The following is a 115,343-nucleotide window of genomic DNA, read 5'->3' on the forward strand; positions in this document are numbered from 1 at the left end:
AGCCACGTTGCACACACAACCCTGTAGCAGCGGCCGCAGGCCGCGTTCGGCTGCGAAGCAGTCGTAAAACCATGCCCTGCGGCGCATCAGGCTCACCGAGCCGTCCGCATGGCGAGCGCTTCGCACTCGAACGCCGGCTGCTACAAAAGCCACGTTGCACACACAACCCTGTAGCAGCGGCCGCAGGCCGCGTTCGGCTGCGAAGCAGTCGTAAAACCATGCCCCGCGGTGCATCAGGCTCACCAAGCTGTCCGCATTGGCGAGCGCTTCGCCCGAACGCGGACCGACTCGAACGCCGGCTTCGCCAGCTGCTACAAAAGCTGTGGTGTTCTTTAGAACTGCCAATTCAGGCTCAGGCCTACTCCGTGGCTGTTTTCGCCGCTGGCCAGACGGCCGTTGTAATCGAGGTTCAAACGGACGTCCTTGGCCAATGCCAGCCCTGCCTGAACCCCGATCAGCGCCGCGTTGCGCGCCAGTGGTGCGCTTTCGACGGCGAACGTCGGGCCGCCGCTGGCAAACGCCAGATGGTCTTCCGATCGGGTAGCGCTCAGGTTGTGCTGCCAGCCGAGGGTGCCGGCCAGGTCGAGCTGTTGCTGACTGGAAAGGTTGATGGTTTTCAGCGCTCGCACACCCAACGTGCCGAGCACCGCATCACGCGTGTCGCGACCACTTTTCAGCGCTGCGGCATCACCTTTTTCAGTGAAGCCGTCAGTGTCCAGGTGCACATAGGCGAGGTTGGCGAACGGCTCCAGCGCTACTGGCAACCGGTCCATCCGGTAGGCAGCTTCGGTGAACACTTGCGTGGTGTTGGCGTCGACCTTGGCTTTCTGCTTGGCGCTGACTTCGCCGTAGTGCAGGTCGCGCTTGATGTCTGCCCGGTGCCAGCTGTAAGACCCGCCAAGACTCAGGCGCAGTGCGCCCAGTTCGCGTCCGGCGTAAGCGCCCAGGTGGTAGCTGTCGACTTGTGCCCGCGAGTGGGTGCCGCTGTCCAGGTTCAGCGAGCTGTCGCTGTAACCCGTGACGAATCCCAGACGAGTGTCTTCGTCGAGCAAGCCGTCGACCCCAGCCAGCAAGCCGCCAATCGAGGTGGTCGAACCCGTTGTGTCATTGCGCGTATCGGTCTTGCCCCAGGCGCCCAACGCCTTGACCCAACCGCTACCGCCCGTTGCCGGATCGGCCTGCAAACGCTCGGTCACCGCATCACGCAGGTAACGGCTGTCGTTGATCAGCAAGGTGTCGAGCGCCGGATAGATTTCTCCGGACAACTGCTGGAACGCCTGTCGGGCAGACGCTGCCGATGGCGACAGCAAGAGGCTTTCGTAAACCGGATTGCCCGTGCCCAATTGCTCGACGGCAGCCGCCACGGAACGTTGGTTCGGGGTTTGCCCGACACTGGCGAACGAAGTGCCGTTGCGTTGAATCGCCAGCTGCACGCCCGTCGCCGAATAGTCGAGACTGCCGCCGATGAACAGATAGTTCGGCACCACCGCACCGAATTCCCCCTGAATACCGCCCGCCGCTTGCAGGATGTTGTACTGGTGACCCAGCAGGCTTTCGACCTGGCTGGCACTTAACAGTGTCGGGCTGTTTTCCAGCGCAAGGCTGACGGTGGCACCAGTAACGGTCGCCGTGCCGCTGGCGAGAATGCGGTCGCTGCGGGTCGGCGACAGCTCCACAGCATAGGTCGAACCGGGGGCCAGCGTCACATTACCGTTGACCTGCAAGGTGCCGATCGAATTACCCGGTGCGACGGTTGCGCCGCGGTTGGCGATCAAACCACCGACCCGCCCGGAACCGCCCAGGGTGCCGCTGTCATTGACCGTCACCGCCGAACTCAGCGACCCATTGACCGTCAACAGCCCGCCATCCACCGTGGTCGAACCGCGATAGCTGTTGTTCCCGGCCAGTATCAACTGACCCGCACCGGATTTGATCAGGCTGCCTTCATACAGTCGTGTCGCGGCAGCGGCATCGCGCGCCGTGCCCACCGCATAATCGGTCTGGTCCTGCTGACTGGCATTGGCCGCGACACCGTTTTCCCAGCCTTTGTCTTTCAAGGTCTGTTGCCAGGCGCTGTGTTCGGCGGCATCTTCGCTCTGACGCTGGATCAGCGCCTTGTCCGAGATGTCGTTGCTCCACACATCACGTTGACCGGCGGCAAGACTGGCGTCGAATGGACCGAGCAATTGCCCCGGCCCTCTCATCGCCCGCGCAAGGTCGGGCACGCCCCAACCGACCCGAGCGGTCGGCGCGTCGGTGATCGAACCGTCAAGCTGGGTCGCAGTGGTCAGCAACACCTGCAAGGCTTGCTGGTTGTTCATGTACGGATAGCGTTCCATCACTAGCGCCAAGGCCCCGGTTGCATGGGGTGCCGCCATCGACGTGCCGTTGTAACTGGCATAACCGCCACCGACGATGGTGCTGTAGATCTGCGCGCCCGGCGTGCTGATACACCAGTACTTGGCGATCCCGCACTGGTTGTATTTTTGCTGGTTGTTTTTATCCAGCCCCGAGACCGCCAGCCAGTGGCCTTCCAGGTCCGGCTCGAAATACGGCAGGCTCGCACGCACGCTGGCGTTGGCGTACCCGCTGTTGCCGGCGCTGAACACGTTGATCACGCCACGCCGCGAGACATCGGCGGCCGCATCGATCCAGGTGTTGCGGTTCCAGTGCTGGGCATAGGCGGCGTGCAGGCTGTCGATCGTCTTGTAGTCGACATCCTTGGGCTGGCTGCCCCAGCTGTTGTTGATTACCCGCACGCCAGCATCGGCCAAGGCGTCATAGGCCGCCTTGAAATACTTCGGATCGGGGCCGGGGCCAAACAGGAAGCTGTCGTTCTGATTGGTATTGGCGACGTACACATCCGCGTTGAACGCCACGCCGTGCATGCCGACACCGTCACGCGCAGCGCCCATGGTGCCGGTGACATGGGTGCCGTGGGAGTCGTTGTTGGCGTTGTGAATGCCGCTGACACTGAACGGTGTGCCGTTGAGGTCGTTGCCGGTGGCCGTGACCGCATGAAAGCGTGCGGCTTCGGGATGGTTCGGATCAAAACCCGAGTCCAGTGCGCCGATCTTCACCCCTTTGCCGGTGAATCCTGCGGCATAGGCTTCATTCGCCTTCAGGCGATCCAGGCCCCAGTCGCGCTGGTACTCAGCGGTGCGCCAACTGGCGGGATCCCCCACTTGCCCCGGATCGAGATAAGCCGCCTGAACTGCAGCAGGCAGCGCGGCGACGAGCAACAACAATGAGCCGGTGGTGATCGGCTGGGCACGATTACGACATACGTCCGTGTTCATAAATACTCGCTTTCCTGGCGTTATTAGACTTGTAGTCCCCTATCCCGGGGCGGTGCAGCGGTGTGGCGTTTATCGGGTCGTCTTACGCGGGCCGAAGGCTTCATCGACCTTGGCCAGGTCCTCTTCACGCAAGTTGCCGGCGTAGTAATGCAACTTGGTCCAGGCCATTAAATAGTCATAACGGGCCTGGGCCAGGTCACGGCGTGTGGTGTAGAGCTGCTGTTCGGCGTTCAGCGCATCAAGGTTGACTCGCTCTCCACCGAGGATGCTTTGCCTGGTCGAGACCACCAGCGCTTCGGCCGAGGTCAGGGCCTTTTGATAGGCGCGCAGCTTGCTGACCCCTGACAGGCAGGCGCTGAACTGGCGCCGCAGCTCGATCAGGGTTTCGCGGGTTTTCGAGTCCAGGTCGTATTCGGCCTGCTCCATCGAGCGACTGGCCTGACGCGTCGACGCCGACACCCCGCCGCCGGCATACAACGGCACGCTGATCTCGATACCGATGGTGTTGGTGTCGTAACGCTGGTTGTAGGTGTTGCCGCTTTCCGACTCGTTCTTGCGTGCCGTCGCATAGGCGCTGACCCTGGGCATGTGCCCGGCGCGATTGCGCTCCACTTCGAACCGCGCCACTTCCACCGCCTGACGCTGGGAAGCGAGGTTCGGGTTGTTGTTCAGTGCGAGCTCATGCCAGCTGTCGAAATTGGCCGGTTGCAAGGAGAACGACTCAAAGGACTCGCTCAACGGCTCGAGGTCCTTGATATCGATATCCCGCGTACCGATCAGCGCGCCCAGCTCACGCAAGGAAGCGTCTTGCTCGTCGCGGGCCTCGATTTCTTCGGCGGTCGCCAGTTCGTAACGCGATTCCGCTTCGAGAATATCGGTGCGGGTGCCCTCGCCCTGACGGAACATCTGTTCGTTCTGCTGGAACTGTTGCTCGAAGGCTTTTTTCTTCGCTTGCGCGATGTCGATCTGATCCTGGGCAAACAGCGCCTGGGTGTAATAGGTCAGCACCCGAACCAGCAGTTCCTGGCTCTTGCCGCGAAAGTTTTCATCGGCGAACAGCGATTGCGCCACGCCCTTGCGATACGCCGCGTACGCCTCGTAGTCGAACAGCGGCTGTTGCAGGGTGAAGGTCGAGCCGTAGCTGTTGTAGTTGCGGTCTTCGGTCTGGTTGCGACGGCGTTCGTCCAGGGAAGTGGCCTTGGAGTTGTTGCGGCCCTTGTTGTAGTTGTACGACAGTTTTGGCAGCAGGCCGGCGCGACCGATCGTGCGGTTTTCCAGGCCGGCGTCGCGTTCCTTGATCGCGCCGAGGAAGATCGGATCATTGCGCAGCGCCTGTTCGTACACCTCAAATGGCCCCATGGCGTAAACGTTGGTGCAGACCAGCAATGCGATAGCGGTCCCGAGAATGGAATGCTTGCTCATACGACGGAACATCCTTATTCCTCGGTCAATGCGGAGCCTGCCCGGTCGAGCAGAGGTTTGAACAGATAGTTGAGGAGTGAGCGTTCGCCGGTGCGCACGAACATCTCGGCTGGCATGCCCGGCTTGATCACCAGACCGTTGAGTTTCTCCATGGCGACATCGCTGACGCTGCTGCGCAGCACGTAGTACGGCACGCCGGTTTTCTCGTCGACCATCTGGTCGGCGGAAATCAGGCTGACTTCGCCCGGCACCCGCGGGGTCTTGCTCTGGTTGAAGGCGGTAAACAGGATGTCCACCGGCAAGTGGCTACCGACCTTGTCGATCAGGTTCACCGGCAAATGACCCTCGACCTCCAGACGCGTACCTTGAGGCACGATTTCCAGCAAGGTTTCGCCCGGACGAATCACCGCGCCTTCGGTGTGTACGCCGAGGTTGACGGCGATGCCGTCGGCCGGCGCGACGATTTCACTCTGTTGCAGATTAAAACCGGCCGAGGTCAGTTGCTGTTCGAGGGTCAGGCTCTTGAGCTGCGCGTCCGCCAACTGACTGCGTACCTCTTTCTGGTATTCCTCGCTGTGCTGTTGCAGCTTCAAGCGCGTTTCAAGAATGCCCTGCTCCACTCGCCCGCTTTCGCCGCTGTTCTGCGCCAGCTGCTGTTGCACCTGCGAGAGCTGACGCTGGAATTCCATCAGCCGGTTGCGCGGGATGTAACCGTTGTCCGCCAGGGGTTGCAGGTTGGTCAGTTGCTGGCGCAGGGATTCAGCCTGCGCGGTCAGGTCGGTGCGCGCCCGGCGCATCCCGGCCAATTGCGCTGTGGCGCCTTCGATGTTGGCGCGCAGCCCGGCCTGCTCACGATCAAACGCTTCGCGGCGGCTGCTGAACAGTTGTCGCTGACCTTCCAGCACCAACGCCAGACGCGGGTCGGGGTCGTTGCTAAGCTCGGCGGGGAAACTCACCTGCTTGAGGTTGTCACGCTCGCTTTGCCACCGGGCCAGGCTGGCCCAGGCCATGCGGTACTGGGCTTGCAGGGATTGCACATCGGCTTCGACCTGCGTCTGGTCGAGGCGAAACAACGGTTGCCCTTGCTTCACCGCCTCACCTTCACGCACCAGAATCCGGCTGAGCACCCCGCCACTCATCGATTGCACAGCCTTGCGCTTGCCGGACACCACCACCGTGCCCTGCACCGGAATGCCCTGGTCGAGGGGCGCCAGGCTGGCCCAGAGAAAAAAGCTGCCGGCGCCGACCACGGCGAGTATCCAGCCCAAGCGGGCAAAATAACCGGCGCCGCGTTCAGGGCGCTCCGGTGCGTAACCTTGTTCGATTGTCATGCCGCTGTCCTTGCTCATACACCGCTGCTCTTGGTCGAGGCCTGATACTGGCGGCTCATGCTGAGCCCGGCCGGTGCTGCGACGGTTTTTTCCCGTGGCTGTTCCTGTTGTGCGCCAGACAGCGCCTTGAGCACTTCCTGGCTCGGTCCGAAGGCTTGCAGGCGGCCTTCGTTGAGCACCAGCAACTTGTCGGCCTGGGCCAGCGCCGAGGAACGGTGGGTCACCAGAATCACGCTGGTGCCTTGGGCTTTCATCTGCGCGATGGCGCTGGCCAATGCAGCCTCGCCAACGGTGTCGAGGTTCGAATTCGGCTCATCGAGCACCACCAGGCTCGGCTTGCCATACAGCGCTCGGGCCAGGGCCACGCGCTGTTTCTGGCCGCCGGACAAACCGCTGCCATCCTCGCCCAGCACGGTGTCGTAACCCTGCGGCAGGCGCAGAATCATCTCGTGCACACCGGCCTGCTGCGCGGCCTCGACCACCTTCTGCGGGTCGGCTTCGCGAAAGCGCGCGATGTTTTCGGCGACGCTGCCACTGAACAGTTCGATGTCCTGTGGCAGATAGCCGATGTAGGGACCAAGGTCGTCGCGGTTCCAGCGATGGATGTCCGCACCGTCCAGCCGCACAGTGCCGGCCAGGGTTGGCCAGACGCCCACCAGCACTCGCGCCAGGGTCGACTTGCCGGAGCCGGACGCACCAAGCACACCCAGCACCTCGCCGGCCCCAAGGTTGAAATTCACCATGTGCAAGGTCGCCGCGCGCTTGCCCGGTGGGCCGGCGCTGACCTGTTCGAAGGTCACCTGGCCCTTGGGCGCGGGCAACTCCATGGCGTCTTCATTTGGAGGGAACTCTTGCAGCAAAGCGTCCAGCCGCCGGTAGGCCAGCTTCGCCCCGCTCCATTGCTTCCAGACAGCAATCAACTGATCGATCGGACTCAGCACCCGGCCCATCAGGATGGAACCGGCGATCATCATCCCGGCGGTCATGTCGCCCTTGATCACCAGCAAGGCGCCCAACCCCAGCACCAACGATTGCAGGCACAGACGCAGGGTCTTGCTCAAGGAACTGATGACCGCACCGGTATCGCTGGCCTGGTTCTGCAAGCCGAGAAAACGTGAATGCACCTGGAACCAGCGTTTGCGCAACGCCCCAAGCATGCCCATCGCCTGGATGGTCTCGGCGTTGTGCAAATGACTGGTGGCCAGTTGCGTGGACCGTTGCGAGTAACCGCCGGCTTCACCCAAGGGCTTTTTGGTGATCGCCTCATTGAGGAACGCCAGACCGATCAACAGCACCGCGCCGACGGTAGCGAACACCCCCAGCCAGACGTTGAACAGATAAATCACGAACAGGTAGACCGGAAACCACGGGGCATCGAAGAACGCAAACAGCGCAGGTCCCGTGACGAACTGGCGAATGTGGGTCAGATCGCCCAACGATTGGCCGGCGTTGCCCTCGCCCTTGAAAAGGTTGCGCTCGAATGCGGCCTGATAGACTCGCAGATTGAAACGTCGCTCCAGTTGGCTGCCGATGCGAATCACGATGAAGCTGCGCACGGTCTCCAGCAAACCGATAAACGCGAAAAAGCCCACCACCATCAGCGACAGCATGGCCAGGGTGGTTTCATTCTGCGAGGAGAGTACCCGGTCATAGACCTGGAGCATGTAAATCGACGGCACTAACATCAGTACGTTAATCAATGCGGTGAAACAACCGACGCTGATCAGAATACTTTTATAGTCGCCCAGCGCCTTCAATAGCGGTGCAGTGGGAGTGGTCTTCGCCATTCTCATTGATCTTCCCTGAGCTGATAGCCCGCGCGGTAGTTCGACACGGTTCCAATTAACTGCCCACCACTCTGGCGGGGGTATGCTTTTAATAATGCAACTGACAAGCGAACGAACTCTATGTCATGACGATATAGAGTTCAGGTTATTTACCGGTCAGCAAGAAACTGTGAGGGAGTCGTTATTTCCATGACTGGAAAAGACTCGACTTACCCTGGTGTTCTTAGTCTGGAGCGCGTTGCAGGACAATCTGCGGATCAGAGTGTTTGGTACTTTCGTAGCGCCCTTCCTGCTGTCGGCCAAGATGAATAATTCTTGAACCTTCTTTACCGGTCAGCGATATACCGTCGGGTTCCGGGAACCAACCGACGGGTGTTTCACTCAGCCAACCGGCGAGGCATTGAATATCGCCCGCCAATGTTTGATTTTGCACAAGTTCCAGTGAACAGGTGTTCTGCGGCTGTGCCGTCAGGTAAACCTGCCATTGCCCGGCCAGTTCTGACGGGTCCGCTAATCTCAGGCTGCTTGCCATGACTACATCTCCAGAAAACATCATCAGCGTGGCAATCAGCCACGCCATTGCCCTGTAGGTAAAGGCGTTATGGGTCATAAGGTGCTTCGTTCCAGGTTGTAGCCTATGCAGGCTCGCCTACCGCAGCGGCGCTGGCAAGGACAAAGGGCAGCGCAGATGCGCTGCCCCCATAGTCATCGACTCAGGCCACGATGTCCGTGGTAGCTGCCTGGCCAACGGTGGTGACCAGGAAGTCAGCCACGCCGTGCCCGGAGAAGTCGATGGCAAGGCTGCTGCCACCGGAGATCGAGCTCAATACCGCGTCGCCCGCTGCACCGGTGAACGAATTCACGAAGTGCAGGCCTGCGCCGTTGGTAATGGCACTCAGGTCGATTTTGTCCAGACCGCTGGTGAAATCCAGGATCTGATCGGCCGTACCCGGCTTGGAGTCGGAGCTTGCTGCAAACACGAAGGTGTCAGAACCGCTGCCACCCCAGAGTTTGTCCGCGCCACCCGCGCCGTAGATGATGTCGTTACCGGCACCGCCCTTGAGCTCGTTGGCCACGCTGTTACCGATCAGCAAATCGTTGCCCGAACCGCCGATGGCGTTCTCGATGGTCACACCCTTGGCAATGGAAACGTTACCTACCATGCCGCCAACGTCGGAGAACGAAGCCCCATTGAGGTTGATCTTCTGGTTTTGGGTGAAGCCGGAGAAGTCCAGGGTATCCTTGCCGCCCGCGTCCCACACCGAGAACACGACTTTGTCCGACGACGAGGTCGCGCTGTAGAAATCGCGGCCGGCGTTGGAGTTGAAGCCGTAGGTGGTGTCACCGGTACGGGTGCTCATGTTGGCGCCGTAGAGCTTCTGCACCGCAGCAATATCGTCCATCAACGGACCGGACGAATAAGCCTCGACACCGCCTTTGCTGAAGTTCTGGTTGGTGTTGCTTTCACTCCAGTAACTCATGAGGCTGTAGCCGCGCGTGTCCTGGCCATAGACGGCGTCGTTGTAAGACGGAGTGCCTTCGCCGGCGTTGTAGTCGCCTGGGTGGGACAGACCGAGGGTATGCCCGATTTCGTGAGTCAGGGTCTGGCGACCGTAATTGTTCACGCCCGGGGTTTTGTTGACGTTGTAGCCACTGCCGGTCAGGTACCACGACTGGCCGTCATAGCCAGGCTCGCTGCCAGGCAGGAAGGCAAACGCGGCTGCACCTTCCTGACCGCCACTGTAGTTGCCGAAAGTCATGTGACCGTCACCGCCCTTGGCGGCTTCAGTGAAGGTGACATTGGCAACGTCGCCCCAGGATTGCATGGCGAGCACGGCCTGAGATTTCTGCAAGGCACTGAACTGACTGAAACCAGTAACACCCAGGCCGCTGAAATTCGACGTCGGGGCCGTCAGAAACGTGTAGGTGAGTTCGATCTTGCCGCTGCCGTTGAGATCGTGCCAAGCATAGCCATCTCGCAACAGCTGAGTTGCGGCTTGATCTACCGAGTAGGAGGGTTTGCCATTGACCGTAAGATTGCCGCCACGGTCATACTGATGGCTGAAACTATCGATCTGCGACCAGGCGCTACTTGTGGCGGCCAGTGAGTCAATAGCGTTCACTTTTACTTTCGACATAAACACACTTCCTTGTTTAGCAATGGAACAGTTTTTGTCAGACAGCGACAATCTCTGGCGAGATCGTCCTATCACTCGCCCAATGAAGGCGTAAGAAAGCTGACACATTTCGAAATCAAACGTCTACTACTTTTTTGACGTCAAATTGAACTGCTCCACAAAACTCCCGAAAACAATGACCGGCGGGTCGGAATAATCTTTGTAGTTCAATCCCCTTGATGGATTGTCGGACAATGATCTATTTAAATATTAAATAACAGTACAGTTGTATTTGATTGCTACGTCGCAGTTTTATGTGCCTCTAGGTGCACGCAAAACATGCCGTAAATGCTCAAGTAAAAGTGCATCAACTGCGGGATTTACGAAACATTCGAAAACCATACTCTGCGGTGCGTCAGATTCATCGAGTCGTCCGTATTGGCGAGCGCTGCGCACTCGAACGCCGGCTGCGCCAGCTGCTACAAAAGCGGTGGTGTGCACACACCCTGTAGCAGCGGCCGCAGGCCGCATTCGGCTGCGCAGCAGTCGTAAAACCGGACGCTGCAGTGCGTCAGACTCACCGAGTCGCCCGCATTGGCGAGCGCTTCGCCCGAACGCGGACCGACTCGAACGCCGGCTGCGCCAGCTGCTACAAAAGCTGCGGTGTTCGCAACCCTGTAGCAGCGGCCGCAGGCCGCGTTCGGCTGCGCAGCAGTCGTAAACCAGGCGCCTCGGAATTAGAGCCAGCACGCATCCCATAACGGATAGTCATGAACCCGTTGAACCAACCCGGCACGAATCGGGTTTTGAATGACGTATCGTGCAAGGGTTTTCACGTCTTCATCCTTGCGAACAGCGCGATCGTGATACCCCTTCTGCCACAAACGCCCTTTACGCCCCAATGCCTGATTCACCGCCAAACTACTGCGCGACTTGATACGACACATCACTTGCGCCAACGTCTTTTCTCGCAGTTCAAGCACACAATGAAAATGATCTGGCATCACGACCCAGGTCAAGAAGTCTGCCCAGCCATCTTCCTGAACAAGCTTAAGTTGCTCCACGACCAACCGCCCCAAGCGCCAATCCGCAAAAACCGCACGGCGCTGATAGACGACTGTAGTCAGCAAATAAATCCGCCCAACCTCCGACACCCGCCCCTCGCGCAATCGCCCAGCCTTCGTTGAAACAGGCATTCCTTGCCCCTTCATCCATTCATAGGAGGCTCAGAACTTACAACGTTGACGACATTCAGGCTGGCGCAAAGCTCAACCAGATGTAACCCTCAACTCCCGGTCCGGACCTTGTTCCACAACCGTGTACGAACCCGGTCGATGTTCAGCGGCATGGCCTCACGGACAAACAGCTTGTCGATCATTTCCCGGCTCGGATACACCTTGGTGCCGTAGACGTCATAGCTGAAACCGATGCCGGTTGACGCAACGAGCATCAGCGGCGCTCCGCCCGATGCCCTACAAAACATGATCCAGATCAATGACAGCGCTTCAATCGCCAAACGGCCTTAAAGATTTCACGGTCCTTTCACCAACGAGTGCTATTTTTAAAATTCAAACGGTTGGGCCAATGAGGGCCCATCCCTCCTAAACACGGGCTAACGGACGCGCTCGATGAACAAGGTGGGCAGCACATGAATAGAGTGTCGTTGAGCAAGGTTACGTTTCCAAACGCCTGCCAGCTGATGCGCTGGTATTTTCATCCCATGGGATTCGAGGCGAGCATGGATGCCCCGGACAGCATGATTGCCCGGTTGTTTGATCGTGCCAGTGGCGAGACCATGATCGCCATTGCCGGAATTCCCTGCGCTACAGTGATGAACGCCGCCGATGTCGAGCGAATAATCGAAGCGGTGGAGGATGAGCTTGAAGCCTTTGCTCCTCCTGCCCTGAAAAGTGCTTCTTGAGCCGCACCCTTGAGATCAAAGCCCACGCAGCGTGGGCTTTTTTCGTTCGAAGGCATTCCTGATGCCTGCACCATCCTGTTCAGGCTGACTGCTTGGCAACGCGCTGATCGGCGAAGAAAGGCTTGCCCTGCGCGATCCTGTCGGATGCCTTGGGCATATTGACCGATTGATTGTCCTGGCCATCGACGTACCAATAGCAGTGCTTCACTGCCCGGGTGATGCCAACGTAAGCCAACCGCAGAATCTCGTCTTTCTGTGCACTGTCATAAGGCTCCGCGTCGCCGTCCTTGCCCAACCCAGCCATGCGATAAACCTGATTCTTGTACGGTGAACTGGTCAGGTGCTGGCAATCACCGAGCAGGAATACCGCATCGGCCTGAAGCCCCTTGGCACTGTGATAGGTCAACTGCTTAAGCCGTCGCGCCTCGAATGGCAAGCTAGAATCAGCATTAACTACAGGTGAAATATGCTCTTCAATCAATGACTTATCGCTACTTTTTCGATAAAGCATCAAGATTGAATCGCCGTTTCGATAGTGTTCCATCAGACGCTTGGCCATGGCCGAATCATCCCGATCATGGACGTTGACCGGCAGCAGTTCCCCCGGCTCGCCACTGGCCTTGGCTTTTTTGCCGGGAATCGCCGGTGCGGCGCGCACGATATGCTCGGCAGCGTCGATGATGTGCTGATGGCTGCGGTAGTTTTCGCTGAGCATTACCCGCGTGGTAGCGGGTGACGCAAACTCCTTGTTGAACTCCATGAAGTACTTCGGCGAACTGCCGCGCCAGCCATAGATCGACTGCCAGTCATCGCCGACACACAGCAGCGAGGAGCGTTGCGCCCCACGCCCGACGTGCATGGCCGGACCACGGCTGCGGATTTCCATCAGGGTTGCACGAATCCAGGAGACGATTTGCGGGGAAACGTCCTGAAATTCGTCGATCATCAAGTGCGACATCGGTCGCAGCAACTCATCGCTCAGCAGCTTGAGGTTTTCTGGCGAATGTTCACTGAACAAGGCGAACATCCGGTTGTAGGTCATCACCGGCGGCGACTGATCCAGCAGGTGATCCTCCAGGGCTCGCCAGTACAGGCTGAGCGCTTCAAAGAACAAACGGTCCGGATCGTCCTTGGCGAAACTCATCTGGCCCACGGCAGCCGGAACATCCAGCCCGAGGTTTTCGATAAAGCTGGCCGCCGCGACAAAACAGTCGAGCAGCGGCGCGGAACCCAGTTCGCCCTTGACCTTGTAATCGAACCCCGGTCCGGCACTGGCATCCCCTGCCAGTGTGGCTAATACGCGCTTTGAAGATTCGTAGCTATCTAACCAAATCAAAGGCTTACGACAGAAAGCTTGAAACAGGGTGCGTTTGACTGCCCATTCGGCGCGAACCGTCAGTTTGGCGTTGGGACGGCTGACTTGCGGGTTTTCACGAGGGTCGAAGCCCAGCACGACCCAAGCGTCAAGGGTTGGGATGTAACCGTGACAGTGGAAGGTCGAACCGTTGATCTCGAATGCGTGGCGGCTCGGCTCAATACCCTTGATCGGCCAGGCGCCTGCGCGGATCCACAGATCTTCGACGACATCGCAGAGTTCTTCATCGCGCTTGGCCGCCAGTTCGGTCACCGCCATACGCTTTTGCACATCCGGGTGATCGCGTTCCAGCTCCTTGAGCTGCAAGGCGTGACGGGACAGCGGCGTGATCAGTTCGCGAAAGCGCTCGCTTTGAGTAAACAGCCGGTGAAAACAGGCATTGAGCTGTTGGCGCTGGGTATCGTTGATCCGCAGATCGAACGGGTTGCTGTCGACCTCGGCGTCATCGAGCAGCGAACGGCCATTAAGGTTTTCGAAAGCCTGCAGCCGCTCGAATCCCGGCAGGCTACGGACCATCGGCAGAATGCGTGAGTGGAAGGTTCGCACCAGGTCGCGGGCGTCTTTCTGGGAGAGCGCTCGGCCCCACACGGCAAACAGCCCGATCAGCTTGTTGATGAAGTCCTTGCGCGATTCCCGGGTGAAGGTCACCACAGTCAACGAATCGAGTTCAAACCCCAGGTAATGGGTCAGCAGTAAAATGCGCAGCGCCAGGGTTGTCGACTTACCGGCACCCGCCCCGGCAATCACCGAGGTCGAGGGGGTGTCGCTGAAGATCATCTTCCACTGGGCGGCGCTCGGCTGCGCCGACTCCGGCAACAAGCGGGCGACATCGGCCTTCATGCGTTTCTTGATCTCGGCACTCAGGGGCAGCCGCCAGTCGTCGAACAGGTTTTCATCAATGCGCGGCGCCGGGTGCTCGGTGGATCGGCTGTCGCGAATCAGCAGCACCTGACGGCCTTCTTCTATTCCGTCCAGCTTGCCTTCCTTGTAGCCGTAGTCGACGCCCGCGCTATGACCGCTGCGAAAGCCGTCAGCCTGGCCATGCAGCCAGGACGCCCGGTGCTGCGCGCGCAGGCGATTGAGGCCGTGGCCAAAAAAACGCGCGGCCAGGCGTTTGAGCAACGGCATCTCGGCCAGGGGCAAAAGCTCGGAAGGAAGATCGGGATTGTGACGCGGCACGCTGACTCCAGGGTGTGAGGCTGTTGCAGGCTATGGTGTCTTCATTTGCCGGCGAGTTCTAGTCAAATGCTTATCCATCATTGGTTTAAGCGATGAAGTGAATGCTGGAACGTAGAATATAGCCCTTAAATAACATCTAATAAGCTGATTGGATTAAGGCATTTTTTACGCTTTTTATCGATTGTTAACTGATAGATGATGCTTGCCATCAACCACCGGTTCTCGTTTTGCGGCTCAAGCGTTCCGCCCCATGACGAACCTTTTCAGGAGACGATCATGCTTGAACTCAGACCCTTCAATTCCCTGGGCGGCGCCCACCATGGCTGGTTGGATGCCCATCATCACTTTTCGTTCGCCGAGTACCATGACCCCAAACGCATGAACTGGGGCAACCTGCGAGTATGGAACGACGATGTGATTGCGCCGGGCACCGGATTCCCGAAACACCCGCATCGGGACATGGAAATCATCACCTACGTTCGCGAAGGTGCGATCAGCCATGAAGACAACCTGGGTAACAAGGGTCGCACCGAGGCTGGTGATGTACAGGTCATGAGCGCCGGCACCGGGATTGCTCACAGCGAATACAACCTGGAATCGACGGCAACGAAGATTTTCCAGATCTGGATCATCCCGAATGAAACCGGACTGGCGCCGTCCTGGGGTGCCAAACCGTTTCCCCAAGGTCAACGCGAAGGTTTCGTGACCCTGGCCAGCGGCAAGGCCGGCGACGATCAAAGCCTGCGGATCCGTGCTGATGCACGGTTGGTGGCGGCAAACCTGAAGGCTGGCGAAACCGCCGAGTATCGACTGGACAACGGTCGCCGGGCGTACCTGGTGCCTGCCACTGGAGTCATTGAAGTCAATGGCTTGCGTGCACAAGCTCGAGACGGTGTAGCGGTTGCGCAGGAGCAGGTGCTGCGGGTGACCGCCATCGAGGACAGTGAAATCGTGTTGGTGGACCTGGCTTGATGCGCTGAAAGCCAGATGCAAAAAAGGGGTGACCGTTTTGGTCACCCCTTTTTTTCGGCTGTGTCTCCCGTCCTGAATAAGGTTTACACCTGTTTCAGGACTAGACACTGTAAATGTGGCGAGGGAGCTTGCTCCCGTTGGGTTGCGAAGCGACCCTAAAATTAGCCACCGCGAGTATTCAGATGGAATACGATTACCGTATTACGACCGCTTCGCGGCCGAGCGGGAGCAAGCTCCCTCGCCACAGGCTCTCTATTATTTCGTGCTGATTGCGCTGTCCACCAGTGTCTGGGCTTCGCTGACCAATTGCTTGAGGTGATCGTCGCCAATGAAGCTTTCGGCGTAGATCTTGTAGATGTCCTCGGTTCCCGAAGGACGGGCTGCGAACCAGCCATTTTCGGTCATGACTTTCAGGCCGCCGATCGCCTGATCGTTACCCGGCGCCTTACTGAGAATGCTCTGGATCGCTTCGCCAGCCAGTTGTGTCGACTTGACCTGATCCGGAGAGAGCTTGCCGAGCAAGGCTTTTTGCTCGGGGTTGGCCTTGGCATCGACACGTACCGAGAACGGCTCACCCAGTTCATCGGTCAGTGCACGATAAGCCTGGCTTGGATCACGCCCTGTGCGAGCGGTCATTTCAGCCGCCAGCAAGGCTGGAATCAGACCGTCCTTGTCGGTGCTCCAGACGCCGCCATCCTTACGCAGGAACGAGGCACCGGCACTTTCTTCGCCACCAAAACCCAGCGAGCCGTCGAACAGGCCATCGGCAAACCATTTGAAACCGACCGGCACTTCGTACAGGCGACGGTTCAGGCGCTTGGCAACGCGGTCGATCAAGCCACTGCTGACCACGGTTTTACCCACCGCCGCATCGGCGCGCCATTGCGGGCGGTTCTGGAACAGATAGTCGATGGACACGGCCAGGTAGTTGTTCGGCGCCAGCAAGCCGCCGGACGGGGTGACGATGCCATGACGGTCGTGGTCCGGGTCGCAGGCGAACGCCACGTCGAAACGCTCTTTCAGACCGATCAGGCCTTGCATGGCGTAGCTGGACGATGGGTCCATGCGAATCTGGCCATCCCAATCGACGGACATGAAACGGAACGTTGGGTCGACCTGGGTGTTCACCACCTCAAGGTTCAGGCGGTAATGCTCGGCAATCGCCGACCAGTAGCGCACCCCTGCTCCGCCCAGCGGATCCACGCCCAGGCGCAGGTTGGCGCCACGGATGGCGTCGAAGTCGATCACGTTGACCAGATCGGCGACGTAGGTATTGAGGTAGTCGTGACGATGGGTGGTGCTGGCCTTGAGTGCCTGCTCGTAGCTGATGCGTTTGACACCCGCAAGCTTGTTGGCCAGCAACTCGTTGGCCTTGGCCTCGATCCACTTGGTGATGTGGGTATCGGCCGGACCACCGTTGGTGGGGTTGTACTTGTAACCACCGCTTTGCGGTGGGTTGTGGGACGGCGTGATAACGATGCCGTCCGCCAGCCCCGACGTACGGCCGCGGTTGTAGCAAAGAATTGCGTGGGAAATAGCCGGCGTCGGCGTGTACTCGTCGCCTTCGGCAATCATCACGGTCACGCCATTGGCGGCGAGGACTTCCAGCGCACTGGCGCCGGCCGGCGTCGATAGCGCATGAGTGTCGATGCCGACAAACAGCGGGCCGTCGATGCCCTGCGCTTCGCGATACAGGCAGATGGCCTGGCTGATGGCCAGAACGTGCCATTCGTTGAAACTCAGCTCGAACGAGCTGCCACGATGGCCTGAAGTACCAAACGCAACGCGCTGGGTTGAAACAGAGGCATCGGGCTGGCCGGTGTAATAGGCCGTTACCAGTCGCGGGATGTCGACCAACAACTCTACGGGTGCCGGTTTGCCCGCAAAAGGACTGAGTGTCATGCAAAACCTCTGAAAAAGAGTGGTTCAGGAATGGGGACGCAGTTTACTGGCAGTTTGACCAGAGAGCGACGATATCTATCCAGACAAAATCTATCCAGACATCAGCTGGGTATATTGACGCCCGGTCAATCGATGAGTTCAAGCCTCAACGCATCTGCCAGCATCGTCAATGCAGCCTCCAGGTCATGCTGCCCGCTGAATGTGTGGCTGAGCCTGACGTTCTGCGAATACAACCCATGCAGGCTGAACAGTTCGCCGGGGGCAATCACCACCTGTTGCTTGAGCATGCGCTGGAAGACCCGCCGCACATCGACCGGCCGTAACGAACGCGCCCAGATGGTCGCCCCGCCCGCCGGCTCGACAAATTCCAGCGAGTCGCTCAAACGGTCCTGCAGCATTTGGATCATTCGGCTTTTACGCTCTTTCAACAGCCGGCGCAGTACCAGCAAATGCTGGTCGATACGGCCGCTGCTGTACAAGCGTGCGATGGCTTTCTGACGAATCGGCGACAGGCGAAACGCGCGCAGCAAAAAATGCCGCTGCAACTCCACGCTCAAATGCCGTGAAAGCAGATAACCGTAAGGCGCCTCAGGCCCCATGAGCTTTTCGAAGGTGGAAAACACGATCAGTCGATCAGGATCGAGCACATCGCGAAAACGACGTTCATGCGGCTCATGAGCGAGTTCGCCGTACACGTCGTTTTCCAGTACCCAACTGCCGTGTTGTTCCAACAGCTCGGCGGTGGATTGCCGGTTGTCCGACGGCATCAGGCTGCCGCGCGGCATGCTCACGCCCGACGACAGCACCACCAGGCGAACCGCCTCGGTCCGGAGCAAATGCTCGAGTAACTCAAGGTCAAGGCAGCCGTTGCTGTCTATCGGCAATTCGATTACCTGCACGCCAGCGGTCTGGAACAAGCGTAAAATGGCCCAGTCGCATGGCGACTCCACCAGCACGGTCGCATCCTTGAGTTCGAGCACTGCGATCAGTATTTCCAGCACACCCCGCCAGTCGGCACCAATGTAAACATCATCGGCGTGCCAGCAGCGTGCCGGTGAAGTGGTGTAGCGCGCCGCCAACGCGGTGCGTAACTCCAGCTCGCCACACGGCTGCGAGTGAAGCTGCGGTTGGCGCGGATACTGGCGCACCAATTCCCGCTCCAGCAGTAACAGCGGACTGTCCAGCGACTGCAGAAGCGCCGGCTCGTCGATACTCAGGACCAGCATCCCCGGACGCCTCGCGCTGACATAGACCGTTTCAAGCAGATCGTTGCCGCTGCTGAACGACATGTTCAAGGAAACCGGTAACGCGTAGTAACCGGACTTTGCTACCGAATACACCCGCCCTTCTTTCTCCAGCAGCGAATAGGCGTACTGAATAGTTGAAATCGACACGTTCAACCGGTCTGCCAACTGCCTTAACGAAGGCAGTTTGATCGGTGCTTCAGTCGCCATTTCATTGATCAGGCTGGTCAGGTATCGGTACACGGCCTGGTACGCAAAATCGGTTTCCCTTTGCCCCTTCATGAACGCTGGCCAATCGCTGTGCAGGTAGTGTTTGAATCGGTCAAACCAGACTCCTTCAACGTCTCGCTGACCGTTCACTCAGCGCATCATCCACCTGAAACTCTCCCGCGCCTTCGGCACTCAAGCCCGAATCACCCGCCTCAAGCCCGATCCCGGACCCCGAGCGCATGCCGTAGAGCTTGCAGATCAGGCTGACCGACAAACCGCTGACGTCGATCATCCATTGCATGACTTGCTCAGGAGCGGCATTGCCCTGCATCGCCTTGTGCAGTTCGGGCATCGCCACCAACATGCCGGGATGGCAGCGGCGCAAAAAGTGCTCAAGCCCGGCACCGGCATCGACGAAGGGGGCGAACAGCAGGCACAGCTGCTGTGTTTCATTGAGGCCCAGTGCTTGCTGAGCCTCGGCCGACGCCAGGGTCCGAAGCTCAGCCATCGCGCGTGGATTGCCGTAGACCTCCAGCACCTGCTCGCAAAGCCGCTCGGGCAGACGTCGTTTACGCATCTTCAACAACGCCCGTTGTATGTACTCGCTGAATCCGTTTTCGTAGGCCAGGCCGTTCACGAAGCAGGCCTGCAAGCCCCGCAAATGGGCCGAGAGCAAAGGACTGGCGAATTCGTTTTCGCGCAAGTGAACGTCAATTTCATCCGGTTGCAGCCCGAGAAAATCGGTCAGTAATGGCCAGCGCTCCTCCATGTTGCCGGTCACCAGGTCCTGGATATCGATGTAGTCTGCGCCGCGTCGCGTCTCAAAGCTCTCGCGTGGCCGCCACTCGACCGTTTCATGGCCCGCATAAAGCTCGCGATAACAGTCGCCGCCCAATTGATCGAGCGTTGAGAACAATCCTTCATAACTGAAGGCCGGATGTGTGATTGTCGGCAGGCCGGCCTTTTGTGCCTCGCGCATCAGGCCGGTCAAAAACCGCTTTTGCTGACGCACGGTTTCACCGCTGATCAGCGTATCGACACCGCCCTCCCATCGGGCCATCTGCAAGTAGAACTCGCCTGTCGCCAGATAGCCGTCGTCACACGCTTCAAACACCCCGTGAGCCCCTCGCAGATGGCCGAGCATCAGCATGTTGGTGCGATTCAAATCGCGACCTGCCTCAGACATCGGCGTCAGATGGCTGAAGGGCAACACCTCGCGGTTATCGACCATCACCACCTCGACCCGAGGATCGTCGTAGACAAACAGGGCACCGTAGCTGCTATGAATATTCTCCATGATCATCGGCGTCGTCCCGCCCAGCCGTAGCGTGGCGACACGCAACTGGAAGGTCGCTGGCGCTCTGCCCGCGATACTCAACTGCGCGGCACGCAGGAATGCCAATGTGTAGCAACTGTCGCGCGTTCCCGAGTGCATCATCAGCACCTTGTAAGTACCGATTCTGTCCATTCCCCCGGCAGCCACCACCAGACGCTGGATCAACAACTGCAATGCAGTACGTTCCGCGCGAGAAAAGAAACTCAGCAACCGCTGCAAAACTTGCTGATAGACATAGTTCATCGCTTGATCATGAGTTGCGCTCATTGTCATTTACCTGATATTCAAAAAGTCGGCATCGCACAAACAATCATTTGCTTGCACGATCTGCGATCGGTGATGGCTGATTACGGCTTATCGTGAGTATCTGCTTTCAAATGCTAACACTTTGGTTGTGGTAACTATTTGAAACGATTGTTATAGAAATAGCATTCACGACCGAGTCAATCGCCCACAACCCCCGAGGCCAAGCGCTCCGACGGGCCGGATGGGCGGCCTAGGATTTTTCCGACAACGTCCCACAGACAATGAGCACGAGAAATAAGGAAACCAGAGCAAGGCAATACTTCCATAACTAACAAGCGAACCGCTTACTTGCCGCGCTTCAACGCGAAGCGCAGGCGAGCAATGGTCCGAATACATAGCACCCAAAGCAGTACCCATTAAAAAAACATGCCCAGCCATGACTCATTCCTTGAGATGAAATTAATCATTCAATTATCAGGGCTTATATGATGATTAGAAGATACAGATCAGGAGCAAAAACCAGTTCAGTTGCTGAACCGGCAGATGACAAAGGGGGATGAGAGGTTTACCCGTACAACAAAAATGCAAGAGCCCGTCAACACGGACTCTTGCGCAAGCGTCATGCAGGTTCTACTTGAAGCGCCACTCGTTCGTGACACGGACACTCATCCATGTAACGGTGCGCCTGGACAAACTCGCTAAACGGGAAGACCCGGGTCTTGAGTGGCAGCAGTACACGGTCAGCCGTCAACTGGTTGATATCGCGCAAGGCCCGTTGCAGTGCAACCTGGTCCTGAATGATCCCGAGTTCCGGTTTGCCGGTGAAGTTACCGATGCAATGCACGAAGAACTGAATGTTTTTCTGGAACGCTGCACAGGCCGGGAACGGAGTCTGGTTGCCGCCTTGCAGGCCATACAGCACCAGGCTGCCACGAGGCGCCAGCACGTCACCGAGCATCGACATCTGCGGACCACCGAGGCCGTCGAATACCACGTCGACACCGCGGTTGTCGGTGAGCTTGTTGATCTGCATGAGCAGATCCTGCTCTTCAGTGACGATCACCTTCTCGGCACCCAGGGATAACAGGTACTCGCGTTCGCTGGCCGTTTTGGTCGCGGCAATGACCCGTACACCCAAGGCCTTGCCCAGTTGCACGAAGGACGGGCCGGCACAATGGCTCGCATCGGTGACCAGTGCAAACTGGCCAGGCTTGACCCGTGCCAGATCGGCGTAGGCAAAGTAGGCAACCAGCAGCGGCGTGTAGTGCACAGCGGCTTCGATCGGGCTGAGCACATCCGGATAGCGCGTCAGCGCCGAACGCGGCAGCACGATCTGCTCGCCGTAGACGGGATAGTCATTGGGACTTTCTGCCGGGAAGCTGGCGACCTTGTCACCCACGGCCAGATCATCGACACCTTCGCCGACGGCGGTGACCACGCCGGCCATTTCATGGCCAAGGCCCGATGGCAACCGGGCATGGGAAGACGCCAGGTTCTGGCGCCAGAGGATGTCATACCAACTGATGCCGATCGCTTCGACACGCACCTGCACTTCGCCCGGCGCTGGCAGAGCTGCCGCATGCTCTTCGCATTTGAGCACCTCGGCAGGACCAAACTTGTGAAAACGGATCGTGCGGGACATCGCAAACCTCGTCAAAGTAACCTCTAATGCCCTGAACTCTATCTGGGCTTTCTGACCAAGACCATCAGTGGCTATTAATAGTCGACATGCCTGTCATTGATTCCGCAGCCCCGGCAATACGTCAATCAACGTAGAAAACCGAACCAGCATTGTGGGAAAAATGAATTACTCGGTGCAGAGTAACAGCCTTTCCCCGTAAGATTCATGCCGGCCATTGTTCTCATATGGCCGCTCTCGTCAAGTTTGCTGACTCTGCCAGGACTCCAGATGAATCGTAATGACCTGCGTCGTGTCGACCTGAACCTGTTGATCGTGTTCGAAACCCTCATGCATGAACGCAGCGTGACCCGCGCGGCGGAAAAGCTGTTTCTCGGCCAGCCGGCCATCAGTGCGGCGTTATCGCGCCTGCGCAGTCTGTTCGACGACCCGCTGTTCGTGCGTACCGGTCGCAGCATGGAGCCTTCGGCCCGGGCGGTGGAAATCTTCGCCCTGCTCTCTCCGGCGCTGGATTCGATTTCGACCGCTGTCAGTCGCGCCGCTGAATTCGACCCGGCCACCAGCACCGCGGTGTTTCGCATCGGCCTCTCGGATGATGTCGAGTTCGCCCTGCTGCCGATGCTGTTGAAGCGCTTGCGCGCGGAGGCGCCCGGCATCGTGCTGGTGGTGCGACGCGTCAACTATCTATTGATGCCGAGCCTGTTGGCATCGGGCGAAATCTCGATTGGCGTCAGCTACACCACGGATTTGCCGGCCAACGCCAAGCGCAAAGTCCTGCGACGCAGCATGCCGAAACTGCTGCGCGCCGACTCGGTCCCCGGCGCCTTGAGCCTGGACGACTTCTGCGCTCGCCCCCATGCCCTGGTGTCCTTCGCCGGCGACCTCAGCGGTTTCATCGATGAAGAACTGGAGAAACTCGGGCGCAAGCGTCATGTGGTGCTCGCGGTTCCGCAGTTCAATGGATTGGGCACGCTGCTGGCCGGCACCGATATTCTCGCCACCGTGCCGGACTACACCGCCGATGCACTGACCGCCGCCGGTGGCGTACGCGCCGAAGACCCGCCGCTGCCGACGCGAACCTTCGAGTTGCACATGGCCTGGCGCGGCTCGCAGGACAACGATCCGGGTGAGCGCTGGCTAAGGTCGCGGATTCAGATGTTTTTTGGGGACCCTGAGAGTCTTTGAATCAAACCGGCGCAGCGCTTAATCGCTGGCGACCGGGCGTTCACAACGGCCCATAAAAGAGCCGCAGGCACTGCGGCTCGCTGCAGGCAGAGGTGATGTCATTAGGCTGCGACGTCGCCCAAGTGCCGACGCCACTTCCGGTGCCACCGCCGGGCAGATGGGCTCCGGCGAGGTGGGCGCGACCAGCACAGCCTGCACCGTCCGCCCACCTGCTAAGGCGAGGGCACGGGCGCCGGCTTTGATTGCCAGGTCGAGCATGCTCAATCCGTCACTGACCATTCGGCGTTCACGAATGCCGGTGCGCGACTCTACCCATTCGGGCGTGGTATCCAGCCCGCTGGAAATTTACTGATTGTCAATTATCTGAGGCGGGACGCGGCCCAGCGACCAACCGAAGTTCATGCCCGCAGCCGCCAGCAGGATGGCGCTCGCGCCAGTCACTTGCAGGACGCCGAGTGGGTGGGCGAAGGCAACCCAGTCGACCAGGATGGCGACGATCGGATAGATGAACGACAGTGCCCCGACCAGCGCCGTGGGGATTTTCTGGATGGCGCTGTACAGCAGGGTCGACATGAGCCCGGTATGGACCACGCCGATAATGATCAGGTAAGTCCAGGCGCTCTCGACCGTATCGACCCTGGTGAAGTCCACGAACGGTGCCAGGATCAGCACGCCTACCACCATCTGGATCAGCACGATCAGGTGCGCGGGTAAATCCTTGAGGCGCTTGGTGATCGCTGCCGCCACAGCGTAGAAGAAGGCTGAAGCCAGGGCCAGGCAGACGCCCAGCAGGTAGTCGGCGCCGATGGCCTGCCCACTGCCTTTGGCGGACACGATCAGCATCAGACCGGCGAAGGCCAACAGCAACCAGCCGACCTTGGCGGCGCTGAGGCGTTCGGCGAAGAACAGCACACCCAGACCGACCAGCATGAACGGCTGAACGTGGTAGACCACCGTCGCAATGGCGATAGAGGAATGTTTGTAGGCACTGAACAACAGCACCCAGTTGAGAATCAGCGCCACCCCGCCCAGGCACACCAGAATGAACTGCCGGGCGTTGATCCGGGAGCGGCTAAGCACCCCGGGCACCAGGCACGCAACCAGCATCGCCATGGCGCCGAACAAGCAACGCCAGAACACCACGGCCTCCGGGCTCTGCCCCGACATGATGACGAACCAGCCCACCGTGCCGGAGATCACCATGGCCGAAATCATTTCGAGCGTCCCACGGGTTTGCGACTTCATCACTCACTGCTTCCTTGCTACCGGCATTGCCGTAACCTAAGCCGCCATTCGTGGGGGTGGTTCGGCAAAACGAACTTTATAATGAACTAATGACCGCTATACTGAACAAGGCGCCTGGGAGCGTCAACCCATTTCAGGATGATTTACAAAACATATGACCGGTATAACGAACAGCCTACTGATAAATAACCCGAGCCGAATCGATCTGCTGGCCCTTTCAATCAAACGCGAGCGCCTGGCCGCCGGGCTTTCCTTGACCGAGCTGGCGAAGCGCGCCGGGGTGGCGAAGTCGACCTTGTCTCAATTGGAGTCGGGAATCGGTAACCCCAGCATCGAAACCTTGTGGTCGCTGGCGATGGCAATGGGCTTGCAAGTCACCCGATTCTTCGAGCAACCCCAGCAGACCCTGCGGGTGATTCGCGCCAACGAGGGCATGACGACCTATGCCGAGACTGCCAATTATGCAGCGACATTGCTTGCCGATTGCCCGGCGGGAGTACAACGCGATATCTACCGGCTCAAAGTGCAGCCCGGCGAAGTTCGGCTATCTCAGCCCCACCCACTGGGCACCGTAGAGCACGTGGTGCTGTGCAGTGGCAGTGCCCATATCGGCCCGGCGACTGGACCTGTATTGCTGAACGCTGGCGACTACATCAGCTACCTGGCTAATGTGCCTCACGTGTTCGAAGCACTCGAAGCGGACACCACTGCGGTGATGGTGATAGAGCATTCCTGAGGCAGGTGCCATCGACACGGCGGGTGCCCGCGTCTTGAATCGCCCTGAGTTTTCTAGGCGCCCTGACAGCTACGCACGACGCCTCTGGCTCCAATGTGGAGTTAACAGAAACCATTAGAACCCTAATGGAATTCTGGCGCCATAGCGCACGAGCCGCAGCAAAACATCCCAGGGTCACTCGGTCTATCGCTGCTTCGGTATCGCCGCATATGGCAATATCCGCCTCACCACTTCTGATGAGTCTGGCCGCATCGCCGATAGCCTGTACCCCTGCAGCACAGACCGTTACGGGCGCGCCGAGCGGCCCTTTGAAACCGTACCGGATGGAAACGTGCCCGGCCGCCATGTTGGCGAGGAAAGACGGTGCAGTGAACGGCGACAATCGGCGAGGACCACGCGCATCGGTGGTACGTACAGCGTCGGCAATCGCGCCAAAACCACCTACGCCCGATGCAATGATCGTGGCGGTACGCTCCTGGTCTGCGACATCAGTCGGATGCCAGCCTGCCTGCACCAGAGCTTCGTGCGCGGCCACAAGTGCAAACTCGATGAAGCGATCCATCTTTCTTGCGGTCCTTGGCCGAAATGATGCGCTCCGGGTCGTAACCCGCGATGGCATCACTCCTCCAGTGAGGGCACCTGACCGCCTACTGTAACGCCTGCCCCCCCCGGCTAAAGAACGGCGAGAGGACGGGTGGCGTCTTCTCCTCCAGGCTCGCGTGCTACGTCAGTTTCGCTGTTCAGTTGACCCTTATTGTCAGGACGGATCTTGAACCAGATGGAGTACATCGCTGGCAGGAACACCAGCGTCATGATGGTTCCGATGAACGTGCCTCCGATCAACGTGTAGGCCAGCGTCCCCCAGAAGACGGAGTGTGTCAGGGGAATGAACGCCAGGATTGCCGCCAGCGCTGTCAGCAGTACCGGGCGGGCACGTTGGACCGTAGCTTCGACCACCGCGTGAAACGGATCCAGCCCTTCTTGAGCGTTGTGATGGATTTGGCCAATCAGAATCAGCGTATTGCGCATCAAAATGCCCGAAAGGGCGATTAGACCTACCAGAGCGTTGATACCAAACGGCTGCTGGAAGATAAGCAGTGTCGGCACCACACCAATCAACCCCAGTGGCGAGGTGAGGAATACCATGATCATCGCCGAGATCGAACGTACCTGCAGAATAATGATCAGTAGCGTCATGGCAATCATGATCGGGAACAACGGCAACATCGCTTTACCGGCTTTGCCCGACTCCTCGATTGCACCCGCCTGCTCGATCCGGTACCCGTCAGGCAGCTTGTCGATGACCGGCTGCAGCTCTTTCATGATCACGCTCGAGACGTCCGGTGGCTGCAGGCCTTCGGCAATGTCACCGCGCACGGTAATGGTCGGCGTGCGATCACGACGTCGGAGGATCGGATCCTCCATACGAACATCGACCTCTCCCACCTGAGACAGAGGAATCCGCTGACCCGCCGTGCCCACCAGCGTAAAGCCTTCTATCCTGGCGGGATCGAGCCGGATATCACCCGCTGCGCGACCGACCACCTGCACCGAGCGAATGTCCTCACGAACTGCGGTGATCGGTACTCCGGTCAACAGGAACTGCAGTTGCTGCGCGACTGAGTTTGACGTCAACCCCACCGCCTCCAAGCGATCCTGATCCAGAGCCAAATGCAGCGTCGGCGTTAGTGGCCCCCAGTCAGTGTTGACGGTTCTCATCATCGAGCTCGATTGCATCACGTCCTGTACCTGGCCCGCGATCTCGCGCAATTTCGACGGATCAGACCCCATCACCCGATAGGCAACAGGGAACGGCGAATACGGACCAAACACAAGCTGAGTCACCCTGACACGCGCTTCTGGGGCAAGTCCCTCGGCAGCGGCCTCGCGGAGACGGAACTTGAGGGCCTCGCGCTCCTCCTGGCTGTCCGTCAGCACCACAATCTTCGCGAAAGACGGATCGGGGAGTTCCGGCGCCATCGCCAGATAGAAACGCGGCGCGCCTTGCCCGATATAAGCGGTGACGATTTTTGCCTCATCCTGCTTTTGCAGCCAGGCCTCTATCTTGGCGGTAGTGGCACTGGTCTGTTCAATGGAGGTTCCATAAGGCATTTGCACTTCAATCAATACCTCTGGACGGTCCGAGGTAGGGAAGAACTGTTTCTTGACCAGGCTCATGCCGAGAATCGCCACGCCAAACATTGCGATAACAGTACCGGCTACCAGCCATTTGCGAGCGATGACACGCGTCAACACCTGGCGGAAGTGGTTGTAATTTCGGGTGTTGTAGATGGCCGCATGACCACCCTCCACCTTCTTGATGTTCGGCAACATCTTCACACCCAGGTACGGGGTAAAGGCCACCGCAACCACCCAGGAGGCTATCAGGGCGATGCCCACGATCCAGAACATGTTGCTGGTGTACTCGCCGGCTGTCGACTGCGCGAAGCCGTTGGGCATAAAGCCGATAGCCGTCACCAGCGTACCGGAAAGCATCGGTGCGGCTGTATGACTCCAGGCATACGCGGAAGCTTTGATGCGGTCGTAGCCCTCCTCCATTTTCACCACCATCATTTCGATAGCAATGATGGCGTCGTCCACCAACAGTCCGAGCGCCAGAATCAACGAGCCAAGGGTGATACGGTCAAAGTTCTTTCCAGTGGCCGCCATCACCACAAACACCACCGCCAACGTCAACGGCACAGCCGCAGCGACCACAACGCCTACACGCCAGCCCATGCTGAGAAAGCAGACAAGCATCACCACAAGCAGCGCGACGAAAAATTTGACCATGAACTCGCCGACGGCAGAACTGATATTTACAGATTGATCGGTGACCTTGGAGAGCGTCATGCCCAACGGCATGCCTTCATTTATCTTGACCGTCTCCGCGTCCAACGCCTTGCCGAGGTCAAGACCGTTCCAGCCCTCACGCATCACGATCCCCAGCAACAAGGCCTCTTCACCGTTATTACGCACGAGAAAGGTTGCCGGATCTTCATAACCACGTTCGATCGTCGCCACGTCCGAGAGCTTCAGCGTCCGCCCCTGAACCGCAATGGGTGTGTCACGAATCTTCTGCACCTTATCGAAGGCGCCATCCAGCCGAAGAAAGACCTGCGGCCCGTCGCTTTCGATCGAACCGGCAGGCGTGAGCACGTTCTGATTATTCAGCGCGGCAAAGATGTCCTGAGGCGATACGCCCAAGGTGGCCAGCCGATCATGGGAAAAGGAAACAAAGATACGCTCGGGTTGCTCCCCAATGATGTTGACCTTCTTCACGCCCGGCACATGCAACAGTTGTTGGCGCAACGACTCTGCATCACGTACCAACAGTCGCTGCGGTTCGCCTTTGGCTTTCAGGGCGAACAGTGCAAATGTCACGTCCGAAAACTCGTCGTTGACCATTGGCCCAATGACACCCGCCGGCAGCTTCCTGGCCTCATCGTCGAGCTTTTTACGCGCCTGATAGAACTCCTCCTGCACTTGCGAGGGCGGCGTGCTATCGCGCAGTGACACCATCGTGAAAGCGAGGCCTGGACGGGTGTAAGTTTCCGTGCGGTCGTACCATTTCAGTTCTTGCAGGCGTTTTTCAAGTGGCTCTGCTACCTGATCCTGCATCTCCTGCGCCGTGGCGCCCGGCCACGCGGTAATGACCGTCAATTGCTTGACCGTAAACGGAGGATCTTCCGCACGCCCCAGTTGGAAGAACGACAGGATGCCCGCAACGGCGATCAGGAAGATCAGAAACACCGTGATGGAGCGCTCACGAACGGCGATCGCGGAAAGATTGAAGCGCCCCTCGCTCATGGATGACTCCCGGCAACCTTGACGTCACCCGGTTGAGCCAGTCTCACCTCCTCACCATCGCGCAGCAGATGCGCGCCTAACGCTACAATCTGCTCGCCGACCTTGAGATCGCCTGCGACTCGCGCTGCGTCGTCGCTCAAGCCCAGGACCTGAACAGATCGCCAAGTCACTTTCGCCGGTGTACCGGCGATGACCCACACGCCAGTGCCTTGGCCTGGGTCATAAACGGCAGCGATCGGTATTTGCAGCCCCTGCCCTTGCGTGGTGCTTTCAGCGATCCGAAGTGTGACGGTCGAACCTAGCGGTGCATTGGCCAGTGCGCCCTCAAGCACATACCGCGCCTCGAAGGTGCGCGTCATACGGTCGGCCGAGTCAGAAAGCAGCCTCAGCTTCGCTGTAACTGCACCCGTGGTATTGCCATAAAGCGTCGCCTGCGCAGTGGATCCTGCTGTGGGGCGTAGCGTCTCGGGCAGATGCACGATGGCTTCGCGTTGCCCTGCCCGCGCCAGTCGAACCACGGGCTGTCCCGGGCTGACAACTTGTCCGGGCTCGGCGAGCGTCTCCACCACTACGCCGTCGGAATCCGCAAACAGCACCGCATAACCAGAAGCATTGCGGGCAACGTCAGCCTGCGCTTCAGCAGCGCTGAGCTGCGCTTTTGCGGTATCCGCTGCGGCTTTGATCTGGTCATAGGCCGATGCAGAAACAGCACCTGCGGCGACCAGGTCGCGATATCGCGCCTCGTCATCTGCAGTCTGCTTGGCTCGGGCCCGAGCGGCTATGACTGACTCTTGCTGTGCTCGCGCCTGCAACCCCAGGTCGATTGGGTCAAGGCGCATGAGTGGCTGCCCACGTTTAACGGTCTGACCGGTGTCAACCAGACGCTCAAGCACCTTGCCTGATACCCGAAAACCCAGATCGCCCTGGACGCGGGCAGCCACGACACCCGTGAAAGAACGTGAGACATCGGACGAAGCCTGAACCGCAGAAGACCTCACCAAAGGGGCCTGCGTGCGTGGATCTTCAACGGTGGATGAGTCGCCACACGCCGTCAGGACGAGAGGCAACAAGCAAACGGCAATGGGGACAGGTCGAAGCCGGCGCATAGGTTCCCTTACTTAAAAAATAGGACAGGCGCTACATTCTCAGTCTGGTGACCATATCTGTCAATGGTCACTTATTATGAAATACCGAGCCCATTAACCTCAGCACTAGTATCGCCGCACGCTGATGACCAACCTTGAGCTTAGCCCAGAGAGTGTCGATTGACAGAAAGTGACCAAAACGTATTATAGTCACAAACATCCTCAATTGAAGGAACCTCAATGCCTACCCTCGGTCCCGTTGCTCTCTTGGTGAGTGCCAGCTTGATGACAGGTTGCGCGGTCGGTCCGGACTATCACCGTCCGGACGCCCCACTTTCGGACCATTACCTGGGGCAGTCTTCCGTCGAACAGAGGCCTGGGGCGACGCCGGCCGGTCTTGTCGCCTGGTGGGAAGGCTTTGGTGATCCACTGTTAGCCGACTTCGTCTCCAAGGCACTTGAGCAGAACCTGGATCTGGCGCAGGCGTCGGCGCGAGTCACGCAGGCACGGGCCGGACTGGGCGCCGCAAATGCCGCTTTACTGCCCTCGGGGAACATCAGCGGACAGGCCGCGCGCTCCTACCAGTCAATCGAGACTCCGCTCGGCCAGGTGTTGAACTCAACGCCTGGCTATGACCGGTACGGAAGTTCCTACGAGGCCAACCTCGATGCCAGCTGGGAGGTAGATGTCTTTGGCGGATTGCGCCGCGGACGCGAGGCTGCTCTGGCCGAGTACCAGGCTTCCCAGGCGGGCGTCGCTGCCACACGATTGGCCGTCGCTGCACAGACCGCCGATATCTACATCACTATCCGCGGACTGCAGACCCGGCTGGACATTGCGAACCGACAAGTCAAAACACAGCGAGAGCTACTAGAGAAAGTCCAATTGCTCTACAGCAAGGGGCTCGCCGCCAACTATCAGGTTCGCCAGGCCGAGGGGGCGCTATCGCAGGTCCAAGCGACAGTGCCGGTCCTGCAGACCGGTCTGGATGCTGCCATGAATGCGCTGGATGTCATGCTTGGCACGCCGCCAGGCACTCACCGCACACAACTGGCAAGTGCGGGGAGCATTCCTGTAGCGCCGCAGTTAAAGACGATGGGAACGCCGGCCGATTTGCTGCGCCGCAGGCCAGACCTCATTGTGGCTGAGCGCCGTCTGGCGGCTTCAAACGCACGCATCGGGGAGGCGATTGCTGAGTACTACCCGAAATTCTCCCTCAGCGCATTGCTGGGTAGTGCTACGGCTGTATCCGCAGGCAATCTTTTCTCCAGCGGTGCCAGCCAGTCGGCGGGCGTATTGGGACTGCGCTGGAGACTCTTCGACTTCGGTCGCATAAACGCCCAAATCGACCAAGCCAAGGGACAGGAAGCCGAAACCCTGGCGGCTTACCGTCAGTCCGTGCTGCGCGCCACCGAGGATGTCGAGAACGCGTTCTCCTCCCTGGTGAATCGGGAAGCTCAAGCAACCACCCTCACCGGGGGTGAGGCGTCTCTGACACAGGCTCGCCAATCGTCGTTCATTGCCTATGAGAAAGGCACGGCCAGCCTGATCGATGTCCTGCACGCCGACGAGACGATGCTGCAGGCTTCCGATGCTCGGGCACAAGCACGAACGGAATCGGCACGGGCGGCGGTCACGGCATTCAAGGCGCTCGGTGGTGGCTGGCAGCCTCCTGAAGCCCAGCCTGTTGCGACACGATGATTTAACCAGGTGACGTAGCACTTGATGCACGCACCTCCCCCTCCTCTTTCAGCTACTACCCAATCCGAGAGCGGGTTCGTTCACCGACTGACGCGGTCAGTAGCCAATTGCTCAATAGAAACCAACCGGAGTACAGCGAAATGAAGTCGAACGAGAATTCCTGGGTGCTCATCACCGGAGCATCAAGCGGATTTGGCGAGGAGTTTGCCCGGCAATATGCAGCACAGGGAAAATCGCTCGTTCTGGTAGCAAGAAGACTGAGTAAGCTCGAAGCACTATCGGCGCAGTTGCGCGAACGCTTCGGCGTTGATGTGATCGTCGAACAAGTAGACCTGTCCTCGATCCCGGCGATCATCGAACTGCATGAGCGACTCAGCGAACGCAATATAGTGATCGATGTGCTCATCAACAATGCGGGTCATGGATTGCAGGGGCCTTTCCTGGATCAACCTCTGGATGAGTCTCTGACCATGATTGATTTGGATATCGCCAGCCTGACAGGGCTGACACGCCTTTTCGCGGCCGACATGCGAGCCCGCAAACGTGGGCACATCCTGATGGTCGCCAGCTTGCTGTCCTTCCAGGGCGTGAAGAATTTCGCCGTTTACTCTGCCGCGAAAGCCTATGTTCTTCGCTTCTCTGATGCGCTTCATCGCGAACTGAAAAAAGACGGCGTCGTCGTTACCGCACTTTGCCCAGGAATGTCGGATACCGGATTTGCAGAAAGCGCCAAGCAACGGATCACACCGGCCTTAAAAATGGTGATGATGCAGCCTCAACCCGTCGTGCGTGCAGGAATCCGTGCACTGCAAGCCGGACGCATGAGTGTGGTGCCGGGTTTTGGCAACAAGGCCATTACTGTCTTGACTTGGGCCACGCCTCGTCGGCTTCATCAGAGCCTTATGGCGCAGGTGATGGGAGTCTGAGAGGGCGACAAAGAGGCCTTTTACCTCAGGGGAAAGGCCCGAGATATGTTCTTAAAGGTCGGGAGGCAACGCATGCTCCCGACAGGACATTTATCGTGTAACAGCACTTAATTAGAAGCGGTAACTAACGGACGTACCGAGCCCGCTCGCACTGTTCTTGAATTTGGCACTGTATGCACCTCTGTTCGCAGAGGTGTCGTTGATCTGCACGCTCTCCTCCCATAGGTAGGAATAAGCAACATCGATCGTGACATTGTCCGCCGGAGTCCAGCCAGCACCGAAGCTGATAACCTTCCGGTCGCCCGTGGGAATACGTGGTCCTCGGTTGGTGTTGTTGGTGGGCGACTGGTCGACCGAGAAGCCTGCGCGAAGTACCCATTGGCTGTTCAATTTGTACGCCGTGCCGATAGCGTGAGCCCACGTATCATGCCAGTTCTGTTCTTCGGTAATAGTGCCCAGCGAGCCGCTCAACAAAGGGGGTAAACCCGTGTTCTCGATGGTTAATTCTTTAAAGCGACTCCAGCGTGTCCAGGTACTCCCTAAATATAGAGTCCAGTCATTATTGAGCTGATGAGTCACCGAGAAGTCCACAGACTCTGGGGTATCCACATCCAGCGAAGCGTCATAACTCCGGCCGCTGACCCCCAACACGCTAAAGATGCCGTCAGAGACCTTGGTCTTGGCGTCCAAGTGGTAACTGACCTTGGAATGGTAAGTCATGCCCAAGCGAGTTTGGTCTGTAGCCTGCACCAGGATACCGGCGTTGAAACCGAGGGCCATGTCGTCGCCCGTGCTTTTGAGTTTTCCGTCATTGCGACCTGGGCTCAGTGGATTGGGCACCATTCCGGACAGCTCACCGGTGATGCGGTTGATAGTCGGACCGAACCCGATCGAAACTTTGTCGTTAAAGGCATAGCTGATGGTGGGCTGGAACGTAAGCGTCGTGACCTCACTTTTGTTGGCGTAGTAACGCCCGGCAAAATCGCTGCCGTAGTCAGTCATCAGACCGAAAGGTACATAAAAACCTACACCGAACGCCCAATGCTCATCGATGGGTTTGACGTAGTAACCCATAGGCACTGTGGTGGTTGGCACCATGTCGCCGTCTTCCTGGCCTCCGAATGTACTGCGGGTTTGGCTTATGTCGGTCTTCGCGAATAGAGTCGCCGCGCCCACGCTGACCTGCTCTCTTTTCAATCGAGACATGCCCGCCGGATTACCGAAGACCGTGCTCGCATCTTCAGCGGATGAGGAGCGCCCGGCAAACCCGGCCCCCATCCCGCTAACGCTTTGTTCATTGAGAGCGAAACCGCTTGCAAACACATTTGAAGATGCGAGCACGACAGCGAGGCCAAATGGGCTCTTGAGCACTATTTTTTTCATTGTTTGAACTCTATGGGGATCACTGAGATGAAGCAGTAGAAGCAATGGCTCACCATATTTATTCATGTGACCAATTCAGTCAATGGTCACAATGCGAATAAATGAAATGCCCTTCGACGACTGGAAGAAGGGCAAAGTGAAAAACCGTTTTGGTGATGTGTCGCTTACACAGGCATGACGTAAACCGTTAGCCGAAGGTCAAGGCATGAGGCTACGCAAAATGAGGTTGGAGGTGAGCGTGGGCGCCTCCTCGACATAATCGAGGTTGTACTGCAGGAGTAAAGGATTGACGAAAGGCCGCAAAGCCAGATGTATCGCTTCTACTGTTTCGTCCAGGGGAGTCTTGCGTTCAAATTCGCCGATCTCTCGCCCCTCCCGCACGATTTGCAACACGAAGCGTTTGATCTGTGCGTCATAAGCCTGCGTACTGGGCCAGCTTTCCGACGCCGCGAATGCTGCAATGTCATAGAGTTTTCGGTCGTTAAAGAACAGATTCACACCTGTGGCGATCACAGTTTTGACCAATCGTCGAAAGCGCTCCGTCGGCGACAGGTCTTCTATATTGATCGCCTGCTCCACAGCCGCGACGATTTCTGCCAGACAATTTGCGCAGATGGCTTCACCGATCGCCTGCTTGGAATCAAAAAATTTGTAGATGTAGGCCTTGGAAAACCCGATGGCCCTAGCCAGGTCGGAAACCGTGGTTTTGCCGTAGCCGTATTGACTGAAGTGTTCGTTGGCCGCCGCGACAATCTGGTCTCGAATGTCGTGATCGGCTGGGCCACGGGGGCTGGGCGAAGCTGAAGATATTGATGGCTGATTCATGGGAACAGCTTACTCATCCTATCGAGGACTGACAACTTGTGACCGACAAGATATATAGTCACAAATCGACCATGAAGAATCTAACGCGACATTACCTAGCGACACTGTGTAGCCTGCGTGTAAATGCCCGGGCCACACTGCAACGCAGTCCTGTTTGTGCGGATGTTGAGTGGCCTTGACATGTTCGCTCAATTGAAACAGTCATGGCGCACTCAACAGCAGATTACGATCTCCACCTCGCAGCATCCGAGGCTAGACCTCTGATTCCTTCAGACTAAAACCTTGTGGCATCACACTCTCCACTCCCCTATAAGGCTCAAACCAATTCGGCTAAAGATGCCGGGTTGAAGCCCTTCAGATCTGCGTAGTCGCCTTTTTCCACTTTGGCGGCCCAGCTTGCTCCCGCTGGACTGCGTAGCAGGCCCAATTCAGGGCCGCTTCGCGCCCCAGCGGGAGCAAGCTCCCTCGCCACAGATACTTCTCAGGCCTCGGCTGGCCTACTATCAGAAATCAACCGATGCTGAAAGCTGAAGGGTACGTGGAGCGCCCAGGCCGCCGGACAGGCCACTGCCGTCGCCGCCACTGTAGGAGCCGAGCCAGTAGGCCCGGTTGGCGAGGTTCTCTACGTTAGCCCGTAAGGTCACAGGTTTGGACATGACCTTGGTGGTGTACCGACCGCCCACATCGAAAACGGTGTAGGACGGCAACTCCATCCGATGGTCGTCCGTAACGTAGCGGCTGCCTACGTAGTTCGTGCCTGCGGTCAGGGTTAGCCCAGGAACCCTCTCCAGATCGTACTCGACCCCAAGTTTGCCGATGATTTTCGGAACACCGGTCACCTGATTGCCTTCGTTCGCCGCTACCTGCGCCTTCGTCAACACCGCCTGCGTGTAGGAGACACCGCCCATCAAACGCAGATCTGGTTGGGCCTCACCGAAGAAGCTCCATTCCACGCCGCGGTTACGCTGCTCACCATTGACGCCAAAAATACGGGTGACCGGGTCGGTAAAGGTGCTGGGTTTTTCGATCTGGAACACGGCCAACGTAGTGGCGAACGTACCCAGGTCAAGCTTGGCGCCCACTTCATACTGCTTGGTCTGAATCGGGCTCAGGATTTCACCCGGGTTGGCTGCCGTCGTCGGGGCCGTCCCCCCCTGAGACAGCCCTTCGATGTAGTTCGCGTAGACCGATACATCATCGGTGACCTTGACCAACAACGCGGTAGCCGGCGAAACGCGGCTCTCGTCGTAGTGAGAAGTCTTGACCCGCGCCGGGGTCAGGTTGGAGCTTTCCACCGACTGACGTCGTACGCCCAGCGTCCATTGGATACGATCATCAAGGAACGAAAGGGTATCGAGAAAAGCAACACTGCCCAGCTTGGCTTCGGTCCGAGAGGTGACCGCACCGAAATTGTCCAAGGGCGGTGTTTTGCCAAAGTCGAGGTTGTAGTAGTTGGTGGTCACGTAGTTGGCTATCTGTTTATCCTTGAAGCTCATCTCCGACTTGTACTGCGTAGCCGCCAGCGACCATTGGTGGCCTACGGGACCGGTGTCGAATCTGCCCTTCAGGCCAGCCTCGCCCGATTTCTGGATGCCCTGCCCATCCGAACGATAAGCCAGAACACTGATATCACCGGCGTTGTTGATCAGCGTGTCGCGGGTCATCAGGGAGTTGCGGCCACCCTCCCTCTGCCCATAGGCCGCAAAGGCGGTGAGCGAGTCATTCAAATCGACCTCGCCTCTGAGCAAGAAGGTTTCGGTGTCGTTGGTGGTGTATGCCCAGTCAGGTGCCAGCGCGTAATCACCCTTCTTCGCGCGGGGTACGTTGGTGACTGTGGGGTTGATCGAGGAAATACCGAAGTAGTTGGTGCCCTCCAGATGTTCACGGTGCTTGTAGGCGTCCAACGACAGGCGGATGCGTTCGGCGCGCCAGTCCAGGCCCAGCGCATTGAGTTGCATGTTTTGTTTCTGATCGTCCACGGCGGTGTCGCCGTCGCGGTACGCCCCGTTGTAGCGGATACCAAACTGATTCTGCTCGCCAAAGCGCCGACCCACATCGGCATGTGCACCGTATAAACCATTGGATTCAAAAGAGGTCGTCAGGCGCGTCAGCGGTTCGTCGCCGGCGCGCTTGGGCACCATATTGATGCTGCCTGCGACGCTGCCATCCGGCGGCATGCCGTTCAGCAGCGCGGACGGCCCCTTGAGTACTTCGATGCGCTCGGCCAGCTCGGTCGCGCCGCGCAGGTTCGGCGCCATGCCGATCAGGCCGTTGTAGGTGATGTCGTTGGCGCTGGTATTGAAACCACGAATGAAGAAGGTTTCGAGGATGGCCCGTTTGGAGGGGACGTTCACCGATGGATCGGTTGCGCCGATTACCGAACCGATGTCCTTCGCCTGGTGGTTGCGCACGAAGTCATCGGTGTAGCTGATGGCGCTGAACGGAGTCTCCATAAAGTCCTTGGTACCCAGCAGCCCGACTCGACTGCCAGTAGCAACCTGGCCTCCCGCATAGGCGGGAGGCAGGTCGGCGGACGCACCCATAGTGCCCTCCACCGTTGTTTCAGACAGGACGAGGCTACCTTCGCCAGTACCCGTCGGAGACTGCGGCTCAGAGGCAGGCGCAGCGGACACAGCCATCGCGCCCCCGGTCAGCCCAAGCAATAGCGCCATGTGTACGGCAGAGAAAGTGCGATTCAAGGTAAACGAAAAAGCGCGTTGCGTAGCCTGCGATGAGTCAGGATTGGCGCTGTGTGGGCGGCCGTGTTCCGACATGCTGGATTCCTTTCGATGCGAAGAATTGAAGTTCATTCATTAGGTTTCCGTACCAGAACGCCAATTCCTCAATCCAAATGATAATAATTTGCATATACCGCACCGAGAACACACCAAGGGGCTGGATCAGTGGTGATCTCCCAATGACCGAAGCAACATTCGAAAACCACAAAAAAGGGCCGGTGCCTGAAGAGGACCAGCCCTTTGTGCGCCAGATACGTCGTGAATCAGCCCTTGTAGCCCTGAACCACCTCGTCAGCCATTCGATTGAGACAGGTCACGCTAGCGGTACACAGATACCAGGTCTGAGCATCGACAAAGATGACACGGCCGTTGTTCCAGGCCTTGGTCTTGCGCAACAGCGGGTTATCCAGGCTCTTGATGTCCAGTGCCGGACGATGCTCCATCACCGCGGTTCGGTCGATTACATAGAGAATGTCGGGATCGGCCTGCTGGATAAACTCATTGGAAATCGGCTGTCCATGCAAACCGGCTTCGATGTCAGTGCTGGCCGGTTTCACGCCCAGGGTGTCGAAGACAAAGCCGTAGCGCGACTTCACGCCGTAGGAGGTGAAGGCGCCGTTGTTATGCAGCACGATCAAGGCTTTCTCTGGACGCCCTTCAGTGACACGGCGGGTCTGTTCCACCTTGGCTTCCATTTCCGCGACTTTCTGGCGGGCCAGTTCCTCTTTGCCGAGGATGCGTCCCAGGAGGGTCAAATGTTCCTTGGCTGTGCCGATGAGATTGCCTTGTTTGTTGGTCAGGTCCACGTCGTCATAGACGGTCGGGGCGATCTGGCTGAGTTCCTTATAGCTTTGTGCCTGGAGCGGAGAGATCAGAATCAGGTCGGGCTTGAGCGCATGCAACCGCTCAAGATTGGGCTGAATAGTCGCCCCTACATCCATGACATTCGAGTCGTCACGGTATTTGGCGAGAAAGCTGGTGACGTAGTCCTTGGCGATGCCCACTACCGGTGCCTTCAATTGATCGAGTGTATCGAGCTCGCTCATATCGAAGGCCACTACACGCTCGGGCAGTTTGGTCACCACGGTTGTGCCCAGAGGGTGCTCGATCTTGATCGGCTCGTAGTACGCCTGCGCACTCACTGGCGGCGCGGCCTCTGCTGCCGGCTTGTCACATCCCTGCAGCCCGGCCGCTACGGCCATTGCCAGTAGCACTCCACAAAATTTGTTCGCGTGATCCGTGCTCATATCAGTTCCCTTGAAGGTGATGGGTTGAAGTAGTTGCAGACAAACCCTTGTTCGCTCTGCAGGATTTCGAAATCCAGATCAAAAAGTTCCCGCAGGTGCGCCTCGGTCACCACCTCTGCGACCGGACCGTGGCAGTGAATTCCCCCGCCTTTCATGGCAACGATATGATCGGAATAGTTGGCCGCGAAGTTGATGTCATGGACCACCAGGATCACTGTGCGGCCTTGCTCATCACACAAACGACGCAGGGCACGCATGATCTGTACGCCATGCTTCATGTCGAGGTTGTTGAGCGGCTCGTCCAGCAACAGGTAATCCGTTTGCTGGGCAATGGTCATCGCCAGGAAGGCCATCTGCCGTTGTCCGCCGCTGAGCTCGTCAATGTAGGAGAGGCGCAGGGACTGCAAAGACAAGAACTCGATGGCTTCATCGATTGCCTCGCGATCCTGGGCGGTAAGCGCTCCACGGCTGTAGGGGAAGCGCCCGAAGGCGACCAGTTCCTCGACGGTCAGGCGCAGGTTGAAATCCGGGGACTGGCGCAAGGTGGCCACGCGCTTGGCATAGTCGCGAACGGGCACATCCAGAATGCTCCGCCCGCCAATCAGCACGTCGCCCCGGGTCGGCGCCAGCAGGCGAGCAATCAACATCAGCAGCGTGGTCTTGCCCGCGCCGTTTGGGCCGATCAGCGACGTGACCTGCCCCGGTGGAAACCGGACGCTGACGTCACTCAGGACGTGCCGGGTGCCATAGGCCTTGTAAACGTGATTGAGGGCGATCATGGGGTGCCTCGGGTTCGAATCATCAGCGCAAGGAAATACACACCACACACCAGGTTGATGAGAATGCTGACGGAGGTGTTGTAGTTGAATATCTGCTCGACCAGGTATTGGGCGACAATGAAAATGCCAATGGCGATGGCGCAACTCATGGGCAACGTGACCCGGTGCCGAGCGGTTCGGGCAAGCGCATAGGAGATGTTCGCAACGAACACGCCCATGAATGCCGTCGGCCCGACGAGGCTCGTCGAGATCGCCACCAAAATGGCGATAAGTGCCAGTTGAAGTCGCACGCTGCGCGGGTAATCGACCCCTAGGGAAATAGCCTGGTCACGTCCCAGGGAAAGCACATCGAGCACTGGCAGGGTTCGTTGGGCGATGCAGCACACCGCCGCGACCAGCACGCCCGAATAGATCACTTGCCCAGGTTGCGCCTTGTTGAAGGAGGCGTAGTTGAACCCTTGGAAAATCGAGAATTCTCCGGGGCTGATCTTCAGCTGGATGAATTGGGTAAACGTCCCCATCACCATGCTCAGTACCAGTCCCAACAGGAGCAGCAGGTACACGTTGTTGCTCCCGTCACGGAACAGCCACCGATGAATAAGCCATGAATAGCCGAGCATCAGCAGGACCGACAACAGGACGTTACCGTCACGCCCCAGCAACACCAGGCTCTGGGTGCCCAGCAGCAGGATCAGCAGTGCCTGGAACAGCAGGTAGATCGCCTCATACCCCATGATCGCCGGCGTCAGTATTCGGTTGCCGGCGATGGTCTGGAAGATCACCGACGAATAGGCAATGCACACCCCGGCAATGCACATCGCCGCCAAACGGGTCAGTCGCTTGGGAATGACGTAGTCGAAGTCCAGGCCGGCTCCCAACAACAGGAACGCGATCGCCAGCACCAGAACCAGCAGCCAGAGACCATAACGGGTAGCCACGCGCCTCATGTGTACTTCCTGATCAGCAGCACGAGAAATATCAGCCCGCCCACACTGCCGGCGGTGAGGCCTATGGGCACTTCGAAGGGGTAGATCAGCAGGCGGCCGAGGATGTCGCAGGCCAATAGCAACGACGCGCCGCACAAGGCGACGATGGGCAATGTCCGCTCCAGGTTTTCGCCGTAGTGCAGCGCCACCAGGTTGGGAATCACCAGTCCGACAAAGGGGATCGCCCCCACCGTGATGACCGTGGCGGAAACGGTGACCGCCACGAGCATCAGACCTAGCGCCGCATTGGCCGCGTAGTTCAACCCCAGACTGCTGGCCATGCCCTCACCCATCCCCAGGACGGTAAACCGGTGCGCATACAGGTAGGTGAGCACGACAATCGGCAGGATCAGATAGATGATCTCGTAATTGCCCTGCACGATTTTCGAGAAGTCACCGAGCATCCAGCCCTGCATGCTCTGCAAGATGTTGTGACGGTAGGCGTAGAACTCGGCGACGGCGCTCAACACGCTGCCATACATCAGCCCTATGACCGGAATCATCACCGTGTTCTTGAACTTGATACGGCGGATGATCGCGACATAAATCAGGCTCGCGGCAAAACAGAACACCAGGGCAAACAGCATCCTGCCGACAGTCCCCGCGGCGGGGGCTACCGTCAGTGAAATCAGAATGCCCAGCTTTGCCGCATCCAGCCCGCCGGACGTGGCGGGCTCGACGAACCGGTTACGCACAATCTGCTGCAGGATCACGCCGCAGACGGCCAGCCCTACCCCGGTGAGTATCAGGGCCGCGAGGCGCGGAAGGCGGCTGGCGGTCAGTGTCAGCCAGGCATCTTCGGAAAAGGTGAAAAGTTCCGTCCAGGAGACTTGCTTGACTCCCACCATCAGCGAAAGGCAACAGAGCACAACAAACAGGAGCAGTAAGGTTGCACGACTCAAGAATCGTCCTCACTGCCAAGCACCCCGGCAATGCGCCAGCCCTTTGCGGCCCGGCGCTGAGCGAGAAAGTGCGCGTAGAGCCCTGGCTTGGTACTCAATTGCGCGTGGGAACCTCGCTCGCTGATCTGGCCATTATCGAGCACCAGGATCTGGTCGGCCATGGCCACCGTCGAGAGCTGGTGCGCGATGACGATCAGCGTACGCGTACCACGCAAGCGTGCCAGTGCCTCGGCAATAGCGGCCTGGTTTTCGGCATCGAGCGCAGCAGTGGCCTCATCGACCAACAGAATCGGTGCATCCTTGATCAGCGCACGGGCGATGGAAATCCGCTGGCGTTCGCCGCCAGACAGTCGAGCGCCGCCCTCGCCCACCGGTGTATCCAGGCCTTGAGGCAGTCGTTCGATGATCTCCACGACACCGGCTTGTCGTGCCGCTTCCATCACCTGGGCATCACTGGCATCGGGTTTGCCAATGCGAATGTTGTCGGCGATGCTGCCCTGGAACAGGTAAGCATCCTGGAAGATCTGGCTGATCTGGCCGGCCAGTTGCTCGCCGGACATCTGGCGCACATCCACACCACCGACGATCACAGAGCCTTGAGTCACGTCGAAGAAACGCGCGATCAGCCTCACCAGCGTGGTCTTGCCCGAGCCGGAAGCGCCGACCAGAGCGGTCATGCTGCCCGGTTCGATACGCAGGCTGACCTCATGTAATACATCAGCCTGATCCTCGGCATAACGAAAGCTCACGTTGCGCAGTTCGACGGACCCATCGACGGGTGCTTGTGGCGTTTGCGGTTCAGGCAACGGCTTGACCGCAAAGATCTCACGCACGGCTCCCAACTGGCCACGCGCACCACGCAACACCTCGCTATAGCCGGCCACTTCCAGCAACGGATCGATAATGCGGCTAACCAGCAGCAGTGAAACAATGACCGCGATGACCGATCCCGCCTCCAGGCTTGCGCCCAACAGCTCACCCAGCCATAGCGTGGCGGCCACCAGCAAGGCGGCGAAGCTCGCCTGTACAGCCCACGCATTGAACACCACCGACATTGCCGAGACGTGAATCAACCGTCTCGCGGAGTCCTGCTGGCGCCCGATGGCCTGTTCTAGAAACTGAGTACCACCGTCCTCGCCATTGAACGCCCGCAGCACCGATTGCGCCTGGGCGAACTCGACCATGCGCTGGCTGGTGTGGGCAGCGTTGTACTGGAAGTCCTGGTCGGCACGCTGCCCCAAGCGAGCGGTCAATACAAAGACACCCAAGAGGATCGGCAGCGTCACCAGTGCGATCAGGCCCATCTGCCAGTGCAAGGCGAACAGTGCAATCAGGATCACTACCGGCGTGATCACGCCGGTAATCAGTGGCGTGAAAACGTGGGCGGGAAGCTGCGCCATTTCCATCATGCCCTGGGACGCGACATGGCTTAGCCGCGCGGTATTTTGCGCGGTGAACCAACCCACCGGCAAACGCGCCACGTGGTCACCGAGCCGATGGCGGCCCCGCTGGAGAACCGCGATGCCGACACGGATTCCGGCTTTCTCTACTGTGCGTCGTAGCGCCCAGCAAATCACCATGCCGATCACCAGCGCGATCAACCATTGGCCCGCTGCGCGCGTTTCACTGCCCAGCAGGCCGGTGAGTATCGGCACCAGGGTGACAATCGTCAGCCCGCAGAGCAGGCCGTAGACCAGCGTCATATAGAGATAGCGCCGCAGTACCGGGGCGTCTTCACCCAACAGTTGAATAAAGGTTTTCAGCATGACGGCACCGCCTGTTCCTTGGCCTGTTCGTAGCCGCCCAGTGCCCACAGTCGGGCGTAGCGGCCTTTGCGGGCGAGCAGTTCGTGGTGACGTCCCTGCTCACAAATCGTACCGTTGTCGATCAGAATGATCCGGTCGGCGTGCATCACCGTATCGAGCCGGTGAGCGATCACCATCAAGGTGCGGCCCCGGGCGAATCGCGATAGCGCTTGCTGGAGCTTCACCTCGTTCTCGGCATCGGCTGCCGCCGTGGCTTCATCAAGCACCAGCACCGGCGGGTCCAGCAACACGGCGCGGGCGATACTTACGCGCTGTAACTCGCCGCCGGAGAGCTGCACATCCTCTCCGATCACCGAGTCATAACCGCGCGGCAAGGCGAGGATGCGCTCGTGAATATTCGCGGTGCGTGCTGCGTCTTCGATTTCCTGCTGGCTGGCCGACGGCCTGCCCAAGGCAATGTTGTCGCGCAGGCTGGCATGGATAAGACGTACTTCCTGCAACACAAAACCGATGCGCCGGTACAACTGCGCGCTCTCGATCTGCCTGATGTCGACGCCGCCCAGCGTAATGCGCCCTTCAGTCGGATCGAAGAAGCGCAGCAGCAGGCGTGCCAATGTCGACTTGCCGGAGCCGGAAGCACCGACAATCGCGGTCACGGTGCCGGGCTTGAGGGTGAAGCCAATGTCCTTGAGCACCGGGCTCTGGCCGTCGTAGCTATAGCCGAGTTGCTCGACGCGAATTTCGGCATTTTCAGGCAACTGCTGGGATTCGCCCGCCTGGGTTTCCAGTACCGGCGTTTCCAGTAGCCCATGCACACGCTGGGCAGCGGCGGTAGCATTGTTCAGGTCGTGGGTGATGTAGCTCAACAGCAGCAGTGGCGCGCAGATGCCCGGCGCCACCAAGGCGAAGGGCAACACCTCGACCGGTGTGATCCAGCCTAGGCTCACCAACAAAGTGCCAAAGGCCAACACCACCCCGAGTACCGCAACCGGGGTGACCATTGCATGGGCGTTGGCCATCGCACTGACCAGCGGCCGGGTGAAGTCGGTGAACGCTTCAGCGAAGGCATCCACCGCCTCACGGTAACTGCCATGGGCCTTGCCCTCGACACCGAAGGCCTTGACCACGGGAATGCCGTTGACGAACTCGACTACAGCGTTGTTGATACGTGCCATACCGGCACCGAACGATTGCATGTTCGCCCCACTGGCCTTGGTTGCCCTGGAGAAAAACAGGAAAAACAGCGGGAATGGCAGCAGGGAGACAATCGCCATGCGCCAGTCCATGGCAAACAGGTACAGGATGGCGATGAGAATCGCACCAACGGTACGGCCCAGCGTGGTAAAGAAGTGCGCAGTCAGGCTGTGCAGCGTACCGATGTCATCCTGCATTGCCTGTTTGACTTCACCCGAAGCCCGACTGGTAAACCAACCCAGTGGCACCTTGGCCAGTCGACGAGTAATCGCCAGACGCAAATGGCCGGTGATGTGATTGTCGGCCAGGTGCGCAACCATCTCGCCCACCGAAATCAACGTCATGCCGAGGAACAGGCACGCCAGGCTGACGCTGACAACCTGCCAGACCTGACTCTGCATCTGGACCCAGCCGGTAGCGACCTCGGCCTGCCCCATCGAGAGCTGTGCGATATGGGCGATGCCGGCCAGTGGCACCATCGTCAGCATGGTCCCGATGGCGGCCAGTACCGCGGCGACAATCAGCCGGCCGCGTACGGGTTTCAGTATCCGGGATACCGAGCCGGCGGCGGGTTTGTCTGTATCACTCATGAGCTCTCCTGAATTACCACTGGTGACAGCCTGAAGGCATGCCTGACTTCCTTTGTGTTCGAGCGTTTTGCGCGTTGCGTACCTTTATTCCGAACGGCGACGCAAAATCCTCAATCGAAATGCGGATTAATCCGTTCGCCGTCGTGAACCGAACGACCGGTCACAGGCCCGCCCCCGATGCAAATGGGTGACAGGCCCGAAGGCCCGCAGCGATGTATTTCTCGACGGAGGACACCGACACCTTCAACTCGGCCGCGATATCCCGGTGGCCCATGCCATGCAACTTGCACATCAGCAACGCTTCGCGGGCCTTGAGTGGCTTGTTATGCAAGGCAACATCGATCTGTGACAGGGCCTCGGATGCCAGCGCACGAACCTCTTCTGATGGCACCTGAGGTTCGGCTTGCTGCATCAGTCCTTCCAGATGGCTGGCCTCAAGATGCCGGCGGCGATACAGATCTATCACCATGCCTTTGGCGATTTGAGTCAGATGACGGCGTGAGTTCTCGGTCGAGGGAACCCGGCCCTTCCTGATGAGATTGAGATAGACGTCATGGGCCAGATCCGCTGCATCCACCGAATTGCCCAGCTTGCGACGCAACAAATTGCACAACCAGCGGTAATGGTCGACATACAGCTTTTCAAATTGCTCCTGGGACGCGAACGCTCCGTTGTCCACAACACCTCTCCTGAGACGATGGTCTTCGCGATCAGATTTTGACTAATGCGAATAGGTATGATTATTATTTAACATCATACGGTGTTCATAGAGCCCCTGCAATGCGACCTCATTGCAACTCTTTTGACGCCCGGAGCCTGGGCGTTACACCAGACCGAGGATCGGTCTGTCGGCACTCGGTGCCACCTCTACTTCTTACTGTTCAGTTTGATAAGGCGGGAAATTTCCATGATGGAACTCAGTCCAGATTCGTTACCGAAGCTATCTGTCAACGGTCACGAGGAACATATCTGGCTCTTGCAGCAGCAATACCCCGAACGCATCCTCAAACACCTCTGCGCCTGGCGGCTCGACGCTGATGTCGATCTTTCAAGGCTTGAGTTGGCGATCAAGGCCGTCATCGAAGCACTGCCTGATTTGAATGCACGCTATCAATTCAACGACGACGGCGAAGTGGACAAGGTCCACGCCAGTGACTGGAAATCCTGTGTCGAACTCATTCGCTCACACTCCGACGCCGAAGCCACCGAGCAATTGCTCTCGCGGCAAGCGGCATCGTGGGATGCGCAAAGCCAGCCGCCATTCAAGGCGCTGATGATTCAAACCAGGCAGAACGTTATCCTGGCGTTCGTGATCCATCAGATCCTCGACCAGACCTGCCAGGAGATCGACCTGTATCGCGGGGTCCTGAACGCCTATGTCGGTCACTCGACCAGCGACACCCCGTGGTTACGCCGTCAGGCCGATGGCAAGGATGCAGCGCCAGCAGCCAGTACACCCAACGCCCGGCCAGTGACCAACAGCAGTGAAGTGGCGACGATTATCCTTGGCGAATTCCGTGGTGCCCTGGCTGAGCCCGACATGCAACTTACGGATGACTTCTTTGATTTCGGCGGCCACTCCCTGCTGGCCACCCGCATCATTGGCAAGCTATTGAGCAGCCACGGCATCGAAGTCCAGTTCAATGATTTTTTCAGCGCCCCTACCGCCGAGGCCCTGGCATCACGGGCCCACGTCATCGCGCATGACAACCCGGCAGCGTCTGCGCCTGGCCTGCCACAGGACGTGCAGCGCGCGCCTTTCGCGCTGGCCCAGGCCTCCCTCGGGCGGGCCTATGTCGCCTATGGGTTCGGGACGATTTTTAACCTGCCCTTTGCCTTGGATTTCCTCGACAACGTGGATGAAGCGCTGTTCGAGCAAGCCTTCCGCGACCTGCTCATCCGCCATGCCAGCCTGCGTACGACCTTCCACTTCCAGGACGCTGAGGCGTATCAGCAAATCGTGCCGGTCGCGCAACTGTCCCACTACAAATGGTTCTGGCCCAGCCATGAGAGCCGAGGGGCAACACTGGAAAGCGAAGCCGCTTATCAGTTCGACCTGGCCCGCGAACTGCCCCTCAGGGTTCGCTTCATTTACGACTCGCAGCGCAAGCGCCAAACCCTGTCTTTGCTGATCCATCACATGGCCATTGATGAATGGTCGCTCAACGTCATGATGGAAGAACTGGCCCAAGCCTACCTCGCCCGTGCCGCCGACAAAGCGCCGACCTGGGAAGCGCCTGCCCGCTCATTCCACGAGTTCGCCGTGCAAGAACAAAGTACCGGCGTCAATCAGCAGCATCTCGACTATTGGACGAGCCTGTTACGTGATGCAACCCGCGGTTTGACACTGCCCTCCCCTGATCATCAGGCGAGCGCGCCTGCCGAAGCCGCTTCGACGAAGGCTCAATGGTTCGAAATCAAACCCGACCAGGACCTCACCGATAACCTGTATGCCTTCGCCAGACAGAACAACTCGTCGCTGTTCGGCGTGGTCTATACGGCCATCGCGCTGTCCCTGCACAAACTCGGTGACTTGCAGGATCTGGTGATCGGCACATCGGCTTCCGGGCGCACCGACCCCGGGTTTTACGAAACGGTCGGTTACTTCACCACCATGGTCGCGCACCGGGTGCAGTTCGATCCTCAGCAGACAGTGGGCACTCTGATCGAAAACGTCACCCACCTGATCAATGACTCCATGGCTTATGCCGATGTGCCGATGGAGACGATTCAACAAGCCTTGGGCATGTCCGCTGCGGACGGCCTGCTGTTCGACGTCTATATCCAGATTCATGCCAACAACGCATTGAACGGCACCCTGAACACGCCAGACGCAGGAACGATCCGCTACCGACAGATTGACCCGGACAAGAACCAGTCGATGTTCGGTATTCAGTTCGAGATCCTGGAAAACCTGATCGACGGCAAACGCTCACTGCGCCTGGTGATCACCTACCGTTCGGAGCGTTACAGCGCCGAACAGATGGCACGCCTCAGCGCAATGATCGATCACGTGTTTGCACGCTTCACAACGCCAGATGCAGCCGGCATCGCCCTGAATCATATCCACGCATAACCCTCAATCAGGGTCTTGGTAACGCCAAAAGTGTTAACAAGACCCTGCACATCAAGCTCTACGCTTCATGCATCCCGTAGCGCTGGAACGATGAGCGCTTGGGCAAGCGGTAGTGCGCGCGACCGAGTAGCCGGTTGGCAATTGTCGCATTGCGAATGGCCGCTACCCCGAGATCCGGCGAACCCACACCGTGCTGGAAGATCTCCGCGTTCTGCACAAAAACACGGCCCGTGCCTTCGTCGCAGCGGCGCGCCGTAAAGTCTTCCTGGACGATACAGTCGCCGAATTCATCGGTTTCAAGCACAACGCCTTTGAGCCTTTCAAACCACTGCGGCCAGGCATGCCCGTATCCCGTCGCCGCAACAATGGCATCGGCCTCAAGGGTGCTGGTCTGGTCCAGTTCGCGGTGCCGGTAGGCAATTCGCAGCGTGCCGTCGACATCCTCCACAGTCTCGACCTCGCAGTTGGAAAGCAACGTCAGACCTGTATCAGCGCCGCCAATCGAGCGTTCGTAGATCAGGTCGTAGATCTGGGCAATGGTCGAAAAACTGATGCCCTTGTACAGCAACCCCTGCCCCGCAACGATATCTCGGCGACGTTCCCGTGGAATACTGTGGAAGTACTCCATGTAGGATGGGGTAAAGCACTCCTGCCCAAGTTTTGAATACTCCATGGGATGGAAGCCTGGCGAACGCGTGATCCAGCGAATCGAAGCTCCGGCCGCAATCCGTTCGGGGGTCAACTCGCTGAACAATGCCAGCACGCACTCCGCCGCACTCTGCCCGGAGCCAATCACCGTGACCCGCCGGCACTGCGCCAACTGCTCCTGTCTTTTGCCGAACTCCGCCGAATGCATGACCGGCGCCGTGCTCTTAAGCTGGGCCCATTTCGGCAACAGCGGCACGGTGCCGACGCCAATCGCCAGGTCCCGGCTGTAGTAACGGCGTTTGAAGCCGGACACGGACTGGCTCTCAATCAGGAATCGGTCAACGCTCGCGTCATAGCTCACATCACAGATGTCTTCGCCGAAGTGGCAAGCCGGCAACTGCTGCGACGCCCATCGGCAGTAATGGTCGTACTCGCGCCGCGGCACCTGAAAGTTCTCGTAGTAATAGAACTGATACAGGCGATCGTGCTGATGCAGGTAGTTCAGATAACTCAGTGGATGCGTGGGGTCAGCCATCGTCACCAGGTCCGCCAGGAAGGGAACCTGAAGCGTCGTGCCTGGCAAGAGAAGTCCTTCATGCCAGCGAAATTCCGCTTTGCGATCAAGGAAAATACCCGTCACGCCCGTGTGCCTGGACAGTAATGCAGCCAGCCCGAGATTAAAGGGCCCAATGCCAACACCGGCAATATCTACAGTGGGTATATCCGTCATCCGATCCATCTCCAAAGGGACTGCTTTTTGGATAGAAGGGAGCACGCTCTGTGGTGCCCCCCGCCATTCATTTCACTATTATTCAGAGGCGCTCACGAGCCTTCAGCCATGAGCAGCCGTTCGACGTCGTGTGCATTGCGGCAGCGCAGCAATTGCCCGGGTGAAAGCGCCACCGAAAAGTCTTCCTGGAACCGCGCCGAAACGGCCTTCAAATGCTGGGGACGCAACCCCAGACTGATGAAATCCACCGCGTCATCGACCCCGTCTTCCAACGGGCGGCCCAATACACTCAAGTAGAGGTCCAGCACCTTGTTTCTCTTGGTCGAGATGATTCTGGCGGCAGGCTCGGCCACTTCATTCGCCGGCGCAGTGAGCAGGCTGCGGGCACGCTGGCGATCAGGCTTGCCGTTTTGCGACAGCGGCAACTCATCCACGCTCAAGAACCGTGTGGGGACATGGGAGTGCGGCAGATGTTGGCGGGCATAGTTGCGCAACTCGGTTGCCGTCAGCTCCGCGGCACCCTGCTGGCCGACATACAGCGCACCGATGCAGACCTCACCTCGACGCTGCTCGCCATAATCCACGACCAGCACGTGCCTGACCGATGGGTGATTGATCAATTCGATCTCGATATCCGGGAGCGACACCCGTACACCGCGAACTTTCACATAGCCGTTGACCCGACTGTCGAAGATCAAGGTGCCATCGCGACGGTAGCGACCACAGTCACCGGTGCGGAACGCACGAACGGCCTGGCCATGTTCATCGTTGACGGTCACGAACTCACTCTGTGTCAGCTCGCCGTTTTCCAGGTAGCCCAATGCGAGATTGACACCAGCCGTGTGAATTCGGCCGACAACGCCCGCCGGGCAATGCTCACCCTGTGAATCAAGGGTGAAATAACGGTTACCGGGCAAGGGCCTGCCGTAAGGGATCAGCGCTTGGTCATCGGCAGTGATCTCGTGCCAGATACTCCAGATGGTTGTCTCCGTCGGCCCCCCAAGGGAGATCAACCGGGAGTCCGGCAGCAGCGCGCGCAGCTCGGCGATCACAGCGGGCTTGATGTAGTCACCACCCTGTGCAATCAGGCGCAGGCTCTTCAAGTCATGAGCGGCGCGGCAAGAAAGAAGCATCTCCAGGATGGCGGGCACCGAACACCACAACGTCACCTGATGCAGGGCAATCAACTGATTCCAGCGCACCGCATCCTTTTCCTCGCCATGGCCAGGCAGTACCAGCGTCGCCCCCGCTGTCAGGCAGCCCAACACGTCGAAAACCGACATATCATGGTGAAGCGGGGTTACGGACATGAACACATCGCGCTCGGTCACGGCCCAGCGCTCAAGGGTGCTGCCAATGACATTGGCGGTGGCTCGATTACTCAGCACCACGCATTTGGGCTTTCCGGTGGTGCCCGAGGTATAGAGGTAATAGGCCGGCGCTTCGCTTGACGACAGGTCCTCCATCATCGGTGGAACCTCGGCTTGCGCTGCCAGCAGCTCATCGGGTGTCGCGCAAGGACGCTCGACAGACTCGCCCTGGGTGATCACCACCAGATCAGGTCGACAGTTTTCCAGCAGGAAAAGCCGTCGCTCCTCAGGTGCCGAAGCATCGATGGGGACCCAGATCAAGCCCGTCAGAGCACAGGCCAACGTCACCATCGTGTGCTCCGGGCTGCGGGGCAGGCATATGGCAACCACATCGTGCCGAGAAAGTCCGCGCGCTTTCAATGCAGCGATCATCCGGCATACGCCGTCGCCAAGCTCGGCATAACTGATTTGCCGGTCGCCGCTGATGAGGGCGATTCTGGCGTTGCTACGATCAAAGATATTGCTCGCGATCTGCCCGAGAAAGGGTGCGTGGCACGCCTCAGTCACCGGGCTATTCAGCCGGTAGTGGCACCTGTCGATAATCGCCGGAGCATCAATGGCAAAAACACCGTTTGCCGTGATCTGACCGATCGCCCTTTCGAAGGCACTCAAGATATCGCTGACCACCGCCGGATCCAGCACTTCGCGCGCATAGTCGATGTCGAACACCAAGGCACCCTCAGCATTCGCCGAGAAGCGGATATCCATCCCCACTTGAGGTGTCTGGGTCAGTCCGCCACACAGGCTCATGGGACTGTCCGCCGGCGAGACCGGCCAGGAAAAACCGTTGGTGATCACCACGGGCAGGACGGGGCCTGGACCGTGGGATTCGAACAGCAACCGGGCAAGGTCAACCCCTGAAAAGGCCAGATGTTGCAAACCTTCCAGCACATCGACTTGCAGCTGGGTAGCCCGCTGCGCAAAACCGTCTGGATCGGTGCTCCAATTGACCGCGATAAAGCTTGAGCGATTGGCGAAGGCACCACTCGTTTGCGGAGCAACAGGCACCGCAACACACACGCCCCCCTCATCGACCCAGTGGGAAAGCACTTCCAGTACCAGCGCCATCAGGGCGGAGTTCTTGAACAGCCGTTGCCGCGCGCCCAGTTTGCAGAACGCGCTGAACGCCGCTTTGGGCACCAACAAGCTCTGTCGCTCATAGCGAGAAGCGCCCACCTGGTCCAGCGGGGTGAGCCACGGCAAACGTGGAGCACCGCTCACGCTGGCGAGTTTGGCTTTCCAATAAACGGCATCCGCCTTGCGTTGGCGGGCGAGGTCTTCTGGCTCGGGCATAACCTCGGTGAACGGTTCCTCGCCGACCACACCGTCGAACAGTTCAACCATGAGGGTTGCGATCGATCGCCCATCGAGAATCAATGCATCAAGGCGCACAAAAACCCTCAGATGACCTTCCGGGAGCAGGAAAACCGTAACATTCCAAGGCGAGCGATCCAGTTCGAACAGCGCATGTGCATAAGCCTCACGACGCTCCTCAACATAGCCAAGGGCATCGTCTGGCGACAGAGCCGTGAGGTCGATTTCCTGCAGGTTTATCTGCACCTCGTCACTGACAAACTGCACGAGTTTTTGCGCATCGATCCGTGTTCTCAGGCTTTCGTGGCGCCGGACCATCCCGGCCAAACGGCTTCGCAGCAGAGCAGGATCCAAAGAGCCGCGGTATTCGCGAAACTCCTGCATGGCCACGCCGCCCAGCGGCATCTGCGGGCTGCGCCCAAGTAGATAGGCCTGCTGAAGAGCGTTCAGCGGCAGCCCGCGCTGAGAGAACGGTAGATCCAGGACAGCGGAGCAGACTGACGCCTCACGCACGATCGCCACAAAGCGATCGAACAGATTCGACACCCAGGCTTCTGGCAGAGCATCAAGGCGAATGTCCCAATTGATCAATATGCCGCCGTTGGCGCATGCGATCTGCGCGTCGAGTGCAACCTGGGGCCCTTGGGAGATCACCCAGTTCATCGGCCCGAAGACCCGCCGGACGCGCTCCGAGAGAAGATCGCCGCCCGGCATGTCCAGCGCTGCGGTAAACACCACCGGCGCCAGTTGCGGCGAACCATGATGACGAGATAGATCGCGCATCAGATTCACCCCGGGATAGGCGCTATGTTCGAGCAAGTCGAGCATTCTTTTCGCCATCTGCGTGCAAAGGGCAGCGGGGCTGCGGGCCGACTCGATATCCACATCGAGAATCAGCACATTGGCAAAATCACCGACTACCCGCTCGACGTCATCCACCAGTGGCGGACGCCAGAACGAGGGCACGTTGAGGCGGAATTTCCGGTCCCCTGTCTGCGCCCCGAGTACCACCGCGAAAAGCCCCATCATCAAGGTCGACAGGGTCACTCTTCGCTCACGGGCCAGACGCTGCAGCGCCTGACGCTCATCGGGGCCAAGCCATGTGCTCAATCGATGGCTGCGGGCTTGATCAGGCTGAACCTCGAGAAACGGCAATGTGGGTGCAGGAGCGATTTCAGCCAGGCGCTCACGCCACCAGATGCGGTCTCGTTCCCGGGCGACTTTGAGCGAGGTATCGGTACGCGCCTTGTCGTACCAATCGAAGAAAGAAGGCGTGTGTGGAACCGGTCCGTCGGGGTCGTCATAAAACCGTGCGAGGTCTTCGATTAACGTACGAAAACTCGATGGGTCGATGGCGATCATGTCCGTATCGACGTGCAAGCGGAACTCATCGTCCGCCAGCAGGCTGACCGAGAAACGGACGCCCGGGCAATGACCAAGATCAAGCTGCTGATGAGTCCATTCCTCGCGCTTGCAGAGCAGATGCCGCGCTACTTCCGACTCGATCATCGAGCGTAGATCTTCGACTTCCAGCTGCGGTGACTGGTCCATCGAAGCAATGGATTGCAGGCCATCCGCATTCAGCCGGACCCGCAGCATGGGATGCAGCCGGCATACCCGTTCAAGCGCCGTGCGCAGCCGTTCCAGGTCAATGGAACGACCATCGAACTCGGCATAAAGATGAGCCGAAACTCTCCCTAAAGACGCATGAGCAGCGCGCCCGATCCAACAGGCGGCTTGCATTGAAGTTAACTCTCTCATGGCTCACTCATGTGATTGACAAATCTAAATGATTAGCGTCCCATAATAGAAACGATAATGATTATATTTCAAGACTTAATTTTTTACCCACAGGCCACGGAGGCTTTCCCCCAATGAGATCGGGCACCCTAAGAGCGAATGACACGGATGAGGTGCAAGCTATTGATGAAAAAGAGAGTTTTTCATTTACCTCCGGCGATCGAGAACTAACAGTCGCCGGGATGCTTCAGCGAATCGAAACACCTGCCATTGGCGGCGAAAACGCCAATAGCCTGTTCCAGAAAACCGTGCTGCAAGCCCTCGACCGGGCGCGCAAGGCCGGTCAGAGCAACCCGATAATCGTCGGTGCCATCCCCTTCGATCCTGCTGAAGCCTCTTGTCTCTACATTCCCGAACACGCCGAGTGGCGAACACGAAGCGCCACCGCACAGACAGGCGTCGCAGCACTGCCTGAACTGATCGAGCAAAAAAACATACCGGACGAGCAAGGTTTCAAACGTGCGGTAGAGCACGCGATCGTCAACTTCCGCCACAGTGACGTGCGCAAGGCCGTGCTCTCGGTGCAACGTGAGTTGGTGTTTGCGCAGGACGTGGATGTGGGTGCCATGCAGAATAATCTGCGGGCCCAGAATCAAAGCGGCTATCACTTCCGTGTACCTATGCCGGACGGCGCTACGCTGATCGGCGTCAGCCCCGAACTGCTCGTTCACAAGGACGGTCTGAACTTCGTCTCCAACCCGCTGGCTGGCTCGGCCAAACGCATGAGCGATCCACAAGCGGATCGGCGTAACGCAGATTGGCTGTCAGCCTCGGAAAAGGATCACTACGAGCACCGCCTCGTGACCGAGGACATCGCCACTCAACTGGGGGAGCTGTGCACCCAGCTGAATGTGCCCCAGCGCCCTTCCCTCATCAGCACCCCCGCACTCTGGCATCTCTCCACCCGTATCGAAGGCACCTTGGCGGATCCGACCGTCTCGGCCTTGCAGCTTGCCTGTCGCCTGCATCCAACTCCTGCCGTCTGTGGCTTCCCCACCGAGCGCGCCCGGCGCCTGATCCGCTTTGTCGAACCCTTCGAGCGTGGCCTGTTCACCGGCATGGTTGGCTGGTGCGACGCCCAAGGCAATGGCGAGTGGGTGGTGACCATTCGCTGCGGCACCGTCAAGCGCAACAGGGTTCGCCTGTTTGCTGGCGCCGGCATCGTCGAAGCCTCGAGCCCCGACTCCGAATGGACAGAAGTCCAGACCAAACTCGGCACCATGCTGCGCGCATGCGGTTTGGCCCACTAATACGAACTTTTTCAGTAGTGACAATCATGACTATAGAATTCAATCACTGGCCCCTCGACAGAGCACAGCGCTATCGGGAAAAAGGCTACTGGATCGACCAACCACTCACACACATTCTCCAGGCACGCAGCCAGTCGCAACCTCACGCATCGGCGATCATTTGCGGTGATCGTCGTTTCAGCTATGCCGAGCTGGAGCAGCTGTCGTCCAACCTGGCTTCGCGCCTGGCGGCCAGCGGACTTGGCAAAGGCGACACCGCCTTGGTGCAATTGCCCAATATTGCAGAGTTTTACATTGTCTTGTTCGCGCTGCTCAAGGCCGGGATTGCGCCCCTCAACGCGCTCTACAGCCATCGAAAACTCGAACTCAAAAGCTACGCCCAGCAAATCACGCCAAGGTTGCTGATCGCCTCTCGCGAGCATGAAGTCTTTCGCGACGACAGCTACATCACAGACCTCAAGGAAGTGGGTTCCAGCCCCGAAATCACCCTGCTGCTGGGCGACCCGCGTGACGAAAGCAACCTCGCCGCCTGGATCAAAACCCCAAGTGAGCACCCCGTGGACTTCTCCCCCAGCGAACCGGGCGAAGTGGCGCTATTCCAATTGTCGGGCGGCAGCACAGGCACCCCCAAACTCATCCCGCGCACCCATAACGACTATCACTACAACGCTCGGGCAAGTGCGCAAGTATGCGAGCTCACTGCACAAACGCGCTTTCTCTGCGCCCTGCCTGCGGCGCACAACTTCTTGCTCAGCTCGCCCGGCGCCTTGGGCGTCCTGTATGCCGGCGGCACTGTCGTCATGGCTCCGAGCCCGGAGCCGTCGACGTGCTTTTCGATCATTCAACGCCATGAAGTGAATACCGTGGCCCTGGTTCCAAGTGCAGTCGCCTTGTGGTTGCAGGCCGCGCCGGAGCACAAAGAGCAACTGCAATCGCTGGAATTCCTCCAGGTCGGCGGCGCCTGTTTCGCCGACTCGCTGGCACGCCAGGTTCCCGAAGTGCTCGGCTGCAAGTTGCAGCAGGTGTTCGGCATGGCCGAGGGCCTGATCAACTACACCCGCCTGGACGACTCTGACGAACAGATCTTCACCACTCAAGGCCGTCCGATCTGCCCGGATGACGAAATCAAAATCGTTGACGAACAAGGCATCCCCGTCCCGCACGGCGAGCCTGGCATGCTCGCCACTCGCGGTCCTTACACGTTCTGCGGCTATTACCGAAGCCCCGAGCAGAATGCCCAGGCGTTTGACCATGAGGGTTACTACTATTCCGGCGACCTCGTTGAGCTCACACCGACAGGTGATTTGCGGGTCGTCGGCAGGGTCAAGGATCAGATCAACCGCGGTGGCGAAAAAGTCGCCTCGGAGGAAATCGAAAACCTCATCGTCCTCCACCCGGACGTGACCCACGCCGGTCTGGTGGCCATGCCCGACGACCGACTGGGGGAAAAGAGCTGCGCCTTCGTCGTCACCCGTAACCCCCATCTTAAACCACCGGCCTTGAGACGCCACTTGATGGAACTCGGCATCGCCGAATACAAACTGCCCGATCGCATCCGGCTCATCGAGACCATGCCCCTGACGGCCGTCGGCAAGATCGACAAAAAACAACTGCGCCAACTCCTGGCGGCGGAAACCACCCGCGCCTGGCTACACACCCGCGTACTGCAACTTGTCGAGGACTGTGAAGACCTGGACCCGGAGGAAAACCTGATTTTCTACGGCCTCGATTCCTTGCGGGTGATGAAGCTCGCTGCGGAGCTCAAAGAGCGCGGCATCGCTGTGAGCTTCGAAGAGCTGGCGGCCTCGCCCACGCTCGCCAGTTGGTGGTCGCTGGTAGACACCAAGCAAAAAGCCGCCTGACCGGGCGGCCTCTAAAAGGAGTTAGGTATGACTTTATCCACCGCCGACCAAAGCAGGCTTGAGCGCTTCTGGCAGCACTGCGTAACGAATCAGTACTTCAATATCGGGTACCCCGAATCAGCGGACTTCGATTACTCCCAGCTGCATCGTTTCCTGCGCTTCTCGATCAACAACTGCGGGGATTGGAACGAATACAGCAACTACCTGTTGAACTCATTCGACTTTGAGAAGGACGTCATGACGTACTTCTCCGAGCTGTTCAACATCGCGCTCGAAGACAGCTGGGGCTACGTCACGAACGGGGGGACCGAAGGCAACATGTTTGGCTGCTACCTGGGTCGCGAACTGTTCCCGAATGGCACCCTGTACTACTCGAAAGACACCCATTACTCCGTTGCGAAGATCGTCAAGTTGCTACGGATCAAATGTCGTGCAGTCGAGTCATTGGCTAATGGCGAAATCGACTACGACGACCTGATGGCAAAAATAACCGCCGACCAGGAACGCCACCCCATCATCTTCGCCAACATCGGCACCACCCTGCGCGGAGCCGTCGACAATATCGCCACCATTCAACAGCGTCTGCAGCAGGCGGGCAGGGCCCGTCATGACTACTACCTGCACGCAGACGCAGCGCTGAGCGGGATGATCCTGCCTTTCGTCGATCACCCACAGCCCTTCTCGTTCGCCGATGGCATCGACTCGATCTGCGTCTCCGGCCACAAGATGATCGGTTCACCCATTCCTTGCGGAATCGTCGTGGCCAAACGCAAGGACGTTGCGCGCATCTCGGTGGAAGTGGACTACATCCTGGCCCATGACAAGACCATCAGCGGCTCGCGCAATGGCCATACACCCTTGATGATGTGGGCGGCGCTACGCAGCCACTCGTTCGCTGACTGGCGCCAGCGTGTCCACCACAGCCTGGAAAAAGCCCAGTATGCAGTGGATCGATTCCAGGCTGCGGGGATTGATGCCTGGCGCAACAAGAACTCCATCACCGTAGTGTTCCCTTGTCCGTCGCAGAGGATTGCGAAGAAATATTGCCTGGCGGTATCTGGCGATACAGCGCACTTGATAACGACACCCCATCATCATGACAACGTAATGATCGACGCATTGATCGATGAGGTCATTACCGAACTTGAGACGGATGCCTGGCAATTCGGGGGCGCACATGTCAAACAAGGAGGGAATGAGCGACGACCTTCAAACTCCGTCAGGGAAACGTGCCCCCGATTCGACGTCATCTGAAACTGGCTATTTTCAACACACCTTGAGACAAGCACCATGTCGCCACTTAAAACACCTGAAGCCTGCGAAAACCTCAATGATATTCGGGCAGGCATCGATTTTTATGATCGCCAGATCCTCGCGTCCTTGAAACTACGCCTGGGTTATGTAAAAGCCGCTGCGCAATTCAAAGCCAATGAGCGGGCTATCCCCGCTCCAGAGCGGGTCGCGGCGATGCTCGAAGACCGTCGCGAGTGGGCAGTCGCCGCCGGGTTCGAAGTGGCCTTCGTCGAGAAACTCTACAAGCACATTATTCATTGGAATATCCAACAGCAGATTCTGCACTGGCAAGAAACCTATTCCGACCGAAATACCGCATAAGCCCATAGATGAGCGTATGACCAGGTCTACTGTGTAGACGTTTCCGAGTTTATGGTTCTGAAAGGGCGCCAGAGAGAGGCGCCCTGCCCCTTTTCCTGAATGTTCAGGACTAAAGTTCACAGGCTTTACCCACAAAAGACCTGATGACAGCAGAACCGACTATCCTTGCGGATAGTGAACGCTGCACTCTCGGCAAAAAGGGACGCCATGCCAGACTATGATCGCGCCATCGGCTCCAGACCCGGCATCACATGCGGTGATCGAACCTGCCTGATCAGGCCTTGGTTACCCTGGATGACTTCAATTGCGGTTTTCTGTCTTTTCACGGCAACTCCCGGATACGGCCAGAACCTGCCAACTGCAGCGGGTGTCGAAAACGCCACGGTTACGGTGATTCAAGCGCAGGAAATCGTTTCCAGGGCCACCCTCGAAGCCGTTCGCTGGAGCGGCCCTGAATCCGGCCCGCAAGCCCTGCGGGGCAAGAGCATCGCCCTTGTCGCAGAAGATTTGCGTAACGGTGGAATTGTCGGTGTCGCACAGGGCGCTCGCGAGGCAGCCAAGGCGATGGGCTGGACGCTGAAAATATTCGATGGCGCTGGGTCATCGGTCGGGCGCGCAAAGGCCTTTTCCGATGCCCTGGCAGCGAAACCCGACGGCCTCATTCTGTGCGGTTCCGATGCCCTTGAGAACAATGCGGCGCTGATCCTCTTCGCCAACAGGGATGTGCCGGTGGTCGGCTGGCACGCAGGGGCACGCCCCGGGCCGATTGACGGCACGCCGGTGGCCATGAACGTCACGACCGATCCGCTCGAAGTGGCTCGCCTCACGGCCATGGCGGCAGTGGCACAGTCAAACGGACACGCCGGCGTGGTCATCCTGACCGACTCCAAATACAGCATCGCCATGGCGAAAGCCAACGCCATGGAAAACGTCATTCGGGCCTGCCGGGAATGTACATTGCTGGAAGTGCGCGATGTCGCGATCTCCGAAAGTGGCGAGAAGATGCCGGCGATCACCAACGAGCTGCTTCAGCGCTATGGCAAGCGCTGGACCCACACGCTGGCCATCAACGATATCTATTTCGACTACTCGATTGCCTCATTGACCAACGCTGCAATACCCAGTGACAGCATCAGTCTGTTGTCCGCCGGTGATGGCAGCGCTTCGGCTTTCTTGCGCATACAGGCAAAAACCTACCAGACCGTCACCGTGGCCGAGCCGCTCAACCTGCATGGCTGGCAAGTGATGGATGAGTTGAATCGGCTGTTTGCAGGTCAGCCGGTGAGCGGCTTCGTAGCACCAATTCACCTGGTCAATGCCGACAATATCGCCTTCGACGGCGGGAAGAAATTCCAGTACGACCCTGACAATGGTTATCGAGACATCTATCGCCACCAATGGAACCCCTGACATTGGACGTCATTTCCCGGCTCGGACGCCAGCTGTTGCCGCAATCGCTACGCGCACAGTTCACACTGGCGTTTCTGACACTGGCGCTGCTGATCCTGGCGGGTGGTGCAACTGCGGTCTACGCGTTGCGCACATCAAACAGCGCCACCCGCCAGCTGACGGATGAACGACTGGTCCGCATGCAAAATGGGCAAGACATGCTGCATCGTACCTTGCTGATCGAACGCCAGACCGATCAGCTTCTGACAACCCGCTCCCCCGACACCCTGCGTTCAAGCTATGCAGCGACCGTCGAACAGCTTGAAGCCCTTGATCAGCTGGTGCAGCAGCTGACTGCCGCGAACAGTGGCGTGGCGATACTCGACATGTATCAGTCGAGTCAGATGTTCCGCAATACCGCCAACATCGTTGCGCAATTGCGCGAAAGCCTGCTGCAAACCGAGGTCACCTTCGAGCAAACCCTGGAGGATCACACCGCCCGGTTAACCGCGGCCCAGACCCGGGCCAGCCTGGAGCTGGCGGTATTACTTTTCGATCTGCCGCAGGCTGTTGACAGTGATGCCGTGCAACGCCTGCAGATCCGGTATGAGCACCTGTCACGCACCACAGGCAAGTTACCCGACGCTGATGTCGAGATACCCAAGCTCTTCTCCCTACGCCTGAAGCTCATCAATCAGCACAACGTCATACAGCGGTTCAATGAGGAGCTGAAGAATGAGGCCGGGGTTCTGGTCGCGTTGGCCCGTGCGCAATCCAGTGCTTACACCGAAGACTATCGCGAAGCCGTACAGCGCCTGGTGGAGGCCTCAAACCGTAGCCAGCAATGGGTGTTGATCATGTTGGGCGCCAGCCTGGTGTTCGCCTGGTTTGTGACCCGGGTCTTCATGGGCCGTCATGTGCTCGTGCGCCTGAATGCAATAAGCCGGCAATTGCGTCAGGAACACACTGACAAAACGCATTTGATGATGGCGGAGCATGGGAAGGACGAGATCGCCAACATGGCTCGTGCGGTGAATCAATTCCTCAAAGACCGACTTCAGCTGGAAAAAAAATCGGTTCAATTGAGTATCGCCACAGAGCGGCTCGCCGTGCAAAACAGTCGATTGGAGCAAGAAGCCATCATCCGTACCGGACAAGGTCATGTCCTGGAGCTGATCGCCAGGAGTACCGAGCTTGCAGAAGTCCTCGACAGCCTGGCTCACCTGGTCGAGTCCCAACTGGAGGGGATGATGGTGTCCATCCTGGTGCTGGATGAGGATGGCAAGCACCTGCTGCACGGGGCTGCGCCCAGTTTGCCGAAAGCCTATAACCAGCTCATTGACGGGATTGCAATCGGTCCGAACGTCGGTTCATGCGGCACCGCTGTGTATCGACGAGAACCGGTCATCGTCACGAATATCGAGCTGGATCCGCTGTGGGAGGATTACCGTTCAATTGCTGCGCCCTATGGGTTTCGCGCCTGCTGGTCGACGCCGATCCTGTCCCATGAGCGAAAGGTATTGGGTACGTTTGCCTTGTATTCCAACACTGTACGCAGCCCTGGCTCGACCGAGACGCGACTGATCGACATGGCGACACCGCTTGCCGGCATTGCAATAGAACGCCAACTTACCGAGCAGCGCATTCGCTTTATGGGCGACCATGACGCACTGACCGGGCTGCCGAATCGCACACTGCTCGAAGACCGCCTCAAGCAGGCAATACTTTATGCTCAGCGCTACAACCGCCAGGTGACGGTGGCGTTTCTCGATCTGGACAAATTCAAACTGGTGAATGACAGCCTTGGGCACAGTGCTGGAGACGAACTGCTGAAAACCGTCGCCCAGCGCATGCTGGAATGTGTACGCCGTACCGACACCGTCGTGCGACTGGGTGGCGACGAGTTTGTGATCATCCTGTTCGACCAGCCCTCAGACCTCGACGGCGTTACCCCTGCCCTGCACAAAATCCAGGAAGCCATCCTGCGGCCGATTCAGCTAAGCGGACATACACTCCACGTCACCTGCAGCATGGGGTTGGCCACTTACCCTGCCGACGGCAGCGATACCGACACGTTGCTCAGCAACGCAGACGCCGCGATGTACCGGGCCAAGGAGCTGGGTCGCAACAGTTACCAGTTCTATACGAGCGAGATGAATAACAAGGTTCAGGGCAAGCTCGCCATGCAAGACGGGCTTCGAAATGCACTCAACCATGACGAGTTCCTGCTGCTGTACCAGCCACAGGTGGATTTGCAGTCAGGTCAGATTATCGGCGTAGAAGCACTGATCCGCTGGCAGCACCCCGAGCTCGGCATGGTGTCTCCAATCAAATTCATTCCGCAGGCCGAAGAAACCGGGTTGATCGTGCCCATCGGCGACTGGGTGATTCATACCGCGTGCAGACAGAACAAGGACTGGCAGGATGCGGGCTGGCCGCCGATCACCATGTCGGTGAATATTTCAGCACGCCAGTTCATCGAAAGGGACCTGATCGACCGAGTGAGGCATGCCTTGAAAGAAACCGGACTGGACCCGATGTACCTTGAGCTGGAGCTGACCGAAAGCCTGATCATGCAAGACCTTCAGCAAGCCATCAACAAAATGAAAGAACTGCAATCAATGGGGATCAGCCTCTCGATCGACGACTTCGGCACCGGCTACTCCAGCCTTGCAGCCTTGAAAAGCTTCCCGATTGCGAGACTCAAGATCGATCAGTCTTTCGTGCGCGATCTGCCCGACAACGAGAACGACAAAGCCATCGCCACTGCGGTGATTTCGTTGGGGCACACACTGAACCTCAGGGTCATTGCCGAAGGTGTCGAAACCCAGGAGCAGCAAACCTTCCTGCATGAAAACGGCTGCGATGAAATTCAGGGCCACTTTTTCAGCAGAGCGGTCAGTGCAGAGGAAATCAGCCTGTTACTGCGTACGCCCCGATTGCCTCAATCGAGCCGCATTGCGAGCCCTGACTCGGCAAGGCGAAAACGCGATGTAAAACGCCCAAGCAGCCCAATGCCCGGGCATTAATGACTCAGTGTGGCGTACGTTCGGCGTGGTCTTTCACATACTCATGAAAAGCGCTCATCGGGTGACCTCATTGCCATCCAACAGAGGCTCTTCCCCCGTGTTCGCGTAGACCGCTTCATTGTCCTTGGGGACGAGCAACACAATCGCACCGACGATGACTTCAAAAATCCCGCTGCCGACGATGACCATGCCGGTTTCGAACCGGGCATAAAATGCCGCACCGCAGGCCCCGGCGATGAGAATGGAGGCCCCCAGCGCGGCATAGCGTAACCTTGCCAGCCCGGCAATCTCGCTTTGCCTGAACGTGGTTTGAATCAGCAGAATGAACGAGATGTCGATCAGCGGCCCGCCGAGCGCGGCCAGGCCTGCGCCGAGCATCATCCCGACCAGGACGTACTCCGCTGGCAGGTACATCACCGCCGCACCGATGGTCGCAATGCCCAGGCCGTTGACCACCGAGCCGAAGGTAAAACCACCGTACAAGCGTCGGATATGCAGGTTGCCGACGACAAAAATAGAGATCAGGTTGCCGCAACCATAGGCGCCCATGATCAGGCCGTAGGCGGCAAAGCCCCGTACACCGAAACCCTGGATGTCGCACTTGACCACGGCCAGCGCCATGCCGATGGAAATGCCCAGGCTCCAGGCGACGTTGCCCAACCCCGCACACACATACACCACCTGCATCTGCCGACGACCGATCAGGCTGCGCCAACCGGCGGTGAAGGCGGCACGCCGGCTCGTCACCTTGACCGGTTGGCGAGGCAATGCCGTGCTCAGCTTCATCACCGCCCAGGCCGAGATCAGGAACGTCAGGCTATTGAGGGTAAACAGATGTTCAAGCGGAATCAGCAAGGTAATGGCCGCGGCCAGCATCGGCCCGATCACCCGGGCCACCCGGATAATTGCGTCGAACAGCGCGTTGACGGCCTGCAACTGGTCCGGCGCCGCGACAATACGTGGCAGGCTGGCGCGCAAGGCCGGTTCGAACAAAGAGTTGACGATCATCATGAGCATGACCGGCACCGCCAGCATCCACAGGCTCAGGATGCCCAACGCCCAAGCCAGCATCGGAATCAGCGCGAGCCCGGCCCGCGCAAGGTCAGCGCCGATCATCGTGCGTCGATGGTCCCAGCGCTCGGCCCAGATCCCTCCCAGCAACGCGCCCGCCAGCGCCGCCCCGCCGCGCAACGCACTAAGCCAACTCGCATCGGTGCCGGCGATCTGCACCGCCATCCAGGCGACAGCGATCGCGAACAATTCGTCGCCGATCGAGGATAGCGCCAGCCCTCCCCACAGCAACGCCACAGGCCGCTGAAGCAACGGTCTAAACAACTTCATATCATCAATTCCGCACATGAAGACCCGTCATACAACGGACCTGTAAGCCCACTATTGGCCAGATTGACCAAGCGCAAGGTCGATCACCGAAAAAGCCGAAAGCTGGTAACGGCCCAGGCAGTTCGGGCACAGCAAGAAGCGAGCTTGCTCACGATGACCGCGACTCGGTTTTCAACCTGACCTTTGCACTCCCCGCAACACTGAATTGTCATCAGGCACATTGATAGCCGCCTAACGAAAGCCCCATGCTAGGGGGCTAACTCGGCGCTTATATCATTCCGAATGATAGTTACCTTTGCCTCATTCGATTCGTTTGATACAGCCCCGCCGAGCATCATCCGCCCATCTCAATACAGTGGCGGATGCATCCATGGAACAGTCATTCAAACATTTGCGCTTCCCCTTGGCCGTTTTGGCCATGCTGGTGATGAGCGCCTGCGGCAAGACCCCGGGCACCGCTGCCGCCATGCCTGCGGCCAAAGTCAGCGTGGCCAAGGTGCTGGAACAACCGGTCAACGAGTGGGACGATTTCACCGGCCGCCTCGAGGCACCGGAAACCGTTGAGATTCGTCCTCGGGTGTCAGGCCAGATCGACGAAGTCGCATTCACCGAAGGCGCCCTTGTGAAAAAGGGCGATTTGCTGTTCCAGATCGACCCTCGCCCCTTCCAGGCTGAGGTCCGCCGTCTTGAAGCCCTGGTTGCCCAGGGCCGCGCCAATGCTACCCGCAGCGAAAACGAAGCCCAACGCGGTGAGCGCCTGCGCACCAGCAATGCGATTTCTGCCGAGCTGGCCGACTCGCGCAGCAGCGCCGCCCAAGAGGCCCGAGCCGCTGTCGGCGCCCTCCAGGCGCAACTGGACCTGGCCAAACTGAACCTCAGCTTTACCCGCGTCACCGCACCGATCAGTGGCCGCGTCAGCCGTGCGGAAATCACCGCCGGCAACCTGGTCACCGCCGATGTCACCGCGCTGACCAGCGTGGTCTCCACCGACAAGATTTACGCCTACTTCGACGCCGATGAGCGTGTGTACCTCAAGTACACCCAGCTCGCCCGCCAGGGCCAACGCGGTCAAACCACTCCGGTTTACCTTGGCCTGTCCAATGAAGAAGGCAACCCACACCTGGGCCAGATGAACTTCGTCGACAACCAGGTCAACCCGAAAACCGGCACCATCCGTGGTCGCGCCGTGTTTGACAACAGCAAGGGCGAATACACCCCCGGCCTCTACGCTCGCCTGAAACTGGTGGGCAGCGGGACCTATTCCGCTGTACTGATCAACGACGAAGCCGTCGGTACCGACCTGGGTAAAAAGTTTGTACTGGTGATGGACGCCGACAACAAGTCGGCTTATCGCGCCGTCGAACTGGGTCCGAAGATCGAAGGTTTGCGCATTGTGCGCAGCGGCCTGAACAAGGACGACACGATCATCGTCAAGGGTCTGCAACGGGTTCGTCCGGGTTCCCCGGTGACGCCTGAAGTGATCCCGATGGCCAGCCAGGAAACCCTCGCGGCCCTCGCTCAACAACGCCAAGCGCTTGAAGCCAGCAACCTGCCCCAAGTCGCACCTGCCAAGGTTGCGCCGGGTACGGCTGTGAAACTCGCCGCTGCGACTCCACGCGGTTAAGGGACGACAACTCCGATGAATTTTTCCCAATTCTTCATTTCACGGCCGATCTTCGCAGCGGTGCTCTCGCTGCTGATCCTGATCGCCGGCAGCATCTCGCTGTTCCAGCTACCGATCAGCGAATACCCGGAAGTCGTGCCACCGACCGTGGTGGTCCGCGCCAACTTCCCGGGTGCCAACCCTAAAGTCATCGGTGAAACCGTGGCCGCTCCGCTGGAGCAAGCCATCACCGGCGTCGAGAACATGCTGTACATGTCCTCGCAGTCCACCGCTGACGGCAAGATCACCCTGACCATCACCTTTGCGCTGGGCACCGACCTGGACAACGCACAGGTTCAGGTGCAGAACCGTGTCACCCGCTCCGAGCCCAAGCTGCCCGCCGAAGTGACCCGGATCGGTATCACGGTGGACAAGGCTTCGCCCGACCTGACCATGGTTGTGCACTTGACCTCGCCGGACAAGCGCTACGACATGCTCTACCTGTCCAACTACGCCTTGCTCAACATCAAGGATGAGCTGGCGCGGCTGGGCGGCGTCGGTGACGTGCAACTGTTCGGCATGGGCGACTATTCGCTGCGGGTCTGGCTCGATCCGAACAAGACCGCTTCGCGCAACCTGACCGCGACCGATGTGGTCAACGCGATTCGCGAACAGAACCGCCAGGTTGCCGCCGGTGCCCTGGGTGCGCCACCTGCACCGAACGCCACCGCGTTCCAGCTCTCGGTCAACACCCAAGGTCGCCTGGTCTCCGAGGAAGAGTTCGAGAACATCATTATTCGCTCTGGCGAAAATGGTGAAATCACTCGCCTCAAGGACATTGCTCGCGTCGAACTCGGCTCCAGCCAGTACGCCTTGCGTTCCTTGCTGAACAACCAACCGGCCGTGGCGATCCCGATCTTCCAGCGTCCAGGCTCCAACGCTATCGAGATCTCCAACGAAGTCCGCGCCAAAATGGCCGAGCTGAAGAAGAGCTTCCCCGAAGGCATGGACTTCAGCATCGTGTATGACCCGACGATTTTCGTTCGCGGTTCCATCGAAGCGGTGGTGCACACGCTGTTCGAAGCACTGATTCTGGTTGTGCTGGTGGTGATCCTGTTCCTGCAAACCTGGCGTGCCTCGATCATTCCGTTGGTGGCGGTACCGGTGTCGTTGATCGGTACGTTCGCCGTGATGCACCTGTTCGGCTTCTCGCTTAACGCGTTGTCATTGTTCGGATTGGTATTGGCCATCGGTATCGTGGTCGACGACGCCATCGTGGTGGTGGAAAACGTCGAACGGAATATCGGCCTCGGGCTGACACCGGTCGAAGCGACCAAGCGCGCCATGCGTGAAGTAACCGGACCGATCATCGCCACCGCGCTGGTGCTGTGTGCCGTGTTTATCCCGGCGGCCTTCATCTCCGGGTTGACCGGGCAGTTCTACAAGCAGTTCGCGTTGACCATTGCGATCTCCACGGTGATCTCGGCCTTCAACTCGCTGACCCTGTCGCCAGCGTTGGCTGCCGTGTTGCTCAAGAGCCATGACGCGCCGAAGGACCATTTCTCGAAGGTCCTCGACGGTATTTTCGGTGGCTGGCTGTTCCGTCCGTTCAACCGTTTCTTTGATCGTGCCAGCCATGGTTATGTCGGCACTGTGGCTCGTGTGATCCGCAGCAGCGGCATCGCCCTGCTGCTGTACGCCGGCCTGATGGCGCTGACGTTCCTCGGCTTCTCGAACACCCCGACCGGTTTCGTGCCCGGCCAGGACAAGCAATACTTGGTGGCCTTCGCCCAACTGCCGGACGCGGCGAGCCTGGACCGCACTGAAGATGTGATCAAGCGCATGTCCGACCTGGCCCTTAAACAGCCTGGCGTGGAAAGCGCAGTGGCCTTCCCTGGCCTGTCGATCAACGGCTTCACCAACAGCCCTAACGCCGGCATCGTGTTCGTCACCCTGAAACCGTTCGACCAGCGCAAGGACCCAAGCCAGTCGGCCGGTGCCATTGCCGGTGCCTTGAACGGCCAGTACGCCGGGATTCAGGAAGCCTACATGGCGATCTTCCCGCCGCCGCCGGTACAAGGCCTGGGCACCATCGGTGGTTTCCGCCTGCAGATCGAAGACCGGGGCAACCTGGGGTATGACGAGCTGTACAAAGAAACCATGAACATCATCACCAAGAGCCGCAGCGTGCCGGAACTGGCCGGGCTGTTCACCAGCTACACCGTGAACGTGCCACAGGTCGATGCTGCCATCGACCGCGAAAAAGCCAAGACCCACGGCGTGGCCGTCAGCGACATCTTCGACACCCTGCAGATCTACCTGGGTTCGTTGTATGCCAACGACTTCAACCGCTTCGGTCGCACTTATCAGGTCAACGTTCAGGCAGAGCAACAGTTCCGCCTCGAACCGGATCAGATCGGCCAGCTGAAAGTGCGCAACAACAAAGGCGAGATGATCCCGCTGGCGACCTTCATCAAGGTCAGCGACACCTCGGGCCCGGACCGCGTGATGCACTACAACGGCTTTATCACCGCTGAAATCAACGGCGCCGCAGCCCCTGGCTACAGCTCCGGCCAAGCGCAACAGGCCATCGAGAAACTGCTCAAGGACGAACTGCCTAACGGCATGACCTACGAGTGGACCGACCTGACCTACCAGCAAATTCTGTCCGGCAACACCGCGCTGTTCGTGTTCCCGCTCTGCGTACTGCTGGCGTTCCTGGTACTGGCCGCGCAATACGAGAGCTGGAGCCTGCCGCTGGCGGTGATCCTGATCGTCCCGATGACCCTGCTGTCGGCGATTACCGGGGTGATTCTCTCCGGTGGCGACAACAACATCTTCACCCAGATCGGCTTGATCGTTCTGGTGGGACTGGCCTGTAAGAACGCGATCCTGATCGTCGAGTTCGCCAAGGACAAGCAAGAGGAAGGCCTGGACCCGCTCAGCGCGGTACTGGAAGCCTGCCGTCTGCGTCTGCGGCCGATCCTGATGACCTCCTTCGCCTTCATCATGGGCGTGGTGCCTCTGGTGTTCTCCAGCGGTGCCGGTGCAGAAATGCGTCACGCCATGGGTGTGGCGGTGTTCTCCGGGATGCTCGGGGTGACCTTCTTCGGTCTGTTGCTGACGCCGGTGTTCTACGTATTGATCCGTCGTTTTGTGGAACGCAGCGATGCCCGCAAAGCGGCCAAGGCCCTGAAACTGGAGGCGCAACAATGAGTCTGAAAGTCTTCCTGCCGAGCTTGCTGGTACTGGCCCTGAGTGCCTGTGCCGTCGGCCCGGACTACAAGACCCCGGCAACGGAGGCGGCCAACATCACGGCCGCCACCGATGGCGCCAACGGTCAGAAGAACTTCGACCGCGCACGCTTCGAAGGTGTCTGGTGGCAGCAGTTCGATGACCCGATCCTCAATCAGTTGGTGACCCAGTCGTTGCAGGGCAACCGTGATCTGCGAGTGGCGTATGCGCGCTTGAAGGCATCTCGGGCGTTCCGTGATGACGCGGCCACCCAGACCACACCCAACGTCACCAGCCGCGCCAGCAGTGATTTGGCCAAAGGCCAGATTCCCGGCCAGACCACTCAGCGCGTCAACAGCGAACGCTATGACCTGGGCCTGGACATGGCCTGGGAAGTCGACTTGTTCGGCCGAATCCAGCGCAATCTGGAAGCCGCCGATGCCGATCAACAAGCAGCCGAAGCCGATCTGCATCAACTGCAAGTCAGCATGATTGCCGAACTGGTGGACGCTTACGGTCAACTGCGCGGTGCGCAACTGCGGGAAAAAATCGCGCTGGCCAACCTGCAGAACCAGCAAGAGTCGAGCAAAATCACCGTGAGCCTGCGTGATGCCGGCGTGGGCGATCAGCTCGATGTGGTTCGCGCCGATGCCCGCCTCGCCTCCGTCGAAGCCAGCGTGCCGCAACTGCAAGAAGTGCAGGTGCGTCAACGCAACCGCATCGCCACCCTGCTGGGTGAACGACCGGACAAACTGACCGTCGACCTCAGCCCGGCCAACTTGCCGGCGATTGCCAAGGCCTTGCCGATTGGTGATCCGGGTGAGCTGCTGCAACGCCGTCCGGATATCCGCAGTGCCGAACGCAAGCTGGCCGCCGCCACCGCGCGAATTGGTGTGGCTAAGGCCGATCTGTTCCCACGGGTCAGCCTCAGCGGTTTCCTCGGCTTCACCGCTGGGCGTGGATCGCAGATCGGCTCGTCGGCAGCCAGCGCCTGGGCGCTCAGCCCAAGCATTACCTGGGCCGCCTTCGACCTGGGCAGCGTGCGCGCTCGTTTGCGGGCAGCCGATGCTAACGCCGAAGGCGCCCTGGCGACCTACGAGCAGCAAGTGTTGTTAGCGCTGGAAGAATCGGAGAACGCTTTCTCCGATTACGGTAAACGTCAACAGCGCCTGATCTCGCTGATTCGTCAGAGTGAGTCAAGCCGTGCTGCGGCTGACCTGGCGCAAATTCGCTACCGCGAAGGCACCGTGGATTTCCTGGTGCTGCTCGATGCACAACGTGAGCGCTTGGCCGCCGAGGATTCCCAGGCCCAGGCCGAGGTTGATCTTTACCGTGGCATCGTCGCCATCTACAAGGCCCTCGGCGGTGGCTGGCAACCCGAGACGGTCGCCAGCAGGTAACCCCTTTTCAAGAGCTCCTTTGGTTGGCCGCAACCAACCAAATTTTTTGCCCCGCGTCTCATTCGGTCGCGGGGCTTTTTTTGCCTGCAAACAATGGTGATTCCCCACATTCCCCCGTGTTAGCGGTGATCGTCGGATTTGCGGGTTTCCTGGACAGTCACCGTAGCCGTGGTCCCGGCACGCAGCGTGTTTTTGCCGGCATAGTCGGCGTCGATCTGAATCCGTACCGGCACCCGTTGCGCCAGTTTGACCCAGGTGTAGCTTGGGTTGATGTTGGCCAGCAAACGCCCGCCGGGCAGGTTCTCCCGGTCGGCAATGGCGAAAGCGATGCTTTGCACGGTGCCGCCAAAACGTTCGCCACTCATCAATTCGATGTCGACCCGGTCACCCTCCGCGATTCGCGGCAGTTTGGTTTCTTCGAAGTAGCCGCTGATATAAAACGAGTCGCTGTCCACCAGCGCCACCAGCGGCCCGCCCGCGGTCGCGTAATCGCCCTGCCGCGTCAGCAGATTGGTGACGTAGCCACTGACCGGCGATTCGACCCGAGTGCGCTGCAGATCGTGTTCAGCCTCGGCCAATGCGGCGATGGCCAGTTGCACGTTGGCCTGGGCAAAACCCAGGTTGGCCTGGTTGCGCAGCAAATCGGCCTGGGCCACCGACACCTCGGTACTGGACTTTTCCCACTCTTCGCCAGAAACCGCCATGCGTTCCTTGAGGGTCCGTCGACGCAGCTCCTCGCTTTGACGCTGCTTGAGCAGCGCCTGGCTGGCAACGATGGTGGCTTGCGATTGCCCCAGCGAGGCCTTCGCCACTTCCACCGAACGCTTGGCGTGTTCCACTGCCAAGGCGTAACGCGAGGGATCGATTTCCAGCAGCAACTGCCCCTTCTCCACATGCTGGTTATCCTGCACACCCAGGCGGACGATGCGTCCCGCAACATCGGCGGACAAGGTCACCACATCGGCACGCACCCGTGCGTCCCGAGTCCAGGGTGCGCGGGTGTAATGCTCCCAGGCAAACCAGCCGAGCACAAAAGCCAGCACGACCACTGCCAGTGTCGAGAGTTGGGCAAGAATCTTCTTCAAGGCATCAGGCTCCCATCGCCAGAATCAACATCGCGCACACGCAGGCGTACAACGCGCCTTCGAACAAGGCTTCATGCCAGACGAACTGCAACACGCCGAGGCGCCGCAGGATCCAGTCCAGCACCAGGAAAATCGGCAAGCCCAGCAACAGCGCCTGGGCAATCGGCGGCAGATAGACACCGCCTATTTCCAGATCAATGGTCAAGCGCAGGTACTCCTTGCAAGGTGACAGGCTCAAAGTGGCCACGGTGGCGCTCCAGGAACGACACCACGATCAACAACGCCACACGCATGCGAAACACTGACCACAGGTGTTCATGGACGCTGCAGTGCAGCGCGTCCAGCTCATCGCCCAAGGCGTGCAGGCTGTCGATCACGCGATCCACTTCGATGTTCGGCCGACCGGCAACCAGCCGCCCGGCTTCCTGAACGGTGGCAAACAACCGGGTTTGCGTCTGCGGACTCAGTAGCAGGTTGTTCTGCCCCTGCTGCCTGAGCTGGTTCAAGGCAATGCCCAGGGCCAGACAGCCGAGGCTGACCTCGAACAGGTCACGCGCAGGCTTGTCCTGGATGGATGGCAACAGCCCCAGCATCGTGGTCAGACGGTCGACCAGACGACTCTCGAAGGCAAACTGGTTTTCATCCGTGGCCGGTTTTTTCAGCAAGGCATAGACCTGCTCGCAATTTTCCTGGTGCAGCCGGCGAATACGCAGAACGGGCCTGAAGGGGAAGATCAAGGCATAGACACTCAACGCCAGCACGGTGGCGCAAGTGTAAGCGCCAGCAAATTCAAACCACTGGATCGCGGTGTTCTGCCCTAATCCGGTGTTCTGCGGGCCCAATAACAGAAACGTCGACAATCCCAGCCCGATCCCCGTCCCCGTGGTTGGCGGGCTGGACAACCCCACCGCAACGGCATACAGCAATGGCGCCAGCAACAGGGCCAACAGCTCGAAGCTACTGATCATCGGCACCAGCGCAAATTCAAGCAGCGCCGACACCACCAGCGCCAGACCCAAGCCCCGGGCATAGCTCTGGGCAGCCAACAACGGGCGGGGAAACGTCGCCATCAACGAGCAGAGGATCCCCGCCACAATCATCCCGCCCCGGGCGCCGTCCCAACCGGTTTCGATCCATATCAGGCCAGCCACCATCAGTGCGCAGAACGCACGGATGGCGTTCATCGTCGCCAGGGTGAAATCCAGATGCAGTGGATTGGCCTGACCGCGAAACACGCTACTGGCCTTGCGTCCGCTCTGGATCGCATCGCTCAATTCCAGAATCGTTTCAAGCTGCTGGAGCATTCGCGCCTGTTCCCAACGCAGTGACCATGACAGCGAGCGCAAGGTGGCCTTCAAGGGCTCGGTCAGTTGCTCCGAACGGTAGGCCAGTGCATCGAAGCGCTGTTGCAATGCCGCAAACTGGTGCCGCTGCTCGCTGGACAGCGCGCGCCCCTGCCGGGCCAGTTCATCGAGAAAGGTCAGCTCTTCGTTCAGCAAATGCTGGATTTCGGCAGGGATCTCGCCTTCCCAGCGTTCGAGCAACAGCTCGCGCTGATGGCGCAATGCGGTGAGCCGCGCGGTCAGCAACAGCAGTTGATTGCCAAGCAATTGCACCAGGTCGTCGGCACTGCGCAAACGCGGCGCGTCGTAATACAAATGCCGGCGTACCCCCTCCAGCGCACTGATCTGCCCAAGTAGCTGCATTTGCCGACGGTGGAAGTCTTCCTCGCTTTCTTCGGTCCGAATGACCGCGCTGGCATGGGTTGCCAGCAGCTTGATCACCTGATCGATCCTGGCAAAGTAATCCTTGGCCACAGCCTCCGGACGCGCGGTCAGCAGGCTGACCACACAGACACAGGCAACCGCCAGCAACGTCTCGGTCACGCGGGTCACGGCCAACAGGAAGGTGCCCTCCAGATCAGGCACTGCCAGCAGCCCCACCACTACTGCCGTATAGCCGCTGAGCACAAATGCCTGGGAACTGGTGTAGCGCAACAAGGTGCCACCGGCGGTGCACAGCGCCAGCCACAGGGACAACGTCATCACGAAAGGCACCGGCGCCTGGGGGAAGATCGCCATGATCACCACGGCCACGGCCGCGCCCAGCGTGGTGCCGATGACCTGGCCAAAACTGCGGGCTAGCGCCATCCCGGCCAGCGGCTGGCTGACGATGACCACGGCCATGATCGACCATTTGGGCTGGTCGAGGTCAAACACAAAGGCCAGGTACAGTGTCAGCAGCCCGGCGGTGATCGTTCTCAAGGCAAACAGCAACACCCCGGGACCGGGGTGGAGGATCGCCTTGAAGTACTGCAGCAACGCTTGCATGGAAACACTTGTCGAGTCGTCTCCAGCAAGCGTAGTCACTGCGACGACACGTGAGAGGTTTCAGCTCGACATGTGCCCATCAAGTATGGTTTTAACCACGTCCCGGGTTTGACTCGCAGCGCCAGCTGACCGATGCTGGCAGCTTTGCAAACACTGTCAGATTCCGGATTCCTGCATGCCCATGCCTCGCCGCTACCTGTACATCAGCCTGCTTGTCCTGTTTGCCGTCGGCATTGCCTGGTTTTCTCTGCGCAGTACGACGCCAGAGGTGCCCCCTGCGATCAAGCAGGGCTATCACGACGCCATGGAAAAGGCCCGCAACGGCCAACCCGGTGCGGCGCGAGTGCTCTATCAGCAGTTGGCACGTCCGGACTTGTCGGACACGCGCCGTGTCCTGTTGCATGCCGAACTGGCGAATTATCCGAGCCCCCAGGCACTGAAACTGGCAGACGCCGACCTGCAAAGCCCTGTGGTCGAGGTTCGCCAGGCGGCGATCAAAAGCATCGTCGGGCTGGTGCCCAATGGTCAACGCAGCCTGTTGCTCGGGCCATTGCTCGACGATCACGAGCAAGTCGTGCGTTTTGCCACCGCGAACGCGTTGCTGGGGCTTTCGCCGGATGATCTGGGGTTGTACTTCGGCCCTTTGCAGCAGGTCATCGATGAATACGAGCACTCGCTGAATAGTCAGCCTGAAAGCGCCGAGACCCAATACCAACTGGCTCGCCTGCACCTGCACAACGCTGAAGTGAAAGCAGCACAGCAGGCGCTCGATCAGACCTTGCGCCTGGACCCGGGCAACTTGCCGGCGCTGGTGATGCAGATCGAGGTACTGGATAAACAGGGCCAGGCCGATGCTGCCCAACAAATGCTCGCCAGACAGTTGCAGGCCCAACCTGACTCCGCTTACCTGCAGCATGCTTTAGGGTTGTGGTTGCTGCATCACGGACAAAACGAGCTGGCCTTGCTCGGTCTTTCAAAAGCGGTAGAACTTGCGCCCGACAACAGGGAATACCGCTACGACCTGGCAACCACCTTGCACGGCCAGGAAGAACTCGAAGCCGCACAAAAGCAGCTTCAGGAAATCGTTCAGCGTCACCCGGCCGATCGCAAGGCGCGAGTCACGTTGATCAACTACTGGAAGGAAAGCGGCCAGCTGCAGAATGTTCAGGTGCTGCTGGCACAACTTGAGCAGATGAATCCGGATGACCCGGCGTTGCAGCAGGGACTCTAAAAGACCACAAGATTCGATAGATGCGCGTGGGAACGATCAACAGTGCCGCCCCCCGTAGCAGCTGCCGAGCCTGCGAGGCTGCGTTCGAGGACGTAGTCCTCGCCAATCCGGTGTACGCTGTTTTCCTGAACGAACGTTGTTGCCTGATTTTACGACCGCTTCGCGGCCGAACGCAGCCTCGCAGGCTCGGCAGCTGCTACGACGGGTGTTTAAGCTTGCCTACGCGGTGCATCGTGCACTGGATCACCTCGATACACCTGAACCAGCGTAGGAGCTGGCGCAGCCTGCGATCTTTGATCCCGGAAAGATCGTCCGAACGCGGCCCGAGCCTTCGGCTGCCCGAGGTACTGCCTGGGGCTTACGAAAGCATTTCGTGCATCAAGACCTGTAATTCGTCGAGATCGAACGGCTTGGCCAGGATCGGCGCCTTTTGCGCGATCGGGCTGCCGGACTCACGAATTTCCTGCGGGTAACCGCTGATGAAAATCACCTTGAGTTCAGGTCGCAGCTTCACCGCAGGTTCGGCAATCTGTACGCCGGAGATGCCACCCGGCAGACGGTAATCGGTGATCATCATATCCAGGTGCGGTTTGCTCGCGAGAATTTCGAAAGCCTGCTCGCCATCTACAGCCTGCAAAACCCGATAGCCCTCACCCGACAGATAGGCGACCAGTACCATCAGGATCGAGGGGTCATCTTCAACAATCAATACGACGTCTTGTGCATCTTCACTCATGGGAAGCCTTTGTTCGGTCAATAGCTGCTGATACGACCCTTCGGTCACGCAGAGGTTGCGTTGCTTTGTCTGTTTTCCTGCAGCGGTAGGCAAACACGAAATAACGAACCTTGATTAATCTTGCTCTCAACGGTGATGGATCCGCCATGGGCGGCGACGATTTGCTCGGAAATAAATAACCCTAAACCCAGTCCGGCTACCACGGTTTTCGCCGACACACGCTCGAACTGCTGAAAAATACGTTTCTGGTTTTCCTCACTGATGCCAATCCCCTGGTCCCTGATCTCCATCCGCGCTTCACCGTCCTGGCTGTACACGCGAACCTCGATCGGACGCTTGGCACCGTAACGCAGGGCGTTGGTCAGCAGGTTGGACACCACCTGCTCGATGCGAAACTCATCCCAATTGCCTTCCACCGGTAGCGGAGCGACAAACGTCACCGACGACTCGGCAGACTCCACCTGCGGTGCAAAACTCTGCAACAGGTTACCCGTCAACTGCGCCAGGTCAAAACGGCTGGGGCGAATGGACAACTTGCCGGTGCGAATCCGCGAAACATCGAGCATGTCCTCGATCAAGCGAATCAGGCTCTTGATCTGCCGCTCATCGCGATCGACCATCGCGTGCATCTTGTCCAGGGTAAACGCCGCAGCATTGTCCCGGGCCAGATGCATCTTGCGCAGTTGGGTTTCGAGGATCAGCCCGTTCAACGGTGTACGGACCTCGTGAGCGACGATCGACATGAAGTCATCGCGCATGCGCACGGCCTGCTCCAGTTCGCTCTGCGTGGCCTGCAATTGCTTGAGTAACGCCTCCTGCTCACGACGGCCTTGCTCCAGGGCTTCGACCTGCAGCTTCATCGCCTTGCGCTGCCGGTACAGGTCGACAAACACGTTGACCTTGCTTTTCACCGCGTGGATATCCAGCGGTTTATGCAAAAAGTCCACGGCGCCACTTTCGTAACCCTTGAACGCGTAATGACTCTCTCGCCCGGCCGCACTGACGAAAATAATCGGAATGCTCCGGGTTTTCTCGGTACCGCGCATCAGTTCGGCCAGTTCGAAGCCGTTCATGCCGGGCATCTGCACATCGAGGATGGCGATGGCGAACTCGTGTTGCAGCAGCAACGACAAGGCTTCATCCGCGGATAGCGCCTTGTACACCGTGCGATTTTCACGCGTGATCAACGCTTCGAGCGCCAGCAGGTTCTCTGGCAGATCGTCGACGATCAGCAATTTGGCCTGGATATTACTCAGCATGCTTGCGGTAGATCCGTTCTTGTTTGACCAAAGGTTCGAACTGCTTGCCATAGGTCGAGAAGTCCAGGGTCTCCTTACTGCCCAGCACCAGGAAACCACGATGACACAGCGACTCATGAAACAACCCGAAGGCACGATCCTGTAATTTTTTATTGAAATAAATCAATACATTACGACATGAAATTAATTGAGTTTCTGAAAAGACACTGTCAGTCGCCAGGCTGTGATCGGCGAAAGTCACGTTCTCACACAGGGTCTTGTCGAAAATCGCGTGGTCATACGCCGCCGTATAGTAGTTGGCGAACGAGCACTGACCACCGGCCTGCTGGTAGTTATGGGTGTAGGCGCGGATGTTCGCCAGCGAAAAGATCCCCTGTTTGGCCTTTTCCAGCGAGCGCGGGTTGATGTCAGTGGCGTAAATGATGGTGCGCTCCAGCAAGCCCTCTTCGCGCAGCAGAATGGCCATCGAATAGACCTCTTCGCCCGTGCTGCACCCGGCAATCCAGATCTTGATCGAAGGATAGGTCTTGAGCAGCGGCACCACTTCCTGACGAATGGCCTGGAAGTGCGCCGGGTCGCGAAACATCTCGCTGACCGGAATCGTCAGCAATTGCAGCAACTGCATGAACGCCGTCGGGTCGTGCAGCACCCGCTCCTGCAGCGCGGAAATGGTTTTGCATTCGAGTTGATGCAAGGCGTGATTGACCCGGCGCTTGATCGAAGCGCCGGAGTAATCACGAAAGTCGTAGCTGTATTTGAGGTAGATCGCTTCGACCAGCAACCGCAGCTCAATGTCGGTATTTCTCTCCACTTAGATACGTTCCATCTTCGGTAACCACACGCGAATCAGCGAGAACAGGCGGTCCAGGTCAATGGGCTTGGCCAGGTAATCGTTGGAACCGGCTTGCAGGCAGCGCTCCTGATCGTCCTTCATGGCCTTGGCCGTCACCGCAATGATCGGTAACTTGCGCCAGCGCGGGTCCTTGCGGATCTCGAGGGTGGCTTCAAAACCGTCCATCTCCGGCATCATCACGTCCATCAGCACCAGGTCGATGTCATCCACCTCATTGAGTTTCTCGATCGCTTCACGACCGTTACGGCCAATCACCACGATAGCGCCCTTGTGCTCCAGCGCGCTGGTGAGGGAAAAGATATTGCGCACATCATCATCCACCAACAGCACCTTGCGGCCTTCGAAGACCCTGTCGCGGCTGCGGGCAGTCTTGAGCATCGTTTGCCGCTCATGGGACAACCGCGATTCGACTTTGTGCAGGAACAGTGTCACCTCGTCGAGCAGGCGCTCTGGCGAGCGCGCGCCCTTGATGATGATCGAGCGTGAATACTTGCGCAGATCCGCCTCTTCATCACGGGTCAGGTTACGCCCGGTATAGACGATCACCGGCGGGAACGAGCAGATATCTTCGGTGGACATGCGCTTGAGCAAGTCATTGCCGAGCATGTCCGGCAGTTTCAGGTCGATGATCATGCAGTCATAGATCGTCTCGCGCAGCAGGTCCAGTGCTTCCTGGGCCAGTCCGACAGCGGTGATCTCGATGTCATCGTCACCGATCAGCCGGGCAATGCTGTCGCGTTGCAGGTCATCGTCTTCCACCAGCAGCACGCGCTTGACCTTTTGCGTCAATTTGGCTTCCAGTCGCGCGAATACGTCCTTGAGCTCTTCGCGGGTGGTCGGCTTGAGCGCATAACCGATGGCGCCCATGTGCATGGCGGCCTCGACACGGTCCTCGACGGAAATCACGTGAACCGGGATGTGGCGGGTTTCGGTATGTTCTTTCAGGCGCTGTAACACCGTCAGCCCGGAATGGTCCGGCAGGCGCATGTCCAGCAGAATCGCATCCGGCATGAAGCGTTTCGCCAGGTCGTACCCTTCATCGGCGCCGTGAGCCACCAGGCATTGATAGCCCAGCTCGTGAGCCAGGTCGAAGAGGATGTGTGCGAAGTTCACTTCATCTTCCACTACCAGCATGCAACGGCGAGTGAACGGCGCTTTGTCACGGTCATCCGCAAAGCGCGGAATCTTCGCTTCGACGATCAGCGGTGCAGGCGCGGCAGTCACCTTGGGAGCTGCGACGACCGGTACGATCTTCAGCAGCTCACGCGGCTCATCGCCGAGGTCGACATACTGCACAGGCAACACCAGCGTGAATGAGCTGCCCTGCCCCGGCTCGCTGATGACGCTGATCGAGCCGCCGAGCAACGCTGCCAGGTCACGGGAAATCGACAAGCCCAGCCCCGTGCCACCGTAACGACGGTTGGTACTGCCATCGGCCTGACGGAAGGCCTCGAAAATACTTTCCTGCTGATCGCTGGCAATACCGATGCCCGAGTCACGAACGATAAAAGCAATGCCCTCGCCCGCCTGCCTGGCCACCGTCAGGCTGACGCTACCCTTTTCGGTAAACTTGATAGCGTTCGACAACAGGTTCTTGAGCACCTGCTCCAGACGCTGACGATCGGTGAACACCGTCAACGGCGCATCCGCTTGCAGTTCGAGGTTGAACGCCAGATGTTTGTCCGCTGCCAACGGTTCAAACATGCCGCGCAAGCCATCGACCAGCCGCGCGACACTGGTGTTCTCCGGGCGTATTACAAGCTTGCCGGCCTCGACCTTGGAAATATCGAGAATGTCGTTGATCAGGTTGAGCAAATCGTTGCCAGCCGAATAAATCGACTCGGCAAATGTCACCTGTTCGGCGCTGAGGTTTTGTTGTGGGTTCTCTGCCAGCAACCTGGCGAGAATCAACGAACTGTTCAACGGCGTGCGCAGTTCATGGGACATATTGGCGAGGAATTCGGATTTGTACTGGCTGGAACGCTGCAACTCTTGCGCACGCTCCTCAAGTTGTACCTGGGCCTGATTCAACTCACCGTTCTTGCGATCCATCGCATCGCGCTGTTCGGCTAGCTGTTCGTTGGTCTGCTCAAGCTCGGCCTGCTGAGTCTCCAGGTGCCATTGCGACTCTTTGAGCACCCGCGACTGTTCTTCCAGCTCTTCGTTGGCAGTCTTCAGTTCTTCTTGCTGCACCTGTAACTCTTCATTGAGTTGCTGGGTCTGGGCGAGTACTTCCTGCAATCGTTGGCGATAACGCGCCGCTTCGATGGAGGTGCCGATATTCCCGGCTATCAGCTCCAGCAACTCGACATCGCGCTCGGTCAGGGCACGCAGAAACCCCAGTTCGATGACCCCGTTGACCCGATCGTCATCACGGGTCGGCACCACCAGCACACTGCACGGCACGCCCTCACCCAACCCCGAGCTGACTTTGAAATAACCGGCGGGTACTTCATCCAGACGAATCAGCCGACCTTGTTGTGCCACCTGGCCGGTAATGCCCTCGCCACTGTTGATCGCTTGCTCGCGCCCTTCCTGCTCGCGGGAGAAACCATAAGAGGCGATGCGCGTGAGGCCTCCGTGCTCTTCTTTGGCGTAAATCGCGCCGACGGCGCTGCCGAGGTATTGCGCGCAAAACTGCAGAATATTGCGTCCCAACCGATTTAACGTCAGTTGCCCAAGCACCTGTTCCGCCAATTCGGTCTGGCCATTGCGCAGCCAGGCTTGTTGTTCCAGACGTTGCGCGCTGCTCTGTTGCGCCGCGAGGTTGGCGCTGTACTTTTTCGACAGGCTGAGCAAATCGCGACGACCGACGTAGGCCAGCAAACCACTGATACCGGCAACCAACAGCAGATACAGGGAAATGCTCCAGATCGTCGTGCGTCGAACCCCTTCGTTGCGCGTGATACGCAACTGTTGCTCCATGTCGATGACATCTTCGTACTGCTTGCGGATTTCATCGGTCAGTCGCTTACCGCGGCCGGATTTCACGGCCGCCCGGTAATCACCACTGCGGTGCTGCAAGTCGATCATGGTCTGCGCGTAATCGTTCCACTCCACCTGCAACGCCTCGAGTCTGCGCAGGCGATCAACCTGCGGCGGGTTATCGGCCGTCAGTTCCTGCAAGGTCTTGAGCGCAGCGATGATTCTCGGTTTGGCTGTTTCGTAGGGATCGAGAAAATGCTCGTCACCGGACAACAGAAAACCACGCATCCCGGTTTCCAGGTCGACGGTCAGCGTTAACGCTTCGTTGGCGTTATTGATCACCCGGTCCGTGTGCTCGAGCCATTGGATCACCGACAACAGATAAGTGATCAAAGAGACAAAAAACACCGCGCTCAGCACGCCCATACCCAGCGGCAAGCTGACATTGCGGCTCAACAGTTTGCGAAAACCTTGCTCATCAACCGAAGACGAAGAAGTCATTGGATGGCCTTGGTGAACCGTCGTAAGTGAAGGAGTTTGCTCCATAAACGCCCCTTGGATCTTTTATTTGAATTTCCTGCATCGCTCAGCATGATTCAGAGAGAACGGTTACCCTGTCGACTCACGCCGGTAACTACAATCAACCTGTGACCGACCGTCTTCTTCCGAGAGCCACCACCATGTCCGCCACAGCGCCCACCATCCTTGTAGTCGAAGACGATAGCATTGTGCGCATGCTGATCGTCGACGTACTGGAAGAACTCAAGTTCAAGGTGCTGGAGGCCGACAGTGGCAAAGCAGCGCTTGCCCTGCTCAACGATAGCGCGCAAATCATCGATCTGCTGATGACCGATGTGGGATTGCCGGAGATGGATGGCCGGGAGCTGGCCGCTCAAGCGCGGGTACTGCACCCGGCGTTGCCGATACTGTTTGCCAGTGGCTATGCGGAAAGTATTGAAGTGCCGGAGGGCATGTCGGTGATTGGCAAGCCGTTCTCTATCGAGCAGTTGCGCGACAAGGTCCTGAGCATGCTTACGGCTTGATCTCAGCTTTTCTTGCGCACTTCATTCAAGGTACTGGCCACTTTCAAGTGCCGGTACAGCAAGGTCGACGCCCATTCCCGATCGCCCTGCTCCAGCGCATCGATAATTTCCAGGTGTTCACGGCAGGAGGTGCGAACTCGTTCCAGGTTCGACACGGTATGAAATTCGGTTAGCCGGCGCAGGCGGTTTTGCTGCTGCACGGTTTGCAGGATGAAGCTATTGCCGGACGCTGCAGCCAGTAACTCGTGAAATTCGGCGTTGGCTTCGAAAAAGCTCAGGCTGTCGGGAGTGCCTTCGAGCAGTGCCTGCTGCTTCTCACGGCAACGCTGCAAGCGTTCACGCGGTAGATTGAAGGTCGGTTCGAGCAAGCCCGCGGGTTCCAGGAGCATGCGGAAGCGATAGCTTTCGAAGCGCTTTTCGGCCGAGCCCAAGGTGGGCAAAAACATCCAGCCGTGCCCGTGTTTGCGCTGCATCACACCTTCGTCGGACAACCGCAGCAAGCAACGGCGCAATACCGCTTTGCTGGCACCGTAACGACGCAACAGATCGCTCTCCATCACCTGATCGGGAATCGCCTGAGCCAGTCGATCATCAATCAGCCGCTGATACAGCTCCTCATCCTCACCGATCGGCAGACTGACCTTGGCCAGCTCATCGCTGAGCGGTGTATCCAGCACGCAATAACCCTGATGGGGCAAGCGTCCGATCACCTGCTCTTGCGCCAGGTAGACCAGCGCCCCGCGAATCGGCGAGCGAGACACGCCGAAGCGCTCGGCCAGTTCGACCTCTTTGAGGTGACTGCCGGGGGTTAACTCACCAGACCGGATCGCCATGAGAATCTGCGAAGCGACTTTGGTCTGGAGTGCGGTGGGTTGGGTCATCGAAAAACGTCCATGAATCAGCTGTCAGACGCTAACTCATGAATCGGCAAACTTCCAGTCAATACAAGCGCATAAGGTACCGTTGGGCGATTGCCGGGCACAATAAACACCATCAGCTGTGGTTTAATTGCGCCCCGCGTTTCTCCCCAGTCTTCTGCCTGCATCAAGGAAATCCCGTTCATGAGTCAGCCCCGCGCAACCAAAGTCCTGGTCATTGGTTACGTCTGGCCCGAGCCGCGCTCGTCCGCAGCCAGCGGACACGTGATGCAAATCCTTGAAACGTTTTTACAGCAAGGCTGGGACATCACGTTCAGCAGCCCGGCCGGTGTCGGCGAACACAAGGCCGACCTAGCGGAATTGGGCATTCGTGAAGTCCCCATCGAGCTGAACAACAGCAGCTTTGATACATTCGTCAGCGATCTGGCTCCGGATATCGTTCTGTTCGATCAGTTCATAATGGAAGAACAGTTCGGCTGGCGTGTCGAGAAACATTGCCCTGACGCCTTGCGCGTACTTGAGACCTCTGATCTGCAGAGCTTGCGACATGCCCGTCACCAGCGGCTCAAGGACCGCCTGAAGGCCAGTGACGACGCCAATGACTTCAGCGAGTTGTTCGCCCCGGCATTGCGTGAAGAGTTCGAGCTCATGGCCGATACCGATCTGGCCAAGCGCGAAATAGCCGCGCTGTTGCGCTGTGACCTGAACCTGATGATCTCGCAAGTGGAAATCGAGCTGCTGGTCGAACAGTTCAAACTGCCGCGCCAGTTGCTGCACTGGTGCCCACTGATGATCGACCCGCTCACTCAGCCGTTCACACCCTTCGAGGACCGTGCGCACTTCCTGAGCATCGGCAATTTCCGTCACGCGCCGAACTGGGACGCCGTGCTCTGGATGAAAACCACCCTCTGGCCACTGATCCGGCAACAACTGCCCGGTGCGCAACTGCATATTTATGGCGCTTATACGCCGCCAAAGGCGACCGCGCTGCACAACCCGAGCCAGGGATTTCACGTGATGAACTGGGCCGAAGACGCCTTGCAGGTCATGTCCGCGGCACGCATCTGCCTGGCTCCGCTGCGCTTCGGCGCTGGCATCAAGGGCAAGATTGTCGACGCCATGCTGTGCGGCACACCGAATGTCACCACGCCGGTCGGTGCCGAAAGTATGTCCGGGGACATGCCTTGGCCGGGTGCGATCGCCGAAAGCGCCCAGAGCCTTGCCGATGCAGCTGTGCGCCTGTATCAAGACAAGACGCAGTGGACCCTTGCTCAAACCGCCGGCATCAAACTATTGGCCGATCGTTACCAGCAGCGCGTTCATGGCCCGGCATTGATTGATCGACTGATGGGTTGCCGCGAAAACCTGTTGAAACAGCGCAACGACAACTTTATCGGCAGCATGTTGCGGCACCATCAGCACAAGAGCACTCAATATATGTCGCAGTGGATTGAAGAAAAAAACCGCAACAACGGATAAGCATTCGCTAACCCGCGGGGCGTTCATGCTGACTTTTCAGTCGAGCCCGAAACAAAAGACCATCACTTTTGTTTCGCTTTCGCCTTCATAAGATTGGCTTTCATGCAATGAGCAACCAGCGCCGACTCTTCAAAAAAATCGACATTGATCATGCTGCAATTCAACACCCTCTCATTGCGAGCCGGGTCAAACCACTCGTTCAAATGAGTGATTATATTCACAGGCCCTTGTGCCAAACCGTAACTCGTGGCGGACAATGACCATGGCATCCCAACACCATTTGGATACGCTATGGTCTTGGTAATAAACACCTTCACATCAGCGACACTGGCGAAGTCTATCCCCGTCCATTCACCTCTGAGTCCCCAATTGAAGTAACTGCGATCAACGTCCCCATAAGACGCCAGCATGACACGTTGAAATGGACTGGTTCTTTTTAGTTCCCCCAACGTCAAATAACGATTTTCGGGGGGGATCACCCGCCCTCCCAAGTGTTGCGTCAGCAGTCGGGAAAATTCCTTTACGTCGAATGGACTGCTATCGGAGCTTAGTTGCTGGAAGTTCAAGACAATGAACTCAGCCGGATTTTGCTCAAGGAACCTGTCCACGGCCATGATCAGATCTTCCAGGGCCCGAGAAGATCGATATCCATTGTGCTGAAACCAGAAGCCGCCCTTGCCGTCATACTCAAGCCTGAGATCAAGTGCCCGAGCACCATTGACCAGTTGATAGTAAAAACTATTATTCTGGCAGGCTGCCCAGTGGCTGACGCCCGGAACGGCATAAGAAGCCTTTTTGTCGACGCCCGAATTGTGAGCGCCTGGCAATACCAACTCCCCCACTGTCAAGCCGTCGAGGGCGGGCATGCCGGTCATCCATTTATAAAATTCGCTAGCCATATTTCATCCATTACGTAGGTGTTTTTGCGCGCAGCATGACAATGTGCTCTTCGCAACTTTCGCTGTCTTTATATCCGCATACACGCCCGCTAACCACTCACCCAACAACATCAAGATTGACAATATATTACTGTGCCGCCAGCGTATTCCTACGTAACAAAAGGATCGTAGTAGCTGTCACCCGGCACACACTGCACTTATCTTGTTATGTACAGCCTGCGTCCGCAAAGGCTCAGCACTCAACACCCAAAATACATACCGCGCGTCTACGGATTGACACGTGTAACAAAAAGCAGGAGCACACATGCCACGAAACACTGCAGGACATTTAAACAAACAGACCTGGATGAACGAAGTCCTGGATATTGACACTCTGAAGTTAACCGACATTATCTGGCCAGGCGCCCACAATTGCGGCATGGATAAAAAGGCCCCTAACTACGACGTGGTTATCGGCCATTGGACAACCTGTCAAAACGATACATTTTCCTGGCAACTGGCCCAGGGCGTCAGAGCGTTCGATATACGCCTGGGGTATAAGCCGGGGCACGATCAGGATATCTTTTATTTTCACCACAATGGCCTGGAGTCTCATCGCGTCCTGGATGAACTTATCGACGCCGTTCTGGCGTTTCTTCAACGCAATCCCAACGAGTTCATCGTGCTTGATTTTCACCTTCTGGCGGGTGGCAAGCACGTCTTCGACTATAAAAAGTTCAACGCCTTGCTCTTGAGGCGGCTGGGACACACAACCATTCCATTTTCACAATCGCACCTCTCCATCGGGCAACTGAAGCGAGCCAGCCCTCATCGCAGGCTAGTGCTGGCCGCCCACGGGCCGGATGATCTTGATGAAACTACGTTCTGGCCAAGAGTTGTTCACAAGTGGAGCGACAAGGGATTCACTGATATCGACGATTTGCGCAGCCACATTGCCAACACATTGAATACTGAGCATTCCGGCGATTTTCTATGGTCCCTGTCAGCCACCAGTTATTCGTTTCTTGGAGGTCCCGTGGACATCAAGCACTCTATCAACGACTGGTTTCATCAATCACGGGACTGGGTGAGTCGCTGCTGCATCATCAACACCGACTTTGTCGAAGAGTCCGAAATTGTTCGTTATTGCTGGATAGCCAACAGTATGAAGGCCGTCAGCATGCGCTGATCGTGCTAGCGCCAGGCGCGTATCTCAAGACTGGTGTCCCTTTCTTGAAGAAGGCATTATCGGCTGCAGTTACTCACAAGCGTGCAGCCATGACCCGAGCGGCAAGAGTCACCGACCCCGCATACGAATTGATGGACGACCACAATGGGTTGTCCATCATTTATCGCCAGCACGGATTCCCCTGCCCGCTGGTGCGTTGGCATTTCCATAAGGAATACGAACTGCACCTGATTGTCGCAAGCTCAGGCAAGGTGTTCATCGGTGATTACATCGGCAATTTTTACCCCGAAACACTGTTTCTGACCGGCCCTAACCTGCCCCACAACTGGATCAGCCAGGTCGCCGAAGACGAAGTGGTGCCCAAGCGCGACATGCTGGTGAACTTCACCGATGAGCTGTTCGAAAGCGGCCATCAGGTGTTCACCGAGCTCAAGAGCCTGACGCCCCTGCTGGAGCGTGCGCAGTACGGCATCGAATTTCGCTGTAAACACACGATCCGCCAGGCCATGGACTTGATGCAGCGGATTGCCGACGCCAAAGGCGTTACCCGCCTCGGGTACTTTTTCATTCTGCTGGAGTTGCTGGCGGCCACCGACGATTACCAGTTGCTGTCCGGTGCCACCACGCCGCAATTGGCTGACGAACACAACATCGACCGTACCAACCGGGCAGTGGATTACATCTTTGCCCACTACGCTCGCGAACTGCCACTGGAAGAAGTCGCCGAACACCTGGGCATGAAACCGACCTACTTCTCGCGAGTCTTCAAGCAGGCGACCGGCCGCTGTTTCATCGAGTTCGTCAATCGCTTGCGCATCAGCAAATCCTGCGAGCTGCTGGCCGATGGCGATAAACCGGTGACCGAGGTGTGCTTTGAGTCGGGCTTCAACAATATTTCCAACTTCAACCGGCGCTTTCAGCAACTCAAAGGCATGACCCCTTCCCATTACCGTCGGCTGGCGGTGCAGCGTTTGACTGAACAAAATCTCGGTTAGCCTAATGGTTTCAGGCTTCGGCAAAGCGCCGTAATTGCATTTCCTTCAACCGGCTGTGGGTCCGGCGAAACGGGAACTCCAGGTAACCCTCGGTATACAGCTCATCCATCGGCACCTGCGCGTCGAGGTACAGCGGCACTTTGCGGTCGTAGCACTCGTCAACCAGCGCGATGAAGCGCCGCACGCTGTCGTCATGTACCGACAATTGCGGGAGTTCACGGTCGCCGGCCTCGACGCGCTCGGCGCCATCCTCAGTGCCACGGGCAATTCGACCGGGGCGCTGATGGGCGCTGAGATTGGGGACTTCGCTCAACAAAATAGCGCTGAAGCGATCACACAACGCCATGAAGTCCATCGCCGCAAATGGCTGCTCGCACAGGTCCGCGTAACGGCACCAGAGTACGGTTTCACTGGCCTTGACGACCGTCACCGAACGATAGCCGATGATCACCGGATCGCTGGATACCGCCTGTCCTTCAGTCAGTTGTTTGAACACCTCACTCATTGGATCGGGCTGACCGGGTGCGCTGACCCAATAACGCTGCAGCGCTGCGCCAGGATGCAATCGGTGATCTTCGCCACCGTCCACCGCCACCACATGCATGTGGCCTTTGATCGCGGCAATCCCCGGCAAAAACCGGTCACGGTTGAAACCGTCTGCGTAGAGCTGATCCGGTGGTTGGTTGGAGGTGCAGACCATCACCACGCCTTCGTCGAACATCACCTGAAACAATCGGCCGAGGATGATCGCGTCACCGATGTCATTGACAAACAATTCGTCGAAACACAGCACCCGCACATCCCGGGCCAACTCACGGGCCAGAGCCCGCAGCGGATCGGCGGTGCCGGTCAATTGAAACGAGCGCTGATGCACCCAGCCCATGAAATGGTGAAAGTGCTGACGCCGTGCCGGCACCCGCAGGCTTTGGTAAAACTGATCCATCAACCAGGTCTTGCCACGCCCGACCGGGCCCCAGAGGTAAACCCCGGTGACCGGTGTCCGGCCTTGATGCAAGGCCTCGTGACACTGCTGCAACGCCAGAACGGCATGCTCTTGCGCGGCATCGGGGACGAAGCCTTTTTGCTTGATTGCGTAGTGGTAAGCGCTGAGGGGCGAATCGAAAGTCATATCGGCCATGGGTCCGAACGCAAAAGTCCAGAGTATGCCACGCTCAGCGTAGGAGCACGGCTTGCCGGCGATGGCGATCTCACGGACGCCATCGCTGGCAAGCCAGGCTCCCACAGGGAATGCAGTTAGAGCGAGATGTCGAGTCGGGTGATTTTGCCTTGCTCGTTCAGACGGAACACATAGCGCAATTCGAGCGGGCTGCCGGGGAACGTGCCGGAAATCAGGTTACTGACCAATACTTTGCCGGTGCGTTGCTGCACGTCCAGCACCTCGACCCGAGGCTGGTAACGGCGTGCGGTGTCTTCCATCCATTGGGCGATGGCCTGGGTGCCGACCTGATGGGCGCCCTCATCGAAAACATTCGCATCCTCGGCGAAAAAACTGGCGACCGCCGAACTGTCACGGGCATTGGCGGCAGCGATATAAGCGGCAATGGCAGGTGCGAGTGAAACGGCTGGGTTCGACATGGTACGGCTCCTTGTTGATTGATTCTGGAGCCATGCTAAAACAACGCTGTGTCAATTCTTGTCAGGAGTGAAACGCCCCGCTTCATCCAGTTGCATTGCCTTGCGCCAGGCTCGCAACAGGTCACTGCGACGACCCGGATAGCGTTCACCCAGCTCTTGGGCGGCGGCAATCCGGTCGGTACGAAACGTTCGATAATCCCCGCGCAACTCGCACCAGGCAACGATCACCCGCGCCTCATTCAAAAAACCCAGCGCCAACGGCCAGATCAACCGCTGGCTGGGGGTTTTGTTCACGTCCGCGTAATCGATATGCAACTTGGCCTGCGCACGAATCGCCTGGCGAAATACGTTCAATTCCACAGCGTTTTGCGGATAACCGCAGCCCGGCGGCCCCGGCAAAACCGTCGGGTTGCGCAAGGCTTCCTGAGCGTCCGGCGCCAATACGGCGGCAATCTTCGCCAACGCATCGGCAGCGGCTTTGCTCAACACCTCATCACCACGCTGATCGACATAACGCAAACCCAGCACCACCGCTTCCGTCTCATCGGCATTGAGCATCAGCGGCGGCAGAAACAAACCGCTACGCAACACATAGCCGATACCCGCCTCGCCAAAGATCGGCGCGCCGAGGGCCGTCAGTTCGGCGATATCGCGGTACAGCGTGCGCTCCGAGATCTCCAGCTCACTGGCCAGTGTCGCCGCCGTCACCGGACGACTTTTACCGCGCAGCACTTGCAACAAGGTCAACAAACGACTGGTACGCGACACGATCCGCCTGCTCTGTGGAATGAAGGTCGGCGGAGCTTAGCAGAGGCCACTGTCAGAAACTGTCAGCAGCAAATACACCTTGTGAGCGCATGGGCACGATCAAAGTGTTTATTCGTATCGCGAAACTTCTGCTACAGGCTACAACGCCTTGCGTCACGGCCTACACCTGCGCCAGAATCCGCCGGCTTGTGCGCTTTGGTCCCCGCCTCTATCGTTTCCGCGTCGCTGATTATCAGCGATCGGGTTTGGTAGCCCGGGTAAGGCGCACAGCTCCGGCATTTCCATTCAGTGACGTTTTTTTGTCGTCTGCTGTTTGTTATGGCGGCTGTGCGCAGGGCGCCTTCGGGTGCGCCGGTTTCCTTACCCGGTCTACCAACCTGCGTTCAGTCGCCACCCTAATGTTTGGTAGCAATAGGTTGCGACTCCACTTTAAGTAAGGAGATTCGCCATGTTCAAAGCCACGCCAAATCCCCCCGAAACCGATCCGGTTTCCCCCTACGCCTCCCTCAACTCAAAAGAACTCCACGCCGCCGCGCACCGTGCGCTCGATCACTACCTGGTGCTGCCCGAAACCAAGACATTGCTAGCCGACCGCCGTCCCGGCTGCATTTTTGTCATCGCCCCGGATGTCGACAGCGAAACCCTGCTGGCCCACGCCTGCGAGACCCTCGCCTCGGCCAATGTCATGTCCAGCGATCTGGCGTTCGAACTCGAAGGCCCCAAGCGCAATACCGCGCTGGCGATTCAGCAGATGATTTCGCTGGCCGAACTCGCCGTGAATCGCGCACTCGATCACCTCGACCCACCTGATTCGCTGCAATAACAAGCAACACCGGGTGGGCCCCTTGTGGCGAGGGAGCTTGCTCCCGCTGGGTTGCGAAGCGACCCTAAAATCAGTCACCGCGAGTATCCAGAGGGATCGCGATTACCGGATTACGACCGCTTCGCGGCCGAGCGGGAGCAAGCTCCCTCGCCACAGGTTCTCGGGCTTGTCTGCGCACAACACAAAACCCGCCACCTTTTCACAAGGCTGGCGGGTTTGTCGTTCCCCAGCCCCGTCCGTTTTAAACAACCGCGCGTTGCCCTTGATGCCCGTCACTGGCATCCTGCGCCTCCCTTTTCTGACCTGGCCTTATTGGCACCCTCCCCGTGACCTCATCTGACCACTCGAAAACTGTGCTTCGTTCCGACCTGATCTACGGCCTCAACGACCGCCCGCATTTCACCGCGACCCTCTTCGCCGCCCTGCAACACGTACTGGCGAGCTTCGTCGGGATCATCACACCGACCCTGATCATGGGCAGCGCCCTGGGCCTGCAAAGCGAAATCCCCTACCTGATCAGCATGGCGCTGTTCGTCTCGGGCCTGGGCACTTTCGTTCAGGCGCGGCGCTTCGGGCCGATCGGTTCCGGCCTGCTGTGCCTGCAAGGCACCAGTTTCTCGTTCATCAGCGTGATTCTCAGCGCCGGCTTCATGGTCAAGGCGCGAGGTGGCGGCACCGATGAAATCCTCTCGACGATTTTCGGCGTGTGCTTCTTTGCCGCGTTCATTGAAGTGGTGCTGAGCCAGTTCATTGGCAAGTTGCGAATGCTGATCACCCCGGTAGTCACCGGCACCATCATCACCCTGATGGGCTTGTCGCTGGTCAAGGTCGCCATGACCGACATCGCCGGCGGCTTTGGCGCGACGGATCTGGGCGCCGCAAGCCACCTGGCGCTGGCCGCATTGGTGCTGGGCACCATCGTTGTGCTGAATCGGGTCGATGTACCGTTCTTGCGTTTGGGCGCCATTGTCATTGGCCTGACCCTCGGTTACGTCGTCGCGTGGCTGATGGGCGATGTCGATTTCACCAACATGACTGCTGTGCCGCTGATGAGCGTGCCGGTGCCGTTCAAGTACGGCTTCAACTTCGATTGGGTGGCGTTCGTTCCGGTGGCGGTGATTTTCCTGGTCTCGCCGCTGGAAGCAGCCGGCGACCTGACCGCCAACTCGATGATTTCCCAGCAACCGGTCAAAGGCCCGATCTACATTCGGCGGATCAAGTCCGGCTTGCTCGCCGACGGTCTCAACTCGGCAATGGCCGCAGTCTTCAACAGCATGCCGATGGTGACCTTCGCGCAGAACAACGGGGTGATCCAACTGACCGGCGTGGCCAGCCGTTACGTTGCGTTCTTTATTGCCGGACTGCTGGTGTTGCTCGGGCTGTTCCCGATGATTGGCGCCGTGCTGCAACTGATGCCCAAACCGGTGCTGGGCGGCGCTGAACTGGTGATGTTCGGCACCGTGGCGGTGGCCGGGATCAAGATCCTCGCCGAGGCCGGCCTGCATCGACGCAACATGCTGATCGTCGCCATTTCGCTGGGCATGGGGCTGGGTGTTGCGGCCGTACCGGAAGTGTTGCGCGAATTGCCCAAGGCGTTGCACAACATCTTCGAGTCGCCGATCACCGTCGGCGCATTGTGCGCTATCGTGCTGAATATCTTCCTGCCCGAAGAATTCATCGAGCTGGAAGAAGACGATTTTGATCCGGAAGCTTCGATCCTCACGGTCATGGAGAACCCGGATGTCACGCCCCACGGCGAACCACTCAAGCCTTCCGTGGTCGCACAGGTGAACCGCTAACGCCGCTCGAGGGTCGAGCCGCCAGCGGTTCGACCCTTATCTTTACGAGAGCTCGTTCATGCGCAGATTCCTCGCCTTAAGCCTTTCCCTGCTATTGCTCAGCCTGAGCGCCTGCGCGCTGTTCCCCAATCGTGATCCGCTGAACATCAACGTGGTCGGCATTGAACCGCTGCAAAACCAGGACCTGGAAGTGCGCTTTGCGGTGAAACTGCGCCTGCAAAATCCCAACGAAACGCCCATTTATTACAACGGCGTGGCCCTGAGCCTCGAGGTCAACGGCCAACCCCTGGCCACTGGCGTGAGCGATCAAACGGGATCGATCCCGCGTTACTCCGAAGCGATCATCAGCGTCCCCGTGAGTATTTCGGCGTTCTCCGTGCTGCGCCAGACCCTTGGCCTGAGCCAGACACAATCGCTCAACAACCTGCCTTATGTATTACGCGGCAAACTGTCTGGCGGCGTGTCAGGCACCGTCCGTTTTGTCGACAAAGGCACACTCAACCTACCGGGCTCGACAGCCGGCATCTGGTAAATCAACGGCAGAACACGGCGCTTGTTACTAACAAACAGGGAAGTGGATTCAACCATGGAAAGATCCCCCACGCTGTACACCGAACGCTTGATCCTGCGGCCACTGGAACTGGCCGATGCCGAAGCGATTCAACAGCACTTCCCGCACTGGGAAGTGGTGCGCTACCTGAATGCCCTGGTCCCGTGGCCCTATCCAGCGGATGGCGCGTTGGCTTACCTGCGCGACATCGCCCTGCCGGCGATCGCCCGTGGCGAAGAATGGCATTGGTCGATTCGCTTGAAATCAGCGCCCGAGCAGTTGATCGGCAACGTCAGCCTGATGAACGAGCCGGACAACAACCGTGGCTTCTGGCTCAGTCCGCAGTGGCAAGGCCAGGGGTTGATGGCCGAAGCCAGTGCTGCAGTCACTCAATACTGGTTCGAGACCCTCGACCGCTCGCTTTTGCGGGTGCCCAAGGCCGCGCCCAACCTGGCGTCGCGGCGGCTTTCGGAGCGCACCGGAATGCGCTTGATTCACTGCGATGAAGGCGATTTTGTCGGTGGGCGTTTTCCCAGGGAGCTCTGGGAAATCACCCGCGAAGAGTGGCGGCGTCTCAGATAAACCGCACACCGGGTTTGGCCCGTTCATCCACGGTCAGCTCGAACACGTCCGGGCGCGCATAGTGCCCGACCACGTCGTAGTCGTAGCGCGCACGCACCAGTTCATCGGTGTCGATCTCGGCCGTGAGCAGCCCCGCACCGCCCAACAACGGCCCCGCCAGCACGTCGCCCATCGGGCCGATAATCAGACTGCCGCCGGCAATCAACGGGCGCTCGGCCGGCCAGTTGGCAATTTCCAACCCCAAGGCTTGGGGCGATTGCTGGACCTGGCAGGCGCTGACCACGAAACAGCGGCCTTCATGAGCGATGTGGCGCATGCTGACTTGCCACATTTCGCGTTCGTCGACCGTTGGCGCGCACCAGACTTCCACACCTTTGGCGTACATCGCCGTGCGCAGCAGCGGCATCATGTTTTCCCAGCACACCGCGGCGCCAATGCGCCCGACCTGGCTGTCGATCACCGGCAGTGTCGAGCCGTCGCCCTTGCCCCAGATCAACCGCTCGGTGCCGGTGGGCATCAGTTTACGGTGCTTGGCGACCAACCCGGCTTGCGGTTCAAAGAACAACGCGGTGCAGTACAAGGTGCTGCCTGAACGCTCGATCACCCCCAACACCAGATTCGCACCGGTGCGCGCAGACAATCCCGCCAAGGCTTCGGTTTCAGCGCCCGGCACATCAATGGCATTGGCGAAATAGCGCGCAAACGCCTCACGACCTTCCGGCAGTCGGTAACCCAACTGCGTGCCGAAGCCTTCGCCTTTGGGGTAACCGCCGAGCAACGCCTCAGGCATGACCACCAGCCCGGCGCCGGACTCGATGATCGCCTGTTCATAAGAAAGTATCTGTTCCAGGGTCTCGCCCTTGCCACCTGGCAACGAACCGATTTGCAGTGCAGCAACAAAGGATTTTGGCATCGCGGTAACTCCTGAGCAGTGAGGTATTGCTCATTCTCCGGCCACCGCCGATCATGAATAAAGCCCCGTTCACTGCTGAAAGATATGAGCCAAATGAATATCGCCGACATCGACCTCAACTTGCTCAAAGTCTTCGAAGCGCTGCACGACGAGTCCAGCGCCAGCCGCGCCGCGTTACGCCTGGGCGTCACGCAATCCGCGGTCAGTGCAGCATTGCGTCGGCTGCGTGATGTATACGCCGATCAACTGTTCGTACGCACCGGTCGCGGCCTGGCACCGACATTGCGCGCCAATCAATTGAAACCGGTCATCAGCGATGCGCTGAACAAATGCCGACAAAGCCTGGCAATGGTCGATCCGGCCGCCAGCCAGTACGAAGGTCGTTCGGTGATTGTCGGTTTATCGGATGATTTCGAGATTGCCTACGGTCGGCGATTGATCGAGGAAATCGCCCAGCGCGCGCCAAAGCTGCGGCTGATCTTTCGCCAGACCCACAGCCAGATCGTGGCTCAGGCCTTGATGGAGCGTAGCGTTGACCTGGCGATCACCGCCGGCGGTTTTGCCGAGCGCTTGCTCAGCCGTCAGGTGCTGGGTGAAGGCGGCTATCAGTGCCTGGTCGACCCCGACAGCCTGATCGACGGGCAACAGGAAATCACACTCGACGAGTTTGTCGCTCGCGAGCACATTCTGGTGTCGTCTGGAGGGTTTATCGGCATTACCGATGAGGGGTTGGCGGGGCTGGGATTGAGTCGGAGGGTGTGCGCATCAACCACGCATTTTGCTGCATTGCCGTTCCTGCTCAAGGGTAGCCAGGCCGTGGCGACGATCCCCGCCCATGCGGCGCAGAGCATCGCCGCAGTCAGCGGGTTGACAGTGCTGCCCTGCCCGCTGGCACTGCCGCGCTATCCGATTGAACTGGGCTGGCGGACCAACAGCCAGCTGGATCCGCTGTTGCTGAAGGTCCGCGAAGCAATCGTCGCCAGCTTCCTACAAACACCGCCCGTGTAGGAGCTGTCGCAGGTTCCTACTTGGCAGCCATCAAGCGATTGACTTCGCTGCGGACCATGTTCGCGTATTCCGGCGGTGACATGGCGTCCAGTTCGGAGCGCACCCACTCGGCCCATTTGCCTTTACGCTTGGAGCGCTCGCCGAACAAGCGTGCCGCTTCGCCTTTGGATTTACCTAGGTTGCTCTGCCAGAGATCGAACAGACGGGACTTTTCATCTTCAAGCGCAGCGCGCTCGGCAAGGGGCTTGTCGGCCAGATTGAAGCTCATGGGAGTTACCTGCTGCATAAAATTGGCAACATCTTACACTGTAGGTGGAAATCTCCGGAGGCAGATTTTCCATTGGCGTTGAGTTTCAGGGCAAAAAGCCTGCAACTTTTCCGCCGCGCCTACACTCCATTGATCACTGTCCCAAAACCAGCAAGGAGTCACCTGATGGCCCGAAAAACCCCGGTGCAAGCAAACGATGAGCAAATCAAGGATCAGGTCTTCAGCGAGCTGCAAGCGTTGATCGAAGAATCGGAGAAGCTGCTCAAAAGCAGTGCCTCGCTGGTCGGTGAGGAAGCTGAAAACCTGCGCGAACAAGTCGCGCTGAAACTGCGCCAGGCACGCGATTCCGTCTCCAGCGTACGTGAGCGGACCCGCCCGGTGGTCGAGGCGACCGAAACCTACATCGGCGGTCACCCTTGGCAAACCGTCGCAATCTCGGCCGGGTTCGGTCTGGTGGTGGGATTGCTGCTGGGGCGGCGCTGAACAAACATGCTCTAAAAGATCACAGCCTACGGTGCACGCAGCCCCTGTAGGAACTGCCGCAGGCTGCGATCTTGGCGATCCCGCATGCGTCGATGGGCTCGCCTTTCTACATCAATTACCCGCCAGTTCGTGCAATTGCGCCAGGGTCTGCGCATCGAGCGCTATACCTTCGGTTTGTGACTTGGCCCGCTCGCGGTGACGGCGGTCACCCGGCAAACGCCGCAGCCCCACAGCATGCATCTGCCTGACCAGTTCTTCACTGCGTTCGGCGAAGTTCTGCCCGGCGGCTTTGCTCGGGTCGATCACAATCAGTAACTGGCCGGTCCACGGGGTTTTTGCCCCAGGATGATTCGACCAGTCGAACTCGAACGAGAAGTTGCCACCGGTCAACGCCGCCGCCAGCAGTTCGACCATCATCGACAACGCCGACCCCTTGTGCCCGCCAAACGGCAGCAATGCGCCGCCCTCCAGGATGGCTTTCGGGTCCTGCGTTGGCTGGCCCAGGCTGTCGACACCCATGCCGGGTGGCAGACGCTCGCCCTTGCGCGCAGCGATCTGCACGTCGCCATGGGCGATGGCGCTGGTGGCCAGGTCGAACACGATCGGGTCTGCACCCGCACGGGGTGCCGCGAACGCAATCGGGTTGGTGCCAAACAGCGGGCGATCAGCACCGTGCGGCACCACGCAGGTCATGCTGTTGACCACGCTCAGCGCCACCAGACCTTCATAGGCAAAGGGTTCGACGTCTGGCCAAAGTGCAGCGAAATGATGGGAATTGCGGATCGCCATGACCGCGATGCCGGCGCTGCGGGCTTTCGCCACCAACAGTTCGCGGCCTGCAGCCAACGCCGGTTGGGCGAAGCCGTTGCCGGCATCCACCCGGACAAAACCCGAGGCCACATCCTCGACCACTGGAACGGCCTTGCCATTGACCCAACCGCTGTTCAGCGTCGAGACATAGCCGGGCATCCGGAACACGCCATGGCTGTGGGCACCATCGCGTTCGGCGCCCGCACAGTTTTGCGCCAGCACCCGGGCAACCTCGGGGCTTGTGCCATGCCTTAGAAATATCGATTCCAGTAGGCCAACCAACTCTTCGTACGACAAGTGTTGCGAGACTGCATTGACGGCATGATCGTGTGGCACAGACATCTGAAGCTCCAGGTTTTTTATTGGAGGGGGCAACAGCGTACGGGGACCTTACAGGCTGATTAAACACCGTTTTGCGAGCCCTCTGTCAACCTTCGTCGTTCAACGACGCCGAGACCTGCAACGGGCCTGATCATCAACGACGCAGGCGCCGCGCATGCACTAACTATCTACCACCGTTTGACACTGCCACGACTCTAGCCTTGGGCTTTCTTCCTGCGACGTAGAACCGTCGCTTCAGCTGAGGCAAAAACAATGACTGACGATTCGTTACCGCTCTTTTTTCCTGAAGCATTACGCGACACCCGAATATTGAGCCCACGCATCAGGGCCATGGGTTTCACACTCGCGGACCTGTCCTGGCTGCGTACCGTTGAACTGGCGACCCACGCGCTTCGTTCGGCGCAAACATCGCCAATGACCGTCGAGAACATCATGCTGAAGGCCGCTGGGTCAGACGCCGAGCCCCTTGCGGGCAGCTTCGTGATGCATCCGGTGCCCAACGGCACACAGGCCATCCTCTACACACCCTATGGCGGGCTGCAAAAGTTCGATGACCGGCAAGCATTGTTGAAGGCGCTGGACGACAAACTGAAAAATGCTGCAGAGCGCAAGGACCTGTTGTGCTTTCTCCCCATCTCCCAACGCAATGCGCCAGGTACCAACGACGCACTCACATTGACAGGTCAAGTCATCGACGGTCTGGTATTCGAAGAACAAACCCGCATTCTGAAACAGAGCCATCGTAAAAATGTCGAGCTCATGCTCCAGGAGCTGAGCGCAATACCGACACTGACGGACATGCTCAATCAATTGCTCAACAACGCGCTGCGCAAGTCCTTTCCCAAGCTCGATCAAAGCGCCACCCATGTCAGCTTTTTCGTTGAAAGTCGGGCCGCTGGAGCGACGAACACTACCCTCGCTCGACACCAGGTGGACTCCATGCCCCTGAGTGATGCGCTACTGCGTTTTTACCTGCATCAGACATGGCCTTCGGGACAGGTTCGCGAGTTCACCAATCCTCTACAACCCTCTTCCCCCGTTAACCCGGTACATCAGTATCAGTGGGAGCAGGCCACAAAGGAGCTCGCAGCGAGTTTGATGCCCATGCTGGCAAGTCTGCTGCAGGTCTATTGGGCAACAGACGTGCATACAGGTGTTTCTCGCCGGGACTTCTTTGCTCAAGCCATGAGCGACAAAGCCCGAACGGATCTGTTGTTGAAGCGCCAGAGCGCAATCATCAGCCCTGAGCAAAGCCTGGCATTAACCGCACTCCTCGACCGCGAAAGCGCTATACGCAACAACGCTGCCAGCGACCTGAAACCGGAAAAAATCCGCATCTGGGAACACCGCGAGCATTTCGTCGAACTTGCTGGCGCCATGATGCTGAACAGCGACTCCACGGCTTATCTGTATACCCAGTCCAATGGCTTGCAGGTCCTGAAAGATTACGCAGACCTGAAAGCGATCATACAAACCATGGTCACGTCGGCCGGACACGACGACGAGCTATACAGCTTGCTGACTCGGCAACAGCGTGAAGTGTTTCTGGGCTTCGACAAGCCTGAGGTGTCGGGAGTACCGATGTTCGGTCCGGTCTTTCACGACATGCTCGACGACATCATCGCCAAGCAACAACACAGCATCACCGATGCACTGGACACCTGCCGACACAGTGATGGTGCCATCGATGTCCAGGCCTTGTTCGACCGTGCGCTGGATGTGCGTGGCATGCTCGACAATCAGCTGCTGGCAACAGCAATCACGGAGCGCTGGAGCACGCGCCCGCTGATTTCCGGCGACAATCGCCCTTCGGCCGTATTGGCTGACAAGGCCGCCCTGTCGCTAAAAACAATACACAGCGTTCAATCCTCCCTTGAGGTGAAAACAGCCGCTCAACCTTCGGGAAGTGTTGAACAACAAGGCACTTTTCTGGAGACCATCAAGACCGATCTCGCCCATGCAATGTCGGTGGGAATCCGCGGTGAAGCCGCACTTCGTGTGAGCACCAAGACGCTCCATGCGGACGAAAAGGCCATCATCGATACCGTGCTCAACCCCGACAAACCGACCCGAAAGCAAAGGCAAGCGCTGCACGGGTTTCGGCCAGATGCCTGGTCGTTGACGCTTGAGTGCTCGAACGAGCCGGATCTGCTGCCGCTGGCCAACTGCTTTTTGCTGACCGCGCGTGGCGGGCTTGACCCGTCACACTCCGGTCGGGCGATCCTGTGGACGCCCGGGCGCGGGCTCGAAACCTTCAGCTCCGTCACCAGTGTCAAGGTCGAGCTGGGCAGGCGCCTGCTGGATGACGAGCAACGAATGCTGCTCCTGGAAAATATCCCTCGCACGCAATATCGCCCACACCGAACCTACACGCTTGGGCCGTTTCGATTGATTGAAAGAAATATGCTTCAGGAGTGTCAACAGTCGGCCATCAAACAGTATCTGGACGCCCGAAGGCATACCCATTCACTTGAGTTGCCGAGTTCGGTGGTACGGGCTGATTTTGAGCAACACAAACAGACTCCTACCCCACTCAACCTTCAGCGCGCTATGCAGATTGCCGAGGGGATCGTTACGCAACAATCACTTCCCGTCTGGCTCGGGGCGGCGCCCGAGAGTGATGTGCTGCGACACGTGGAAATACTGGAGCAATTACGCCACAGCATAGAGAGCGGCAAAGACTACCTGCATGATGTCAAGCCGCTGACGGACTATGCCCGCGAACAACTGAAAGCGCTAATGACCAGGCAATTTCCGGGAGCCAGTCTCGATCCGGATCAACTGTGGGTGACGCCCAATCTGGCGCTGGCCGGTCCTGCGCGAACATTGACCGATTTTGCGCTGAGCCCTACCAATGCATTGCAAAACACCGGGTTCAGCATTGCCTCGAAAATCGCCCAGACGCTCCCGACGGCCCTTGATGCCAGCGCAGTCAAAAGGTTTTTGCTGCACAGCTGGACATCAAGGCGACCTATCGTCAATTTCTTTCGGAGACATTGGCGAGCGACGCGCCAGGTGTCGCGACCCGACTGCTTCGATTCATCAAGCAGCTGCCCTGGCAACTGCTGTTGCATGCCCACACGCTGAAGCTTCAGGGAAAACTTTCCGAACGCGGCTTCGGCTTGGTTCAGCAAGTTCTGGACATGCCGGATGCCCTGGCACGCGCAGCGGTAACGGGCGCCACCGCAATCGTGCGCCCCTTGGAGCTGATCGCGACCGAAGGCGCCGCGGCCGTCAAGACACTAGGGCTCTACCTGATAGGAGAGCCCGCTGCCGGACCACAAATTCTGTACGCGCCATACGACAAGCATCTGGGGATCACCGAGTATGAAAACGAAGCCAGCGTCCTGAGCGCAATCAACCTTCCGGGAGCTTTGCAGGATCTGTTGATCAGACGCCTGCCGGACCCGTATCAGGCGACCTACAAAAATTTGCTGGCCGGCAGCGGCACATCTGATATCCGACTCGCGTCCAGTCCTATCGAAGGAAATCTGTTGCATCAACTGTTTATCGATAACAAAACGCTGCTGTCACACATGCTCGACAGTCAATCGCAACCTGCCGGGCAGTCCGACTGGGAGGCGCTCAAGGCATTGTTTAGCAAAGGCCTCAGGTACGGCATAGAGTTTCTGCCAGGCAAACTGGCGCTCCCGCGCCTTCTATGGGAAAGCTATACGTCATTCAAACAGTCGGCCGAGGCCCTACAGGACCATCATTGGAGGACTGCGCTCAAGACCTTTATCAACGGGGTGTCACAAATGGCGACACTGGGCCAGTTGTTGCATCAACCTGGCGCTTCGACCGTTGAGCCGGTTGTGCACAACGGACCTGTCGTCGAAAAGCCTTTCGTTGCCACCGAGATTGCCAAGGTCGATCTCACCTCTCCTTCTCGCACTGTGCTGCAATCCTTTGAAGCCAGCGCCATCGAGTTGAAAAAAACGGGTACCAAGGCTGTCGACGGCACTTACCGTGACTCGACAACCAGACGCAAGTACGCCCCGGTCGACGGCAAGGTGTATCAAATCGAAAAGTTTGGTGTGGCGACTCGCATCGTCGATGATCAACGCCAGGGCCCGTATCTGCAGAACAGGGGAACGCAGTGGGTGCTGGATCCCGACCTGCATAGCGTTCATTTCGGTAAAGCCATGTCACGACTGCACAACAAGTACCAGTCTGACCTTGATGCGCGAAAGCAGATAAGCATTGAGGCCCAGGGCATGGAGGCCATCAGACAGCTCTACCCGGAAAGGGCCCGGATGATTGTCCAGTCGCTGGATCTGGCACGGTTCTACGCATTTAACAGCCTGCATAATCTGGCTCAATTGAAAGTGGCCACATCCGGAACACGACTGGATGGTTTTCTCAAAGCGTTCTTTGATGTGCCGACGATCGATAGAGCCATTCTGGATAAAATCAAGGCAACCATCGTTCCGCTGTGCAAAGCACTGGTAGATCCGACACTGGACAGGCTCGACAGCAAGCGTTTTGTCGTCGGTTCAAACCGTTATCCCGAAGACGGCTTGATTGCCTTCGTACTCGACGATGACCAGCAACAGAAAGTGCACTTTACAGAGAAGTTCTTCGATCAAAATCTACACCACTACAACCATGTGCTGACAGAGCCCTTTGATGTCGTTGCCCATGCGCAGGCGGCAACGCTTATCCATGAGTTCTCGCACCTGTTTTCAAGTACGCTGGATATCGCGTACCTGGAAGCGAGAAGACCCTTCAGCGACCTGATCTCGACGATCACCACTCAAGCCAGCCAGTTGAAACAGGATCAAGAGCAATTTCAGCGCGAGGCATTGTCGATGCACACCCCCGTCGATGAATTGTTCGCCTTCTGGAACAGCACGCAGAAAACCTGGCAGGACCTCGATGACATTCCTGCCGCCAAGCATCTGAGTGACCAGATCAAGACCATCACCGGCACCAGCAATCTGAGCGAAGCCCGCCGAGTGTTTCGCGACCGGGCTTCAGCGGATCGGCGGATCGACACCATCCTTCGCAATGCCGATTCTGTCGCACGTCTGGTCTGTGAAATGGGACGTCAACTCGACCCGGTACCTTTGGCCGAAAATTGATGCCCGTGAATCAAACGTGAAGGGTAATGCTCGCGGACACGGCCACCGGCACGCTTCGCGTTGGCGGCATTTACAACATCAGCGAGCTGAAAACACTGAAGGCCGCAACCCTGATGAGGGTCGCGGCCTTCATTTGGCCTGACTGCACGTGAATGTGCCTTGCCGAGTAACGAGTCAACATGAAAAAAGTTTAATGGTTCAGACCCCGACAAAACAGCACATCTCACCTTGCACTGACGTGGTTCCGACAAATTTTCTACATCCGAGCCCTCATGATTTGCGCAGCTCATTCGTCATTAATCAATGAGAGCACCCATCACTTTTTTACTGATCAAGCTCTGAAAAGGAGTTTTTGCATGTACAACTCGCAACTGCCAACGGATGGCACCCCTGCGGCAAACGGTTCGCTGAACCTGGACGCTCGCGCGCTCACCAAAAACGCTGAACGCCACAACAACGAGCGCATCAGGCAGCTGCTCAAAAGCTTTGGCCTGCGAACCAGCCTGATTCGCCTGAAAGTGATCGACGCGCTACTGACCGCCGCCGAAAACGATCGTCCGCAGGGAGTACGCGGGGTGCACAGCCACTTGCTGGACCTGGGTATTCCCCTGTCCTTTCTCAGCGTTCGCGAAGTGTTGAAGCGACTGTGCAGCGAAGGCCTGATTGTCTTGAACGAAGACAAGAGCTACAGCCTGCATCCGCAAGCCGCAGCCGTGCTCTACGGCAATCAATAACGCATTACCGCGTCGCTTAAGGTTTGACCTTGCGACGCATCACCCCATTGATCACCACGACGATCACCGCAACGCCAATAGCGATGTACTGGAACAGCTTCTCGCTGATCATTCCGGCGTTCTGCATGTACGACAGACCAAGCATGATCCCCAATACGACAAGGGAGATCAGAATCGAATATTTCAAACGTTGCGACTGGGTCATTGCGGGTTCCTGAACCTGAAGATATGTATCCGGTTTGTATCGTGATGCATGCCAAGCCCATACGCTTCTTCGGGGATGAGCAGCTGCAAGCGGGGTCTCATGTTACAGCCCATGAAGCATTTTGGCTGCATGCGGTTCAAACGATGAGGATTGAGAAATGTACCGTCGAATCACACTGCTGATTCCCCTGCTGATTATCCTGACCATGAGCGGTTGTGTATGTTTCCCATGCGGAGGTGGCTGGCATGGCGACCACCGCTATCACCATGATGGCTACTACCGTCGTTGACCTTTATTAAGCAGGGGCAACTTGCATCATTAAGTTCCCCCTGTTCTAAACAATTGACAGCGTTTGAGAACACCACGAAAAAAGCCCGCCTCCCCGCGGGCTTTTTCGTACAAGGGTATTACACTTTGGCCTGCAAGATAATACCTGATACATGCATCAGCACATTCACCTGACATTCCCGCCAGAAATAACGCGACAACTATTACTACCAGCAAAACAATAATTTGGCTTGGCTTATTACTATTCCAGACTACTCTCACCCCTATCGCGATACTTCTATATAAATAAGCACTACACCCTGGAATTTTATGCTCAAGCCCATTATAAAAATCGGATCCTTTCGAGCGCTAGGTTTTTGCCTGGCGATTACAGCTTTTGAGTTACTGACCTACTTGGCCAGCGACATGATAATGCCTGCCATGTTGACAGTAACCGATGACTTGAACGCCAGTACTCGGCATATTCCATCGGCCTTCAATCTCTACTTGCTGGGGGGTGTTCTTCTGCAATGGCTGATTGGCCCGCTCGCGGATTGTTTTGGACGCCGAAAAGTTCTCTTGGTCGGCTGTGCAGTCTTTGCCATGACCTGCGTCATGACCCTCTGGGTGCAGAGTATTTTTGCATTCAACCTGCTGCGCCTGCTTCAGGGCATGGGCTTGGGGTTTGTCATCGCCGTCAGTTACCCCGCGCTGCAGGAGGTGTTCTGTGAAACCGACGCAGTCCGAATCATGGCCTTGCTGGGTAATGTTGCCCTGCTCTCCCCGCTCCTTGGCCCCCTGCTCGGGAGCCTGATACTGAAATGGATTTCCTGGCGTGAGCTGTTTCTCATGTTCGGCGTCCTTGGCATCGTCGTGTGGTTGGCGCTCTATTGGGTGATGCCGGAAACCATAGGCGTACTACGTCACGACGGTAACCGGTTAAACCCCACGCCATTCAAGCTGCGTGCGATAGCTCATCGATATATCGCCCTTCTCGGGAACCTCAGATTTATTTGCGCCAGTACTGCGCTCGGGCTGATGAGTTTGCCGCTGATCGCCTGGATCGGCCTGTCCCCATTGCTGTTGATTCAGGGGCAAGGGTTATCGGTTCTTGAGTACGGCCTGTGGCAGATCCCGGTCTTCGCCGCCGTCATCATCGGCAATCTGATACTGAACCTGATTATTTCCAGGACTCGCCTTGAAGGCTTGATTCAATGGGCGCTCTGGCCATTCTGCGCGGGCCTTGTGGCGCTCATCATTGCCAGCCGGTTTGCCCCTTCGATCCCGGTTCTCGTCGGTGGCCTGATGCTTTACAGCATTGGTCTTGGGATGAGCAACGCCGCGCTGTACCGCGCGGCGCTGTTTACCAGTGACGACAGCAAAGGATTGGTCTCGGCCATGTTGGGGATGATCTCCATCGCACTCATGGCCGGCGCAGGCTCGCTGATCGCAACGCTGGGGGCTGGCGAAGATCCGCGTTACTTCGCCCTGACAGTCGGTATCGCCGGGCTTCTGGCACTGGTGCCATTGCGCTGGGTTCTGCTGCCGGCCGCACCGGTGCCGACGCACTCTCTATAACTCAATCAAAAAAGGATTTTTGATGATTCATCTACCCCACACCGATGCCTTATGTGCATTGCCACGGCCGTATTGTCTGGACGCTGTCCCGCCAGGCTTGTTCGACAACTCGATGCGTGAAACCAGTCTCTTTCACTGCCATCACACCCCCGGTTACGAGCATTGGCTGGAGGCCAACGGCCTGAGTGCCAGCGCTCTGGATAACCTGGACGACTGGTCGCGCCTCCCTCCCCTGTACGCCAACTACTTCAAGCAACGCCTGCTGCTGAGCCCCACCGGGCAGGATGCCCTGGAGCTGACATCCTCGGGCACCAGCGGCCAGAAAAGCCGCATGCGCTATGACGTGCGAAGCATCACCGCGGCGCAGAACATGGTGACTCGGATCTTCGAGCATTACGACTGGATCAGCCACACCCCGTGCAACTATCTGTTGCTGAGTTATGAGCCTGTAGGCGCCATCAGCCTGGGAACCTCCTATACCGACCAGTTCCTGTGCCAATACGCGCCGGTCAACCGGGTGGTCTATGCGCTACGGGCCACAGGCAGCGGCCACGAGTTCGATGTGTTCGGCGTGATCGAAGCCTTGCACCAGTTTGCAATTGAAGGTTTACCGGTGCGCATCTTTGGTTTTCCTGCGTTTCTTTGGCAGGTCTTGCAACGCATGCAAGACCTTGAAGCACCCGACCTTGAGCTGCATCCCGATTCGCTGGTATTCCTTGGCGGTGGCTGGAAAGCCCGGGCGAGCGAGGAAGTCCCCAGACAGCAACTTTATTCCCGGATTGCGCAGCAATTGAGGATAGATGCCAGTCGTTGTCGAGACGGCTACGGCGCTGTCGAGCATGCCGTGCCGTATATCGAATGCGCCAACCATCACTTTCATGCACCGGTTTACTCAAAGGTGTTTGTCCGTAACCCGAGCGACTTCGCCGTCCAGCCCTACGGCAAGCGGGGTCTGTTGCACTTCGTATCGCCTTATATTTCATCGAGCCCGGCACACGCCGTGGTCATGAGTGACCTGGCAACACTGTACCCCGCTGCCGCCTGTGGCTGTGGCCTGGCTACCGACTGGTTTGAGTTGCATGGCCGCGCCGGAACCAGCGCCAGTCGCAGTTGCGCGATGGCCGCAGCCGAACTGATCGGGGGAGCTTGATATGTACCTGATCAATGGCCAACTGCACGACTCACTCACACCTGAGGCGGCCCTCGACACGCTGCTGCCAGGATTGGCGCAACAACTGGGGCAACCACCGACCAGCGAAAGGGTTCTTCAATGCGCGGACCGTTTCACACAGAAACTGCAGGCCCATCAACCCCCCCTTGAACTCGATGAGGGGCAACGCCTGGAACTGATCGCGTTCTGCCAACGGAGCGCCTTGAGTGCAAAACTGGAACGTGAGTTGGGCGTGCAGCCGCGGTCACTACGGCGAATTGCCTACGATCAACCGCGGTTCGAAAACTGGTCCCCGTTAGGACTCGTGGTGCATATCACGCCGGCCAACGCGCCATTGCTGGGGTTCTGCGCAGTGCTGGAAAGCCTGCTGGTGGGCAACATCAACTGGCTGCGCCCAAGCTCCAGTGACAACAGCCTGAGTGCGCAATTACTGGCAGCGTTCCTCGAGTGCGACGCCAGCGGATTACTGACCAACTGCGTCGCTGTGTTGCCTGTCGATACCGATCGCCTTGATCTTCTATGCGCTCACGCCGATGGCGTCAGCGCATGGGGTGGCGACGCAGCGCTCAAGGCCATTCGCCGGCTGGTTCCCAGCGGGTGCCGCTGGATCGACTGGGGTCACAAGATCAGTTTTGCCTACCTGTCGCCAGAAGCCGTGTCCCCCGCAGCGCTGGATGCCCTGGTCGATGAAGTGTGTCGGCTCGACCAACAAGCGTGCTCCAGTCCGCAGTGGCTGCTGGTTGACAGTGATGACCCGCAAACCCTGCATGCTATCGGCGGACAACTCGCTGACGCGTTCGAACGCCGCGCCAGCCGCTGGCCAGCGTTGCTCCCCACAGCTCAGGAAGCCTGCGAGATCACCACCCGGATTGCCTTGGCGCGACTCGATCAAAGTTTTGCCGATGAGACAGGACGCGTCTGGTCCGGTGATGGATGGCGCATCATGTGGGAGCACCATCGCCGATTGGCACCTTCTCCGTTGTTTCGAACGCTGTTGTTACGGCCGATGCCAAACGCGTTGATTGCCGAGTCCCTGCTGCCGTGGCGCACGCATCTGCAAAGTTGTGCTCTGATCTGCACACCCCGGCAAACGCCAAGCCTGGTCAGGCAACTGCTGAGCGCGGGCGTCAATCGAATCGCCCCTCCCGAGCTGATTCATGACGGCTATGCAGGAGAACCCCATGACGGTGTTTTCGCCCTGTCACGCTTGACCCGCAGGACCTCGGTAACCTTGCCTCCGCAGTTATCGAGCAACCGCGCAACACTGGACCAGCCCCCTGGTGCCCCGGCGCAACTGAACGCGTACGCAGTGATGAACAAGACGGATTTCATCGCGCAATCCGGTTCGTCCGACGCTCAACTGTTTTTCCGCTCAGGTGGTACCAGCGGCACTCCCGCCTTGGCTGGCTACAGCTATCGAGACTTTAGCCGGCAGATGCGCGCGGCGGCTGACGGCATGTTCGCCATCGGACTGACGCCGGGGCAGGATCGAGTGATGAATCTGTTCTACGGTGGCAGCCTCTATGGCGGGCTGTTCAGTTTTTCCAGGATCCTTGAACAGATGGGAGTCACGCACTTCCCCATGGGCGGCCCCCACGACGACGACTTCAGTGAAATAGCCCAACTGATTGTGGACCAGCGCATCAACACGCTGATTGGCATGCCCAGCACGTTGCAGCGTCTGTTTTTCAGCGAGCAGGATCGCCTCAAGGCCTACGGCGGGGTCAATAAAGTCTTCATGGGCGGCGAACATTCTGGCAATGCCAGCCGACGGTTGATGGAGCGTTGTGGGGTCTCGACGATTCGTTCCGCCCTCTACGGTTCTGTCGACGCCGGCCCTCTCGGTCATGCGTGCCCGGCGAGCGCAGATGGCGTTTTTCACCTGATGAGCGACATCCAGTGGCTGGAAATCGTCAACCTTGAACACGACGCTGCTGTCGAACCCGGCGAAGTCGGTCGTTTGCTCTTTACCTCGCGGGCACGCGAAGGTCAGACGATCATCCGTTACGAGGTCGGGGACACTGGACGTTGGCTGCCAGCAACCTGCCCTTGTGGCCTGGACACGCCTCGATTTGAACTGCAAGGAAGACACGGTCGACTGCTGCGGATCGCTTCGGACTTTGTCTCGATCAGCGACCTGGAAGAAAAAGCCGCCACTCAACTGCAGCTCCTTCTTGATCACGACTCCAACGGAACCGAACGCTTGGTGGTGCGCGCAGAACATGATCCACAGACTCTACGTCAACGCCTGCTGGACATCCCAGTTATTTCAACAGCCGTGAATAACCGCCTGCTGGAACTTGATGTTCAAAGGTGTTCTCCCGACCGGTTCGAACGCAACAGGCACAGCGGCAAAGCCCCCCTGATGATTGACTTGAGAACTGACTTTTCAGCAAGCAAGCATCACAACTGAACGCCTATTTTAAAACTATCAAGAGCCTGAACTCATGAACACTAACTATTCATTCGAAGAGTTGCTGCTGCACTCACGAAAACATTCTCACTATTACAAAACACACTTCAATCAACTACCAGAACATCACTGTACTGTCGAAGATCTACCACTCACCGTCGCTTCAGACTATTGGAATGGCAGCCACAATTTAAACACCTGGCCGGTACTGACCGGTAAAACCGAAAACGCCCTGATTTACAAAACCGGTGGTTCAACCGGCCAGGAAAAACTGGTGGCGTACACCCGCGATGAATGGCAGAACATGGTGACGCACTTCGGGAACGCCCTCTCGGGACAACTGTGCGATGGCGACCGGGTTGCCAATCTGTTTTTTGCCGGCGACCTTTATGCCAGTTTTCTGTTTATCCATGAATCATTGGCCCATGTGTCGCCTTCCATCTGCGAGTTCCCGTTTGCCGGCGAAGTCGACTCCGCAACGCTTGCAGCGGCCATTGCCGAACACCAGATCAATGTCCTCGCTGGCGTACCCGCACAACTTCTGCAATTCGCCGCCAGCCTGGCCGAGCGACACGGCGTCCTGCCACAGATAACCACCGTGCTCTACGGTGGCGAAAGTCTGTTTGCCGCACAATTGCCGATGCTGGCTCAGGTCTTTCCCAATGCACGCGTCGCGTCCATTGGCTATGCCTGTGTCGACGCAGGACTCGTGGGCGCCAGCACCCGGGATTGTGAGGTGGGTGAACATCGGGTGTTTGATCAACAGACGGTGGTGGAAATTGTCGATGAACACACCCACGAGGTCATCGAGGAATGTCATCGCCCAGGCCAATTGATCATCACCAACCTGACCCGAAAGTTAATGCCACTGCTGCGTTATCCCGTCGGGGATCGCGCATGTTGGCGCGAGCCGAGCGGCACCCGGCAACGCAAATTCGCCTTGCTGGGACGGAGCGAACAGAGCATTCGTATTCGCATCGGTGTCATCTCGTTGTTCCAGGAGGAGATCGCCGAAATCCTTCAGCGCCTGGCCGATTGCTGGCAATGGCAGTTGGTGATCGAAAGTGTTGGGGTCAAGGATCGAATGACCCTGAGGTGGGTGCCCGCGCACGACTCGACGTCAATAAACGCTTCAATCCCGGCCATTCACGCAGCACTGCTGGGTCAGTACCCGGACATCAGCCAAATGATCGGCAGTGGTCAGCTTGAATGTGTCTTCAGCCCCTGCACGACCGGCGCATTACTGCTGCATCCACGCTCGGGAAAGCAGCGCCGGATCGTTGACCTGCGCGTGTATAGCGCCCCTCAGCGGGAGCCTGCTCCATGAGTACATTCCGGTTTCGACGTTTCAGGCAAGCGGACTCAGCCGCTGTCAGTGCGTTGTTTCGCCAGGTGTATGGGGAAAATTATGTACAGCCTGATGTCTATTTGCCGTCGATGATTGGCCAGCACAACGCCGACCACCGATGGCACTCAATGCTGGCGTTGATCGATGAATGCATCGTTGGCCACGCGGCATTGTGCAGGGATGCACATAGCCTGGATCACGCTGAATTCGCCTTGTGCCTCGTACACCCGCAAGCCCGGGGCAAAAACATCGCCACCCGGCTGGGTCGTGAACTGTTGCGGCGGGCGAGCCGACTCGGCCTCAAGAGCGTCTCGATCAAGCAGGTCACCCATCATCTCTACACTCAGCAAATGGCGCAAAAACTCGGTTTCAAAAACATCGGGCTGCTTCCCGACTATGTTCCCTCGCCCTTTGGTGAGTCCCATGAGGAAAGTGTTGTCATTGGCTATCAAATGGTTAAAGGGCATGCACGTCCGTTACCGCAACTGGAATGGCCGGCGGCCTGTGCAACCTTCATGAGGCAACTGTCTGCGTCATTCGGCACCCGAAACGACACGCCATCACAACACTCTTTGCCAATGCAGATCAGCCAGCACCATGAGCGAGTGGAAGTCGTGCTTTATCAGTTGGACAAGAGCGTGCAGTTGCAGCTCCAGCAGCTACCCGCGCACTGGATGATCTCGATCAAGCTTGATCTGTCGCAGCATTCTCCACAGAACATGCGTCGCCTCTGCGCCATCGATTTCGTATTTACCGGGTTGATGCCTGCGCCCGCGGCATCTGGCTGGTATGCATTGTTTCATCGTGGTGCAAAACTGCGGCCTGTGAATTTCTACTGTCCACACATGCAGCAATTGCACGACACCTTACTCCACCGGCAGCCAGAGTCGCCTCACCGTCAGTTACCTGAGTATCCGCGCAGCAGCCCGTTGCCCGGCTGAGCGCAAAGCTGCACCAGCCAGTCGACAAACACCCGCACCCGCAGAGACAACTGGCGGTGCGGAGGATAGAGCGCCGTCAGGGGTAACCCTGGCGGCGGCAGATGCTCTAACACCTCGCACAACGTTCCCTCGCGCAATTGCCGTGCAACGTGATAGTACGGCGTCTGGACCAGGCCATAACCCGCTTCACAAGAGGCCAGATAACCATCTGCGCTGTTGACCGCCACCTGTTTGGGCAGGTTCACCGGGTGCACGTGTCCGTCTATGTCAAATTCCAGGCCGAAACGCCTGCCGGTGGTGCTGGAGAAATACTCGACCATCTGGTGCCCCGCCAGATCTTCCAGGCAGTGCGGCGTACCCTGGCGTCGCAAGTAGTCGGGGCTGGCGCAGGTGACCTGATCGAGCATCGCCAGCGGTCGCGCTACCAGCGAATCATCCAGAGACGAGCCGCCGCGCAGCACACAATCGACGCCCTCGCGAATCAGGTCGACCGGGCGATCGTTCAAGCCGATTTCCAACTCGATCAGCGGGTAACGCCGGGTAAATTCCGGCAAGGCCGGGATCACCAGCAAACGCCCGATGCCGGCAGGCATGTCGATACGCAAAAGCCCGCGTGGATTTTGCCGAGAGCTGGAAAACGCTGCCTCTGTCTCGTCCAGATCAGCCAGCAATCGCACGCAGCGCTGATAATACGCCGCGCCATCGGCGGTTGGACTGACGTGCCGTGTGGTGCGCTGCAACAGTTGCACGCCCAAATGCGCCTCAAGCTGCTTGATCAGGATGGTTACCGAAGCCCTGGGCATTTGCAGGCTGTCCGCGGCCTTGGCAAATCCTTCCAGCTCGACAATGCGAGTGAATACTCGCATAGCATTAAAACGGTCCATTGCTCTTGGTTACCTGCGGATTATATAGAAATTACAAACAGTGATAGCGTTTTTAGCCGGTTTATCTTGTTTTTGTCGAGCGCAACAATGGGGCCACATCAAAAAGGAGCGACACCATGCACACTCGTCAATTGGGCAAAAACGGCCCTGAGGTTTCTGCGATCGGTCTGGGCTGCATGGGCATGACCGACTTCTACACCACGGGCGGCGATACGTCCGAGGCATTGGCAACATTGCATCGTGCCATGGAGTTGGGCGTCAACTTGCTCGACACCGCCGACATGTATGGCCCGCACACCAACGAAGCGCTGATTGGCAAAGCGATTGCAGGCAAGCGCGACCAGGTGTTCCTGGCCAGTAAATTCGGCATCGTGCGTGATCCGTCCAACCCCACTGCACGCGGAGTCGATGGCCGACCGGAGTACATCCGTGCTGCCATCGACGGCACGCTGAAACGTCTGGGCGTGGACACTCTGGATTTGTATTACCAGCATCGCGTCGATCCGGAGGTGGCCATCGAAGAGACCGTGGGCGCCATGGCCGAACTGGTCCAGGCCGGTAAAGTGCGCTACCTCGGCTTGAGCGAAGCCTCGGCGATAACCCTTGAACGAGCGCATAAGGTTCACCCGATCAGCGCGCTGCAAAGTGAATACTCGCTGTGGAGCCGCGATCAGGAGCACAACGATTGCCTGGCCACCTGTCAGCGCCTGGGGATTGCCTTTGTGCCGTACAGCCCGCTCGGCCGAGGCTTTCTGACCGGCGCCCTGAAAAGTCCCGACGATTTTGCAGCGGACGATTACCGGCGCTTCAGCCCGCGCTTTCAGGGCGAAAACTTCAACAGGAATTTGCAGTTGGTCCAACAGGTGCAAACGCTGGCAGCAGAAAAAGGTGTGACCGCAGGGCAACTGGCGTTGGCCTGGGTACTCGCGCAAGGCGATTACCTGATCCCCATTCCGGGTACCAAGCAACGCAAGTATCTGGAGGAGAATGTCGCCGCGCTGGACGTTGTATTAAGCCCGGAAGACTTGTCGGCGCTGGAGGCGATTTTTCCGGATGACGCGGTGCTCGGGGCGCGTTACCCGCAAGCCGTCATGCAGATGCTCGATCGATAACACTGAGCGTCGCAGGCCCGTTCATGCCGTGTATGACGGGCCTGTTGCACTTGAAGATCAGGCTTTGCCAGTGACCCCCTTGGTGTTCGGAACGGCGGGGCCATTACCCATGCCATACGTCTTCAGGTTCTGCAGTACGTAAATCGCCTTCTTGTACTCGGGAATCAGGTGGTTGGCGTACTTGTTGCCTTTGAGGTTGTTGCTCTGGATGTTATCCAGCTGCGTGGCGAAGTACTCCAGCGCATTGAATTTTTCATCCAGGTTTTTCGGCACCCCAAAGCGATCGAACTTGTCGCCGGCGTTGAGCAGCGTCAGGGCCGTCACATCGCTGATCAAACCGCGATCGCGCAAAAAGGCGCTGATGTTTCCGAGCTGTTTGACCGTGACGGTCTCGGGGTCGAATCCCTTGAAATTCTTGTAGAGCTTCTGCTCGTTCATTTTCGCGGTGTTCAGCGCCAATGGATCATTGCCCACCAGTGCGAGCATCTGCTTGACCTTGACGTTCTGCGGTACGGGTTTACTGCCACTCGTCCCGCCCTCGCGAATCAGTAATCCGGCCTTGCTGGTCCAGCCTCCGACATAACCGATGGTCATGAGAGTGCTCCTGTGCGCGGCGTGAGCCAGACCGGGAGCAGCCCCGAAGCGCGGAGACGTCCTTGTAAGGTGACCATAAAAAGTCCTTGTTCAACTGACGAATTGGTACGCGAGTATCAATTCGTCAGCGTCCCTTGGACTACAAATATTTCAGCTTTTTACAATTCTTGTACATTTCGGATACAAATCACCAAACCCTTGAATTCATTGACTTGAAACAATTGTTTAACAATCAGACCGTCAATGAATCAGGCTTGAAAACCACGAAAGAAACCAAGTCGCCAGCCCAAAATGAAACCGCACATGGCTCATGTCGATGACCAACCGGTCGTCCGTAAAAACCATTTTTTGGGACCATGGTACTAAAGTCTGCCTGCCGCGGGCCGATAGCTGCTAAACGCCGCAATAAATCAACAAGAGCGCTTAGCACAAGGACCGGTTCAATGCCCGCATTCCGTACCATTCAAGCCCGTTACACGCTGTTTCTGGTGCTGTTCATCCTGTTGTTGTTCGCCTTGACGGTGGCGGGCATCAGCCAGTTGGTCGCGCCGAAACTTCGGCACACGGAAGAACAGGTCGCACTGAACCGCATCGCCGAAGTGGCCGAACAGATCCAGGGCGAACTGAACAAGGTTCAAGCGCAACAACGCAGCATCACCCAAACCATTCCCCTGCTCGACAGCGCAACCATCGACACTGTATTGCCTGGCCTGGTGGACCAGTACGGTGAACTGAAAGTGTTTGGTGGCGGGATCTGGCCGTTGCCTGGCCAGCGCGAAGCCGGACGCAACAAATTCAGTACCTTCTGGCACCGGGATGCGTCGGGCAAACTGGCCGTCAACACCTTCTGGAACAGCGACGCGGCACCCAACTATTACGATCAGCCCTGGTACAAGGGCGGCATGCAGACACCTCGCGGTCAATGCGCCTGGGCCGCGGCCTATAAGGACGACGCCAGCGCCGAACCGCGCACCAACTGCGCCATGGCGATAGCGCGCAATAGCGTGCCGTACGGAGTCGCGACCATTGACGTCACTCTGGGCTTCTTCAATGACCTGGTCGCGCGCAAGGAAAAAGACTTGGGTGCCGAAATGTTGATCGTCGAGGCCGACGGCAAGATCATCAGCAACAGCTCGCGCATCAGTGCTCCGATTGTCCTGAAAAACATCAGTGAACTGGCAAGCAACTCGCCTTTTGCCGCGCAGATCAAAACCGCGCTTGAGCGCCGTGATGCTTCGCTGCAACGCGTCGAGTTCGACAATCAAGGCGTGGCGAACACTTTCTTCATGCGTCCGATCGAAGGCACACCGTGGTTCCTTGCCACCGCCCTGCCGACCCACCTGATCACCGCTCAACGCGACGATGTCTTGAGCACCTTGAGCCTGTTGCAGATCCCGATGGTTTTGCTGCTGGTGCTGCTGCAAATCTATGCAATCCGCCAACTGATCCAG

Annotated in this window: 86 protein-coding genes and 2 pseudogenes (1 of these 88 only partly in view); 38 read left to right on the forward strand and 50 right to left on the reverse strand. The window is 58.4% G+C overall.

Annotated elements, in window-relative coordinates; genetic code table 11:
* The 9 genes and pseudogenes from AC1RJ3_RS18640 to AC1RJ3_RS18680 all read right to left on the reverse strand — a co-directional run.
* Positions 1-345, reverse strand: a 345-nt coding sequence (locus tag AC1RJ3_RS18640) for a hypothetical protein (protein WP_493079799.1), incomplete at its 3' end; no start/stop codon positions are given.
* Complete coding sequence (gene eprS, locus AC1RJ3_RS18645) at positions 333-3,299, reverse strand: autotransporter serine peptidase EprS (protein ID WP_493079801.1); 2,967 nt, start codon at positions 3,297-3,299, stop codon at positions 333-335. The genes AC1RJ3_RS18640 and eprS, both read right to left, overlap by 13 nt.
* A 69-nt stretch (positions 3,300-3,368) precedes the next feature.
* On the reverse strand, positions 3,369-4,733 hold the full coding sequence (locus tag AC1RJ3_RS18650; RefSeq protein ID WP_493079803.1) for a TolC family outer membrane protein: 1,365 nt from the start codon (positions 4,731-4,733) through the stop codon (positions 3,369-3,371).
* A 2-nt stretch (positions 4,734-4,735) separates the two neighbouring features.
* A complete protein-coding gene (locus AC1RJ3_RS18655; RefSeq protein ID WP_493079805.1) occupies positions 4,736-6,070 on the reverse strand; it encodes an HlyD family type I secretion periplasmic adaptor subunit in 1,335 nt (444 codons plus the stop codon).
* Positions 6,067-7,845: a type I secretion system permease/ATPase gene (locus tag AC1RJ3_RS18660; protein ID WP_347929973.1), complete on the reverse strand. Its 1,779-nt coding sequence runs from the start codon at positions 7,843-7,845 to the stop codon at positions 6,067-6,069. Before AC1RJ3_RS18660 ends, AC1RJ3_RS18655 begins: the two co-directional genes overlap by 4 nt.
* A 217-nt stretch (positions 7,846-8,062) precedes the next feature.
* The gene (locus AC1RJ3_RS18665; RefSeq protein ID WP_103314561.1) at positions 8,063-8,449 is read right to left on the reverse strand and encodes an AprI/Inh family metalloprotease inhibitor; all 387 of its coding nucleotides are present in this window, start codon (positions 8,447-8,449) and stop codon (positions 8,063-8,065) included.
* A gap of 103 nt (positions 8,450-8,552) precedes the next feature.
* Positions 8,553-9,977 (reverse strand): serralysin family metalloprotease, encoded by a 1,425-nt coding sequence (locus AC1RJ3_RS18670; RefSeq protein WP_493079808.1) that lies wholly within the window; start codon positions 9,975-9,977, stop codon positions 8,553-8,555.
* A 716-nt stretch (positions 9,978-10,693) separates the two neighbouring features.
* On the reverse strand, positions 10,694-11,152 hold the full coding sequence (locus AC1RJ3_RS18675; protein WP_493079810.1) for an REP-associated tyrosine transposase: 459 nt from the start codon (positions 11,150-11,152) through the stop codon (positions 10,694-10,696).
* 89 nt (positions 11,153-11,241) lie between these two features.
* Positions 11,242-11,358, reverse strand: a pseudogene (locus tag AC1RJ3_RS18680) (spermidine/putrescine ABC transporter substrate-binding protein PotF); the annotation flags it as partial.
* 246 nt (positions 11,359-11,604) lie between these two features.
* Between AC1RJ3_RS18680 and AC1RJ3_RS18685 the strand changes: the two are divergent.
* Positions 11,605-11,877, forward strand: a complete 273-nt coding sequence (locus AC1RJ3_RS18685; protein WP_054597310.1) for a DUF1652 domain-containing protein — start codon at positions 11,605-11,607, stop codon at positions 11,875-11,877.
* 79 nt (positions 11,878-11,956) lie between these two features.
* On the opposite strand, the gene AC1RJ3_RS18690 is transcribed toward AC1RJ3_RS18685, so the two are convergent.
* A complete protein-coding gene (locus AC1RJ3_RS18690) occupies positions 11,957-14,431 on the reverse strand; it encodes a UvrD-helicase domain-containing protein (protein ID WP_493079812.1) in 2,475 nt (824 codons plus the stop codon).
* Between the two features lie 276 nt (positions 14,432-14,707).
* Between AC1RJ3_RS18690 and AC1RJ3_RS18695 the strand changes: the two genes are divergently transcribed.
* Complete coding sequence (locus tag AC1RJ3_RS18695; protein ID WP_054597308.1) at positions 14,708-15,403, forward strand: pirin family protein; 696 nt, start codon at positions 14,708-14,710, stop codon at positions 15,401-15,403.
* 255 nt (positions 15,404-15,658) lie between these two features.
* Here AC1RJ3_RS18695 and pgm read toward each other — a convergent pair whose 3' ends face one another.
* The 4 genes from pgm to AC1RJ3_RS18715 form a co-directional block, all read right to left on the reverse strand.
* Entirely contained in the window at positions 15,659-17,305 is a 1,647-nt protein-coding gene (gene pgm, locus AC1RJ3_RS18700) for a phosphoglucomutase (alpha-D-glucose-1,6-bisphosphate-dependent) (RefSeq protein WP_054597307.1), read from the reverse strand.
* 125 nt (positions 17,306-17,430) lie between these two features.
* Positions 17,431-18,831 (reverse strand): aminotransferase-like domain-containing protein, encoded by a 1,401-nt coding sequence (locus AC1RJ3_RS18705; protein ID WP_493079936.1) that lies wholly within the window; start codon positions 18,829-18,831, stop codon positions 17,431-17,433.
* Positions 18,832-18,886: 55 nt separating this feature from the next.
* Entirely contained in the window at positions 18,887-20,362 is a 1,476-nt protein-coding gene (locus AC1RJ3_RS18710) for a hypothetical protein (RefSeq protein WP_493079815.1), read from the reverse strand.
* 598 nt (positions 20,363-20,960) lie between these two features.
* On the reverse strand, positions 20,961-21,983 hold the full coding sequence (locus AC1RJ3_RS18715; protein WP_054597238.1) for a zinc-dependent alcohol dehydrogenase family protein: 1,023 nt from the start codon (positions 21,981-21,983) through the stop codon (positions 20,961-20,963).
* A 267-nt stretch (positions 21,984-22,250) separates the two neighbouring features.
* Between AC1RJ3_RS18715 and AC1RJ3_RS18720 the strand changes: the two genes are divergently transcribed.
* A complete protein-coding gene (locus AC1RJ3_RS18720) occupies positions 22,251-23,165 on the forward strand; it encodes a LysR family transcriptional regulator (RefSeq protein WP_054597237.1) in 915 nt (304 codons plus the stop codon).
* Positions 23,166-23,510: 345 nt separating this feature from the next.
* On the opposite strand, the gene AC1RJ3_RS18725 is transcribed toward AC1RJ3_RS18720, so the two are convergent.
* A complete protein-coding gene (locus AC1RJ3_RS18725) occupies positions 23,511-24,410 on the reverse strand; it encodes a DMT family transporter (RefSeq protein ID WP_493079938.1) in 900 nt (299 codons plus the stop codon).
* 154 nt (positions 24,411-24,564) lie between these two features.
* On the opposite strand from AC1RJ3_RS18725, the gene AC1RJ3_RS18730 reads away from it, so the two are divergent.
* A complete protein-coding gene (locus AC1RJ3_RS18730) occupies positions 24,565-25,146 on the forward strand; it encodes a helix-turn-helix domain-containing protein (RefSeq protein WP_493079818.1) in 582 nt (193 codons plus the stop codon).
* A 142-nt stretch (positions 25,147-25,288) separates the two neighbouring features.
* Here AC1RJ3_RS18730 and AC1RJ3_RS18735 read toward each other — a convergent pair.
* From AC1RJ3_RS18735 to AC1RJ3_RS18745, 3 genes and pseudogenes are all read right to left on the reverse strand, one after another.
* Positions 25,289-25,812 (reverse strand): annotated as a pseudogene (locus tag AC1RJ3_RS18735) (beta-ketoacyl synthase N-terminal-like domain-containing protein); the annotation flags it as partial.
* 6 nt (positions 25,813-25,818) lie between these two features.
* Entirely contained in the window at positions 25,819-28,956 is a 3,138-nt protein-coding gene (locus AC1RJ3_RS18740) for an efflux RND transporter permease subunit (protein ID WP_493079820.1), read from the reverse strand.
* A complete protein-coding gene (locus tag AC1RJ3_RS18745; protein ID WP_054597232.1) occupies positions 28,953-30,062 on the reverse strand; it encodes an efflux RND transporter periplasmic adaptor subunit in 1,110 nt (369 codons plus the stop codon). Before AC1RJ3_RS18745 ends, AC1RJ3_RS18740 begins: the two co-directional genes overlap by 4 nt.
* Before the next feature lie 219 nt (positions 30,063-30,281).
* Between AC1RJ3_RS18745 and AC1RJ3_RS18750 the strand changes: the two genes are divergently transcribed.
* Complete coding sequence (locus AC1RJ3_RS18750; RefSeq protein WP_493079823.1) at positions 30,282-31,742, forward strand: efflux transporter outer membrane subunit; 1,461 nt, start codon at positions 30,282-30,284, stop codon at positions 31,740-31,742.
* A 140-nt stretch (positions 31,743-31,882) separates the two neighbouring features.
* Positions 31,883-32,668 carry an SDR family NAD(P)-dependent oxidoreductase gene (locus AC1RJ3_RS18755; RefSeq protein WP_493079825.1) on the forward strand — a complete coding sequence of 262 codons (786 nt, stop codon included), beginning with the start codon at positions 31,883-31,885 and terminating at the stop codon, positions 32,666-32,668.
* 111 nt (positions 32,669-32,779) lie between these two features.
* Here the strand turns inward: AC1RJ3_RS18755 and AC1RJ3_RS18760 are convergent, their stop codons facing one another.
* The 10 genes from AC1RJ3_RS18760 to AC1RJ3_RS18805 form a co-directional block, all read right to left on the reverse strand.
* Entirely contained in the window at positions 32,780-34,051 is a 1,272-nt protein-coding gene (locus AC1RJ3_RS18760; protein WP_493079827.1) for an OmpP1/FadL family transporter, read from the reverse strand.
* 198 nt (positions 34,052-34,249) lie between these two features.
* Complete coding sequence (locus AC1RJ3_RS18765; protein ID WP_054597228.1) at positions 34,250-34,876, reverse strand: TetR/AcrR family transcriptional regulator; 627 nt, start codon at positions 34,874-34,876, stop codon at positions 34,250-34,252.
* A gap of 503 nt (positions 34,877-35,379) precedes the next feature.
* Positions 35,380-37,686: a TonB-dependent receptor gene (locus AC1RJ3_RS18770; RefSeq protein ID WP_237142922.1), complete on the reverse strand. Its 2,307-nt coding sequence runs from the start codon at positions 37,684-37,686 to the stop codon at positions 35,380-35,382.
* 191 nt (positions 37,687-37,877) lie between these two features.
* The gene (locus AC1RJ3_RS18775; RefSeq protein ID WP_493079830.1) at positions 37,878-38,861 is read right to left on the reverse strand and encodes a siderophore ABC transporter substrate-binding protein; all 984 of its coding nucleotides are present in this window, start codon (positions 38,859-38,861) and stop codon (positions 37,878-37,880) included.
* The gene (locus tag AC1RJ3_RS18780) at positions 38,858-39,640 is read right to left on the reverse strand and encodes an iron ABC transporter ATP-binding protein (protein WP_347929961.1); all 783 of its coding nucleotides are present in this window, start codon (positions 39,638-39,640) and stop codon (positions 38,858-38,860) included. The genes AC1RJ3_RS18775 and AC1RJ3_RS18780 overlap by 4 nt, the downstream gene beginning before the upstream one ends.
* On the reverse strand, positions 39,637-40,587 hold the full coding sequence (locus AC1RJ3_RS18785) for an iron chelate uptake ABC transporter family permease subunit (RefSeq protein ID WP_493079832.1): 951 nt from the start codon (positions 40,585-40,587) through the stop codon (positions 39,637-39,639). The genes AC1RJ3_RS18780 and AC1RJ3_RS18785 overlap by 4 nt, the downstream gene beginning before the upstream one ends.
* Positions 40,584-41,528, reverse strand: coding sequence for an ABC transporter permease (locus tag AC1RJ3_RS18790; RefSeq protein ID WP_493079834.1), 945 nt, complete (start codon positions 41,526-41,528; stop codon positions 40,584-40,586). The genes AC1RJ3_RS18785 and AC1RJ3_RS18790 overlap by 4 nt, the downstream gene beginning before the upstream one ends.
* Complete coding sequence (locus tag AC1RJ3_RS18795; RefSeq protein ID WP_493079836.1) at positions 41,525-43,294, reverse strand: ABC transporter ATP-binding protein; 1,770 nt, start codon at positions 43,292-43,294, stop codon at positions 41,525-41,527. Before AC1RJ3_RS18795 ends, AC1RJ3_RS18790 begins: the two co-directional genes overlap by 4 nt.
* Positions 43,288-45,078, reverse strand: a complete 1,791-nt coding sequence (locus AC1RJ3_RS18800; protein WP_493079838.1) for an ABC transporter ATP-binding protein — start codon at positions 45,076-45,078, stop codon at positions 43,288-43,290. Before AC1RJ3_RS18800 ends, AC1RJ3_RS18795 begins: the two co-directional genes overlap by 7 nt.
* A gap of 160 nt (positions 45,079-45,238) precedes the next feature.
* The gene (locus AC1RJ3_RS18805) at positions 45,239-45,757 is read right to left on the reverse strand and encodes a sigma-70 family RNA polymerase sigma factor (protein ID WP_054597220.1); all 519 of its coding nucleotides are present in this window, start codon (positions 45,755-45,757) and stop codon (positions 45,239-45,241) included.
* Between the two features lie 228 nt (positions 45,758-45,985).
* On the opposite strand from AC1RJ3_RS18805, the gene AC1RJ3_RS18810 reads away from it, so the two are divergent.
* Complete coding sequence (locus AC1RJ3_RS18810) at positions 45,986-48,154, forward strand: condensation domain-containing protein (RefSeq protein WP_493079840.1); 2,169 nt, start codon at positions 45,986-45,988, stop codon at positions 48,152-48,154.
* 58 nt (positions 48,155-48,212) lie between these two features.
* Here the strand turns inward: AC1RJ3_RS18810 and basC are convergent, their stop codons facing one another.
* Together basC and AC1RJ3_RS18820 are read right to left on the reverse strand one after the other, a co-directional pair.
* Positions 48,213-49,541, reverse strand: a complete 1,329-nt coding sequence (basC, locus tag AC1RJ3_RS18815; RefSeq protein WP_493079843.1) for a putative histamine N-monooxygenase — start codon at positions 49,539-49,541, stop codon at positions 48,213-48,215.
* 83 nt (positions 49,542-49,624) lie between these two features.
* Complete coding sequence (locus AC1RJ3_RS18820) at positions 49,625-53,959, reverse strand: amino acid adenylation domain-containing protein (protein WP_493079845.1); 4,335 nt, start codon at positions 53,957-53,959, stop codon at positions 49,625-49,627.
* A 131-nt stretch (positions 53,960-54,090) separates the two neighbouring features.
* Between AC1RJ3_RS18820 and AC1RJ3_RS18825 the strand changes: the two genes are divergently transcribed.
* The 6 genes from AC1RJ3_RS18825 to AC1RJ3_RS18850 all read left to right on the forward strand — a co-directional run bounded on the left by AC1RJ3_RS18825 (position 54,091) and on the right by AC1RJ3_RS18850 (position 63,160).
* A complete protein-coding gene (locus AC1RJ3_RS18825) occupies positions 54,091-55,266 on the forward strand; it encodes an isochorismate synthase (protein ID WP_493079847.1) in 1,176 nt (391 codons plus the stop codon).
* Positions 55,267-55,292: 26 nt separating this feature from the next.
* Positions 55,293-57,128, forward strand: a complete 1,836-nt coding sequence (locus AC1RJ3_RS18830) for a (2,3-dihydroxybenzoyl)adenylate synthase (RefSeq protein ID WP_493079849.1) — start codon at positions 55,293-55,295, stop codon at positions 57,126-57,128.
* Between the two features lie 27 nt (positions 57,129-57,155).
* Positions 57,156-58,382, forward strand: coding sequence for a histidine decarboxylase (locus AC1RJ3_RS18835; RefSeq protein WP_493079851.1), 1,227 nt, complete (start codon positions 57,156-57,158; stop codon positions 58,380-58,382).
* 36 nt (positions 58,383-58,418) lie between these two features.
* The gene (locus AC1RJ3_RS18840) at positions 58,419-58,742 is read left to right on the forward strand and encodes an isochorismate lyase (RefSeq protein WP_493079853.1); all 324 of its coding nucleotides are present in this window, start codon (positions 58,419-58,421) and stop codon (positions 58,740-58,742) included.
* 390 nt (positions 58,743-59,132) lie between these two features.
* Positions 59,133-60,152 (forward strand): substrate-binding domain-containing protein, encoded by a 1,020-nt coding sequence (locus AC1RJ3_RS18845; protein ID WP_493079940.1) that lies wholly within the window; start codon positions 59,133-59,135, stop codon positions 60,150-60,152.
* Complete coding sequence (locus AC1RJ3_RS18850; RefSeq protein ID WP_054597212.1) at positions 60,140-63,160, forward strand: EAL domain-containing protein; 3,021 nt, start codon at positions 60,140-60,142, stop codon at positions 63,158-63,160. The genes AC1RJ3_RS18845 and AC1RJ3_RS18850 overlap by 13 nt, the downstream gene beginning before the upstream one ends.
* A 54-nt stretch (positions 63,161-63,214) precedes the next feature.
* Here the strand turns inward: AC1RJ3_RS18850 and AC1RJ3_RS18855 are convergent, their stop codons facing one another.
* Positions 63,215-64,501, reverse strand: coding sequence for an MFS transporter (locus AC1RJ3_RS18855; RefSeq protein ID WP_493079855.1), 1,287 nt, complete (start codon positions 64,499-64,501; stop codon positions 63,215-63,217).
* 370 nt (positions 64,502-64,871) lie between these two features.
* Here AC1RJ3_RS18855 and mexE point away from each other — a divergent pair, with 370 nt between their 5' ends.
* From mexE to AC1RJ3_RS18870, 3 genes are read left to right on the forward strand one after another with little or no spacing between them, the layout of a single operon-like run.
* Positions 64,872-66,125, forward strand: a complete 1,254-nt coding sequence (gene mexE / locus AC1RJ3_RS18860; protein WP_054597210.1) for a multidrug efflux RND transporter periplasmic adaptor subunit MexE — start codon at positions 64,872-64,874, stop codon at positions 66,123-66,125.
* A 15-nt stretch (positions 66,126-66,140) separates the two neighbouring features.
* Positions 66,141-69,320, forward strand: coding sequence for an efflux RND transporter permease subunit (locus tag AC1RJ3_RS18865; protein ID WP_493079858.1), 3,180 nt, complete (start codon positions 66,141-66,143; stop codon positions 69,318-69,320).
* On the forward strand, positions 69,317-70,738 hold the full coding sequence (locus AC1RJ3_RS18870; protein ID WP_347929951.1) for an efflux transporter outer membrane subunit: 1,422 nt from the start codon (positions 69,317-69,319) through the stop codon (positions 70,736-70,738). The genes AC1RJ3_RS18865 and AC1RJ3_RS18870 overlap by 4 nt, the downstream gene beginning before the upstream one ends.
* 119 nt (positions 70,739-70,857) lie before the next feature.
* On the opposite strand, the gene AC1RJ3_RS18875 is transcribed toward AC1RJ3_RS18870, so the two are convergent.
* The 3 genes from AC1RJ3_RS18875 to AC1RJ3_RS18885 are packed head-to-tail and all read right to left on the reverse strand — an operon-like array spanning position 70,858 to position 74,153.
* The gene (locus AC1RJ3_RS18875; RefSeq protein ID WP_493079860.1) at positions 70,858-71,823 is read right to left on the reverse strand and encodes an HlyD family secretion protein; all 966 of its coding nucleotides are present in this window, start codon (positions 71,821-71,823) and stop codon (positions 70,858-70,860) included.
* Between the two features lie 4 nt (positions 71,824-71,827).
* The gene (locus tag AC1RJ3_RS18880; protein WP_103314531.1) at positions 71,828-72,028 is read right to left on the reverse strand and encodes a DUF1656 domain-containing protein; all 201 of its coding nucleotides are present in this window, start codon (positions 72,026-72,028) and stop codon (positions 71,828-71,830) included.
* Positions 72,018-74,153, reverse strand: coding sequence for an FUSC family protein (locus tag AC1RJ3_RS18885; RefSeq protein ID WP_493079862.1), 2,136 nt, complete (start codon positions 74,151-74,153; stop codon positions 72,018-72,020). The genes AC1RJ3_RS18880 and AC1RJ3_RS18885 overlap by 11 nt, the downstream gene beginning before the upstream one ends.
* Before the next feature lie 175 nt (positions 74,154-74,328).
* Here AC1RJ3_RS18885 and AC1RJ3_RS18890 point away from each other — a divergent pair, with 175 nt between their 5' ends.
* Positions 74,329-75,384 (forward strand): HEAT repeat domain-containing protein, encoded by a 1,056-nt coding sequence (locus AC1RJ3_RS18890; RefSeq protein ID WP_054597204.1) that lies wholly within the window; start codon positions 74,329-74,331, stop codon positions 75,382-75,384.
* Positions 75,385-75,742: 358 nt separating this feature from the next.
* On the opposite strand, the gene AC1RJ3_RS18895 is transcribed toward AC1RJ3_RS18890, so the two are convergent.
* From AC1RJ3_RS18895 to AC1RJ3_RS18910, 4 genes are read right to left on the reverse strand one after another with little or no spacing between them, the layout of a single operon-like run.
* Positions 75,743-76,120: a response regulator gene (locus AC1RJ3_RS18895; protein WP_054597203.1), complete on the reverse strand. Its 378-nt coding sequence runs from the start codon at positions 76,118-76,120 to the stop codon at positions 75,743-75,745.
* A gap of 44 nt (positions 76,121-76,164) precedes the next feature.
* Positions 76,165-77,379 carry a hybrid sensor histidine kinase/response regulator gene (locus tag AC1RJ3_RS18900; RefSeq protein WP_493079865.1) on the reverse strand — a complete coding sequence of 405 codons (1,215 nt, stop codon included), beginning with the start codon at positions 77,377-77,379 and terminating at the stop codon, positions 76,165-76,167.
* Complete coding sequence (locus AC1RJ3_RS18905) at positions 77,369-78,190, reverse strand: CheR family methyltransferase (protein ID WP_054597201.1); 822 nt, start codon at positions 78,188-78,190, stop codon at positions 77,369-77,371. The genes AC1RJ3_RS18900 and AC1RJ3_RS18905 overlap by 11 nt, the downstream gene beginning before the upstream one ends.
* The gene (locus AC1RJ3_RS18910) at positions 78,191-81,658 is read right to left on the reverse strand and encodes a response regulator (protein WP_493079867.1); all 3,468 of its coding nucleotides are present in this window, start codon (positions 81,656-81,658) and stop codon (positions 78,191-78,193) included.
* A gap of 179 nt (positions 81,659-81,837) precedes the next feature.
* Here AC1RJ3_RS18910 and AC1RJ3_RS18915 point away from each other — a divergent pair, with 179 nt between their 5' ends.
* On the forward strand, positions 81,838-82,200 hold the full coding sequence (locus AC1RJ3_RS18915) for a response regulator (RefSeq protein ID WP_347929948.1): 363 nt from the start codon (positions 81,838-81,840) through the stop codon (positions 82,198-82,200).
* A 2-nt stretch (positions 82,201-82,202) separates the two neighbouring features.
* Here AC1RJ3_RS18915 and AC1RJ3_RS18920 read toward each other — a convergent pair whose 3' ends face one another.
* Both AC1RJ3_RS18920 and AC1RJ3_RS18925 read right to left on the reverse strand, forming a co-directional pair.
* Positions 82,203-83,081, reverse strand: coding sequence for a GntR family transcriptional regulator (locus AC1RJ3_RS18920; RefSeq protein ID WP_054597198.1), 879 nt, complete (start codon positions 83,079-83,081; stop codon positions 82,203-82,205).
* A gap of 17 nt (positions 83,082-83,098) precedes the next feature.
* Positions 83,099-83,263: a hypothetical protein gene (locus AC1RJ3_RS18925; protein WP_347929947.1), complete on the reverse strand. Its 165-nt coding sequence runs from the start codon at positions 83,261-83,263 to the stop codon at positions 83,099-83,101.
* Between AC1RJ3_RS18925 and AC1RJ3_RS18930 the strand changes: the two genes are divergently transcribed.
* Complete coding sequence (locus AC1RJ3_RS18930; protein ID WP_493079870.1) at positions 83,262-84,557, forward strand: glycosyltransferase; 1,296 nt, start codon at positions 83,262-83,264, stop codon at positions 84,555-84,557. The two genes, AC1RJ3_RS18925 and AC1RJ3_RS18930, sit on opposite strands and share 2 nt — an antisense overlap.
* A 62-nt stretch (positions 84,558-84,619) precedes the next feature.
* Here AC1RJ3_RS18930 and AC1RJ3_RS18935 read toward each other — a convergent pair whose 3' ends face one another.
* Entirely contained in the window at positions 84,620-85,456 is an 837-nt protein-coding gene (locus AC1RJ3_RS18935) for a phosphatidylinositol-specific phospholipase C domain-containing protein (protein ID WP_493079872.1), read from the reverse strand.
* Positions 85,457-85,760: 304 nt separating this feature from the next.
* On the opposite strand from AC1RJ3_RS18935, the gene AC1RJ3_RS18940 reads away from it, so the two are divergent.
* Together AC1RJ3_RS18940 and AC1RJ3_RS18945 are read left to right on the forward strand one after the other, a co-directional pair.
* Positions 85,761-86,624, forward strand: coding sequence for a phosphatidylinositol-specific phospholipase C domain-containing protein (locus tag AC1RJ3_RS18940; protein WP_493079874.1), 864 nt, complete (start codon positions 85,761-85,763; stop codon positions 86,622-86,624).
* Positions 86,625-86,713: 89 nt separating this feature from the next.
* On the forward strand, positions 86,714-87,619 hold the full coding sequence (locus tag AC1RJ3_RS18945) for an AraC family transcriptional regulator (RefSeq protein ID WP_054597194.1): 906 nt from the start codon (positions 86,714-86,716) through the stop codon (positions 87,617-87,619).
* A 10-nt stretch (positions 87,620-87,629) separates the two neighbouring features.
* Here AC1RJ3_RS18945 and zapE read toward each other — a convergent pair whose 3' ends face one another.
* The 3 genes from zapE to AC1RJ3_RS18960 all read right to left on the reverse strand — a co-directional run bounded on the left by zapE (position 87,630) and on the right by AC1RJ3_RS18960 (position 89,983).
* Positions 87,630-88,748: a cell division protein ZapE gene (gene zapE / locus AC1RJ3_RS18950; protein ID WP_347930031.1), complete on the reverse strand. Its 1,119-nt coding sequence runs from the start codon at positions 88,746-88,748 to the stop codon at positions 87,630-87,632.
* A gap of 125 nt (positions 88,749-88,873) precedes the next feature.
* Positions 88,874-89,215, reverse strand: a complete 342-nt coding sequence (locus tag AC1RJ3_RS18955) for a nuclear transport factor 2 family protein (protein ID WP_054597193.1) — start codon at positions 89,213-89,215, stop codon at positions 88,874-88,876.
* A gap of 51 nt (positions 89,216-89,266) precedes the next feature.
* Complete coding sequence (locus AC1RJ3_RS18960; RefSeq protein ID WP_347929943.1) at positions 89,267-89,983, reverse strand: helix-turn-helix transcriptional regulator; 717 nt, start codon at positions 89,981-89,983, stop codon at positions 89,267-89,269.
* A gap of 448 nt (positions 89,984-90,431) precedes the next feature.
* Here AC1RJ3_RS18960 and AC1RJ3_RS18965 point away from each other — a divergent pair, with 448 nt between their 5' ends.
* The 4 genes from AC1RJ3_RS18965 to AC1RJ3_RS18980 all read left to right on the forward strand — a co-directional run bounded on the left by AC1RJ3_RS18965 (position 90,432) and on the right by AC1RJ3_RS18980 (position 93,737).
* Entirely contained in the window at positions 90,432-90,806 is a 375-nt protein-coding gene (locus AC1RJ3_RS18965) for a DUF6124 family protein (RefSeq protein WP_493079877.1), read from the forward strand.
* Positions 90,807-91,132: 326 nt separating this feature from the next.
* Positions 91,133-92,605 carry a nucleobase:cation symporter-2 family protein gene (locus tag AC1RJ3_RS18970; RefSeq protein ID WP_493079879.1) on the forward strand — a complete coding sequence of 491 codons (1,473 nt, stop codon included), beginning with the start codon at positions 91,133-91,135 and terminating at the stop codon, positions 92,603-92,605.
* A gap of 58 nt (positions 92,606-92,663) precedes the next feature.
* On the forward strand, positions 92,664-93,137 hold the full coding sequence (locus AC1RJ3_RS18975) for an LEA/WHy family protein (RefSeq protein WP_103314515.1): 474 nt from the start codon (positions 92,664-92,666) through the stop codon (positions 93,135-93,137).
* Positions 93,138-93,191: 54 nt separating this feature from the next.
* Positions 93,192-93,737 (forward strand): GNAT family N-acetyltransferase, encoded by a 546-nt coding sequence (locus AC1RJ3_RS18980; RefSeq protein WP_493079882.1) that lies wholly within the window; start codon positions 93,192-93,194, stop codon positions 93,735-93,737.
* Here the strand turns inward: AC1RJ3_RS18980 and AC1RJ3_RS18985 are convergent.
* Positions 93,730-94,650: a carbon-nitrogen hydrolase family protein gene (locus AC1RJ3_RS18985; protein ID WP_493079884.1), complete on the reverse strand. Its 921-nt coding sequence runs from the start codon at positions 94,648-94,650 to the stop codon at positions 93,730-93,732. The two genes, AC1RJ3_RS18980 and AC1RJ3_RS18985, sit on opposite strands and share 8 nt — an antisense overlap.
* 84 nt (positions 94,651-94,734) lie before the next feature.
* On the opposite strand from AC1RJ3_RS18985, the gene AC1RJ3_RS18990 reads away from it, so the two are divergent.
* Positions 94,735-95,658 (forward strand): LysR family transcriptional regulator, encoded by a 924-nt coding sequence (locus tag AC1RJ3_RS18990; RefSeq protein WP_493079886.1) that lies wholly within the window; start codon positions 94,735-94,737, stop codon positions 95,656-95,658.
* 16 nt (positions 95,659-95,674) lie between these two features.
* Here the strand turns inward: AC1RJ3_RS18990 and AC1RJ3_RS18995 are convergent, their stop codons facing one another.
* A complete protein-coding gene (locus AC1RJ3_RS18995; protein ID WP_019690567.1) occupies positions 95,675-95,926 on the reverse strand; it encodes a hypothetical protein in 252 nt (83 codons plus the stop codon).
* 165 nt (positions 95,927-96,091) lie between these two features.
* Here AC1RJ3_RS18995 and AC1RJ3_RS19000 point away from each other — a divergent pair, with 165 nt between their 5' ends.
* The gene (locus AC1RJ3_RS19000) at positions 96,092-96,409 is read left to right on the forward strand and encodes an ElaB/YgaM/YqjD family protein (RefSeq protein ID WP_347929938.1); all 318 of its coding nucleotides are present in this window, start codon (positions 96,092-96,094) and stop codon (positions 96,407-96,409) included.
* Positions 96,410-96,520: 111 nt separating this feature from the next.
* On the opposite strand, the gene AC1RJ3_RS19005 is transcribed toward AC1RJ3_RS19000, so the two are convergent.
* The gene (locus AC1RJ3_RS19005; RefSeq protein ID WP_054597185.1) at positions 96,521-97,561 is read right to left on the reverse strand and encodes an Ldh family oxidoreductase; all 1,041 of its coding nucleotides are present in this window, start codon (positions 97,559-97,561) and stop codon (positions 96,521-96,523) included.
* 252 nt (positions 97,562-97,813) lie between these two features.
* Between AC1RJ3_RS19005 and AC1RJ3_RS19010 the strand changes: the two genes are divergently transcribed.
* The 3 genes from AC1RJ3_RS19010 (at position 97,814) to AC1RJ3_RS19020 (ending at position 103,379) form a co-directional block, all read left to right on the forward strand.
* Complete coding sequence (locus AC1RJ3_RS19010) at positions 97,814-100,648, forward strand: hypothetical protein (RefSeq protein WP_493079889.1); 2,835 nt, start codon at positions 97,814-97,816, stop codon at positions 100,646-100,648.
* A complete protein-coding gene (locus tag AC1RJ3_RS19015) occupies positions 100,558-102,645 on the forward strand; it encodes a dermonecrotic toxin domain-containing protein (protein ID WP_493079891.1) in 2,088 nt (695 codons plus the stop codon). Before AC1RJ3_RS19010 ends, AC1RJ3_RS19015 begins: the two co-directional genes overlap by 91 nt.
* 356 nt (positions 102,646-103,001) lie before the next feature.
* Positions 103,002-103,379, forward strand: coding sequence for a fe2+ zn2+ uptake regulation protein (locus AC1RJ3_RS19020; RefSeq protein ID WP_103314509.1), 378 nt, complete (start codon positions 103,002-103,004; stop codon positions 103,377-103,379).
* Positions 103,380-103,395: 16 nt separating this feature from the next.
* On the opposite strand, the gene AC1RJ3_RS19025 is transcribed toward AC1RJ3_RS19020, so the two are convergent.
* Positions 103,396-103,584, reverse strand: coding sequence for a hypothetical protein (locus AC1RJ3_RS19025; protein ID WP_019690573.1), 189 nt, complete (start codon positions 103,582-103,584; stop codon positions 103,396-103,398).
* A gap of 157 nt (positions 103,585-103,741) precedes the next feature.
* On the opposite strand from AC1RJ3_RS19025, the gene AC1RJ3_RS19030 reads away from it, so the two are divergent.
* The 6 genes from AC1RJ3_RS19030 to AC1RJ3_RS19055 all read left to right on the forward strand — a co-directional run bounded on the left by AC1RJ3_RS19030 (position 103,742) and on the right by AC1RJ3_RS19055 (position 111,302).
* Positions 103,742-103,873 (forward strand): hypothetical protein, encoded by a 132-nt coding sequence (locus tag AC1RJ3_RS19030; RefSeq protein WP_256583727.1) that lies wholly within the window; start codon positions 103,742-103,744, stop codon positions 103,871-103,873.
* Between the two features lie 308 nt (positions 103,874-104,181).
* Positions 104,182-105,429: an MFS transporter gene (locus AC1RJ3_RS19035; RefSeq protein WP_493079894.1), complete on the forward strand. Its 1,248-nt coding sequence runs from the start codon at positions 104,182-104,184 to the stop codon at positions 105,427-105,429.
* A 22-nt stretch (positions 105,430-105,451) separates the two neighbouring features.
* A complete protein-coding gene (locus tag AC1RJ3_RS19040; protein WP_493079896.1) occupies positions 105,452-106,579 on the forward strand; it encodes a LuxE/PaaK family acyltransferase in 1,128 nt (375 codons plus the stop codon).
* Between the two features lies 1 nt (position 106,580).
* Positions 106,581-109,013 (forward strand): acyl-CoA reductase, encoded by a 2,433-nt coding sequence (locus AC1RJ3_RS19045; RefSeq protein WP_493079898.1) that lies wholly within the window; start codon positions 106,581-106,583, stop codon positions 109,011-109,013.
* Positions 109,014-109,047: 34 nt separating this feature from the next.
* Positions 109,048-110,340 carry a phenylacetate--CoA ligase family protein gene (locus AC1RJ3_RS19050; protein WP_347929933.1) on the forward strand — a complete coding sequence of 431 codons (1,293 nt, stop codon included), beginning with the start codon at positions 109,048-109,050 and terminating at the stop codon, positions 110,338-110,340.
* A complete protein-coding gene (locus AC1RJ3_RS19055) occupies positions 110,337-111,302 on the forward strand; it encodes a GNAT family N-acetyltransferase (RefSeq protein ID WP_493079900.1) in 966 nt (321 codons plus the stop codon). The genes AC1RJ3_RS19050 and AC1RJ3_RS19055 overlap by 4 nt, the downstream gene beginning before the upstream one ends.
* On the opposite strand, the gene AC1RJ3_RS19060 is transcribed toward AC1RJ3_RS19055, so the two are convergent.
* On the reverse strand, positions 111,260-112,186 hold the full coding sequence (locus AC1RJ3_RS19060) for a LysR family transcriptional regulator (RefSeq protein ID WP_103314503.1): 927 nt from the start codon (positions 112,184-112,186) through the stop codon (positions 111,260-111,262). The genes AC1RJ3_RS19055 and AC1RJ3_RS19060 overlap by 43 nt on opposite strands.
* Before the next feature lie 116 nt (positions 112,187-112,302).
* On the opposite strand from AC1RJ3_RS19060, the gene AC1RJ3_RS19065 reads away from it, so the two are divergent.
* Positions 112,303-113,298, forward strand: a complete 996-nt coding sequence (locus tag AC1RJ3_RS19065; RefSeq protein ID WP_347929931.1) for an aldo/keto reductase — start codon at positions 112,303-112,305, stop codon at positions 113,296-113,298.
* Between the two features lie 57 nt (positions 113,299-113,355).
* Here AC1RJ3_RS19065 and AC1RJ3_RS19070 read toward each other — a convergent pair whose 3' ends face one another.
* Positions 113,356-113,892 (reverse strand): hypothetical protein, encoded by a 537-nt coding sequence (locus tag AC1RJ3_RS19070; RefSeq protein ID WP_347929930.1) that lies wholly within the window; start codon positions 113,890-113,892, stop codon positions 113,356-113,358.
* Between the two features lie 443 nt (positions 113,893-114,335).
* On the opposite strand from AC1RJ3_RS19070, the gene AC1RJ3_RS19075 reads away from it, so the two are divergent.
* Positions 114,336-115,343: the 5' portion of a methyl-accepting chemotaxis protein gene (locus AC1RJ3_RS19075; protein WP_493079903.1), read on the forward strand. 987 nt of this gene lie beyond the right edge of the window; only the first 1,008 of its 1,995 coding nucleotides appear in the window; its start codon is at positions 114,336-114,338; its stop codon lies off the right edge, out of view.

This window comes from Pseudomonas sp. GW822-FHT04C11 (assembly GCF_058800905.1).

Bases quoted from the DNA above. Each gene is read 5' to 3' on its own strand.
- eprS (WP_493079801.1), bottom strand. From the start codon at position 3,299: ATGAACACGGACGTATGTCGTAATCGTGCCCAGCCGATCACCACCGGC.
- AC1RJ3_RS18650 (WP_493079803.1), bottom strand. From the start codon at position 4,733: ATGTTCCGTCGTATGAGCAAGCATTCCATTCTCGGGACCGCTATCGCA.
- AC1RJ3_RS18655 (WP_493079805.1), bottom strand. From the start codon at position 6,070: ATGAGCAAGGACAGCGGCATGACAATCGAACAAGGTTACGCACCGGAG.
- AC1RJ3_RS18660 (WP_347929973.1), bottom strand. From the start codon at position 7,845: ATGAGAATGGCGAAGACCACTCCCACTGCACCGCTATTGAAGGCGCTG.
- AC1RJ3_RS18665 (WP_103314561.1), bottom strand. From the start codon at position 8,449: ATGACCCATAACGCCTTTACCTACAGGGCAATGGCGTGGCTGATTGCC.
- AC1RJ3_RS18670 (WP_493079808.1), bottom strand. From the start codon at position 9,977: ATGTCGAAAGTAAAAGTGAACGCTATTGACTCACTGGCCGCCACAAGT.
- AC1RJ3_RS18675 (WP_493079810.1), bottom strand. From the start codon at position 11,152: ATGCCTGTTTCAACGAAGGCTGGGCGATTGCGCGAGGGGCGGGTGTCG.
- AC1RJ3_RS18685 (WP_054597310.1), top strand. From the start codon at position 11,605: ATGAATAGAGTGTCGTTGAGCAAGGTTACGTTTCCAAACGCCTGCCAG.
- AC1RJ3_RS18695 (WP_054597308.1), top strand. From the start codon at position 14,708: ATGCTTGAACTCAGACCCTTCAATTCCCTGGGCGGCGCCCACCATGGC.
- pgm (WP_054597307.1), bottom strand. From the start codon at position 17,305: ATGACACTCAGTCCTTTTGCGGGCAAACCGGCACCCGTAGAGTTGTTG.
- AC1RJ3_RS18705 (WP_493079936.1), bottom strand. From the start codon at position 18,831: ATGAAGGGGCAAAGGGAAACCGATTTTGCGTACCAGGCCGTGTACCGA.
- AC1RJ3_RS18710 (WP_493079815.1), bottom strand. From the start codon at position 20,362: ATGAGCGCAACTCATGATCAAGCGATGAACTATGTCTATCAGCAAGTT.
- AC1RJ3_RS18715 (WP_054597238.1), bottom strand. From the start codon at position 21,983: ATGTCCCGCACGATCCGTTTTCACAAGTTTGGTCCTGCCGAGGTGCTC.
- AC1RJ3_RS18720 (WP_054597237.1), top strand. From the start codon at position 22,251: ATGAATCGTAATGACCTGCGTCGTGTCGACCTGAACCTGTTGATCGTG.
- AC1RJ3_RS18725 (WP_493079938.1), bottom strand. From the start codon at position 24,410: ATGAAGTCGCAAACCCGTGGGACGCTCGAAATGATTTCGGCCATGGTG.
- AC1RJ3_RS18730 (WP_493079818.1), top strand. From the start codon at position 24,565: ATGACCGGTATAACGAACAGCCTACTGATAAATAACCCGAGCCGAATC.
- AC1RJ3_RS18740 (WP_493079820.1), bottom strand. From the start codon at position 28,956: ATGAGCGAGGGGCGCTTCAATCTTTCCGCGATCGCCGTTCGTGAGCGC.
- AC1RJ3_RS18745 (WP_054597232.1), bottom strand. From the start codon at position 30,062: ATGCGCCGGCTTCGACCTGTCCCCATTGCCGTTTGCTTGTTGCCTCTC.
- AC1RJ3_RS18750 (WP_493079823.1), top strand. From the start codon at position 30,282: ATGCCTACCCTCGGTCCCGTTGCTCTCTTGGTGAGTGCCAGCTTGATG.
- AC1RJ3_RS18755 (WP_493079825.1), top strand. From the start codon at position 31,883: ATGAAGTCGAACGAGAATTCCTGGGTGCTCATCACCGGAGCATCAAGC.
- AC1RJ3_RS18760 (WP_493079827.1), bottom strand. From the start codon at position 34,051: ATGAAAAAAATAGTGCTCAAGAGCCCATTTGGCCTCGCTGTCGTGCTC.
- AC1RJ3_RS18765 (WP_054597228.1), bottom strand. From the start codon at position 34,876: ATGAATCAGCCATCAATATCTTCAGCTTCGCCCAGCCCCCGTGGCCCA.
- AC1RJ3_RS18770 (WP_237142922.1), bottom strand. From the start codon at position 37,686: ATGAACTTCAATTCTTCGCATCGAAAGGAATCCAGCATGTCGGAACAC.
- AC1RJ3_RS18775 (WP_493079830.1), bottom strand. From the start codon at position 38,861: ATGAGCACGGATCACGCGAACAAATTTTGTGGAGTGCTACTGGCAATG.
- AC1RJ3_RS18780 (WP_347929961.1), bottom strand. From the start codon at position 39,640: ATGATCGCCCTCAATCACGTTTACAAGGCCTATGGCACCCGGCACGTC.
- AC1RJ3_RS18785 (WP_493079832.1), bottom strand. From the start codon at position 40,587: ATGAGGCGCGTGGCTACCCGTTATGGTCTCTGGCTGCTGGTTCTGGTG.
- AC1RJ3_RS18795 (WP_493079836.1), bottom strand. From the start codon at position 43,294: ATGCTGAAAACCTTTATTCAACTGTTGGGTGAAGACGCCCCGGTACTG.
- AC1RJ3_RS18800 (WP_493079838.1), bottom strand. From the start codon at position 45,078: ATGAGTGATACAGACAAACCCGCCGCCGGCTCGGTATCCCGGATACTG.
- AC1RJ3_RS18810 (WP_493079840.1), top strand. From the start codon at position 45,986: ATGATGGAACTCAGTCCAGATTCGTTACCGAAGCTATCTGTCAACGGT.
- basC (WP_493079843.1), bottom strand. From the start codon at position 49,541: ATGGATCGGATGACGGATATACCCACTGTAGATATTGCCGGTGTTGGC.
- AC1RJ3_RS18820 (WP_493079845.1), bottom strand. From the start codon at position 53,959: ATGCAAGCCGCCTGTTGGATCGGGCGCGCTGCTCATGCGTCTTTAGGG.
- AC1RJ3_RS18825 (WP_493079847.1), top strand. From the start codon at position 54,091: ATGAGATCGGGCACCCTAAGAGCGAATGACACGGATGAGGTGCAAGCT.
- AC1RJ3_RS18830 (WP_493079849.1), top strand. From the start codon at position 55,293: ATGACTATAGAATTCAATCACTGGCCCCTCGACAGAGCACAGCGCTAT.
- AC1RJ3_RS18835 (WP_493079851.1), top strand. From the start codon at position 57,156: ATGACTTTATCCACCGCCGACCAAAGCAGGCTTGAGCGCTTCTGGCAG.
- AC1RJ3_RS18840 (WP_493079853.1), top strand. From the start codon at position 58,419: ATGTCGCCACTTAAAACACCTGAAGCCTGCGAAAACCTCAATGATATT.
- AC1RJ3_RS18850 (WP_054597212.1), top strand. From the start codon at position 60,140: ATGGAACCCCTGACATTGGACGTCATTTCCCGGCTCGGACGCCAGCTG.
- AC1RJ3_RS18855 (WP_493079855.1), bottom strand. From the start codon at position 64,501: ATGAAGTTGTTTAGACCGTTGCTTCAGCGGCCTGTGGCGTTGCTGTGG.
- mexE (WP_054597210.1), top strand. From the start codon at position 64,872: ATGGAACAGTCATTCAAACATTTGCGCTTCCCCTTGGCCGTTTTGGCC.
- AC1RJ3_RS18865 (WP_493079858.1), top strand. From the start codon at position 66,141: ATGAATTTTTCCCAATTCTTCATTTCACGGCCGATCTTCGCAGCGGTG.
- AC1RJ3_RS18870 (WP_347929951.1), top strand. From the start codon at position 69,317: ATGAGTCTGAAAGTCTTCCTGCCGAGCTTGCTGGTACTGGCCCTGAGT.
- AC1RJ3_RS18885 (WP_493079862.1), bottom strand. From the start codon at position 74,153: ATGCAAGCGTTGCTGCAGTACTTCAAGGCGATCCTCCACCCCGGTCCC.
- AC1RJ3_RS18890 (WP_054597204.1), top strand. From the start codon at position 74,329: ATGCCCATGCCTCGCCGCTACCTGTACATCAGCCTGCTTGTCCTGTTT.
- AC1RJ3_RS18895 (WP_054597203.1), bottom strand. From the start codon at position 76,120: ATGAGTGAAGATGCACAAGACGTCGTATTGATTGTTGAAGATGACCCC.
- AC1RJ3_RS18900 (WP_493079865.1), bottom strand. From the start codon at position 77,379: ATGCTGAGTAATATCCAGGCCAAATTGCTGATCGTCGACGATCTGCCA.
- AC1RJ3_RS18910 (WP_493079867.1), bottom strand. From the start codon at position 81,658: ATGACTTCTTCGTCTTCGGTTGATGAGCAAGGTTTTCGCAAACTGTTG.
- AC1RJ3_RS18915 (WP_347929948.1), top strand. From the start codon at position 81,838: ATGTCCGCCACAGCGCCCACCATCCTTGTAGTCGAAGACGATAGCATT.
- AC1RJ3_RS18920 (WP_054597198.1), bottom strand. From the start codon at position 83,081: ATGACCCAACCCACCGCACTCCAGACCAAAGTCGCTTCGCAGATTCTC.
- AC1RJ3_RS18930 (WP_493079870.1), top strand. From the start codon at position 83,262: ATGAGTCAGCCCCGCGCAACCAAAGTCCTGGTCATTGGTTACGTCTGG.
- AC1RJ3_RS18925 (WP_347929947.1), bottom strand. From the start codon at position 83,263: ATGAACGGGATTTCCTTGATGCAGGCAGAAGACTGGGGAGAAACGCGG.
- AC1RJ3_RS18935 (WP_493079872.1), bottom strand. From the start codon at position 85,456: ATGGCTAGCGAATTTTATAAATGGATGACCGGCATGCCCGCCCTCGAC.
- AC1RJ3_RS18940 (WP_493079874.1), top strand. From the start codon at position 85,761: ATGCCACGAAACACTGCAGGACATTTAAACAAACAGACCTGGATGAAC.
- AC1RJ3_RS18945 (WP_054597194.1), top strand. From the start codon at position 86,714: ATGACCCGAGCGGCAAGAGTCACCGACCCCGCATACGAATTGATGGAC.
- zapE (WP_347930031.1), bottom strand. From the start codon at position 88,748: ATGACTTTCGATTCGCCCCTCAGCGCTTACCACTACGCAATCAAGCAA.
- AC1RJ3_RS18955 (WP_054597193.1), bottom strand. From the start codon at position 89,215: ATGTCGAACCCAGCCGTTTCACTCGCACCTGCCATTGCCGCTTATATC.
- AC1RJ3_RS18965 (WP_493079877.1), top strand. From the start codon at position 90,432: ATGTTCAAAGCCACGCCAAATCCCCCCGAAACCGATCCGGTTTCCCCC.
- AC1RJ3_RS18975 (WP_103314515.1), top strand. From the start codon at position 92,664: ATGCGCAGATTCCTCGCCTTAAGCCTTTCCCTGCTATTGCTCAGCCTG.
- AC1RJ3_RS18980 (WP_493079882.1), top strand. From the start codon at position 93,192: ATGGAAAGATCCCCCACGCTGTACACCGAACGCTTGATCCTGCGGCCA.
- AC1RJ3_RS18985 (WP_493079884.1), bottom strand. From the start codon at position 94,650: ATGCCAAAATCCTTTGTTGCTGCACTGCAAATCGGTTCGTTGCCAGGT.
- AC1RJ3_RS18990 (WP_493079886.1), top strand. From the start codon at position 94,735: ATGAGCCAAATGAATATCGCCGACATCGACCTCAACTTGCTCAAAGTC.
- AC1RJ3_RS18995 (WP_019690567.1), bottom strand. From the start codon at position 95,926: ATGAGCTTCAATCTGGCCGACAAGCCCCTTGCCGAGCGCGCTGCGCTT.
- AC1RJ3_RS19000 (WP_347929938.1), top strand. From the start codon at position 96,092: ATGGCCCGAAAAACCCCGGTGCAAGCAAACGATGAGCAAATCAAGGAT.
- AC1RJ3_RS19005 (WP_054597185.1), bottom strand. From the start codon at position 97,561: ATGTCTGTGCCACACGATCATGCCGTCAATGCAGTCTCGCAACACTTG.
- AC1RJ3_RS19010 (WP_493079889.1), top strand. From the start codon at position 97,814: ATGACTGACGATTCGTTACCGCTCTTTTTTCCTGAAGCATTACGCGAC.
- AC1RJ3_RS19020 (WP_103314509.1), top strand. From the start codon at position 103,002: ATGTACAACTCGCAACTGCCAACGGATGGCACCCCTGCGGCAAACGGT.
- AC1RJ3_RS19025 (WP_019690573.1), bottom strand. From the start codon at position 103,584: ATGACCCAGTCGCAACGTTTGAAATATTCGATTCTGATCTCCCTTGTC.
- AC1RJ3_RS19030 (WP_256583727.1), top strand. From the start codon at position 103,742: ATGTACCGTCGAATCACACTGCTGATTCCCCTGCTGATTATCCTGACC.
- AC1RJ3_RS19035 (WP_493079894.1), top strand. From the start codon at position 104,182: ATGCTCAAGCCCATTATAAAAATCGGATCCTTTCGAGCGCTAGGTTTT.
- AC1RJ3_RS19040 (WP_493079896.1), top strand. From the start codon at position 105,452: ATGATTCATCTACCCCACACCGATGCCTTATGTGCATTGCCACGGCCG.
- AC1RJ3_RS19045 (WP_493079898.1), top strand. From the start codon at position 106,581: ATGTACCTGATCAATGGCCAACTGCACGACTCACTCACACCTGAGGCG.
- AC1RJ3_RS19050 (WP_347929933.1), top strand. From the start codon at position 109,048: ATGAACACTAACTATTCATTCGAAGAGTTGCTGCTGCACTCACGAAAA.
- AC1RJ3_RS19055 (WP_493079900.1), top strand. From the start codon at position 110,337: ATGAGTACATTCCGGTTTCGACGTTTCAGGCAAGCGGACTCAGCCGCT.
- AC1RJ3_RS19060 (WP_103314503.1), bottom strand. From the start codon at position 112,186: ATGGACCGTTTTAATGCTATGCGAGTATTCACTCGCATTGTCGAGCTG.
- AC1RJ3_RS19065 (WP_347929931.1), top strand. From the start codon at position 112,303: ATGCACACTCGTCAATTGGGCAAAAACGGCCCTGAGGTTTCTGCGATC.
- AC1RJ3_RS19070 (WP_347929930.1), bottom strand. From the start codon at position 113,892: ATGACCATCGGTTATGTCGGAGGCTGGACCAGCAAGGCCGGATTACTG.